116 protein-coding genes and 1 other RNA gene (2 of these 117 cut by a window edge) are annotated in these 115,343 nt (G+C 45.3%); 56 read left to right on the plus strand and 61 right to left on the minus strand.

Annotation, left to right across the window (positions count from 1 at the left end; translation table 11 throughout):
- Positions 1 to 1,786 carry the 3' portion of a CocE/NonD family hydrolase gene (locus LDX50_RS01505; RefSeq protein ID WP_225696633.1) on the plus strand. The gene continues 119 nt to the left of window position 1, outside the view, so 1,786 of the gene's 1,905 nt are visible here — the last part of the coding sequence; its start codon lies off the left edge, out of view; the stop codon is at positions 1,784 to 1,786.
- Here the strand turns inward: LDX50_RS01505 and hutI are convergent.
- From hutI to LDX50_RS01530, 5 genes are all read right to left on the minus strand, one after another.
- A complete protein-coding gene (gene hutI / locus LDX50_RS01510) occupies positions 1,773 to 3,014 on the minus strand; it encodes an imidazolonepropionase (protein WP_225696634.1) in 1,242 nt (413 codons plus the stop codon). The genes LDX50_RS01505 and hutI overlap by 14 nt on opposite strands.
- Positions 3,011 to 4,684, minus strand: a complete 1,674-nt coding sequence (gene hutU / locus LDX50_RS01515) for a urocanate hydratase (RefSeq protein ID WP_225696635.1) — start codon at positions 4,682 to 4,684, stop codon at positions 3,011 to 3,013. Before hutU ends, hutI begins: the two co-directional genes overlap by 4 nt.
- The gene (gene hutH / locus LDX50_RS01520) at positions 4,681 to 6,222 is read right to left on the minus strand and encodes a histidine ammonia-lyase (protein WP_225696636.1); all 1,542 of its coding nucleotides are present in this window, start codon (positions 6,220 to 6,222) and stop codon (positions 4,681 to 4,683) included. Before hutH ends, hutU begins: the two co-directional genes overlap by 4 nt.
- A 3-nt stretch (positions 6,223 to 6,225) precedes the next feature.
- Complete coding sequence (locus LDX50_RS01525) at positions 6,226 to 7,038, minus strand: bifunctional helix-turn-helix transcriptional regulator/GNAT family N-acetyltransferase (RefSeq protein ID WP_225696637.1); 813 nt, start codon at positions 7,036 to 7,038, stop codon at positions 6,226 to 6,228.
- Positions 7,039 to 7,121: 83 nt separating this feature from the next.
- Positions 7,122 to 8,549, minus strand: a complete 1,428-nt coding sequence (locus tag LDX50_RS01530) for a TonB-dependent receptor (RefSeq protein ID WP_225696638.1) — start codon at positions 8,547 to 8,549, stop codon at positions 7,122 to 7,124.
- A gap of 181 nt (positions 8,550 to 8,730) precedes the next feature.
- Here LDX50_RS01530 and LDX50_RS01535 point away from each other — a divergent pair, with 181 nt between their 5' ends.
- Positions 8,731 to 10,110: a sodium-dependent transporter gene (locus LDX50_RS01535; RefSeq protein WP_225696639.1), complete on the plus strand. Its 1,380-nt coding sequence runs from the start codon at positions 8,731 to 8,733 to the stop codon at positions 10,108 to 10,110.
- On the opposite strand, the gene LDX50_RS01540 is transcribed toward LDX50_RS01535, so the two are convergent.
- Together LDX50_RS01540 and LDX50_RS01545 are read right to left on the minus strand one after the other, a co-directional pair.
- A complete protein-coding gene (locus LDX50_RS01540) occupies positions 10,099 to 10,536 on the minus strand; it encodes a tellurite resistance TerB family protein (RefSeq protein WP_225696640.1) in 438 nt (145 codons plus the stop codon). The genes LDX50_RS01535 and LDX50_RS01540 overlap by 12 nt on opposite strands.
- Before the next feature lie 54 nt (positions 10,537 to 10,590).
- Complete coding sequence (locus tag LDX50_RS01545; protein WP_225696641.1) at positions 10,591 to 12,273, minus strand: AMP-binding protein; 1,683 nt, start codon at positions 12,271 to 12,273, stop codon at positions 10,591 to 10,593.
- Positions 12,274 to 12,907: 634 nt separating this feature from the next.
- Between LDX50_RS01545 and LDX50_RS01550 the strand changes: the two genes are divergently transcribed.
- The 9 genes from LDX50_RS01550 (at position 12,908) to LDX50_RS01590 (ending at position 20,485) form a co-directional block, all read left to right on the plus strand.
- Positions 12,908 to 13,375 carry an Lrp/AsnC ligand binding domain-containing protein gene (locus LDX50_RS01550; protein ID WP_225696642.1) on the plus strand — a complete coding sequence of 156 codons (468 nt, stop codon included), beginning with the start codon at positions 12,908 to 12,910 and terminating at the stop codon, positions 13,373 to 13,375.
- A 125-nt stretch (positions 13,376 to 13,500) separates the two neighbouring features.
- A complete protein-coding gene (sufB, locus tag LDX50_RS01555) occupies positions 13,501 to 14,946 on the plus strand; it encodes a Fe-S cluster assembly protein SufB (RefSeq protein ID WP_225696643.1) in 1,446 nt (481 codons plus the stop codon).
- A 30-nt stretch (positions 14,947 to 14,976) separates the two neighbouring features.
- Entirely contained in the window at positions 14,977 to 15,738 is a 762-nt protein-coding gene (gene sufC, locus LDX50_RS01560) for a Fe-S cluster assembly ATPase SufC (RefSeq protein WP_225696644.1), read from the plus strand.
- Between the two features lie 3 nt (positions 15,739 to 15,741).
- A complete protein-coding gene (gene sufD, locus LDX50_RS01565) occupies positions 15,742 to 17,040 on the plus strand; it encodes a Fe-S cluster assembly protein SufD (RefSeq protein WP_225696645.1) in 1,299 nt (432 codons plus the stop codon).
- Positions 17,037 to 18,278 carry an aminotransferase class V-fold PLP-dependent enzyme gene (locus LDX50_RS01570; protein ID WP_225696646.1) on the plus strand — a complete coding sequence of 414 codons (1,242 nt, stop codon included), beginning with the start codon at positions 17,037 to 17,039 and terminating at the stop codon, positions 18,276 to 18,278. Before sufD ends, LDX50_RS01570 begins: the two co-directional genes overlap by 4 nt.
- Positions 18,278 to 18,715, plus strand: a complete 438-nt coding sequence (locus LDX50_RS01575; protein WP_225696647.1) for a SufE family protein — start codon at positions 18,278 to 18,280, stop codon at positions 18,713 to 18,715. The genes LDX50_RS01570 and LDX50_RS01575 overlap by 1 nt, the downstream gene beginning before the upstream one ends.
- A 35-nt stretch (positions 18,716 to 18,750) precedes the next feature.
- Positions 18,751 to 19,050 carry an iron-sulfur cluster assembly protein gene (locus LDX50_RS01580; RefSeq protein ID WP_225696648.1) on the plus strand — a complete coding sequence of 100 codons (300 nt, stop codon included), beginning with the start codon at positions 18,751 to 18,753 and terminating at the stop codon, positions 19,048 to 19,050.
- A gap of 30 nt (positions 19,051 to 19,080) precedes the next feature.
- Positions 19,081 to 19,497: a BrxA/BrxB family bacilliredoxin gene (locus LDX50_RS01585; RefSeq protein ID WP_225696649.1), complete on the plus strand. Its 417-nt coding sequence runs from the start codon at positions 19,081 to 19,083 to the stop codon at positions 19,495 to 19,497.
- Between the two features lie 40 nt (positions 19,498 to 19,537).
- On the plus strand, positions 19,538 to 20,485 hold the full coding sequence (locus tag LDX50_RS01590) for an ion channel (protein WP_225696650.1): 948 nt from the start codon (positions 19,538 to 19,540) through the stop codon (positions 20,483 to 20,485).
- Here LDX50_RS01590 and LDX50_RS01595 read toward each other — a convergent pair.
- A complete protein-coding gene (locus LDX50_RS01595; protein ID WP_225696651.1) occupies positions 20,482 to 21,402 on the minus strand; it encodes an NAD-dependent epimerase/dehydratase family protein in 921 nt (306 codons plus the stop codon). The two genes, LDX50_RS01590 and LDX50_RS01595, sit on opposite strands and share 4 nt — an antisense overlap.
- Positions 21,403 to 21,406: 4 nt before the next feature.
- Entirely contained in the window at positions 21,407 to 22,063 is a 657-nt protein-coding gene (locus LDX50_RS01600; protein WP_225696652.1) for a phosphoadenylyl-sulfate reductase, read from the minus strand.
- A 144-nt stretch (positions 22,064 to 22,207) separates the two neighbouring features.
- Here LDX50_RS01600 and LDX50_RS01605 point away from each other — a divergent pair, with 144 nt between their 5' ends.
- From LDX50_RS01605 to pgl, 8 genes are all read left to right on the plus strand, one after another.
- Positions 22,208 to 22,615: a 6-pyruvoyl trahydropterin synthase family protein gene (locus LDX50_RS01605; protein WP_225697563.1), complete on the plus strand. Its 408-nt coding sequence runs from the start codon at positions 22,208 to 22,210 to the stop codon at positions 22,613 to 22,615.
- A complete protein-coding gene (gene folE / locus LDX50_RS01610; RefSeq protein WP_225696653.1) occupies positions 22,596 to 23,258 on the plus strand; it encodes a GTP cyclohydrolase I FolE in 663 nt (220 codons plus the stop codon). The genes LDX50_RS01605 and folE overlap by 20 nt, the downstream gene beginning before the upstream one ends.
- Positions 23,259 to 23,267: 9 nt before the next feature.
- Positions 23,268 to 23,717 (plus strand): MarR family winged helix-turn-helix transcriptional regulator, encoded by a 450-nt coding sequence (locus LDX50_RS01615; protein ID WP_225696654.1) that lies wholly within the window; start codon positions 23,268 to 23,270, stop codon positions 23,715 to 23,717.
- A 100-nt stretch (positions 23,718 to 23,817) separates the two neighbouring features.
- Positions 23,818 to 26,088 (plus strand): aconitate hydratase, encoded by a 2,271-nt coding sequence (locus LDX50_RS01620; protein ID WP_225696655.1) that lies wholly within the window; start codon positions 23,818 to 23,820, stop codon positions 26,086 to 26,088.
- A 44-nt stretch (positions 26,089 to 26,132) separates the two neighbouring features.
- The gene (locus LDX50_RS01625; protein ID WP_225696656.1) at positions 26,133 to 26,903 is read left to right on the plus strand and encodes an ROK family protein; all 771 of its coding nucleotides are present in this window, start codon (positions 26,133 to 26,135) and stop codon (positions 26,901 to 26,903) included.
- A gap of 5 nt (positions 26,904 to 26,908) precedes the next feature.
- Entirely contained in the window at positions 26,909 to 28,303 is a 1,395-nt protein-coding gene (gene gndA, locus LDX50_RS01630; protein ID WP_225696657.1) for an NADP-dependent phosphogluconate dehydrogenase, read from the plus strand.
- A gap of 12 nt (positions 28,304 to 28,315) precedes the next feature.
- On the plus strand, positions 28,316 to 29,833 hold the full coding sequence (gene zwf, locus LDX50_RS01635) for a glucose-6-phosphate dehydrogenase (RefSeq protein WP_225696658.1): 1,518 nt from the start codon (positions 28,316 to 28,318) through the stop codon (positions 29,831 to 29,833).
- Between the two features lies 1 nt (position 29,834).
- A complete protein-coding gene (gene pgl / locus LDX50_RS01640) occupies positions 29,835 to 30,566 on the plus strand; it encodes a 6-phosphogluconolactonase (protein WP_225696659.1) in 732 nt (243 codons plus the stop codon).
- Here the strand turns inward: pgl and LDX50_RS01645 are convergent, their stop codons facing one another.
- From LDX50_RS01645 to LDX50_RS01660, 4 genes are read right to left on the minus strand one after another with little or no spacing between them, the layout of a single operon-like run.
- Positions 30,567 to 31,214: an NUDIX hydrolase gene (locus tag LDX50_RS01645; RefSeq protein WP_225696660.1), complete on the minus strand. Its 648-nt coding sequence runs from the start codon at positions 31,212 to 31,214 to the stop codon at positions 30,567 to 30,569.
- A complete protein-coding gene (locus LDX50_RS01650) occupies positions 31,205 to 32,233 on the minus strand; it encodes a tetratricopeptide repeat protein (RefSeq protein ID WP_225696661.1) in 1,029 nt (342 codons plus the stop codon). The genes LDX50_RS01645 and LDX50_RS01650 overlap by 10 nt, the downstream gene beginning before the upstream one ends.
- Positions 32,230 to 33,540, minus strand: coding sequence for an ABC1 kinase family protein (locus tag LDX50_RS01655; protein WP_225696662.1), 1,311 nt, complete (start codon positions 33,538 to 33,540; stop codon positions 32,230 to 32,232). Before LDX50_RS01655 ends, LDX50_RS01650 begins: the two co-directional genes overlap by 4 nt.
- Entirely contained in the window at positions 33,540 to 34,217 is a 678-nt protein-coding gene (locus LDX50_RS01660; RefSeq protein ID WP_225696663.1) for a TetR/AcrR family transcriptional regulator, read from the minus strand. Before LDX50_RS01660 ends, LDX50_RS01655 begins: the two co-directional genes overlap by 1 nt.
- A 124-nt stretch (positions 34,218 to 34,341) precedes the next feature.
- Here LDX50_RS01660 and LDX50_RS01665 point away from each other — a divergent pair, with 124 nt between their 5' ends.
- Together LDX50_RS01665 and LDX50_RS01670 are read left to right on the plus strand one after the other, a co-directional pair.
- A complete protein-coding gene (locus tag LDX50_RS01665; RefSeq protein ID WP_225696664.1) occupies positions 34,342 to 35,010 on the plus strand; it encodes an SIMPL domain-containing protein in 669 nt (222 codons plus the stop codon).
- A 78-nt stretch (positions 35,011 to 35,088) separates the two neighbouring features.
- Positions 35,089 to 35,469 carry a hypothetical protein gene (locus tag LDX50_RS01670; protein ID WP_225696665.1) on the plus strand — a complete coding sequence of 127 codons (381 nt, stop codon included), beginning with the start codon at positions 35,089 to 35,091 and terminating at the stop codon, positions 35,467 to 35,469.
- A gap of 64 nt (positions 35,470 to 35,533) precedes the next feature.
- Here LDX50_RS01670 and LDX50_RS01675 read toward each other — a convergent pair whose 3' ends face one another.
- Positions 35,534 to 35,941: a response regulator gene (locus tag LDX50_RS01675; protein ID WP_225696666.1), complete on the minus strand. Its 408-nt coding sequence runs from the start codon at positions 35,939 to 35,941 to the stop codon at positions 35,534 to 35,536.
- Positions 35,942 to 36,137: 196 nt separating this feature from the next.
- Between LDX50_RS01675 and LDX50_RS01680 the strand changes: the two genes are divergently transcribed.
- Positions 36,138 to 37,031 (plus strand): hypothetical protein, encoded by an 894-nt coding sequence (locus LDX50_RS01680; protein ID WP_225696667.1) that lies wholly within the window; start codon positions 36,138 to 36,140, stop codon positions 37,029 to 37,031.
- Positions 37,032 to 37,113: 82 nt separating this feature from the next.
- Here the strand turns inward: LDX50_RS01680 and LDX50_RS01685 are convergent, their stop codons facing one another.
- Positions 37,114 to 39,666, minus strand: a complete 2,553-nt coding sequence (locus LDX50_RS01685; protein ID WP_225696668.1) for an ABC transporter permease — start codon at positions 39,664 to 39,666, stop codon at positions 37,114 to 37,116.
- 1 nt (position 39,667) lies between these two features.
- Positions 39,668 to 40,354 carry an ABC transporter ATP-binding protein gene (locus tag LDX50_RS01690; RefSeq protein WP_225696669.1) on the minus strand — a complete coding sequence of 229 codons (687 nt, stop codon included), beginning with the start codon at positions 40,352 to 40,354 and terminating at the stop codon, positions 39,668 to 39,670.
- Positions 40,355 to 40,475: 121 nt separating this feature from the next.
- On the opposite strand from LDX50_RS01690, the gene LDX50_RS01695 reads away from it, so the two are divergent.
- The 4 genes from LDX50_RS01695 (at position 40,476) to LDX50_RS01710 (ending at position 42,957) form a co-directional block, all read left to right on the plus strand.
- Positions 40,476 to 41,087 (plus strand): arylesterase, encoded by a 612-nt coding sequence (locus tag LDX50_RS01695; protein WP_225696670.1) that lies wholly within the window; start codon positions 40,476 to 40,478, stop codon positions 41,085 to 41,087.
- A gap of 54 nt (positions 41,088 to 41,141) precedes the next feature.
- Positions 41,142 to 41,585, plus strand: a complete 444-nt coding sequence (locus tag LDX50_RS01700) for a BLUF domain-containing protein (RefSeq protein WP_225696671.1) — start codon at positions 41,142 to 41,144, stop codon at positions 41,583 to 41,585.
- 26 nt (positions 41,586 to 41,611) lie between these two features.
- Positions 41,612 to 42,205, plus strand: a complete 594-nt coding sequence (gene hisIE, locus LDX50_RS01705) for a bifunctional phosphoribosyl-AMP cyclohydrolase/phosphoribosyl-ATP diphosphatase HisIE (RefSeq protein ID WP_225696672.1) — start codon at positions 41,612 to 41,614, stop codon at positions 42,203 to 42,205.
- Positions 42,206 to 42,273: 68 nt separating this feature from the next.
- A complete protein-coding gene (locus LDX50_RS01710) occupies positions 42,274 to 42,957 on the plus strand; it encodes a nitroreductase family protein (RefSeq protein ID WP_225696673.1) in 684 nt (227 codons plus the stop codon).
- On the opposite strand, the gene LDX50_RS01715 is transcribed toward LDX50_RS01710, so the two are convergent.
- Positions 42,954 to 44,447, minus strand: coding sequence for a dihydrolipoyl dehydrogenase family protein (locus LDX50_RS01715; protein WP_225696674.1), 1,494 nt, complete (start codon positions 44,445 to 44,447; stop codon positions 42,954 to 42,956). The genes LDX50_RS01710 and LDX50_RS01715 overlap by 4 nt on opposite strands.
- 89 nt (positions 44,448 to 44,536) lie before the next feature.
- Here LDX50_RS01715 and LDX50_RS01720 point away from each other — a divergent pair, with 89 nt between their 5' ends.
- On the plus strand, positions 44,537 to 44,998 hold the full coding sequence (locus LDX50_RS01720; RefSeq protein WP_225696675.1) for an SRPBCC family protein: 462 nt from the start codon (positions 44,537 to 44,539) through the stop codon (positions 44,996 to 44,998).
- A gap of 45 nt (positions 44,999 to 45,043) precedes the next feature.
- Entirely contained in the window at positions 45,044 to 45,292 is a 249-nt protein-coding gene (locus tag LDX50_RS01725) for a hypothetical protein (protein ID WP_225696676.1), read from the plus strand.
- 53 nt (positions 45,293 to 45,345) lie between these two features.
- Here the strand turns inward: LDX50_RS01725 and LDX50_RS01730 are convergent, their stop codons facing one another.
- From LDX50_RS01730 to LDX50_RS01755, 6 genes are all read right to left on the minus strand, one after another.
- The gene (locus tag LDX50_RS01730) at positions 45,346 to 46,689 is read right to left on the minus strand and encodes an MBL fold metallo-hydrolase (protein ID WP_225696677.1); all 1,344 of its coding nucleotides are present in this window, start codon (positions 46,687 to 46,689) and stop codon (positions 45,346 to 45,348) included.
- Between the two features lie 66 nt (positions 46,690 to 46,755).
- On the minus strand, positions 46,756 to 47,568 hold the full coding sequence (locus LDX50_RS01735) for a sulfite exporter TauE/SafE family protein (RefSeq protein ID WP_225696678.1): 813 nt from the start codon (positions 47,566 to 47,568) through the stop codon (positions 46,756 to 46,758).
- Positions 47,569 to 47,689: 121 nt separating this feature from the next.
- Positions 47,690 to 49,096 carry an MBL fold metallo-hydrolase gene (locus LDX50_RS01740; RefSeq protein WP_225696679.1) on the minus strand — a complete coding sequence of 469 codons (1,407 nt, stop codon included), beginning with the start codon at positions 49,094 to 49,096 and terminating at the stop codon, positions 47,690 to 47,692.
- Between the two features lie 127 nt (positions 49,097 to 49,223).
- Positions 49,224 to 49,637: a YeeE/YedE family protein gene (locus LDX50_RS01745; RefSeq protein WP_225696680.1), complete on the minus strand. Its 414-nt coding sequence runs from the start codon at positions 49,635 to 49,637 to the stop codon at positions 49,224 to 49,226.
- Positions 49,638 to 49,646: 9 nt separating this feature from the next.
- A complete protein-coding gene (locus tag LDX50_RS01750) occupies positions 49,647 to 50,222 on the minus strand; it encodes a YeeE/YedE family protein (protein WP_225696681.1) in 576 nt (191 codons plus the stop codon).
- A 62-nt stretch (positions 50,223 to 50,284) separates the two neighbouring features.
- Entirely contained in the window at positions 50,285 to 51,337 is a 1,053-nt protein-coding gene (locus tag LDX50_RS01755; RefSeq protein ID WP_225696682.1) for an adenylate/guanylate cyclase domain-containing protein, read from the minus strand.
- Positions 51,338 to 51,520: 183 nt separating this feature from the next.
- On the opposite strand from LDX50_RS01755, the gene LDX50_RS01760 reads away from it, so the two are divergent.
- From LDX50_RS01760 to LDX50_RS01780, 5 genes are read left to right on the plus strand one after another with little or no spacing between them, the layout of a single operon-like run.
- Positions 51,521 to 51,949: an OB-fold putative lipoprotein gene (locus LDX50_RS01760; RefSeq protein ID WP_225696683.1), complete on the plus strand. Its 429-nt coding sequence runs from the start codon at positions 51,521 to 51,523 to the stop codon at positions 51,947 to 51,949.
- A 1-nt stretch (position 51,950) separates the two neighbouring features.
- Positions 51,951 to 52,667, plus strand: a complete 717-nt coding sequence (locus tag LDX50_RS01765; RefSeq protein ID WP_225696684.1) for a hypothetical protein — start codon at positions 51,951 to 51,953, stop codon at positions 52,665 to 52,667.
- Between the two features lie 4 nt (positions 52,668 to 52,671).
- Positions 52,672 to 53,025, plus strand: coding sequence for a hypothetical protein (locus LDX50_RS01770; protein ID WP_225696685.1), 354 nt, complete (start codon positions 52,672 to 52,674; stop codon positions 53,023 to 53,025).
- 11 nt (positions 53,026 to 53,036) lie between these two features.
- A complete protein-coding gene (locus LDX50_RS01775; RefSeq protein WP_225696686.1) occupies positions 53,037 to 53,591 on the plus strand; it encodes a YceI family protein in 555 nt (184 codons plus the stop codon).
- Between the two features lie 7 nt (positions 53,592 to 53,598).
- On the plus strand, positions 53,599 to 54,486 hold the full coding sequence (locus LDX50_RS01780; RefSeq protein WP_225696687.1) for a DUF5777 family beta-barrel protein: 888 nt from the start codon (positions 53,599 to 53,601) through the stop codon (positions 54,484 to 54,486).
- A 6-nt stretch (positions 54,487 to 54,492) separates the two neighbouring features.
- On the opposite strand, the gene LDX50_RS01785 is transcribed toward LDX50_RS01780, so the two are convergent.
- Complete coding sequence (locus LDX50_RS01785) at positions 54,493 to 55,143, minus strand: Crp/Fnr family transcriptional regulator (RefSeq protein ID WP_225696688.1); 651 nt, start codon at positions 55,141 to 55,143, stop codon at positions 54,493 to 54,495.
- A gap of 225 nt (positions 55,144 to 55,368) precedes the next feature.
- Between LDX50_RS01785 and LDX50_RS01790 the strand changes: the two genes are divergently transcribed.
- Complete coding sequence (locus LDX50_RS01790) at positions 55,369 to 56,628, plus strand: NAD(P)/FAD-dependent oxidoreductase (RefSeq protein ID WP_225696689.1); 1,260 nt, start codon at positions 55,369 to 55,371, stop codon at positions 56,626 to 56,628.
- A 92-nt stretch (positions 56,629 to 56,720) separates the two neighbouring features.
- Here the strand turns inward: LDX50_RS01790 and phhA are convergent, their stop codons facing one another.
- From phhA to LDX50_RS01840, 10 genes are all read right to left on the minus strand, one after another.
- The gene (phhA, locus tag LDX50_RS01795; RefSeq protein WP_225696690.1) at positions 56,721 to 57,482 is read right to left on the minus strand and encodes a phenylalanine 4-monooxygenase; all 762 of its coding nucleotides are present in this window, start codon (positions 57,480 to 57,482) and stop codon (positions 56,721 to 56,723) included.
- 201 nt (positions 57,483 to 57,683) lie between these two features.
- Positions 57,684 to 58,694, minus strand: a complete 1,011-nt coding sequence (aroF, locus tag LDX50_RS01800) for a 3-deoxy-7-phosphoheptulonate synthase (RefSeq protein WP_225696691.1) — start codon at positions 58,692 to 58,694, stop codon at positions 57,684 to 57,686.
- 1 nt (position 58,695) lies between these two features.
- Positions 58,696 to 59,490: a tryptophan synthase subunit alpha gene (trpA, locus tag LDX50_RS01805; RefSeq protein WP_225696692.1), complete on the minus strand. Its 795-nt coding sequence runs from the start codon at positions 59,488 to 59,490 to the stop codon at positions 58,696 to 58,698.
- An 11-nt stretch (positions 59,491 to 59,501) separates the two neighbouring features.
- Entirely contained in the window at positions 59,502 to 60,692 is a 1,191-nt protein-coding gene (gene trpB, locus LDX50_RS01810; RefSeq protein ID WP_225696693.1) for a tryptophan synthase subunit beta, read from the minus strand.
- Positions 60,680 to 61,318: a phosphoribosylanthranilate isomerase gene (locus LDX50_RS01815; RefSeq protein ID WP_225696694.1), complete on the minus strand. Its 639-nt coding sequence runs from the start codon at positions 61,316 to 61,318 to the stop codon at positions 60,680 to 60,682. Before LDX50_RS01815 ends, trpB begins: the two co-directional genes overlap by 13 nt.
- Positions 61,305 to 62,120 carry an indole-3-glycerol phosphate synthase TrpC gene (gene trpC, locus LDX50_RS01820; RefSeq protein WP_225696695.1) on the minus strand — a complete coding sequence of 272 codons (816 nt, stop codon included), beginning with the start codon at positions 62,118 to 62,120 and terminating at the stop codon, positions 61,305 to 61,307. The genes LDX50_RS01815 and trpC overlap by 14 nt, the downstream gene beginning before the upstream one ends.
- Before the next feature lie 15 nt (positions 62,121 to 62,135).
- Positions 62,136 to 63,125: an anthranilate phosphoribosyltransferase gene (gene trpD, locus LDX50_RS01825; protein WP_225696696.1), complete on the minus strand. Its 990-nt coding sequence runs from the start codon at positions 63,123 to 63,125 to the stop codon at positions 62,136 to 62,138.
- Positions 63,126 to 63,127: 2 nt separating this feature from the next.
- A complete protein-coding gene (locus LDX50_RS01830; protein WP_225696697.1) occupies positions 63,128 to 63,700 on the minus strand; it encodes an anthranilate synthase component II in 573 nt (190 codons plus the stop codon).
- Positions 63,700 to 65,103, minus strand: a complete 1,404-nt coding sequence (locus tag LDX50_RS01835; RefSeq protein WP_225696698.1) for an anthranilate synthase component I family protein — start codon at positions 65,101 to 65,103, stop codon at positions 63,700 to 63,702. Before LDX50_RS01835 ends, LDX50_RS01830 begins: the two co-directional genes overlap by 1 nt.
- Positions 65,104 to 65,286: 183 nt before the next feature.
- Entirely contained in the window at positions 65,287 to 65,424 is a 138-nt protein-coding gene (locus tag LDX50_RS01840; protein ID WP_225696699.1) for a 30S ribosomal protein THX, read from the minus strand.
- 120 nt (positions 65,425 to 65,544) lie between these two features.
- On the opposite strand from LDX50_RS01840, the gene LDX50_RS01845 reads away from it, so the two are divergent.
- From LDX50_RS01845 to LDX50_RS01865, 5 genes are all read left to right on the plus strand, one after another.
- On the plus strand, positions 65,545 to 66,021 hold the full coding sequence (locus tag LDX50_RS01845) for a hypothetical protein (RefSeq protein ID WP_225696700.1): 477 nt from the start codon (positions 65,545 to 65,547) through the stop codon (positions 66,019 to 66,021).
- Between the two features lie 17 nt (positions 66,022 to 66,038).
- Positions 66,039 to 66,281: a hypothetical protein gene (locus tag LDX50_RS01850; RefSeq protein WP_225696701.1), complete on the plus strand. Its 243-nt coding sequence runs from the start codon at positions 66,039 to 66,041 to the stop codon at positions 66,279 to 66,281.
- A 45-nt stretch (positions 66,282 to 66,326) separates the two neighbouring features.
- An RNA gene (gene ffs, locus LDX50_RS01855) (signal recognition particle sRNA small type) lies at positions 66,327 to 66,425 on the plus strand.
- Positions 66,426 to 66,498: 73 nt separating this feature from the next.
- Positions 66,499 to 67,155 (plus strand): fructose-6-phosphate aldolase, encoded by a 657-nt coding sequence (fsa, locus tag LDX50_RS01860; RefSeq protein WP_225696702.1) that lies wholly within the window; start codon positions 66,499 to 66,501, stop codon positions 67,153 to 67,155.
- Between the two features lie 7 nt (positions 67,156 to 67,162).
- On the plus strand, positions 67,163 to 67,879 hold the full coding sequence (locus LDX50_RS01865; protein ID WP_225697564.1) for a cell division ATP-binding protein FtsE: 717 nt from the start codon (positions 67,163 to 67,165) through the stop codon (positions 67,877 to 67,879).
- A gap of 1 nt (position 67,880) precedes the next feature.
- Here the strand turns inward: LDX50_RS01865 and LDX50_RS01870 are convergent, their stop codons facing one another.
- From LDX50_RS01870 to LDX50_RS01885, 4 genes are read right to left on the minus strand one after another with little or no spacing between them, the layout of a single operon-like run.
- Positions 67,881 to 68,390 (minus strand): hypothetical protein, encoded by a 510-nt coding sequence (locus LDX50_RS01870; RefSeq protein WP_225696703.1) that lies wholly within the window; start codon positions 68,388 to 68,390, stop codon positions 67,881 to 67,883.
- Entirely contained in the window at positions 68,380 to 68,937 is a 558-nt protein-coding gene (locus LDX50_RS01875; protein ID WP_225696704.1) for an RNA polymerase sigma factor, read from the minus strand. Before LDX50_RS01875 ends, LDX50_RS01870 begins: the two co-directional genes overlap by 11 nt.
- 56 nt (positions 68,938 to 68,993) lie before the next feature.
- Complete coding sequence (locus LDX50_RS01880; protein ID WP_225696705.1) at positions 68,994 to 69,710, minus strand: tetratricopeptide repeat protein; 717 nt, start codon at positions 69,708 to 69,710, stop codon at positions 68,994 to 68,996.
- A gap of 31 nt (positions 69,711 to 69,741) precedes the next feature.
- Positions 69,742 to 71,166 carry a CCA tRNA nucleotidyltransferase gene (locus LDX50_RS01885; RefSeq protein ID WP_225696706.1) on the minus strand — a complete coding sequence of 475 codons (1,425 nt, stop codon included), beginning with the start codon at positions 71,164 to 71,166 and terminating at the stop codon, positions 69,742 to 69,744.
- Between the two features lie 105 nt (positions 71,167 to 71,271).
- On the opposite strand from LDX50_RS01885, the gene LDX50_RS01890 reads away from it, so the two are divergent.
- Both LDX50_RS01890 and LDX50_RS01895 read left to right on the plus strand, forming a co-directional pair.
- Positions 71,272 to 71,736 carry a DoxX family protein gene (locus tag LDX50_RS01890; protein ID WP_225696707.1) on the plus strand — a complete coding sequence of 155 codons (465 nt, stop codon included), beginning with the start codon at positions 71,272 to 71,274 and terminating at the stop codon, positions 71,734 to 71,736.
- A complete protein-coding gene (locus tag LDX50_RS01895) occupies positions 71,733 to 72,386 on the plus strand; it encodes an NAD(P)-dependent oxidoreductase (protein WP_225696708.1) in 654 nt (217 codons plus the stop codon). Before LDX50_RS01890 ends, LDX50_RS01895 begins: the two co-directional genes overlap by 4 nt.
- Here LDX50_RS01895 and LDX50_RS01900 read toward each other — a convergent pair.
- Both LDX50_RS01900 and LDX50_RS01905 read right to left on the minus strand, forming a co-directional pair.
- Positions 72,383 to 73,414 (minus strand): PorP/SprF family type IX secretion system membrane protein, encoded by a 1,032-nt coding sequence (locus LDX50_RS01900; RefSeq protein ID WP_225696709.1) that lies wholly within the window; start codon positions 73,412 to 73,414, stop codon positions 72,383 to 72,385. The two genes, LDX50_RS01895 and LDX50_RS01900, sit on opposite strands and share 4 nt — an antisense overlap.
- On the minus strand, positions 73,411 to 77,223 hold the full coding sequence (locus tag LDX50_RS01905; protein ID WP_225696710.1) for a PKD domain-containing protein: 3,813 nt from the start codon (positions 77,221 to 77,223) through the stop codon (positions 73,411 to 73,413). The genes LDX50_RS01900 and LDX50_RS01905 overlap by 4 nt, the downstream gene beginning before the upstream one ends.
- A 325-nt stretch (positions 77,224 to 77,548) precedes the next feature.
- On the opposite strand from LDX50_RS01905, the gene LDX50_RS01910 reads away from it, so the two are divergent.
- The 10 genes from LDX50_RS01910 (at position 77,549) to LDX50_RS01955 (ending at position 86,975) form a co-directional block, all read left to right on the plus strand.
- On the plus strand, positions 77,549 to 79,174 hold the full coding sequence (locus LDX50_RS01910; RefSeq protein WP_225696711.1) for a CTP synthase: 1,626 nt from the start codon (positions 77,549 to 77,551) through the stop codon (positions 79,172 to 79,174).
- 20 nt (positions 79,175 to 79,194) lie between these two features.
- Positions 79,195 to 81,003, plus strand: coding sequence for a membrane protein insertase YidC (gene yidC / locus LDX50_RS01915; protein WP_225696712.1), 1,809 nt, complete (start codon positions 79,195 to 79,197; stop codon positions 81,001 to 81,003).
- A gap of 138 nt (positions 81,004 to 81,141) precedes the next feature.
- Positions 81,142 to 81,822, plus strand: a complete 681-nt coding sequence (locus LDX50_RS01920) for a metal-dependent hydrolase (protein WP_225696713.1) — start codon at positions 81,142 to 81,144, stop codon at positions 81,820 to 81,822.
- A 7-nt stretch (positions 81,823 to 81,829) separates the two neighbouring features.
- Positions 81,830 to 82,600 carry a ParA family protein gene (locus tag LDX50_RS01925; RefSeq protein WP_225696714.1) on the plus strand — a complete coding sequence of 257 codons (771 nt, stop codon included), beginning with the start codon at positions 81,830 to 81,832 and terminating at the stop codon, positions 82,598 to 82,600.
- Positions 82,601 to 82,631: 31 nt separating this feature from the next.
- Complete coding sequence (locus tag LDX50_RS01930) at positions 82,632 to 83,516, plus strand: ParB/RepB/Spo0J family partition protein (protein ID WP_225696715.1); 885 nt, start codon at positions 82,632 to 82,634, stop codon at positions 83,514 to 83,516.
- On the plus strand, positions 83,516 to 84,112 hold the full coding sequence (locus tag LDX50_RS01935) for a DUF5683 domain-containing protein (protein ID WP_225696716.1): 597 nt from the start codon (positions 83,516 to 83,518) through the stop codon (positions 84,110 to 84,112). Before LDX50_RS01930 ends, LDX50_RS01935 begins: the two co-directional genes overlap by 1 nt.
- Before the next feature lies 1 nt (position 84,113).
- Complete coding sequence (gene dapB, locus LDX50_RS01940) at positions 84,114 to 84,827, plus strand: 4-hydroxy-tetrahydrodipicolinate reductase (RefSeq protein WP_225696717.1); 714 nt, start codon at positions 84,114 to 84,116, stop codon at positions 84,825 to 84,827.
- Between the two features lie 71 nt (positions 84,828 to 84,898).
- Positions 84,899 to 86,056 (plus strand): signal peptidase I, encoded by a 1,158-nt coding sequence (gene lepB / locus LDX50_RS01945; RefSeq protein ID WP_225696718.1) that lies wholly within the window; start codon positions 84,899 to 84,901, stop codon positions 86,054 to 86,056.
- Between the two features lie 56 nt (positions 86,057 to 86,112).
- Complete coding sequence (locus LDX50_RS01950) at positions 86,113 to 86,517, plus strand: hypothetical protein (RefSeq protein ID WP_225696719.1); 405 nt, start codon at positions 86,113 to 86,115, stop codon at positions 86,515 to 86,517.
- Positions 86,518 to 86,558: 41 nt separating this feature from the next.
- On the plus strand, positions 86,559 to 86,975 hold the full coding sequence (locus LDX50_RS01955) for a (4Fe-4S)-binding protein (protein WP_225696720.1): 417 nt from the start codon (positions 86,559 to 86,561) through the stop codon (positions 86,973 to 86,975).
- 2 nt (positions 86,976 to 86,977) lie between these two features.
- Here LDX50_RS01955 and LDX50_RS01960 read toward each other — a convergent pair whose 3' ends face one another.
- Positions 86,978 to 87,901, minus strand: a complete 924-nt coding sequence (locus tag LDX50_RS01960) for a DUF4249 domain-containing protein (protein WP_225696721.1) — start codon at positions 87,899 to 87,901, stop codon at positions 86,978 to 86,980.
- Positions 87,901 to 90,282, minus strand: a complete 2,382-nt coding sequence (locus LDX50_RS01965) for a TonB-dependent receptor (protein ID WP_225696722.1) — start codon at positions 90,280 to 90,282, stop codon at positions 87,901 to 87,903. The genes LDX50_RS01960 and LDX50_RS01965 overlap by 1 nt, the downstream gene beginning before the upstream one ends.
- A 145-nt stretch (positions 90,283 to 90,427) precedes the next feature.
- On the opposite strand from LDX50_RS01965, the gene LDX50_RS01970 reads away from it, so the two are divergent.
- Genes LDX50_RS01970 through LDX50_RS01980 form a run of 3 tightly spaced genes read left to right on the plus strand, consistent with a single transcriptional unit; the run spans position 90,428 to position 93,285 of the window.
- On the plus strand, positions 90,428 to 91,369 hold the full coding sequence (locus tag LDX50_RS01970; RefSeq protein WP_225696723.1) for a YheT family hydrolase: 942 nt from the start codon (positions 90,428 to 90,430) through the stop codon (positions 91,367 to 91,369).
- A 33-nt stretch (positions 91,370 to 91,402) separates the two neighbouring features.
- Positions 91,403 to 92,098: an SOS response-associated peptidase gene (locus tag LDX50_RS01975; protein ID WP_225696724.1), complete on the plus strand. Its 696-nt coding sequence runs from the start codon at positions 91,403 to 91,405 to the stop codon at positions 92,096 to 92,098.
- The gene (locus LDX50_RS01980) at positions 92,098 to 93,285 is read left to right on the plus strand and encodes a tetratricopeptide repeat protein (protein ID WP_225696725.1); all 1,188 of its coding nucleotides are present in this window, start codon (positions 92,098 to 92,100) and stop codon (positions 93,283 to 93,285) included. Before LDX50_RS01975 ends, LDX50_RS01980 begins: the two co-directional genes overlap by 1 nt.
- Here LDX50_RS01980 and LDX50_RS01985 read toward each other — a convergent pair.
- The 5 genes from LDX50_RS01985 to LDX50_RS02005 form a co-directional block, all read right to left on the minus strand.
- Positions 93,282 to 94,067: a hypothetical protein gene (locus LDX50_RS01985; protein WP_225696726.1), complete on the minus strand. Its 786-nt coding sequence runs from the start codon at positions 94,065 to 94,067 to the stop codon at positions 93,282 to 93,284. The two genes, LDX50_RS01980 and LDX50_RS01985, sit on opposite strands and share 4 nt — an antisense overlap.
- A 189-nt stretch (positions 94,068 to 94,256) precedes the next feature.
- Complete coding sequence (locus LDX50_RS01990) at positions 94,257 to 94,613, minus strand: MmcQ/YjbR family DNA-binding protein (RefSeq protein WP_225696727.1); 357 nt, start codon at positions 94,611 to 94,613, stop codon at positions 94,257 to 94,259.
- A gap of 1 nt (position 94,614) precedes the next feature.
- Complete coding sequence (locus tag LDX50_RS01995) at positions 94,615 to 94,830, minus strand: DUF6728 family protein (RefSeq protein ID WP_338029988.1); 216 nt, start codon at positions 94,828 to 94,830, stop codon at positions 94,615 to 94,617.
- 11 nt (positions 94,831 to 94,841) lie between these two features.
- The gene (ispG, locus tag LDX50_RS02000; RefSeq protein ID WP_225696728.1) at positions 94,842 to 96,827 is read right to left on the minus strand and encodes a (E)-4-hydroxy-3-methylbut-2-enyl-diphosphate synthase; all 1,986 of its coding nucleotides are present in this window, start codon (positions 96,825 to 96,827) and stop codon (positions 94,842 to 94,844) included.
- Between the two features lie 77 nt (positions 96,828 to 96,904).
- Entirely contained in the window at positions 96,905 to 97,609 is a 705-nt protein-coding gene (locus tag LDX50_RS02005) for an SDR family oxidoreductase (RefSeq protein WP_225696729.1), read from the minus strand.
- A gap of 114 nt (positions 97,610 to 97,723) precedes the next feature.
- On the opposite strand from LDX50_RS02005, the gene LDX50_RS02010 reads away from it, so the two are divergent.
- A complete protein-coding gene (locus LDX50_RS02010) occupies positions 97,724 to 98,452 on the plus strand; it encodes an MlaE family ABC transporter permease (protein ID WP_225696730.1) in 729 nt (242 codons plus the stop codon).
- 1 nt (position 98,453) lies between these two features.
- Complete coding sequence (locus tag LDX50_RS02015; RefSeq protein WP_225696731.1) at positions 98,454 to 99,203, plus strand: ABC transporter ATP-binding protein; 750 nt, start codon at positions 98,454 to 98,456, stop codon at positions 99,201 to 99,203.
- Here LDX50_RS02015 and LDX50_RS02020 read toward each other — a convergent pair.
- The 14 genes from LDX50_RS02020 to LDX50_RS02085 all read right to left on the minus strand — a co-directional run.
- A complete protein-coding gene (locus LDX50_RS02020) occupies positions 99,200 to 102,628 on the minus strand; it encodes a hypothetical protein (RefSeq protein ID WP_225696732.1) in 3,429 nt (1,142 codons plus the stop codon). The genes LDX50_RS02015 and LDX50_RS02020 overlap by 4 nt on opposite strands.
- Before the next feature lies 1 nt (position 102,629).
- Positions 102,630 to 106,271, minus strand: coding sequence for a sensor histidine kinase (locus tag LDX50_RS30975; protein ID WP_225696733.1), 3,642 nt, complete (start codon positions 106,269 to 106,271; stop codon positions 102,630 to 102,632).
- Between the two features lie 91 nt (positions 106,272 to 106,362).
- The gene (locus LDX50_RS02030) at positions 106,363 to 107,496 is read right to left on the minus strand and encodes a DmpA family aminopeptidase (protein WP_225696734.1); all 1,134 of its coding nucleotides are present in this window, start codon (positions 107,494 to 107,496) and stop codon (positions 106,363 to 106,365) included.
- 39 nt (positions 107,497 to 107,535) lie between these two features.
- A complete protein-coding gene (locus tag LDX50_RS02035; protein WP_225696735.1) occupies positions 107,536 to 107,922 on the minus strand; it encodes a DUF983 domain-containing protein in 387 nt (128 codons plus the stop codon).
- The gene (locus LDX50_RS02040; RefSeq protein WP_225696736.1) at positions 107,882 to 108,139 is read right to left on the minus strand and encodes a hypothetical protein; all 258 of its coding nucleotides are present in this window, start codon (positions 108,137 to 108,139) and stop codon (positions 107,882 to 107,884) included. Before LDX50_RS02040 ends, LDX50_RS02035 begins: the two co-directional genes overlap by 41 nt.
- Before the next feature lie 52 nt (positions 108,140 to 108,191).
- A complete protein-coding gene (locus tag LDX50_RS02045) occupies positions 108,192 to 108,722 on the minus strand; it encodes a DUF420 domain-containing protein (protein WP_225696737.1) in 531 nt (176 codons plus the stop codon).
- Positions 108,719 to 109,261 carry a hypothetical protein gene (locus tag LDX50_RS02050; RefSeq protein WP_225696738.1) on the minus strand — a complete coding sequence of 181 codons (543 nt, stop codon included), beginning with the start codon at positions 109,259 to 109,261 and terminating at the stop codon, positions 108,719 to 108,721. Before LDX50_RS02050 ends, LDX50_RS02045 begins: the two co-directional genes overlap by 4 nt.
- A 58-nt stretch (positions 109,262 to 109,319) precedes the next feature.
- Entirely contained in the window at positions 109,320 to 109,652 is a 333-nt protein-coding gene (locus tag LDX50_RS02055; RefSeq protein WP_225696739.1) for a cytochrome C oxidase subunit IV family protein, read from the minus strand.
- Between the two features lie 23 nt (positions 109,653 to 109,675).
- On the minus strand, positions 109,676 to 110,395 hold the full coding sequence (locus tag LDX50_RS02060; protein WP_225696740.1) for a cytochrome c oxidase subunit 3: 720 nt from the start codon (positions 110,393 to 110,395) through the stop codon (positions 109,676 to 109,678).
- 19 nt (positions 110,396 to 110,414) lie between these two features.
- Positions 110,415 to 110,999 carry a cytochrome c oxidase subunit 3 gene (locus tag LDX50_RS02065; RefSeq protein WP_225697566.1) on the minus strand — a complete coding sequence of 195 codons (585 nt, stop codon included), beginning with the start codon at positions 110,997 to 110,999 and terminating at the stop codon, positions 110,415 to 110,417.
- A 16-nt stretch (positions 111,000 to 111,015) separates the two neighbouring features.
- On the minus strand, positions 111,016 to 111,906 hold the full coding sequence (gene cyoE, locus LDX50_RS02070; protein WP_225696741.1) for a heme o synthase: 891 nt from the start codon (positions 111,904 to 111,906) through the stop codon (positions 111,016 to 111,018).
- Positions 111,903 to 112,970 carry a COX15/CtaA family protein gene (locus tag LDX50_RS02075; protein WP_225696742.1) on the minus strand — a complete coding sequence of 356 codons (1,068 nt, stop codon included), beginning with the start codon at positions 112,968 to 112,970 and terminating at the stop codon, positions 111,903 to 111,905. The genes cyoE and LDX50_RS02075 overlap by 4 nt, the downstream gene beginning before the upstream one ends.
- Positions 112,960 to 114,837, minus strand: coding sequence for a cytochrome c oxidase subunit I (locus LDX50_RS02080; RefSeq protein WP_225696743.1), 1,878 nt, complete (start codon positions 114,835 to 114,837; stop codon positions 112,960 to 112,962). The genes LDX50_RS02075 and LDX50_RS02080 overlap by 11 nt, the downstream gene beginning before the upstream one ends.
- A 15-nt stretch (positions 114,838 to 114,852) precedes the next feature.
- Positions 114,853 to 115,343 carry the end of a cytochrome c oxidase subunit II gene (locus LDX50_RS02085; RefSeq protein ID WP_225696744.1) on the minus strand. Its footprint extends 580 nt past the window's final position, so only the last 491 of its 1,071 coding nucleotides appear in the window; its start codon lies off the right edge, out of view — the gene reads right to left on this strand; it ends in the stop codon at positions 114,853 to 114,855.

The following is a 115,343-nucleotide window of genomic DNA, read 5'->3' on the forward strand; positions in this document are numbered from 1 at the left end:
TATGATGCCCATGCGCGACGGTGTACGCCTCGCCACTGATATTTACAGACCTAAAACCCAGGAAAAAGTTCCGGTAATATTTTCCAGAACACCCTATAATTTCAATTCCTGGGGAGATGGAGAAGAACGAACAAGAACGTACGAGCGCGCCATGGAAGCAGTCTCACACGGATATGCCTATGTTGTTCAGAATGAACGCGGCCGTTTTTTCTCCGAGGGTGAGTGGGATATTCTGGGAACGCCGCTTACAGATGGGTATGATGCCTTCACCTGGCTCGCAGAACAGCCATGGAGCAATGGCAAGATCGGAACACTGGGATGTTCGTCAACAGCTGAATGGCAAATGGCAGTAGCCGCAATGGATCATCCGGCCCATGCAGCCATGGTCCCCCAGGGTTTTGGTGCCGGTGTAGGACGCGTTGGAGATTACTATGAACAGGGCAACTGGTACCGGGGCGGTGCCGAACAAATGCTTTTCTTTGCCTGGCTGTACAATACCCAGCATGACGAAATGAAGCCGCGTCTCCCTGAAGGAGCGACGCAGGAAGACCTCCAGCGGATTCAGCGATTTTATGATATGGCTCCGGAATACCCGAGAGTTGATTGGTCTGAAGAGCTTTATCACCTCCCGATACAGGATATGATCAAAAATGTTGACGGACCGAAAGGTGTTTTTGAAAAAATGGTTCGCAGGAAGCCAAATGACCCGGCCTGGTATGAAGGAGGGCTCTATCACGACGATATGGGATTTGGTGTTCCAAGCTTTTGGTTTGTTTCATGGTACGATGTTTCCACGAGTCCGAACCTCGCACTGTTCAATCACATCCGGAATAATATTGATGATCCCGAAGTTGCAGATAATCAATACCTGGTGATCGCCCCGACGCTTCATTGCGGATATACACGTGCAACAGAGAATACCATTGTGGGTGAGCGCAGTGTGGGTGACGCACGCCTCAATTATGACGAGCAGATCTATGGTTGGTTTGATCACTGGCTCAAGGGAGAAGAGAACGGTTATCCTGAAAAAATGCCCCGCGTTCAGTACTACACAATGGGGAGCAACAAGTGGCAGACATCCGACACATGGCCTCCCCGCGAAGCTTCTCCCGTTACATTGTTTTTAAACAGCAATGGCAACGCAAACAGTCTTTTCGGAGATGGCAAATTATCCCTGGACCCACCCGCGAAGGAGAGTGCAGATCGATTCACATATGACCCCATGAACCCCGTTACCTCATACGGTGGCAACGTATGCTGCACCGGAAATGCGATTCAGGGGGGATCATTCGACCAGCAGGAAATGGAAACGCGCAATGATATTCTTGTATATACCTCCGAGCCGCTGTCAGAAGGAATCGAGGTAAGCGGCTTCATCGAAACAATGCTGTATGTTTCGTCTGATGCAAAGGATACCGATTTCACTATTAAGATCATCGACGTATATCCTGACGGAAGCGCCTATAACCTGGATGAAACCATTCAGCGTGCGCGTTACCGGGAAGGATATGAAAAAGAGGTCTTCATGAAAGAAGGTGAAGTATATCCATTGAAATTATCACCAATGTCGACCAGTAATTATTTTGAAAAAGGACATCGGATACGTATTGAAATTTCCAGCAGTAATTTCCCGCGCTTTGCCAGAAATCTCAATACAGGGGGTAATAACTATGATGAATCAGAAGGTGTAGTAGCGCATAATGTGATACATCATTCCAAGAAATATCCTTCTCAGATTCAATTGCCGGTGGTCGGTAAACTATCGATGTCGGCTAATCAACAGTAACGGTTACCGGCCGGCCGCTTTTCCAGACGACGGACGGCTTGAGCCGCCCCTGCTGATAAAACACTGCACGGTAATCGTCGGTATCGTAGGCTTGCATATCAGCCCATTCACCCGGCTCGAGCTTGCCCCTGTCGGCAAGACCCAGTGCATCAGCTGCGCGGAAGGTAATGCCGGCAAGTGTTTCGGCAATGGTCAGTTTTTCGAAAGTACCAAGGACGGATGCCTGCATCACCAGGTCACCCATTGGGGCAGATCCCGGATTCCAGTCGCTGGCGATGGCCAGTTTTCCTCCCTTATCAAGAATGTTGCGTGCAGGTGTGAACGCCATTCCCAACCCCAGCGAGGCGCCGGGTAGTGCGACTGCGGTTGTTTCCGAAGCACTGATCAGGGAAATTTCCCCTTCACCCGAAGCCTCCAGATGATCCACCGAACGTGCATTTACCTCTATACCTACTTCACTACCACCAACAGAAAACTGATCTGCATGAACGGTAATATCAAAACCCATCTTGCCCGCCTCCTGCAGATAATACAGGCTATCAGCAGGGTTAAAGGCTGTTTTCTCTATAAAAATATCAATACGGTTTGCCAGTCCATCTGATTTGATCTGCGGAAGCAACTCCTGAAGTAAAACTTCCAGGTAGGCACGTCCGGTGCCCTGAAAATCGCGCGGCTTCATATGTGCAGCCAGGCAAGTGGGAATAAGCCCGGCTTCTGTTAATTTATTTGCCTCATTGATCGCATGCAATAATTTCAATTCAGCAGCTACAGAAAGTCCGTACCCGCTTTTAACTTCGATCGTGGTTATACCATCATTCAGATGGCGTTGCGCACGCTCCACTGTGCGGCGAATGAGTTCATCATCAGATGCTTCGCGTGTCTTCAGAACAGAAGACCAGATGCCTCCCCCAGCTTCGGCGATTTCAAGATAGCTCTTCCCGGCGACGCGTAGCGCATAGTCGAGAACCCTGTCTTTTGCCCAGCATAAATGCGTATGTGCATCGATGAAACCCGGCATAACAACCATATTCTCCCCGGCATGATCATTCTTCGCCTCTGGATTTGCCGACTGCAGGTGGGCATAATTGCCGATTTCAATGATTTTTCCATTTTCGGTCAGGATGCCCGCATCTGAAATTTCAGTAACATCCGAATCTGAGAGGGGTCCGCGCATTGACAGGCCACCAAGGGAAATAACTTTCTTGAAAGGTCCGTGAAGAATGATCATAATGACAGGTTAAAAGCTTCCCGGTTCGATATCGCTGTTTCATATCCCGCATCGCTGTGACGGAAAATACCCATAGCCGGATCATTAAAAAGAACTCTTCGTATGCATCGTTCGGCGCGGTCGGTGCCGTCGGCAAGTACAACCATGCCCGCATGCTGGGAATATCCCATGCCAACCCCGCCCCCATGATGAAAGGACACCCAGGTTGCACCACCGGATGTGTTCGACATCAGATTCAACAGCGGCCAGTCAGAAACGGCATCACTTCCGTCCAGCATTGATTCTGTTTCGCGATTGGGTGAAGCTACTGAACCACAGTCCAGGTGATCCCTTCCTATGACAATCGGAGCACTTACCTTTCCACTGCGAACCAGGTCATTGAATATCAGGCCGGCTTTCTCACGCTCTCCCATTCCGAGCCAGCAAATCCTGCTGGGCAGTCCCTGGAACGCAATTTTATCCTTTGCCTGCCGCAACCATATGATCAGATCTTTATTTTCCGGAAAAGCTTCAATCAGGGCTTCATCGGTAGCATAGATATCTTCCGGTTTCCCTGAAAGTGCCACCCAGCGGAAAGGCCCTTTTCCCTCGCAAAATAACGGACGAATATAGGCCGGTGTAAATCCGGGAAAACGAAACGCATCCTTCTCTCCCCCCTGTCGGGCGAACTCCCGCAGGTTATTTCCATAATCAAAGGTAACGGCACCGCGGTCCATCAATGCAAGCATAAAGCCTACGTGACGGGCCATGCTTTTCAGGCTTCTTTCTTTGTAGGTCGCAGGATCCGATTTACGCAGTGCCAGCGCTTCTTCAAGTTGCATTCCATTCGGAACATATCCGTTTACCGGATCATGGGCTGAAGTCTGATCGGTAAGTACATCCGGAATGATGTCATCGGAAAGCAGCCGCTCAAGCACATCCCCGATATCACCTACAAGCCCAACCGATAATGCCTTTCCACTCTCCCGGGCCTCCAGCACCCATTTCACCGCTTCTTCGTAAGAGGTTGTCATTCGGTCGATGTACCTGGTTTCCAGTCGTTTCTCAATTCGTTTTGGATCAATATCAACCCCCAGAAAACTCGCTCCTGCCATGGTTGCGGCCAGTGGCTGAGCTCCGCCCATTCCACCCAGGCCGCCTGTGACAAGCAATTTATGACGGAGGTCGCCGTTAAAATGCTTTTTAGCACAGGCCATGAATGTCTCATACGTACCCTGAAGGATTCCCTGCGAACCAATGTATATCCAGCTGCCTGCTGTCATCTGACCATACATCATTAAGCCGCGTTCCTTCAGCGATTCAAAATGCTCCCAGTTTGCCCAGGCAGGCACGAGGTTGCTGTTGGCGATAAGCACCCTCGGTGCTTCCGGGTGTGTTCGCACCACTCCAACCGGCTTCCCCGATTGAACGAGCAACGAATGATATTCATCCAATTGAAGCAATATCTCAATGATCTTTTCTACGGATTCAACATTCCGGGCAGCCTGTCCGGTGCCGCCATAAACAATCAGGTTGGAGGGATCTTCCGCAACCTCGGCATCCAGGTTGTTCAGCAGCATACGCAGCGGTGCCTCGGTTTGCCACGACCTGGCATGAAGCTCATTTCCACGCGGTGCCATGTACGAAGGATGTTTCGCGAATTGCTGAATAAAACTTTTCAAATCAGTCATAGTTCTGAGTTTATATCTAATTCAAGTTCTTCGGCGGCACGTGCCACCATCTGTAAAAATTCTCCGGAGATCATTGAATCATGCAACACCTCCATATCCCCACTGAATATGCGGTCTCTTTCCACATGTTCAACACGGGAACGGATCCACTTATGAACGGTCTCCAGGATCGGACTGCTGGTACGGGGTCTGCGAAAATCCATTGCCTGAGCAGCATACATGATTTCAATTGACAGAATGTGATACACATTGCCCGCAACTTCATAGGCCTTCCGCGCACTGATCGATCCCATTGAGACATGATCCTCCTGGCCCATGCCTGTAGGAACGCTGTCTGCACTGGTAGGAAAACACATCGCACGGTTTTCCGTAACAAGTGCCGCCTGTGTATACTGGGGAATCATGAATCCCGAATTTACTCCCGCCTCCTTTATTAGCATGGAAGGCAACCCGTATTTTCCCTCCAGCATGAGATAGGATCTTCGCTCTGAAATATTTCCCAGCTCTGCGGCCGCAATGGTCGCATAGTCAAGGGGTATGGCCAGTGGCTGGCCATGAAAGTTCCCGCCGCTTACCGAACGGCCGTCGGGCAACAAAATAGGATTATCAGTGACAGAATTCAATTCAACTTCCACCATTTGATCCAGGTGCAGGTATGCATTTCGGGATGCTCCATGAACTGCGGGCATACAGCGCAGTGAGTACGGGTCCTGAACACGCTCACAATGTTCGTGCGACTTGAGGATTTCAGATCCCTCGAGCAATTTACGGAGGCGCGAAGCAACCAACCGGCTCCCGGCGTAAGGCCTGAGTTCATGAAGTGCGTTATCAAAGGGTTTGGATGATCCTTCAAGACCCTCCAGAGAAAGAGCGCCAGCGATATCAGCGATATCCAGCAAGGACGAAAAACGATCGGCAAAAGCAACAGCAAAGGCAAGAATGAACTGAGTCCCGTTAATGAGTGCCAGACCTTCCTTCGGCCCGAGACTAAGTGGCTTGAGACCGTGTTCTGATAAAACTTCTCCGGCTGGTCTTTTGACACCCTTATCCATTACATATCCGTCTCCGATGAGAGGAAGACATAAATGTGCCAGTGGCGCAAGATCCCCCGAAGCCCCGACACTGCCCTTTTCGGGCACTATGGGCAGGATATTATGATCCAGGTGCCACATCATCCGCTCCAGCGTCGCAGGTTGAATTCCAGAATAACCGCGTGCCAGGGAATGTATTTTAGTTATGAGCATCAGTCGCACAACAATATCGGGAATAGGTGCCCCTACCCCTACACTATGACTCCTGAGTAAATTATACTGCAGTTCAATTACCTGGTTGCTGCTAACCCGTGTCGAACAAAGCGGACCGAACCCCGTGTTAACACCATATACAGCTTCTGTACCGCCGGCAATCTCCAGCGCCCGCTGCCAGCTTTTATGAATTGCCTCCCGGGCTCCTTTGCCAATAACACCCTGCATATCTCTCCTTGCCAGCTGCATGGCCAGCCCGATGGTCAGTCTGTCCTCTCCGTATTTGAATTCCATAGGTTAGTTAGTAACAGTATCAACAGTAAATGAATAGCCGGTCTTATGTAGCAAATGGAGCAACTCCGGACTCGTCTTGTGCATGCGAACAGGCTTGCTGCCAAATTCTGAAAACAGTTGAGCAAACATTTTACCTGCAAGGCCGCGCTTCCGGAAACCCGGCAATACATAGATATCCGACATTAAAATCTCGTTGGGATGCGGAGTGAAACACATGATACCTACCAGCAATTCACCTTGTCTTACTGTGATGAAACGATTACCCTGATCCATCGAAACATCATTCGATTCCAGGAAAATGCTCATTTCCTGATTCAGGGTGGTAGTGCTATGGAGTGCGACTTCTTCGTTACGATGAAGAATATCAAGTGCGGTTGAAGCAATCTGACCGGAATCCAGCGCAGCCTCCAGATCGTCAAGCGTCTGAAGTAATGAGGGATCGAGGTGTTCCCTGAAACTCATCTCAAAGGCTCTCCACATCGGCAACACCTTCTCCATAAGTAAATTTCCTTCCGGAGTCAGCACAATTTCCTTCCGCCGCTGGTCCTCGTTCGATATACGGATATCAATCAATCCTTTCCGTTCCAGTTGCGCAATAAGCTGTGAAATGGCTGAATGACTCACTTCCAGTTCACGGCTAAGCTCAAGTATTGAACATTTTGGTTTTTGCTGCAATACATAAAAAACAGGAAACCAACTGGTCTCGAAGACTACTTCTGACTGGCTGTAAACGGTTCTTACCTCGGTAAGGGCCCTGTCACCAAGCCGCTTCAACCGGGACCCAAGGGTAAGAAATCCTGCTTTTTTGTATAACATAATAGTATTTATATAAGTACTTACAAATATAATATCAGATCATGTCAGACAAAAAATATTTAATCTAAAATTTCAGATTTTATTCACCCATTCTTCCGCTGGGTTGCGGTCTCACCAGGATAGTTGAAAAGGCATCTCTTCTTAATTGCCGCAGCCACCTTTCGGGGTACCTGGGATTCCCATCCTTCTTCACCCGATTGTATCATCTTCAGTACATCATCACTGATAATGTGCAGGTGTTCTTTATTCACATTGCGAATATTTACCAGTTTATCATTGTCGAGCAGGAATTTGAACAATGACTGCTGATTCGCGGGCAGCTCAAAATTATCAAGCGTATAGAGTTCGTCGGAGCCCTCGCGCTGCGATGGATAAACGTAGAGTTTCACATTATGTCCGAAAAGCGTTCCGAATGCTTCCAGCACGCCCCCCCGAAGATCGGTGTAATACTTTTCATCAAATACACGCTGTAGGTTATGAATCCCCAGAATGATACCGATTTTTCTCCCACGCGTAACGTCAGACAGATACCCCACGACCTTATAATATTCCTGATAATTTGAGATCATCACATTCTGTCCCAGGGAGCAAATAATGTCCACCCGGTTCAAAAAATCCTTCTCATCGATCTCACCGTCGGTTTCCAGGTTGGTAAGCGTTAATTCGGTAAGCACCATGATCCGGCTCTTATCGACGTCTGCCTCCCGCTTAAACTGTCTTCTTGCAGCAAGCAGCATGTCAACATTTACATGGGTCACCGGCCTGAACCTACCTCGCAATACAAGCACATTTCTTTTATACAGCGCCTCACTCGGCTGAAGAACCTCGCCATCCGGACCGAACATAGCGGCCTGGGTAAAGCCGCTTCGAACAAGTTTCAGTGCCATCAGACGGCTATCCACATGTTTGAAATCCGGGCCACTCAACCGAAACATATCAATCTCCACCCTGCCCGGCAGCAGTCCGTCCATTAATGACAACAGCATTTCCTCTGGCTCTTCCAGGAAGAAACAGCTGAAAATCATATTCACACCGATCACACCAATGGCCTGTTGCTGCGAAACCGCCTCATTATCATGCATTTTCACATGAATAATGCACTCATTAAAGTCTCCAAGGGGCTTAAGCTGAAACCGTAAGCCAATCCAGCCGTGAGCCTGATTGGTACGCTTGTAGTTCAGCGATTCCATGGTATTGGCAAAGGCAAAAAACCGTTGCGTTTGTGCTTTCAGCGGAAGGCGTTCAGTAAGAAGATCATATTCATGATCAAGCATTTTTTTAAGCCGGGCCTCGCAAACATATCGTTCATGGGCTCCATAGATAGCATCAGAAAATGCCATGTCGTAGGCAGACATCGTTTTTGCTATCGTACCGGAAGCTCCTCCGGCGCGGAAAAAATTCGAGGCCACATCCTGACCGGCCCCGATCTCTGCCAGGGTGCCATAGATGTCATTTTTCAGATTGATCTGTAAGGCACGTTCCTTCGTGGTTAATTTTCTTCGCTCATTCATGATCTGTTCCCGGCATCATACCAATACCAAAGTTATCGGTTTCAAAAGGTTTTCAAGAATATCCGGCATTTCTTTTTTATTAATTCGTACCGTTAACATAATGTAAACCACTGCAGGGAATTATATTTTTTGAATATTAGGTAATTGTCCATATTTTGGCCCCCGTAAAAAATAAAATCTTATGGCAAACAGAGGAGGTTTTTCTAGCAGAATTGGATTCATCGTTGCGGCGGCGGGATCTGCGGTCGGCTTAGGTAATATCTGGAAGTTCCCGTATGAAGTAGGTCAAAACGGAGGTGCAATGTTTTTGCTGGTCTACCTTCTGTGTACGTTCATCATTTGTTTTCCCATTATGGTGGGTGAAATTGCGATAGGCCGTCACGCCAAAAGAGATGCATATGGTTCCTATGCCACAATTGGAGGCAAAAAATGGGGTTATATAGGCCTTTTTGGAATCCTCTGTGGGATCATGATCCTTTCCTTTTACAATGTGGTCGCCGGGTGGGCATTCGGATATTTTATCGAAATCTCATTCAGTAATCTGTTGGCAGAAACCAGTTTTAGTGAATTCTTTGGTCGCTATACGGCCGACTTTGGTGATAATCTGATTTTCTCTGTTTGTTTCATGATCATCACCGCATTCATTGTGGTCAAAGGCGTGAGCGGTGGTATAGAAAGGGCATCAAAGATCCTGATGCCGATGTTGTATGTGATACTGATCGGCCTCATTATTTACTCACTCACGCTGGAGAACGCCATGGATGGTATTCGATTCTACCTCCTCCCTGACATCACCAAACTGAATGCTGAAACGATTTATTCGGCACTCGGACAGGCCTTTTTCTCCCTGTCTCTGGGTATGGGAGCACTGGTAACATACGGCTCATACATTGATAAAAACCAGAATATTGTAGGCTCTGCGGCAATGATATCGATTATGGATGTCTCTGTCGCGTTCCTGGCAGGCTTGCTCATCTTTCCCCTGGTATTTTCCCAGGGTCAGACACCATCCGAAGGTCCGGGTCTTGTATTTGTTGCCCTTCCCGGCGTTTTCAATGCGATGGGGCCGCTGGTAGGCAGAATTGTAGGTGGCGGATTCTTCCTGCTGCTTTGCTTTGCGGCACTTACCAGTACGATCTCCCTTCTTGAGGTTCCTGTTGCCTACCTGGTGGATGAAAAGAAATTACCAAGAAAAGCAGTGGTATGGGGTTTGGCCGCATTCATCTTTGTGGTGGGTCTTCCCAGCATGCTATCGCAGGGTGCTGTTCGTGCATTCTCGTCAATGTCCTGGTACGGGGATAAATCCTTCCTGGATTTTGTAAGTGAGGTTTTCTCCGACATCAGTCTGCCGCTGGGTGGCTGCCTCATGTCAATTTTCATTGCTGTTCGATGGAAGAAACATAATCTTTCGGAAGAAATCAGTCATGGTTTCCCGAATTACAAGGGATCCATCCATGAAAAGATCATAAATACCATGATCACGGTAATCTCACCTGTGTTACTGGGCTTTATGTTTATCAATACGGTGCTGTCGAAGTTTTTCGATATCTCAATTTTCTGAGATAAACTCCTGACGTGCCTTTTCAACCAGCTGCTTCCATTTTTCTGTGGAAGGAGTCTGGCCCTTATGAAAAGAACCGATGAGCCAAGGAACAATTTCAGGGGAATAACCGAACCGCTCGGCAACGTTATGGCAAAAATCAACCTCTTCGGTTGCAATGATACCATCCGCATACACCAGCTGCATAAGGTCGAAGAACATATTCATTTTCTGTTCATGCGTCTCCGGAACAAACAATTCATATGCCCTGTCATTATTGATCATCACTGTGATCTGACGATCTTTAAGTCCGTACCGGCTGCCCAATTTGTACAATAATTGTTCCTCGGCCGGATCCATATAGCCATCTGACTTGGCCAGGGCTATGAGGTTGCCCAGGCTCTTCTTCTTAAAAGACAAGTATTGAAATTCAAAAAATCCAATCATGATGCACCGTTAGATCTATGGGTATATATCTGATTTACAATCGAAAGGTAAACACTATTTCACCATGGGATCAGAGTCCCGAAGATGGCGGCGTAGTATTTTCCCAACATTGGATTTTGGTAGTTCATCCCGGAACTCAACATATTTGGGCCGCTTGTAACCCGTTAGATTTTCATGACAATATTCCTTTATTTCTTTTTCATTGAGTGAGGGATCTGATTTCACAATGAATACCTTCACTACTTCTGTTGAATGCTCATCAGGTACTCCGATTGCGGCTACTTCAAGAACCTTATCGTGGTTTGCAATCACATTTTCCACTTCATTCGGATATACATTAAAGCCGGATACATTGATCATGTCCTTTTTGCGATCGACAATCTTAAAGAACCCGTCGGCGTCCATTACTCCCATATCCCCGGTCCTGAACCATCCACCCGGGAAGAACACATCGGAATTATCCTTATTCCAGTATCCGCGCATAACCTGCGGGCCTCGTGCGCAAATCTCCCCTACTTCACCCTGGTCGAGCATTTTTCCTTTTTCATCGAATATGGCCATTTCTGTACCCGGGGTAGGCAAGCCGATTGTCCCCATCCGGTGCGTCCCGTCGAGCGGATTACAGGAAAGTACCGGAGATGTCTCGCTGAGCCCGTAGCCCTCAACAAGTGGTGTACCTGTAACGTCTTGCCATTTTGTGGCAACGAAATCCTGAACGGCCATTCCTCCTCCAATGGTTCCTTTCAGGTGGGAAAAATCTACGTTTTTGAAATCGGGCTGACTTAACAAACCATTAAAAAGGGTATTCACCCCTGTCATCAGGGTAAAGGGGTGTTTCTTCAGCTCCTTGATAAAGCCTTTCATATCCCGCGGATTCGTTATCAGGATATTTTTGGCGCCTACACGCCACATCAGCATACCATTAACTGTAAGAGCAAAAATATGATACAACGGAATTGCTGTAATCATAACATCCTGCTCTGATGCTTTCAATAAAGGCGTAAACCATAACCGCGTCTGCCGGGTATGTGCAAGTACATTACCGTGAGAAAGCTGAGCTCCCTTTGAAACCCCCGTTGTTCCTCCTGTGTATTGCAGAAATGCGAGGTCATCAAGTGAAATATCAACCGGGTCAAAACTGAGTTTTTCACCCTCACGCATTGCTTTATTAAATGAAACTGCCTCCGGGATGGAATATGCCGGAACCATCTTCTTGACACGTCTGACTACAAAATTTACGAGCTTTCCCTTTAGACCGCCCAGCATATCACCCAATTCGGTGATGATAATATTCTTTACAGGTACCGATTTAAGAACCTTTTCCAGGTTGGAAGCAAAATTCGCCACGATTATCACCGCCTTCACCTCAGCATCCCTGTACTGATGCTCCATTTCACGGGGGGTATACAACGGGTTGGTGTTTACCACGATCAGGCCTGCCCGCAGTGCCGCCATCATTACCACCGGATACTGCAGCATATTAGGCATCTGAACAGCAATCCTGTCACCCTTCTGCAGGTGAAACTTCTTTTGGAGGAATGCGGCAAGATGCAGTGATTTCTCATTCACTTCCGCATAGGTCAATGCCTTTCCCATATTCTCAAAAGCATCGCGGTCTGCATATTGCTTACAGCAATCAATCATCATTTCGGCAATTGAACGATAATCCGGCCCGTTCACTTCTGCCGGAATGCCGGCAGGATAGTGCTTAATCCAGGGAAAGGTGATTTTTTCCATAATTCTATAATTATTGTAGCTATCAAAGATTGCAAAAATTGCAGAATATTAAAATTTTCATGGGATACTGTCAGCAAAATGCCCACAGATTCACCATCGAATATAAATCTTTGAAACCATATAGGAATCAGGACAGCAAAAAAAGAAAGACCTGCCCGGATTTCCGAACAGGTCTTACCACTTGCATGAATTTTGAACCCTTCCAATGCAGCTAATCACGCTGAGCTGCAGCTGTAGGAGGAGGATTCGAACCTCCACGGGGAAGTTAGGCACACCCCTAGCTAACGGGTTGCTTTTTTCCTTCATCCCCACCCCCGAGACAGGAGGGCATGTCTGCCAATTTCAACATCCTACAGTATAAAACCGATACGCTTTCGTATACGGTTGCTGTAGAGGAAGGATTCGAACCTCCACGGAGCGGTTAGGTCTTTCGACTTTATTCCGGATTTGCTCCACCCCCGAGACAGGAGGGCTTGTCTGCCAGTTTCAACACTCTACAGTATCGCTTTTGATATTTCAAAGTTAGTAATTAGCCTCATTTTTTAAAATTATATCAAACATTGAGCTTAATATTTATGATATTTTTAAATATTAATCGTACTTTGTGAAATAGTAAAAAAAACACCACTCAATTATGCCGCTTCATTATGAAATTGACAATGTGGATATCCGCATTTTGGAAATCCTCATGAAAAATGCCAAGAAACCCTATACCGAGGTAGCCAAACTGATCCCGGTTTCAGGTGGCACGGTCCACGTACGTATGCGAAAAATGGAGGAAATGGGCATTGTCCAGGGCACCACGCTGCAAATCGATCATACCAAGCTTGGATATGACATCACTGCGTTCATCGGAATATTTCTTTCTAAAAGTGAACTCTATGACCAGGTGATTTCAGAGCTGCACAAGATCCCGGAAATTACCAACGTCCACTATACGACCGGAAACTACAGTATGTTCGCCCGCATCCATTGTCGTGATACCCAGCATTTAAAAGATGTGCTTCATGATAAAATTCAGCGTGTTGAAGGAATTGTACGCACCGATACTATGATATCCCTGGAAGAAAGTATCAACCGAAATATCGAGCTCAATCTGTAAATTGATCGATATTTCCTTTCCTGTCATTGGATTTATCTATAGTAAAAATCGATTTTACGGAACCAGATAGAGTAAATTTTGTTGTACATTTGTACGGTAATTTGAAATTAGTCTAAATAATCCAAATGAGTAAAGACAATCAAATATTACAGGAGTTCACTTCGAAAGAATATGAGCATGGCTGGAACATAGATCTGGACGCCGATCAGGCTCCAAAAGGTCTGAATGAAGATATCATTCGTTTTATTTCAGCAAAAAAGGAAGAGCCCGAATGGCTCCTGGAGTGGCGGCTGAAAGCATACCGTAACTGGGAAAAGATGAAGGAGCCTGTATGGGCCAACCTCACCATCCCTCCCGTGAATTACCAGGATATTATCTATTATTCAGCTCCAAAACAGAAAGTAAAACCCAAGAATCTGGATGAAGTAGACCCTGAACTACTGGAAACATTTAAGAAACTGGGCATATCTCTCGAAGAACAAAAGCGTCTCACGGGCGTAGCCGTTGATGCCGTATTAGACAGTGTTTCAGTAGCTACTACCTTCAAATCGAAATTAGCCGAGCTGGGTATCATCTTTTGCTCATTCAGCGAAGCTGTGAAGGAACACCCTGAACTCATTAAAAAATATTTAGGTTCAGTGGTGCCGGCCAATGACAACTATTTCGCAGCACTGAATTCCGCCGTTTTTTCGGATGGTTCATTCTGCTACATTCCAAAAGGAGTTCGTTGCCCGATGGAATTATCTACCTATTTCAGAATCAATGCTGCAAACACAGGACAATTCGAACGCACATTAATTGTTGCTGAAGAAGGATCCTATGTGAGTTACCTGGAAGGCTGCACGGCCCCCATGCGTGACGAAAATCAACTTCATGCCGCTGTGGTTGAAATTTATGTGAAAGAAAATGCGGAAGTAAAATACAGTACCGTACAAAACTGGTATCCCGGAAGTAAAGAAGGCAAAGGGGGTATATACAACTTCGTGACCAAGCGGGGCATTTGTGCCGGAAACAATTCTAAATTGTCCTGGACGCAGGTAGAAACAGGGTCAGCCATCACCTGGAAATACCCTTCATGTATCCTCAAAGGGGATAATTCAGTTGGTGAATTCTACTCAGTAGCCGTGACCAACAATTATCAGCAGGCTGATACAGGAACCAAAATGATCCATATTGGAAAAAATACGCGATCACGGATTGTTTCCAAGGGGGTTTCAGCCGGTAAGTCACAAAACAGTTACCGGGGCCAGGTGCACGTATTAAAACGCGCATCAAATGCACGAAATTTCTCCCAGTGTGATTCATTGCTGATGGGCAATCTCTGCGGTGCGCATACCTTCCCCTACATCGATATTGAAAATTCTACTGCGCAGGTGGAACATGAAGCAACCACTTCAAAAATTGGTGAAGACCAGATATTCTACTGCACTCAGCGTGGGATCGATGAAGAAAGTGCTGTAGCGCTTATAGTAAACGGGTATTGCAAGGAAGTTCTCAATCAGTTGCCGATGGAATTTGCGGTAGAAGCGCAGAAGTTGCTTGCCCTCACATTAGAAGGTTCAGTAGGTTAAAAATAACAGACATTTCAAAATATAGTTCGTATGCTAACGATCAAAGATTTACATGCATCCATAGAAGATAAGGCCATCCTGAATGGCATTAACCTGGAAGTTAAGCCAGGTGAAGTTCATGCCATTATGGGACCTAACGGATCAGGTAAAAGCACATTGGCCTCCGTTCTGGCAGGCCGTGAGGATTATGAGGTAACACAGGGTTCTGTAGAATTCAACGGTCAGGACCTGCTCGAATTGAGTCCGGAAGACCGGGCCCGTGAAGGCGTTTTCCTCGCATTTCAATATCCGGTGGAAATTCCGGGTGTAAGTACCACAAATTTCCTGAAAACGGCATTGAACCAGGTACGTGAATACCGGGGTGAAGAACCGTTGGATGCGGTTTCGTTCCTTACCCGCATGAAGGAAAAAATGAAACTGGTAGAGATTGACCAGGCATTACTCAGCCGTTCCCTCAATGAAGGTTTCTCAGGCGGTGAAAAAAAGCGGAATGAAATTTTCCAGATGGCCATGCTCGAACCCAAACTGGCAATCCTGGACGAAACAGATTCAGGCCTTGACATCGATGCATTACGAATCGTTGCAAACGGTGTGAATAAACTCAAAACCCCTGAAAACGCTACTATTGTCGTAACCCACTATCAGCGACTGCTGGATTATATTGTGCCGGATTTTGTACATGTCCTTTATAAAGGAAGGATCGTGAAATCAGGAACCAAGGAACTGGCGAAAGAGCTGGAAGAAAAAGGATACGACTGGATCAAGGAAGAAATCGACGCCCAAACTGCATAAATTATGACAGAGATGATGGAACACATCAAGGAGTTATTCGCAGCTGATGAAGCCGCAATGAATGGTTCTGCCAGTCCTGTATTGCAAGATGTGCGTAAAAAAGCATTTACCGTATTTGAAAAACAGGGCATTCCGGGGAAAAAACACGAAGAATATAAATACACCGACCTTTCGAAGGTGTATCTGAAATTCAATGATATTGTTCCCGGTAAGCAAAGTACTGCCTCGGCAGAAAACATATCAATTGATGGGATTTCGGCGAACGAACTTGTTTTTGTGAATGGCAGGTTCAATGCAGAACAATCTAAGATCATTGATAAAGCACTTGAGGTTTCGGACCTTACAGAAGCCCTAAAAAACAATGTGGTGGCTCAAAAGGCCTATGGTAGAACCGGTGATTTGGAGAAAGAGCCATTCCTGGCGCTGAATACCGCATTCAGCAGATCCGGTGTCTTTATTCATGTCCCCGGAAACGTTCGCCTTGAGCATCCTGTTATTCTTCACCATTTCACTGATGCTTCGGAAAAACAGCTCACGTATGTTCGTCATCTGGTGGTAGCCGAGAACTGCAGCGAAGCAACATTTATTGAAAAATTTGATTCCAAAGGATCAGAAGAGTTTTTACTGAATACCGTAACCGAAACTTTTGTTGCCTCAAACGCCTCGATCCACTGGTTCAAGATCCAGAATGATCAGGCACAATCCTATATCATTGATCAGCTACAGGTTTACCAGGAACGTGATAGTCGGTATGCGGCCACAACAATCACGCTCAATGGAAATACCATCCGCAATAATGTAAATATTGCCCTCGATGGTGAAAATTGCGAAACACACCTGTACGGGTTATACGCAATCGACGGCAAAACCCATATAGACAATCACACCTCCGTTGATCACATTAAACCGCATTCATTCAGCAATGAACTATACAAAGGAATTCTGGATGATCAGGCGGGCGGTGTATTTAACGGTAAAGTTTTTGTTCGTCAGGAAGCCCAGAAGACCAATGCATTCCAGTCAAATAAAAATATCCTGCTTTCCGATGAAGCGACAGTAAATACCAAGCCTCAGCTTGAAATCTGGGCTGATGATGTGAAGTGTTCCCATGGTTGCACCACGGGTCAGATTGATCAGGAAGCCCTGTTCTATCTGCGCTCGAGAGGTTTATCAGAGAAATCAGCGCGTGCGCTGATGTTGTATGCCTTTGCACTTGAGACCATAGACCATGTTGAAAGTGAGCCACTCAAGAAATACCTGGAATCACTTATCAGTCATAAACTCAATTTCAAATTTTCATGAGTACCGAAGTAGGCCATACTTCGCTGGATATTGATAAAATCCGCAAGGAATTCCCGATTCTGGACCAGTCCGTCAACGGGAAGCCACTGGCCTATTTCGATAATGCCGCCACAACACAGAAGCCGCGGCAGGTGATTGACGCGCTTACAGAATACTATTCCGGATACAATGCGAATATCCACCGGGGTATTCACACACTGGCAGAGAAAGCGACCCATGCCTTTGAGCAAACAAGGGTCGCAATGCAGACTTTCATAAATGCCGGGGAAAAAGAAGAAATTATCTTTACCAAAGGAACGACAGATTCCATTAACCTGGTGGCAGGATCATGGGGCAGAAAGGAGATCCAAAAGGGTGACGAGATTATCCTTTCCGGACTCGAGCACCATTCCAACATCGTTCCGTGGCAGCTTCTGGCACAGGAAAAAGAAGCGATCATACGTGTCATTCCTGTCCGTGAAGACGGCAGTCTGGATATGGATGCATTCAAATCGCTGCTAACAAACAGAACACGACTAGTGGCTGTTAATCACGCCTCCAACAGTTTGGGAACCATCAACCCGGTAGCTGAAATTACATCACTTGCCCACGGGGCAGGCGCGCTGGTACTTATTGACGGAGCACAAGCCGGGGCGCATCTGAATATTGATGTTCAGGCCCTGGATTGCGATTTCTATGCTTTATCAGCCCACAAATTCTACGGTCCTACCGGAACCGGTGCATTATATGGCAAACGGGCGATCCTGGAGTCGATGCCGCCGTATCAGGGTGGCGGGGAAATGATTCGTGATGTTTCATTTACTCATACCACCTACAACGATATTCCGTACAAGTTTGAGGCAGGAACACCCAACATAGCTGACGTAATTGCTATGAAAGCGGCCATTGATTTCATTACAACCATGAATAAATCCAGCATGGCAGCCTACGAAAGCGAGCTTCTCGCATATGCCACCGAACAAACGAGTTCACTGCCGGGTTTCAGGGTGATTGGAACAGCTGCAAATAAAGTAAGTGTCCTTTCGTTCCTTATCGAAGGAATCCATCCGTTTGATATTGGTCAGATGCTGGATGCACGCGGCGTTGCTGTTCGAACAGGTCACCACTGCACGCAGCCGCTCATGGAGCACTTCGGAATTGAAGGAACTGTAAGAGCATCATTTGCAGTTTACAATACCATAAAAGAAATTGATCAGATGGTGGAAGGCATCGACCGTATCATTCGATTTTTAAAGTAATGGCAAAACCGGTAAACGATATACAGCAGGAGATTATTGATGAATTTGGCATCCTTGAAGGGGATCGCGAGATGACCAATTTCTATATCATGGAACTCGGACAAAAACTGACGCCACTGAACGAATCATTCAAAACGGATGAATATATCGTAAAAGGGTGCCAGTCAAAAGTCTGGCTTCATGCCCATATGGAAGATGGAAAGGTCTTTTTTGAAGCCGATAGCAATACAGCGATCACTAAAGGACTTGTAAGCCTGCTTGTTCGGGTCTATTCCGGACAAACACCTGAAGATATCATCAATACAGAATTATACTTTCCGTCTGAAATCGGCATGGACAGGTTTATTGGAACACAGCGATCTAACGGTTTTGCCGCGATGATCAAACAGATGAAATTATATGCGATTGCATTGAAGAGTCAGAAGGAGTCGATATGAATGAGCAAACAAGTATAAACCAAGACAAAGCGACAATGAAGGATCAGATCGTTGAGGCCCTGAAACGCGTATATGACCCTGAAATACCGGTGGATATTTACGAGTTGGGATTGATTTACGAGATCGAAATTCATCCGCCGAACAACAGTGTCTTTATTCTTATGACACTCACTTCACCCAACTGCCCGGCAGCGGAGAGCATCCCTGTAGATGTAGACCGGGAAGTTAGCCTGGTGGAAGGTGTGGGCGATGTAAATGTCGAGATCACCTTCGACCCTCCCTACTCTCAGGACATGATGTCTGAAGTAGCAAAACTCGAATTAGGATTTTTATAATTAAATACGAACACATTAAATAAATAACATATGTATCCCGAACAATTAGTAGCCCCGATGAGAACAGATCTGAGTTCTGTCGGATTTGAAGAATTAAAAACAGCAGATGCAGTTGACAGCCATCTGGGTGATCATAAAGGTACTTCTTTGTTGGTGATCAATTCAGTTTGCGGATGTGCTGCAGGAGCGGCAAGACCGGGAGTGAAACTCGCGCTCGAACATGCCAGCAAAAAGCCTGATCACCTTGTAACGGTTTTTGCCGGTGTCGATACCGATGCCACCAGCAAGGCGAGAGAATATACACTCCCCTACCCGCCCTCATCACCTTCCATCGCGCTGTTCAAAGATGGTGAACTCATTCATTTTATTGAACGTCACCACATTGAAGGTCGAAACGCACAGATGATCGGCCAGCATCTGGTTCAGGTGTTCGAAGAATATTGCTAAATTAAAGACCCGGATTTTCCGGGTCTTTTTTCTTTAACAAATGGCAAAACGATTCAACAGCAGCGATCCGGGAACAGGCACTCAATATACCTCCTATTCAAAACGGATTATTAACAAAGACGGCTCCTTTAATGTAAAAAAGGTAGCTCTTCCGCCCAGCACACGCAATACCTATCAATATCTGATCCAGATCGGCTGGTGGAAGTTTGCAGGCATTATTGTACTTTACCTGCTGCTGATGAATGGTTTTTTTGCATTCATCTACCTGCTGGTAGGCGACATCCATTTCAATGGTATTCCAGCCAGCACACCTCTTAACACATACCTTCAGCTCTGCTATTTCAGTTTTCAGACCTTTACAACCGTAGGGTACGGTGGGATCACACCTATTGGCAACCTGGCGAATATCGTCGCTTCCTTCGAAGCAATCTTCGGCTGGATGAGCTTCGCCATCATCACGGGTATCCTGTATGGTCGCTTCAGCCGTCCATCTGCACGTTTGAAATATGCCCGGCATGCCCTTGTCTCTCCCTATGGAACTGACGGCACAAGTCTTCAATTCAGGATTGCGAATATGCGAAACAGTAATCTGATGGAAATGGAGGCAACAGTCATGCTGATGATCGTACAGAAAAGCGATAAGGGTATTTTAAAAAGGAGTTTTATCCCGCTGGAACTTGAAAGAAACCAAATTCTCTTCTTCCCGTTGAACTGGACCATTGTCCACCCGATCAATCAAAACAGTCCGCTCTACGGCAAAACGCGTGATGAACTGATTGAAATGGAAGGGGAAATACTTATTATGATCAAGGGGTTCGACGATACCTTTAGTCAGACGGTTCACTCCAGATACTCCTACAAATGTGATGAAATCATCTGGGGGGCAAAATACCTGCCTACCTTCGACACGCAGCCATCAGGCGACATCCACCTTTTCTTCGACCGTATTCACGATTATGAAGAAATCCCGTTGCCATCAAGCTCCTAAAAGCTAAAATGATCAAGGAATTCCCGGAGCTCTTCGGTGAATGACATATCCGTTTTTAGTCCGAGTCTCTCCTTGAGATGCTTATTCGTACTCACTTTCAGCTGTCTTAACTTCAGGTGTTGGTTGATAAAAATAAACTCAAGATCAGGAATCAACATCTTCAGTTCATCTACGATATCCAGCACTCCCACATTGCGGTCAACCAGGTTGTAGGTTCCGGTTTCAAGATTGTTATCCAAAATGCGCGCCAGTGCACAGGCCACGTTTCGGATATGAACGAATGCCCGGTGCTGTTTCCCGTCACCATGAATCTGTATCTGCCGGTTGAAATTCGCTTCAAACACAAATTTATTAATTACCGCGTCGAAGCGCATACTTCGGTTGTAGCCATACACGTTACCACACCTGAGAATGAAGGTCTCTCTTGAATTCTCCAGCCGTTTCACATGTTCCTCACCACGGTATTTGGATATACCATAAAATGTACGGGGATTAGGAATAGTCTTTTCATCCACTGCGTCTGAAGTTGCCCCATAAACAGCAGTACTGCTTACATATATCACCTTCTTCACATCACTTTCTTCAATGGCGTAAACGAGTTCGGCCGTTCCCCAATGGTTCACCTGTTCATAAAAATGCGGATCTGTATTGGCAAATGGAGTGGTTACTTTGGCCGCCAGGTGATACACCACATCAATCCCCTTTAACACCTTTGACAGTTGCCTGGAATCAAGTAACTCACCCCGCATAAATTTCACTTTATCAGAGCCTTCCTTTTTACCATCCAGAAACAGGTTATAGTTCGATCGGCTGAGGTTATCATAAATGATTACCTTCGATACATCCTTTCGTGCCGTGAGCTCTTCCAGCAATGCAGTACCAATGTAACCGGCACCTCCTATTAACAGTACATTCATTATTCTAATTTTTTACCAGGTCTGTGTGCAGGCCGCACTCCGCCTTACTCATACCATACCAACGGGCCTCCCGTTCCATCATATCAGGATCAACTTTCCGTGTACAGGGTTCGCATCCAATGCTCATATAGCCTTGTTCTTCCAGCGGATGCCTGGGCAGATCAAATTCCTTCTGATATTGGTAGATCATCCTGGGCGTCCAGTCGAGCATGGGGTGAAACCGGATCGTGCCATGCGGAGCTTCCTGCTCTACCTTCATTCTTTTGCGTACCGAGCTCTGATCCCCCCGAATTCCATTGATCCAGACATCATATTTTCTCAGCAGTGTGTCTACAGGCATAGTCTTGTTGAGGTAGCAGCAATGATCAGGATCAGAGGTAAAAAGCAACCGGCCATCGGCATCCCTTTGCATAAATTTTGGCGTACTTGGTTTTAAGTCAATCGTGTTAAGCGAAAACAGCCTGCTTACCTCATCCTTGAATCGTACCGTTTCGGGAAAATGATATCCTGTATTGATAAATACGACAGGTATCTCAGGGTCAATCCTGCTGATAATATGCAACATCACAATGCTGTGCGACTGGAATGAAGAAGTTGTGAACAGGCTCCTGCCTGCATCCTTATACCCGCTAATCTTCTTTTTGATTTCTTCGAAAGTCACTGATGTCCCTTTTGATCAAAGATATGCAAATGACCCGCAGGAGGAAAGTCGGACGAGAAACATATCCAACAATATTTTTATGCTATAATTGTACATTGTTTAACATTTCTGAACCAATTGTTAAACTGAATGTTATTACTGCTGATGAAAGTAGCCGTATTCAGAAAGGAACATTTTAATGCCGCCCACCGCCTGCACAATCCGCAGTGGGATGATGAGACAAATGAAAAGGTTTTCGGGAAATGCAATAATCCGAACTACCACGGGCACAACTATGAGCTGATCGTAAAATTGAGCGGTGAAACAGATCCACGGACAGGGTATGTGTATGATATGAAGAAACTTAGTACATTGATCAAAGATCATGTGCTCACTAAGTTTGATCATAAAAACCTGAATCTTGATACGGAATACTTCAAAGAACTAAATCCGACAGCCGAGAATATCGCGGTTGTTATTTATAATATCCTGCGTGAAAAAATCGATTCCGCACTGGATTTGAAAATTACGCTTTACGAAACTGAAAGAAATTATGTCGAATACCCAATTTAAAATTGACGAATACGGTGAAGATCACATGGGATCCAGCTATGATACACCCATGAGAGACGACGCGTTCGACTTAACAGATAAGGAAAAAATTCAGAAGATCGAGAAACACTTCACCGAGATCATGCAGGTACTTGGCCTTGATCTTACCGATGACTCATTAAAGGGAACTCCTCACCGGGTTGCAAAAATGTATGTGACGGAAGTTTTCAGCGGACTAAATCCGATGAATAAGCCGTCTGTGACGCTATTCGATAACAAGTACCGTTACGACCAAATGCTGGTGGAAAAGGATATTACCTTTTATTCACACTGTGAACATCATTTTGTTCCCATTTACGGAAAAGCCCACGTGGCCTATATTTCCACGGGAAAGGTGATCGGTCTCTCCAAGATCAACCGAATCGTGCAGTATTTTGCCAAAAGACCGCAGGTACAGGAACGTCTTACAGTTCAGATCGGAAAAGAATTACAAAAAGCGCTTGATACAGATCATGTGGCGATCGTAGTAGATGCAACCCATTTGTGTGTAGCTTCTCGTGGTGTAAATGATACCAACAGCAAAACGGGAACTGCATTTTTTTCTGGAAAATTCAAGGATACCCAAATAAAAAACGAATTCCTGAACTATATTAACACAAAATAATTGGTTCATATGGGCTTAGCCGAAGACATTAAGCAAACCAAATTCATTAGTGAGCGACAAAAAGGTCTGCTCAACCTTATTTACACCTACAATACGGTAATTAATGAAATGAATGATTATTTCAAGGAGCATGACATTACTCGGCAACAGTACAATGTCCTTCGTATTCTGCGCGGACAGTACCCAAAGCCGGCATCCATCAATCTCCTGAAAGAACGTATGCTTGACAAGATGTCTGATACCTCCCGGATCGTTAAGCGCCTGGAAAAGAAAAAGCTGGTAAAACGTGAAGAAAGCGATGCCGACCGACGGGCCGTTGAGATAACAATCACAAAATCAGGACTCAAGCTTCTCGAAGATACTGATAATACCGTCAGTGGCTTCTCACATTTGCTGGACAATCTCACCGATAAGGAAGCGGTTCAACTTAATACCCTGCTGGATAAGATACGGGGATAATCAGCACGCAGCTTACCTTTTAATTCCTGCTTTCCCAATAAAGGATTTAATTTGTAACTTTGATACCTTATCAAAGATTTCATTAAACTAAGACACAAATATGGCTTTTGACCTTGATATGATCAAGGCAGTATACAGTCGCATGAATGAGCGAATTGAAGCTGCCAGAAATGTCGTGAATGGCCCGTTGACATTGGCCGAAAAAATACTTTACTCCCACCTTCATGAAGAGCAACCGCTGGAAGCTTTCGAACGCGGGAAGAGCTATGTGAATTTTGCGCCCGACAGGGTGGCAATGCAGGATGCAACCGCCCAGATGGCGTTGCTTCAGTTCATGCAGGCAGGTAAAAAGAAGGCAGCTGTGCCTTCAACCGTACATTGCGACCATTTGATCCTGGCAAAAGAAGGTGCCACAGAAGATCTTAGAAACTCTATAAATGCCAGTGGCGAAGTATTTCGCTTCCTCGAGTCGGTGTCAAACAAATATGGCATCGGATTCTGGAAACCCGGTGCAGGAATTATTCACCAGGTGGTTTTGGAAAATTATGCCTTCCCCGGCGGCATGATGATCGGTACGGATTCACATACCGTGAATGCGGGCGGACTCGGAATGGTTGCTGTGGGCGTTGGTGGTGCTGATGCCGTGGATGTTATGGCTGGAATGCCCTGGGAATTGAAGTTTCCAAAACTCATTGGTGTGAAGCTTACAGGAAAAATGAATGGGTGGACATCAGCAAAGGACGTGATTTTGAAAGTGGCCGGGATACTCACTGTTAAAGGTGGTACAGGTTGTATCGTTGAATATTTCGGACCGGGCGCATTATCTCTTTCATGTACCGGTAAAGGAACCATCTGTAACATGGGGGCTGAGATCGGCGCAACTACCTCTACTTTCGGTTATGATGATTCTATGGAGCGATATCTGCGTGCAACCGGACGCTCTGAAGTAGCCGATATGGCCAATGGTATCCGTGAACATCTTACGGCTGATCCCGAAGTATATGAAAACCCTGAAAAATACTTCGACCAGGTGATTGAAATCAATCTTTCCGAGCTCGAACCCCACCTGAACGGACCGTTCTCGCCGGATATTGCCACTCCAATCAGCCAAATGGCTGAAATGGCCAAAAAGAACGACTGGCCAACCAAGATTGAGGTGGGCCTGATCGGATCCTGCACAAACTCTTCCTATGAAGACATTTCGCGGGCTGCTTCACTGGCGGAACAGGCTGTCACCAAGAAATTAAAGACAAAGTCGAAATTTACGATCACACCGGGCTCTGAACAAGTTCGGTTTACCATCGAAAGAGACGGTTTTATTGATACATTCAACAAAATAGGCGCGAGTGTATTTGCAAATGCCTGTGGCCCTTGTATTGGCCAGTGGGACCGGGCCGGTGCCGATAAGAAAGAAAAGAATACGATTGTGCATTCCTTCAACCGGAATTTTGCCAAACGTGCAGACGGAAATCCGAATACATATGCGTTCGTCGCATCACCTGAACTGGTGACCGCAATGGCCATCGCCGGAGATCTTACCTTCAACCCGCTAAAAGACACCCTGATCAACGAGGACGGCGTGGAAGTCCGCCTCGATCCTCCTCATGGGGATGAACTGCCCACACGAGGATTTGATGTCGGGGATCCGGGATACCAGGCCCCGGCAGAAGACGGAAGTGGTATATCCGTAGTAGTGGCTCCCGATAGCAAACGTCTTCAGCTGCTGGATCCGTTCACTCCCTGGGATGGCAAGAACATTGAAGGAATGAAGCTGCTCATCAAAGCCGCCGGAAAGTGTACAACCGACCATATTTCCATGGCCGGTCCATGGCTCCGTTACCGCGGGCACCTGGATAATATTTCAAATAATACGCTGACAGGTGCGGTGAATTTCTTCAACAATAAAACTGATTCTGTTAAAAATCAGCTGACAGGTGAATATGGTTCAGTACCGGATACCCAGCGGGCGTATAAAGCCGCAGGTATTCCTACAATCGTTGTGGGAGATCATAACTATGGCGAAGGATCCAGCCGTGAGCATGCAGCAATGCAGCCGCGTCATCTTGGAGTACGGGCGGTTTTGGTAAAAAGCTTTGCACGTATCCATGAAACAAACCTGAAAAAACAGGGGATGCTGGCACTCACATTTGCCAATGAAAAGGACTATGATAAAATCCTTGAGGATGATACGATCAGTATTATCGACCTGGAGAATTTTTCTCCGGATGTGCCTTTGACCCTAAAACTGGATCATAAGGATGGAAGTTCTGAGACCATAAAGGTGAACCATAGCTATAACCAGTCACAAATAGCATGGTTTAAGGCAGGATCAGCACTGAACCTGATCAAGGAAAAAGAAAAAGAAGCATAATTGAAGGGGCCTTCGCCCCTTTCTTTCTATCTAAATCTGCGGATATGACATCAGAAACTTCAGGAAAAAATACTCTGACTATCGACATTGGAGGATCAGGCATCAAGGCGACCGTTCTGGATTCTTCCGGAGAAATGCTGGTTCCCCGGAACAGGGTAAGTACTCCTGACCATAGTCACCCTGAAAATGTATTGAGTGCCATTGAAGAAGTGATTGAAGGATTCCCTCATTTTGAAAGAGTTTCTGTAGGTTTTCCTGGATTTGTGAAAAAGGGTCATGTGAAAACCGCCCCAAACCTCGATACAGAGGACTGGGAAGATTTTCCACTTGCCCAGGAGATCGCAAACCGACTTCAGAAACCGGTTCGTTTGCTGAATGATGCAGATCTGCTTGGCCTGGGGGTCATCAGAGGTGAAGGTCTTGAGCTAATGATCACACTTGGGACAGGATTTGGTACTGCTTTTTATATGGACGGACATCTGATGCCGCATCTTGAGCTTTCCCATCATCCAATCAAGGGGAAGCAGGATTATGACCACTACGTTGGCAAAGCCGCTTTCAAGGAAATCGGTCCGAAGAAATGGAACAAGCGTATGAAAAGGATTCTGAAAATCATGCAGATTATCTTCAATTATGATACGCTATTCATTGGTGGAGGTAATTCCGACAAATTAAGCTTTGAGCTGGACAACAATATCCGGATTGTCTCAAATCGTGAGGGAATTCGCGGAGGTGTTGGGGTTTGGAAGCTCGAGGAAGATGACTTGTGTATAAGAACTGTTCACCCCGAAATAATCGGGAAAACTACCAACTGAACCAAATGAATACAACATATGATTTCGGGATGATCGGCCTTGGAACCATGGGCCGGAATTTATTATTAAATATTGCGGACCATGGCTATAATGTAACGGGGCACGACAGGGATGCTGATAAAGTGGCATTACTGGAAAAAGAAGGTTCTTCCACAGGAATAAAGGGATTTAGTGAGCTCACATCCTTTGTAAACAGCCTGAACAAACCCCGTGCGATCATGATGCTTGTTCCAGCCGGTAAGATTGTGGATAATGTTATCGAAGATCTTCTGCCATTACTGGACGAAGGCGACCTGATTATCGATGGAGGGAATTCATACTTTGCCGATACAGACCGCAGATTTACCATGCTCCGGGACAAGGGAATACATTTCTTCGGAATTGGCATTTCAGGTGGCGAAGAAGGGGCCCGTAAAGGTCCCAGCATGATGCCCGGAGGTGATAAAAATGCATATGAGGTAGTAAGAACAATATTTGAATCTGTCGCTGCCCATGTAGACGATGAGCCGTGTGTGACTTACCTGGGCCCGGGCGCCTGTGGACATTTTGTAAAAATGGTCCACAATGGCATTGAATATGGCATCATGCAACTGATCTCGGAGATTTACGGCATTATGCGCAGCCATATGGGCTTGAATAACCAGGAAATACATGAAGCATTCAAATCATGGGATGAGGGCCGGCTTAAGTCATTTCTTGTCGAGATCACCGCGGATATCTTCCTGAAAGAAGACGACCTCACCGATAATATGCTCGTTGATATGATCAGCGATCAGGCAAGATCCAAAGGAACGGGTAAATGGACCAGTCAGCTGGCAATGGACCTGCAGGTTCCGGTACCCACGATCGATATGGCCGTTGCAATGCGAGATATGTCGAAATACAAGACCCTTCGTAAAGCACTTGAAAAGGAGTACAGGAATCCTGTGGCATCGGATGATATCATCAGCATCCAGGATCTTGAAAATGCACTTTACTTCTCCTATATCATCAGTTATGCCCAAGGGCTGCATATGCTTTCGCAGGCAAGCGAGGAATACGGGTATGATCTGAACCTTGCTTCCATAGCAAAAATATGGAGGGGTGGTTGCATTATCCGTGCAGAACTACTGCATGACATCTATAATGCGTTCTCTTCAGATCCCAACATGCAGCACCTGTTGCTTGATGAGAAGATACGTCTGCAGCTGTTATCGGCTGAAAAAGGCTTCAGAAAAGTACTTGTGGCAACTACCTCTGCAGGTATTGCCACTCCTGCCCTCTCTGCCAGCCTGACCTATTATGATATGCTCAGAAAAGGTAATATGCCTTCGAATCTGATACAGGCACAGCGGGACTATTTCGGTGCCCATACCTACGAAAGAACTGACAGAGAAGGAAAATTCCATACCGACTGGTAAGAAAATACAATTATGAAATTCACATTGAAAGATAAACCCACCGTTTTTATCATTTTCGGTGGTACAGGAGATCTTGCATGGCGCAAACTTGTTCCCGCTTTGTACAACTTGTACATCGATAAATGGATGCCCAAGGAATTCGCGGTTATTGGTAATGGCAGAAGTAAACTGTCGGACGATGATTTTCGCGAAACGCTCAAAGAAGGTGTTGACCAGTTTTCCAGGCGTGGAAAAGTTGACAACGAGGTATGGAATAATTTCTCAAAACACCTCTACTTCCAGTCGGCTGATATCAAAAACGTAAGTACATACAAGGATCTCGGAAAACGCATACGGGCATTCAAGAAGGAATGGAAGGGTGACGTGAATGTCATCTTCTACCTGGCGGTCGCACCCCGATTCTTCACAACCATCGCGGAAAATATCGCTGCCCAAAAGCTCGCGACTGATGTAGCCCATAGCCGCATCGTGATCGAAAAACCTTTCGGACATGATCTTGAATCTGCACGTGAACTGAATAAGCTGCTTTGTGGTATGTTCGATGAATCGCAGATCTATCGCATTGATCATTACCTGGGGAAGGAAACTGTTCAGAATATCATGACGTTCCGCTTTGCAAATGCCATTATGGAACCCGTCTGGAACCGGAACTACATAGACCATGTTCAAATCTCGGTTAGTGAACAGCTTGGCGTCGGTGGACGTGGCGGATATTATGACGAAGCCGGCGCGCTTCGGGATATGGTTCAGAATCACCTGCTCCAGTTATTGTGCCTTGTGGCAATGGAACCACCGGTCACATTCGATGCGGATGAGGTTCGCAACAGAAAAGTTGATGTGCTTCATGCCATGCGAAGATTCCATGCGGAAGATCTGAGCCATATGGTGGTACGCGGCCAATACGGTCCGGGCTGGATCGAAGGCGATGAAGTACCCGGCTACCGGCAGGAAGATGGCGTCAACCCTGAATCCAATACTGAGACATTTGCCGCTCTGAAATTCTTCATTGATAACTGGAGGTGGCAGGGTGTCCCCTTTTATGTGAGAACCGGAAAGCGCATGCATCAGAGTGCTTCACTGGTGACTATCCAATTCAAGGACGTGCCGCATTATGTTTTTCCGAATGCATCCAATGAAAACTGGCAGCAAAACAGGCTGGTAATGAGTATTCAGCCTGAAATGAGTATACGACTGCAGGTTCAGGCAAAACGTCCCGGCCTGGATATGACCATCAACCCCGTGGATATGGTATTCGACTACAAGGGAACCTATGACACCGATACCCCGGAAGCCTACGAAACACTTTTGCTGGACACCATGGTTGGTGACCAAACATTATTTATGCGTGGTGACCAGGTAGAGGCCGCCTGGGAATTGCTTATGCCGGTATTGAACGCCTGGGAATCAAAGCAAAGTCTGAATTTCCCGAATTACTCGGCGGATTCATGGGGGCCGGAGATTGCCGAAGCACTCATTGCCAGGGATGGATTCCACTGGTTCACGTTGCCGGTGGATAAAATAAAAAAATAGTATGGAGCTACACATCAGCAAAACCGACACTGAGGTAATATCATCGATCGCAGACTTTATCATAAAGCTGGCAAATGAATGTGTTTCACAAAATGGCAGCTTTACCTGGGCCCTGTCGGGAGGATCCTCTCCCAAAAAGCTGTTTGAACTCCTCTCATCTGGAGAAAGAGCCGCCTCCTTCCCCTGGGAACAGAGTTATTTCTTTTTTGGAGATGAGCGTTATGTTCCCCTTGATCATGATGACAGCAACTACCGGATGGCTAAACTAGCCATGCTGGAAAAAATGAAAATTCCTTCAGAGCACATATTTCCGGTAGACACATCACTTACCCCCGAAGCAGCTGCATCCGCATATGAAAATGACATCACGAACTATTTTGGAAATGACAACCCGGCTTTCGACCTGGTAATGCTCGGATTGGGTGATGACGCCCATACTGCTTCACTCTTTCCATTCACAACGGTATTGTCAAATGATCAGGATCTGGTGAGCGAAGTGTTTTTACCGGATAAAAAGATTTACAGGATAACTTTTACCAAAAAACTGATTAATAATGCTCAAAACGTGGCATTTCTGACTTTCGGAGTAAATAAAAGTGAAGCCGTCTGGCACGTACTGGAAGATGCGGAAAATACAGATAATTATCCTGCCCAAATGATCCGCCCGAAATCAGGGAATCTGCACTGGTTTATTGATGAAGCCGCTGCAGGCCGGCTTGGGACCCTTGGATAATCAGACTTCCTTAAGAATTTGAGCAAATTCAGAAAGGATCATGGCGGTTGCACCCCAAACGACCTGATCATTGAAGTGGAAATAAGGAATATTTTCAAAAACCTGATTTCTTACCGGAATATCAGTGACTTTTAAATAATTTTCATCCATCAGCTGATCCAGGGAAACCGTAAATAATTCACGAACCTCACGCGGGTCCTCACGAAAAACCGGTTTTTGCCTCACATATCCGATTACAGGATATACAAGGTAATTGCTTGGTGGAATATATAGTTTGCTAAGCTCACCTATTACTTCAATTTCACCCGCCGGAACACCAATCTCCTCCTCGGTCTCCCGAAGAGCCGTTTGAATAAGGGATGCATCAAAATCCTCCTTTCGGCCCCCGGGCAGACTCACCTGTCCGGAGTGAACTCCGCCGTAATCCTGACGCAGCATAAGCGGGAAATGAATTTCAGACAACTCGGGATACAGGAGAATAAGAACTCCGCTTTCACGCGGATTGGGAAGTTTATCAAACTGGTACCGCGGGCCCGGATCGCGGTCTGCCGGCATAGCCTTTCTGTGCGCTTCGATTCCGGGTAAAGACCCACCTAACCGGCTCTGAATACGCTTTACAATTTCTTCCAGCATATCACTTACCTGCATTTATTTTCCTCCAGTCGTTGCTCCGCCCCGGCTTCCCCCATTTCAAGGGCTTGTTTCCAAACCCGGCAGGCCTCCTGCTGCTGTCCGTTTGCATGGTAACTGTCACCCAGAAAAATGTGTATTTTCTGTATGAATGTATCTTTCTTCAATGCCTGCAGGTAAAGCCTGATGGCTTCCTCGTAATTGCCATTTGAATGATACCACCGGGCCTTGTTCCGGTAGGCCCAGGCATTGTCGGGATCCAGTGTGATACTTTGATCGATATCTGCCCTTGAGAGATCCGTCTCTCCCCGTAACAGATGAATGTAGCCCCGGTTATTTAAAAAATAGGGTTGCATGGGTTCTGCGGATAGGGCTGTTTGAATATATTGAAGTGCCAGATCGAGTGAATCATCCTCTGCTGCAATAAGCGCAAGTGCATTATAGGTATTCCCGATTTGCTCCCCGGAATTGCGCGCCCTGTTCAGGTCCTTACGGGCATCACCCAACCGGTTCATGTAGTAATATACTGTTCCCCTGTTCACAAAAGCGTCCATGTTGAGCGCATCAAGCTGGATGGCTGTAGAAAAATCATTGATGGCTGCTTCAAACTTATGCATCTTTGCATGAACCAGTCCGAGTCTGAAATGAAGCTCCGACGAATCCGGCATATTCCGGATCAGGTATGCAATATCATCTTCAGCACGGTAGAGCTGATTCGTTTCGTAGTACGCATTCGTTCGGTTAAGAATGGCCTCCACGTCTTCAGGGTTACACGCCAGCGCAGCATCATAGGCTTCCAGCGCTTTGCCATATTGCTTCTGTTCAAAGCGCGTAACACCCAGGTTATTCCATGCCGGTGAGTAGCAGCTGTCGATCTTCAGTGCCTCATTATAGAAGCGCGTAGCCTCCCTGTAATTCTGCTGGGACAACGCTTCATTACCCCTGATCAGGAATCGTTGCTTCTGCGTATCCCGATCGTTGCCACACGAGGACAATCCCAGGAGCAAAATAAGGTAAACTACGTATTTATTTCTCATGCCTTGTTACGGGCAAAGCTATGGATATTCACCGTAGCCTTCAACTCATTCAATAAATTGTACAGACCAAAATAGGTTCGGTTGATATATAAGCCGTGCTTGTTGCCACGCGCGGTCTTGGAATTACGCACTTCCTTCATCCGCGACATGCGCTCACCAACCTGATAAATCTGCTGGAAGTAGGTATCATCCCCGAAATCAAATGAATCATGGCGAAAAGGCCTGCCCAGTAATTCAATCATTTCACGAAAAAGCTTCATGAAAAATTTACGTTCGCTCACCGAGTCTTCTGGCGAAAGGAAACCAAGTTCATCAAATAACCCCTCCAGATCATAGGAATTATCCAGGACTTCCGGTCCCATTAATTTGAAATATGAATTATAAAAATCTTCAGGAATTATTTTTACACATCCAAAATCAAGTACCCCCAGTAAATTATCCGGCGTAATCAGAAAATTTCCAGGATGCGGATCTGCATGAAGCTGCTTCAATTCATGTATCTGATAATCATAGAAATCCCAAAGCACCTGACCAATCCGGTTTCTTTCCTCCTGATCCGGATTGTTTTTTAACCATTCCTTCATATGCAATCCATCCATCCAATCCATCACGAGGATCCGCTTTGAGGATAATTCAGGAAAGTAATTCGGGAAAGCGATGCCCTCCAGGTGGCGGCACAGGTCGGTAATCTCCATTGAGCGCCTTAACTCCAGGTCATAGTCGGTCTCCTCAATCAACTTCGCCTCCACTTCACCAAGGTATTGATCCAGCTCGGCCGACTTGATCTTGAACATTGCAGAAGCAATAGGTCTCACTATACGGAGATCAGAACTTATGCTGTCTGCCACGCCTGGATACTGAATCTTAACGGCGAGTTCTTTGCCGTCCAGGGAAGCCTTGTGCACCTGTCCGATTGATGCAGCATTCACTGCTTTTCGGCTGAAAGTGTCAAAGATGTCTTCGGGTGAACGACCCAACTGATCTTTAAATGTTTTTACAACGAGGGGATAAGACAATGGCGGGGCACTGTATTGCGACATGGCGAATTTATCCTGATATGCCATTGGCAATGCGTTCTTATCCATACTGAGCATTTGTGCAACCTTCAATGCACTCCCTTTCAGTTCACTAAGGGATTCATAGATATCGCCTGCATTCTCCTCATCCAGCGATTCTCTGGATATATCAGGATTCAGGATTTTTCTTCCGTAGTGCTTCAGGTAATTTCCGCCAATCTTCGCACCTGTTTGTACGAACTTCGAGGCTCTCTGCACTTTGCTAACAGGTATTCTGTATTGCTCTTTCATTAAGGTCTGTTCTGATAAAGAAATTTCGCAAAGTCGAAGAGCTTATCAAGCGGGCCTGCGCCCATCAGCTCATAGGATAAGTTTACTGCCTTCTCAATAGCCGCATCCGTTTTTACAAATCCCTCGCTTTCATCATTCATCCAGAAATGAAGAATGAACATGGTTTGCACCCAGATACCATCCTTGTACCGATCAGATAAATAACGGCGGTCCTTAATTTCTTCTGTCTCGCGCCCTTCATTAATGATCTCCTGAACAAAATCCAGAAACTCCTCCCGGAAACCACGTAAAACAGAAGGCGTAATTTCACTTTTTGATGGCAGTTCCAGCGTACTCATCACAAAAGATCTGTCATTCTTCAGAACCTCCATGAGGGTAAAGTAGAAGGATAATAGCTTCTCCCGGGAACTGAACGTCATGTAAGCCTCATCCTGGCGGAGTGTATCAACTGTAATCCTGAAATAATCCGACCAAATTGCCCGATCAAGGGCTTTAAAACTTCCGAAGTACGTATAAAAATCACTCTCCTTCATTTTCAGAGCATGCATGAACTGAAAAACTGTATGAGGAGCGTGACCCTCAAGTAAAACTTTTTCCTTATAGGCCGAAATTATTTTTTCCCGATTTGATGTCTCGGTCTTTTTTGATCGTGATTTTGCTGTCTTTGCTTGCGCCATGATATTTTTATTTAGTGCACTATCTATTAAACAGCAAAAGCAGATATTTGATTAATTAAAAAATAAAAAATCTCATTTAATATGGAATTTTAAAATTGTACGCATCCTGTAAATAAAAAAGATTATGAAAAATATTATGCTTTTAATGCTGGCTCTCACCGCAACAACGTTAAGCTCCGCACAGGATGCCAGTCTCCGAAAGATTGAAGTAAATGGTTCTGCCACCATGGAAATTGAACCTGATTTGTTTGAATTCAGAATGGTTTTTCGCGAGTATATGGACAGAAACAAAAAGGTTACTATGAATGACATAGAAAAGGATCTGCTCAAAGCGCTCAAAAAAGAAAATCTGCCGGACAGTGCACTGCGCGTGGAGAATATCAGCGGATTCAACTGGGATTACAAAAAGAAAACAACGGGCGACTTCATGGCAGAAAAGTCATTTTTGCTTTCCCTGAAGGATATTAAACTCATCAATAATTTCCTGGAAGAACTGGATGAAAGGGCCGTCGTTCGCGTGAACATTGCCAGTGCCACAAGCACCAGGATCGCAGAATACAGAGCACAGACGCGAATTGCAGCGCTGAAAAATGCCAAAGCCAAGGCCGCAAGCCTTCTTTCTGCCTTAGATGAAGATCTGGGTCAGGTTCTGGAAATACAGGATTTGAGCTATGATGAAGATCGCCCGATGGTTAAAATGGCAATGTCAGACAGTGAAACCTATCAGTCGAATATTGAGTACAAAACCATATCAATAAAATCTAATATTCGGGCTGTCTTTGAAATCAAATAAATTTAATATTCAATATTTCTTGTTTTTGTACAATTTTTTCCGTACTATACTCAGTACGTCCAATTAAAAAAAAATGATATGCTGAAAGAATTTCGAAATGATGAAAAGTATGATACTGTATTGAACAGGGTGTTGGAAAAACTCGAAAAAAGTGGATTTGAATCTATTCGTGCCGACTTTCCTGAAATGGAAAAGCCTGCGAGACTGGTAGGACAGTCAAACGAGGATATTTTCATACCTGACGCCACTGCCTTGTCCAAGAACGGTAATAAGGCATACTTTGAAATATCGAGAAAGGTGGATGAGCCCAACAAGCTCGTGAATAAATGGAAATTACTTTCAACACTTGCCGATCTGAAGAACGGGGTGTTTAAGATTTTCGTTCCTCACGGATCTATGCGTTTTACGCAGGAAATTGTAAATCGCTATAACATAAAAGCAGACCTGGTTAAAATCTAACCCGCCATTCAATTCATAAATAAGAAGCCGCACAAGCGGCTTTTTTTTATGACACAGGTTGAAATCAGCTAGCCCGAATGATCATATCCCGGATGGCAAGGACTTTTTCATCTGTCAGCGGCTTTGAAATAAACTTGATCACCGATGAACTTTGATTGGCAAGTTCCTTATCGAGATCATTATCTGAACTCGTAAGTACAACAATGGAAATATACTTTCTGATTTGTTCCGGAAGTTCTGAGAATTCATAAAGGAATCTGAATCCATCAATTACGGGCATATTAAGATCCAGGAAAATCACTTCCGGAATCTTGGAAATTTCGCTATCACTGAGCATATCCAACGCCTCCCTGGGGGATGTCGTTGAAACAATATCCCTGGAGAAATGATTGAACTCCAGTATCTTTCGATTGATGAAAATGTCAATTTCACTATCATCAACCAACATTACGCACTCAGCACATGTGTTCATGAAATAAGTTTAGCAAGCCAAGATTAAAAAATGATCTAATTAAAAAAACCAACTGGCAGCACGAAATGCTGTATCTACAACTAATTAACGTCTGACGGAAATTAAGAAAAATAAAGTTGCTGTGCAATCGGTTGCATCAGAAGTATCATACAATTTCAGCATTTTGTAAGTAATAAAAATTATATAAACTTGAACTATGGGTAGAATATATCAATCAGGTGTCATTGGTTTACTTATAATAACTGCATTTTCGTTGTTCTCAGGATGCGATGTATCCACTTCAGAAAGGGAAAAGCCGGAGACAGAATCCCTCAACAAAGACCGGGAAACTATTGAATTGATCTTTGGTCGATTACCGCATCCGAATGTCATTTCCTCCAAGCTGGAAGCAAGCGGAACAGATTTCGACTGGACATTTCTGGGTATTGGTAATTATCCCCGCCCTGAAAGAGATACACTTCGCGCCATTTTATCCGGAATTTTACTTTCCGATGTGAGTTATTTTATTGCTTTTGATCAGGGGGACCTTGAGAAGCCATATTTTGAAAGACTCAACATCCTGTCCGGAAATATGTGCCAGATATCCAAAGATGAACAGGATTTACTCAATTCTGCCTTCAGCGCAAGTATTAACAGGCGGGACTCACTGCAATTCCTTCTTGATCAAATTTATTTCCGTACTACAAAATCCTTGCAAAATGGAAGTAAAAATGACCTGTCCACCCTTTTCGCTGTCGCCAGTGTAACAGAAAATCTGTTTATCACAACATCACTCATTAACTCTTATCCGAATGACATCCTCGCAGAAGACAGCCGCTCCATTATTTTGCTGCCATTGATCCGCACCCTGCTTGAACAGGAACCTTACCTTGAGGATGCCATGCTCTTGCTCGAACAGGGCAGTCAGTCCAGTCTGGGGTCCAATCTACTCGAGCATTTACGGATAGTCGATTCTCAATTTGACCAGCTGAATGTAGAGGAAAATCTCAGAAACAGGCGTGTTGACCTTGTCATGGCAGACTCAACATTCATTAAAATGAGAAAGGAAATAGTAAATGCCAGGATGATATTGTATGAAGAACTGGAATGAAAAAGCCCCGGATTCACAAAGACGTTCTCGCCGTGCTGGTAATTCTTCTTACACTGCTCATACTTTTTCTGCTGTTTCCGGGCTAGGTCTCACGGCGCAAAACGGCGAGCGGACTATTTCGAATCACTTCTCGTGTATTCCACCAGCCTACTATTACGGTAAGTGAAACCACACCGATCAGGATATAGAATAATCCCGGAATATCCGGAGAAAAGACAATCTCAAAAAAGAATTTTGCAAGGAGAAACCCTGCCACAAGTGAGAGCAGCATACCCGTGACACCGGCCAAAACACCCAGATAAACATACTCCAGTAGCGTCATTCCCGTAATTTGTTTTCCGGATGCTCCGATTGTCCGCAGTAATGCATTTTCTTTCAACCGTGTGAATTTACTGTTTACTACCGCACCAGCGAGTACAATAAGACCGGTAGCAATACTGAACAGTGCCATAAACTGTATCACAAATGAAACCTTACTGAAAAAATCATCGATCGTCGACAGGATTAACCGAATATCAATCAGTGAAACATTGGGATAGGCAGTAACCAGCTCACGCTGATATTTATTGGCTACAACTTCATCATCAATTCGTGTAGTGAGCACAAAAATCTGTGGTGCTTCCTCCAGTATGGATGTGGGAAAGACAAAAATAAAATTCGGGGGATCCTCAGGCCAGTCCACTTCACGGATTCCCGATATATAAACCTTAAACGGCACTCCCTGGACATCAAAAACCAGCGAATCACCAATTCCAACTTCCAGGTTATCCTGCATCCCTTCAGAAATTGTTACAAAAACCGAATCATCAGCAACATGTTGCAACTGTCCATCTAACAGTTTTTCTGAGCGGGTAAGACTGTCGCGATAAGTCACGCGGTATTCCCGGGTAACCGCCCAGTTCGAAATACCATCTGTAGTGTCTGCCTGAATTTCTTTTATCGTTTTTCCCTTCACCTCTTTCAATCGGCAGGTAACGATCGGTACAAGCTGAATTATATCAAGCTCATTATCCTTTGTGAGTTCTACTACACCCTCAACCTGATCTCGTTGAATGTCAAATAAGATCGTATTCGACTGATTTTCCCGACCCACAAATTCAACCTGATTCAGCAGGCTGTTCTGTATAATATTCAGCGTTGTGATCAGGAATACGCCCAATCCGATCACAACCATCAGAATGAACGTCTGGTTATTGGGCCGGAATAAATTTGCCAGACTTTGCTTAAGAATAAATGGTCCATTGTCAGGAAAAACTTTTTTTGCCAGCCAGACAATGAGCCTGGCCATCAGATAAAGCACAACAAAGGCGACCAGCAAGCCAGCAAAAAAGCTAACCCCGAGCATCAGGCTTTGAGTTTGATAGGAAGCAAACAATAACGGAAACAGCAGCACCAGGATAATCACCAGCCACCGGCTTTTTGAAAACCTCCTGACCGGCTCGAAGGATGTGCGTAAAACTGACAGTGGTGGTATAAAGCGGACATCCAGTAAAGGCAGCATCGAAAATAGCAATGAAATCCCCAGTCCGAGCAGCAGTCCTTCCAGCACCGCATTCCATGCGATCCCAATTTTCAGTTCGAGTGGAATGAAATCCTGTAGTAACAGTGGAAGTACGTATTGAATGAATACACCAAACAGCACACCAATGATACTGCCGATCAACCCAAGCACGACAGCCTGAATCATGAAAATATGGAAGGTTTGCCATCCGCTGGCACCGAGACAGCGAAGTACTGCCACTGACTCGCGCTTCTCCTTCATGTAAATTGATACCGAGCTCGCTACGCCTATACCACCCAGAATGAGGGCAACAAAAGCGAGTAAATTGAAAAAACGATACAGGTTGGTGAACCCCTCTCCCAGGTCTTCCCTCCTGCTCTCAACGGTTTCATATGAGTACCCAAATTTTCTCACCTTAGCACGCAGTTGCTCACGAGTAACCACCACATCTCCGGCTTTCACATATTTCTTGTAGGTTACACGGCTCCCGAACTGCACCAGACCGGTGGAATCGAGCCAATCCATGGAGAAATAAACAGATGGGGTAAAAGTAGATTGCAATCCTCCCCCGTTAGGAATCTGAATGACCTCTCCAGCCATTTTAAACACCACATTCCCTATTGCAATGGAGTCTTCGGAGCTAACATCATATTGAGTCGCCAGATTCCTATCCATTATTACAAATTTCCCTGACTTCACTTTTTCCATTGCACCCGCCGGAAGGGTCTCAAGCTTACCATAAAATGGAAAATCACCCGACATGGCCACGAGTCTTACCAGCCGGGTTCCGGGTGTGGACGTCATGAAACGTGCCATGGATGCCATCGTGATTTCTTCCGACTGTTCTTCACCGATCGAATCCAGATAAGCACTAACCTCCTGGTTTAATGGCTCAGAGGCGCTCACTTCGTAGTCGGCACCAAGCAATTCCTTGGCCTGATCATTAATATTTTGCTGAAGATTTTCATTGAAGGAATTGATGGATACCAATGCTGCAATCCCGATAATCACCGAAGTGATAAAGAGGAGCAGCCGGCCGAAATTATGCCTGGCATCCCTCCATGCCATTTTCCATGCCCAGGAATCCTTCCACAGCGACTTTTTCTCCTTCTTAATTCGAATGATATAATCCATTTCAGCTTACAGTAAGACGATCTGCATGCAGCTTTCCTCCACGCAATTCAAGGATTCTGTCGGTGAAATGCGCCAGTTCCATGTTGTGGGTGACCAGCACAAGTGTTGTCCCGGATTCTCTGTTGAGCTGAAACAACAGATCTGTAACCGTCTGCGCAGTTTCTTCATCCAGGTTACCGGTAGGCTCATCGGCAAATAAAATCTTGGGTTTGGTGATGAACGCCCTGGCGATGGCCACACGTTGCTGTTCGCCCCCTGAAAGCTGCGATGGATAGTGATCACTCCGGTCACCCAATCCAACTTTAGCCAGTAGATCCAGGGCAAGCTGTTTCCCTCCGCGTTCTCCCCTGAGCTCCAGGGGAATCCGTACATTTTCCAGTGCCGTCAATGTAGGAAGCAACTGGAAGTTCTGGAATATAAAACCGACATGCTGATTTCTCATATAGGCCCTGTCGTCTTCATTCAGGGCATCCAGCCGGATTCCTGCCAGCACCACATGACCCGATGAAGGCACATCCAATCCTGCGCAAAGACCAAGTAAGGTTGTTTTACCACTGCCCGACGGACCCACAATGGACATACTATCCCCTTCATTTACAGTGAATGATATATTATCCAGAACAGTCAGTTCCCGAATTCCCGATTTGAATTTTTTGGATACATTTTCTAACGAAAGGATTTCAGCCATAGGGATCGTATGTTACAACATAAATCTAACAAACCTTATAAATAAGCGTATAACATATACAATAGTTTTATTTTTTTTGTGAACGGGGAAATTTTGGTTTAAAATTTGTTAAACAACTCATATGATCTACTTGAAACAATTATTCCTGGTTTTATGGCTGGCTCTTCCTTTTCAACAGGAGGATCCTGTCAGAATTTTATTTTTTGGCGACAGTCTTACAGCAGGTTATGGCTTATCCGAAGAACAGGCATTTCCAGCACTCGTCGAAAAGCAACTTCAACAACGCGGGGGTAATTATGAAGTGATCAACGCGGGTCTCAGCGGAGAAACCTCTGCCGGCGGAAATAGTCGAATCGATTGGATATTAAGACAGAAGATTGATATTCTGGTACTTGAGCTGGGAGCCAACGATGGTTTACGCGGCTTGCCCCTGGAGCAGACCCGTCAAAACCTTCAGTCTATCATCGATAAGACCCGGGCCAAAAATCCCGATGTACAAATCGTGATCGCGGGTATGCAGGTACCTCCAAATCTCGGTGAAGATTATGCCAGTGGATTCCGAAAAATATTCCCTGAACTGGCAAAAAATAATAACGCCGTCCTCATTCCTTTCCTGCTTGAGGGTGTAGCCGGCGACAAATCCCTCAATCTTCCGGATGGCATACATCCCAACCCAAAGGGACATCAGATCGTGGCAAGCAATGTACTGAAGGCGCTGGACGAAACACTTTAAGTAGGAAATTCTAAAAAATCCTGCTATATTTTCCTTCTACTTAGCGAAACAAGCATGTTCCACTACCTTATGTATGTAAGTTACGCTGTAACTCCACTTACCGACGCAGAACTTGAATTGCTGCTGGATACCTGCAGGAAGAATAATGAATTGCTCGGGGTTACCGGTATGCTTATGTATATCGATGGAAAGTTCATTCAGGTTCTTGAAGGAGAACGGGATGTGATCAATGGGTTGTATGATCGGATTGTGACTGATAAACGACACAAGAAAATCAGCAAGATCATAGAAGGTAAATCCTCGAAGCGAAATTTCCCCGACTGGAACATGGGCTTCAAATCAATGTCCGGCCGGGATTTTGAAAGCCTGGCGGGGTTCAATAACATTGAGGACTATTTCCTGGCCCATGAAGTGGATGAAGACAGCCATGTAACACTCATCTTTCTGAAGTTATTTTACAACAAGTACTTTAAGACCATGGATCTTATAGGCCGTTAACAATCTTTTTATACTTTTGTGGGCCTATGGAAATCTCAAACCAACCGGATTTTAGTAAAGGACTTATACCCGCTGTAATTCAGGATTATTTCACACGCAATATCCTGATGGTAGGATTTATGAATGAGGCGGCATGGAAAAAAACGCTGCAGGAAGAAAGAGTCACCTTTTACAGCAGAAGCCGAAACACTCTTTGGACGAAGGGTGAAACATCCGGAAATTTCATTCATGTAAAGCAGGTTCAGCTGGATTGTGATGCAGATACGATTCTCATCCAGGGAATTCCTGTTGGCCCGGTATGTCATACTGGTGCGCTTACCTGTTTTGAAGACCGGAATACAGGAACTGATCTTACATTCCTTGAGGAAATTATCCGCGAAAGAAAAGAGAACCCGAAAGATTCGTCTTATACCAGCGATCTTTTTCGCCGCGGCATCAATAAAATAGCACAGAAAGTTGGCGAAGAGGCCGTTGAACTGGTTATTGAGTCTAAAGATGACAATAAGGATCTTTTTCTCAATGAAGCAGCCGATCTCATGTTTCATTACCTGGTTTTGCTGCAGGCCAAGGGATATCAGCTGGAGGATGTGCTGGAAGTACTCAGAAATCGCCATAAATAAAAAAGGAATTGTCACCTCCCCTACACCTGCCTTAATTTCGGTCGGTTAGATTTGTAAATAAAAAGGTCATGCAGGAAGAAAAAACAATTAACGGGTACCCCTTTATCAGGTATCAGGGTATTGAGTTCACCGAAACTGAAACAACCCGGCAAAGCGAAGAGTTTTTCCGGCAAATGCAAACCAGACGATCGGTTCGCGACATATCTGACCGGCCCGTACCCTATCAAGTAATAGAGAATCTTGTAAAAACAGCATCCTCCGCTCCTTCGGGAGCCAATAAACAGCCCTGGACATTTTGTATCGTTCGTGACCCTGCCGTTAAAAAGTCAATTCGCGAGGCAGCTGAAAAAGAAGAGTATGAAAGTTATCAGCACCGGATGAGTGAAGAATGGCTGGCCGACCTTAAACCATTGCAGACCGACTGGAATAAACCGTTCCTTGAAAAAGCGCCCTACCTCATTATCGTATTTAAACATGTGTACGAGAAGGGTGAAGACGGCGCAAAGAAAAACAACTACTATGTTAATGAGTCGGTTGGACTGGCGTGTGGTTTTCTGCTTGCAGCAATACATAATGCCGGTCTTGTATCACTGACGCACACCCCCAGCCCGATGAATTTTCTTACAAAAATTTTAAACCGTCCGGAAAATGAAAGGCCTTTCCTGTTAATTCCTGTAGGCTATGCCGAAAAAGATACATTTGTTCCCAAAATCAGCCGAAAGTCATTTGACGAGATTGCCAAATTGTACTAATACCCGTTATCAAACAGGAAGTTTTCATATTGTCCGTTAACAAAACGGCGACAACTCAGCTTTGAACTGATGGCATCCGGCTTCAGGGTGGATTTGCCCAGCAACATACGTACACATTCCTGAATACCCTCGGTGATGCTTGGGTGCGGGTGCACACATTCAGCCAGTTCCTCAATGCCCCTGTCCATGCTGATAAGCAATGCAACTGCCTGTATCGCACTCGAGGCATGGATTCCCACGACACGCATTCCCAAAACTTTCATTTCAGAGTCATCGGTTACAAGTAATTTTATAAATCCTTCGGTATTCCTTTTTGCCATGGCCCTGGGAATAACGCTGTAATCAAGGGTAACAACGCGATAGTTCAATCCACGCGCCTGTGCCCTAAGCTCGTTCATGCCTACACCAGCAACTTCCGGGTGCAAAAACATGATTGTCGATATATTCTCATAGATCAACTGCCCTGGCGTACCGAATATCTTCTCAACGGCATGCCTTCCCTCCAGTTCACCCACGTTTACAAGAGCAATGTCCTGGGTAAGATCGCCTACAGCGAAGATATTATCCTCACCGGTCTGACTGTCATCATTGTCGATCCCCCGCCCATTGAATTGAATATCCAGGTTTTCATTCCACAACCCGTCAATATTCGGCACCCTGCCCACAGAAATGAGCGCTTTTTCGACGTGATGGATTTCGCGCACACCATCCACCAGCTCAAGTTCGTATTCCACCCACTCATCTTTCTTTTCAAGTCTCACCAGTTTTGCCCCCCGATGGATGATCACCCCTGCCTTCAGTAGATTCTTTTCGATCACATTCACCACATCGTTATCCTCAAATGGCAGAATATGTTCTCCTTTTTCTATCAGATATACTTTTGTCTTGCCGAAGCCTGAAAATATGGTAGCGTATTCACAACCAACAACACCGGCACCTACGATTACCAGACTCTCCGGAAAATGATCCATGTTTTCAATGCCGTTACTGGTCATGATCACGGTTTCATCAACTTCGATATCATCCAGAATTCTGGGACGACTTCCGGTGGCGAGAATGATATTATCTGCATATACCACCTCTGTTACCCCATCCTGGGTGATTTCAACTTCATGCTTACTTAAAAGACGTGCTGAACCGGTTCGAAAAGCCAGTAAATCCTTGTATGTCTCCGAGGTGCGAAGCAGCTCCAGGTGATCCTGTAACAGCCATTGCCGTTCCTGGGTTGCTTTCTTAACCTCACTCTGAATTTCCTTAAAATTTATTTCCGGCCGCTGGATGCTGTATCTTGACAGGTTCCCGTTGAACTGGCGAACCTCCCGGGAAATCTCCCACCACGTTTTTGATGATAATGCACCATTGATCACACCGGCTCCTCCTACCTTATTCTTTTCAATCAGTAACGTACGTTTTTTGAAATCCATAGCCCGCATAGTGGCGGCATAGCCTGCCGGGCCTGCACCGATAACAACCAACTCGAAGTGCTCCATAGACGTGTTCATTTGTGCCTAAAATAAGCATTAACATGTAAACCTTCATAATGCATGTATGAGCAATCGATTTTTTGTATATTTCTGTAATGAAACTCATCTCAGAGATTGTCATTAACAAACCTGCTTCCCAAATATGGGACTTCATAAATAATCCGGCATATTTTGCCCTGTGGCAAAAGGGATACGAATCAACTGTACAGATTTCCGGCAGTCCGGGGGTTGAAGGATCCACCGCCCAGCATGTATACATTGAGAATGGTAAAAAATTTACGTTTACCGAGGAGGTTCTCAAAACCGAACCGCCTGAATCCATTTCCGTCGTGCTGGATCATCCGGTGATGAGCTACGCAATCACCACAACCCTCACGCCTCACCAGGATATTACCAATGTTAAAATGTCTAACCAGGTTACCCTTAAGGCTTTTAGTTTCAAGGTTCTCGCGCCCTTCTTAAAAAAGACATTTCTTAAAAGGCAGGATGAAGATCTTTCAAGACTAAAAACGGTCCTGGAATCCCGCAAACCTGATTCAGATGACGATCCTGTCTAAAAAACATGTAAACCAAATACCGTCATAAATATTCAGGTCGGCTACATGTTGAGGAAGCACGTATTCGTGTATGGCTCGATGCAAAACGTTTCAACAATTTGGTTTGATAGAGATTATAACCTACTGCTGTTAACCACGTTTACGGATACCGGAAGTGAAAGTGTCCTCTGGATGAATCATCATATGCAACATGATGCAGGCGTCGCCAACTCTGAAACAGTCCTTAATTCAGGGGAAGTAATGGTAGTGTATGGAAATATCAGGGACATTAAAAAAATGCTGGAAAAGCAATAAAAAAAGAGCGGGAAGCTTAACCCCCCGCTCTTCATAACCAAAACACCAAAAAACTAAGCTTCCTGAAACGTTTTCACCGCTTCACTAAGATCATAGATCTTTAATCCTTTCACGTTCTTTTCCAAAATGCTGGAACCCGCCGCAGATCTGTAGCCACCGGCACAATGTACCACTACAGGCTTGCCCTGTGGAACTTCAGAAGAACGTTCACGCAGTTCCGGCAGCGGAATATTAACCGCACCTTCGAAAATCTTTCCGCCTTCCACTTCAGTGCGGTTCCGTATATCGATAATTGTATACTTCTCAGGGTGAGCTGAAAAATCTTCAAGGTTGAGCTTATCCGTTGACGCGTTTCCATGATCGAAAACAACCGCACCTTTGATATGATTCTCATATCCGATTTTTGCTGACCTGCGTATATCACGCTCTAAAGACTCTTTATCGGCAGCAACCAGGTAAAATGCCTCCCCGGGATCCACAATTGCACCCAGCCATGTTTCAAACTTATCCCCATCCTTGCTCATCACATTTAACGAACCAGCGACATGGGATTTCTTAAATGCCTCCTGTTCGCGGGTATCAATGATGATTACATTTTTTTCCATCTGATCCGTACTGTTCAAACGTGGAACACGTTCCACCGCTGCTTCCATTGGTTCGGCACCCTTGCGGTTCAGGTCAACATCATACGGGAAATATTTCGGAATGAAAGACTGTCCTTCAAGGTACGACTCGATGAACGTTGGCTCATCCTTCAGCTGAAATGCCCAGTTACTTTCCTTTTCCCGTCCGATCGTGCTAAAAAGATCATCACTCATGTTTTTTCCACATAATGAGCCTGCACCATGAGCCGGGTAAACCAGGACATCATCTTCCAATTCAGCAAATACATCGTGAATCGTTCTGTACATCATTCCCGCAAGTTCCTTCTTGCTCACCTGAATATTACCAACACCTTCTCTCAAATCTGGCCGTCCAACATCACCTACAAAAAGACTGTCGCCCGTAAATACTGCTTTCTCGTTTCCATTTTCATCCAGCACCAGGTAACTGTTATGATCGGGAGAGTGTCCTGGGGTGAACAATGCCTTGAACACGACCTTGCCGATTTTCACCTCGTCGTTATGTACCATCGGGGTAAACTCATAGGATACACCTACCTTCGGATTCACATAAATGACGGCTCCGTACTTTTCTTTAAACTCAATGTGGCTGCTGGCGAAATCCGCATGTGGATGCGTTTCAAATACAGCGACAATTTTTGCATTATTTGCATTAGCAAAATCAACATATGGGGTTATATCCCGTCCCGGATCCACTAATGCCACTTTTCCATCGCTTTCAATGGCATATGAGCCATGAGCGAGTGATTTATCATATATCTGTTCTATTTTCATTTCTAAATATTATGTTCTGTTCAATGATACGTTTCCCTGTGAAGACAGTTTGTAACCTTTGTTACACTATAAAAACAACTCTTTTACAATCATGAATGAGCCCATTACCAATACAAACCATCCAAATCCCTTTTTCAGTTTATTCCCGTCGATAAAGGTTGATAAGTATGAACCTGCAAATATACCTACAATTGATATTGAAGAAAAAATCATCAGGAAGGTCCAGTCGATAGGCTGGTCGGCCTGAATATCACCAATAAATCCAATCAGTGACTTGGCTGCAATAATGAGCAATGAGGTTCCGACTGCCATTTTCATTGGCAGTTTGGCAAACAATACCAATGCCGGTATAATCAGGAAACCGCCGCCAGCGCCGACAAGCCCGGTTAATACTCCTACGACCGCACCTTCGATCAGGATCATGGGATAATTAAACTTGGGCTTCTGGTTTTCATCCTCATTTTCGGCCGGCTTTTTCTTGTCCTTGATCATCGAATAACTCGCAAAGATCATAAGGAGCGCAAACAGCAACAGTATACCTACATCCTTGGTCACAGCCAGATTTCCCAGGTTGAACCAGTTATCCGGCAGTGCCGGTACGATCCACATGCGTGTGGAATAAACCGCTATGAATGCGGGGATCGTGAAAACAATCCCTGTTTTGAAATCCACCAACCCTTTACGCGCATAATTTATCCCTCCGATCAATGAAGATAATCCAACAATAAACAACGAATATGCTGTAGCCAGGACAGGTTCCACACTAAGGAGATATACCAGTACCGGTACGGTTAAGATGGATCCTCCACCTCCGATAAGACCCAGGCTTAAGCCAATGATTGCAGCCCCGAGATATCCAATTATTTCTATTAATGTCATTTTCTTTGTTAAATTTTTGACAAAGGTAGTCCGGTAGTACAGCACCTCTCGTAACAATTGTTACACAAAATACAAAAGCCCCGGGAATACCGGGGCTTTAAATTCTCTGTAATTTATGCGATTACAATAAGGTAAGCGGCTCGTGGAATTCAGTGAGCTTCAGATCCGTTTCCTTCAGGGCATTGAACCCACCTTTAATATTCACGATCTTCTCAAAACCGCGTGACCGAAGGATAGAAGCGGTGATCAAAGACCTGTAACCTCCCTGGCAATGCAGGTAATATCCTTGATCGCGATCGAGTTCTGCCATATTCCGATTGATAAAGTCAAGCGGGAAATTAATCGTTCCTTCCACATGCTGCGACTCGTATTCACTTTCCTTACGCACGTCCAGTACACTGTAATCCGACTTGTGACCCTTGGCAAATTCAAAGGCTGTAACCTGGTCGATGGTGTCGATGTCAAATCCAGCCTTTTTCCAGGCCTCGATACCGCCTTTCAGGTATCCGAGGGTATTATCGTATCCAACGCGGGATAAGCGCGTAACGACTTCTTCTTCCCTGCCTTCTTCGGCAATAAAAACGATGGCTTGCTTCAGATCAACAATTAGAGCACCTACCCAGGGCGCAAAATTATCATCAATACCGATGAAAATGGAGCCAGGGATGTGTTCTTTCGCAAAAGCATCCTTGTCCCTCGTGTCAAGTACCAGTGCCCCGGTAGAATTCGCAACAGTTTCAAATTCCTTTGCAGAAAGAGGTGTATTCCCCTGATTCAGCACTTCATCAAAACTCTCGTATCCCATTTTGTTCATCACCGCGTTTTTCGGGAAATATTGAGGCGGTTCAACCAGGTTCTCGGTGACCTCTTTAACAAACTCTTCCCGTGTCATATCCTTTCGCAAGGCATAATTTGTGATCTTCTGATGGCCCAGGGTATCAAAGGTTTCCTTGCTCATATTTTTACCACAAGCAGAACCTGCACCATGACCCGGATAAACAATGACCTCATCACCAAGTGGCATAATCTTTTCCCGAAGTGAATCATACAGGTGCGATGCCAGGTCCTCACGCGACAAATCAGTCTTAACAGCAAGGTCAGGACGACCCACATCACCAATAAACAATGTATCTCCGGTAAAGATTGAATGCTCCTCACCTTCCTCATCAATCAACAGGTATGTTGTGGATTCCATGGTATGGCCTGGTGTATGCAATACTTTGATCTGAACGTCACCCAGATGCAAAATCTCGCCATCGGTAGCGATATGAGCCTCATAATTCGGCTGCGCATTCGGTCCGAATACAATCTCAGCACCGGTTTTTTTAGCCAGGTCTATATGGCCCGACACAAAATCAGCGTGAAAATGCGTTTCAAGGACATATTTGATCTTTGCCCCACGCTCTTCCGCCATTTCTATATAGGGCGATACTTCACGTAACGGGTCAACGATCGCTGCTTCTCCGTTCGACTCAATGTAATACGCTGCTTCGGCAAGACACCCGGTATAAATCTGTTCTACTTTCATGACTTTCAATTATTTACAGTTTCTGAATATTGAAGTCAAAGTAAGATAATTCTAAAAAAAAAGAGCGTAACGATTGTTACACTCTTTTTTGACATTCAGCAGGTCAAAAACTGACCTGAATCAGGTTTTAATGAGGCAGTCGGCTTCTAAGCAATCCGTAGACATAAGTCCCGAAGATCGCTGATACAATTGCCGCCAGGATCACCAGGAATCCATTGCCCAGAAGTATGAACATCGGTCCCGGACAGGCTCCTGTCATCGCCCAGCCCAATCCAAAAATTGTTCCGCCAATGAGGTATCTCGGAATACTCATCTGTTTCGGGTTGAATACGATTTCCTCGCCATAGAGCGATTTCATATGACTTCTTTTCAGGATTTGAACAAGAATGATCCCCACCACTACAGCGGATCCGATCACGCCATACATGTGGAAGGACTGGAATTTGAACATTTCATAAATCCGGTACCAGGAAATCACTTCTGCCTTTGTAAGTGTGATCCCAAAGACAATTCCTACGATAATATATTTGAAGTATTTCATTGCGTTCGATTATAGGGTTAGGATGTAGGGCAGTAAAACATAGGTCATAAACAGACCACCGATAAAGAAGCCAATTACAGCAATCAGAGATGGAAGCTGCAGATCGCTCAAGCCGCTAATCGCATGTCCGGAAGTACATCCCCCTGCATATCGGGTTCCAAAGCCCACAAGAAAACCTCCGACTACGATCATGATGAAACCTTTTAAGGTTAGCAATGATTCCCAGTTGAATATTTCAGTAGGAATAAAATCTTCACCCGCATTCATCATACCATATTCGGCCAGGTCCATTTTTGTTGCTTCACTGATATGAACAGCTGTGTCTGGCATCAGAAATTCATGTGCTATGAATCCTCCAATCACAGTACCAAAAACAAAAACAAGGTTCCATATCTGGCTTTTCCAGTCAAACTGGAAAAAATCGCAGTTTTTACCTGCGCCGGTCATGGCACAAATGGTCCTGAAATTATTACTCACACCAAAATTATTTCCGAAATAGATCAGCAAAAACATTATCACAGCAATGAGAGGTCCTGCAACATACCAGGGCCAGGGCTGACTGATAAACGATATTATGTCATTCATTTTTTAGAGTATTTAAATCCATGCAAAAGTAGTAAATGGTCTGCCGTTGACCGTAACAAAAGTTACATAACAGCAGACGTTTGATCTACTGCATAAACATCAACGGGTTTTTCCTTGCCCCTGAACAACATGGCGCCCAGAGACCTGATCCTGAAATTAGAAGAAATATAACTTTTTTGCAGCATATCACCTGAAACTATCAGCTGCACATCATTTTCCTTACAAACCCCGTGCATTCTCGCAGCACTGTTGAGCACATCCCCGGTAAAAATGAACTCTCGCCGCTTCCCGCGAATCTCCCCCTTGGTTACCGAACCGGCATGCAGGCTCCCTTTTATTTCCGGAAAAATCCCATATTCCCGTTGGAACATATCCCTGTTGATCTTCAGGGTTTCTTCCAGCGCAAAAAATAGTCGGTAAGCATTCTCACGTCGAAGACCCTTGTGCAACGGCCAGGTCACAATAATTTCATCCCCCACATGCTGATAAATTTCGCCCTCGTGCTGCTCAATAACTTCTGCGGTCAGGAAAAAATAATCCGATAAAAAATTGAAGTATGCCTTGGGTCCCAATTTTTCAGCAATGGATGTACTGTCATTCAAATCGACGAAAAGGAAAATTCGTTCCTCAACCATCGGACGGTGGTATGCACCTGTGAGCCATTTCAGCAGCTGGTGGCGGTCAAAGTGTTCGGCAAGATTACGTACGGCAAGGAGAAATATCGAGCCCAGACCCCACAGTAATAAAAAATGAAAAATGTATGCAAAAAGGAGTTTATCCCGGTAGCCCAGCACCAAAAACCCGATTGCTCCATAGGTTAATATGATACCTCCGACAAATATCAAAAATCGAAGCGCCAACGCGTGAATAAATGAACGGCCTTTTAGCCTGGGTCTGAAAAACCAGGTATCCAAAAAGGCCATCGGTCCGCCAACAAGTATAGGCGGCACCAAATATTCCCAGAAAAAAGATGCTGCATAAGCTGTATCAAAAAGGCTCCGCGAATAACGGATGAGCAGGGCTGAAGCACCGATCAGCAACCAGCCCAAAAGAAGCAAAAGGGTTGAAATTGTTCCTGAACGCCATGTTCCGGCATTATTCATCTTTAAAATCATTCTGCAAAGGTGTCAATTAACAGAAGCCTGTAATGAAACAATTGTTACTGAACGCTGTAGGATGTTCTTCACCTTTCCAAGGGCCCTTTGATCGGGAATTTTCTGCAATTCAGGGATTTATCCCGCCCGGATGGTAGGAATCCGGGCATTGAACCGGTTCTATAGATACGCAAACAGAATACTATGAAAATTCTACGGCCCATTATTATACTGTTATTCGTGGGATCAGCCGTTGCACTAACCGCCTGGTTCTATGTAAATAAATCTCATCGGGATATTGAATCGGAAAGCGCTTTATTTAGCGTTTCGGTCGATGATATTCTAAATGAATTCCGATCTGATGAATCGGGAAGCCTTCAGAAATATTTTGATAAGGTGGTCATTCTCGAAGGGACACTGGAACAGGTGATTCAAACACAGACGGGTAACAGAACAGTGGTCCTGTACGGATCTTCCGGCATTGCGAATTGCGAACTTTCTAAGGGTGAAGAGATCCCTTCCTCATTGTCAATCCCCAATCAAATCCATGTGAAAGGTTTGGTCACTGGTTATGATGATCTGCTTGGGGAGGTGAAACTAAGGGAAGGAAGTATCATTAAAAACGATCAATAACATGAAAACATCTGGGTATATCCTGGTCTTTACGGCACTATGGCTGGCTGCTTGTGTACACGATCCGGAATTTATTGAAGGGGATCCGCAATCACCTCAAAATCCGGGCGACATCATCCCTCCTGTTGGAACTGGTATACCCTGCGATCCGGATTCGGTGTACTTCACAAATGACATTCTTCCCATATTCCTTTCAAGTTGCGCTATTGCAGGTTGTCATGATGCTCAAACACATGAGGAAGGACTTATTCTGACAAACTATCAGAACATCATGCGCGGGATTAAACCCTTCAATCCGGGGGAAAGTAAATTTTATAAGGTGATGACATTACCCGAGACCGACGACCTCATGCCGCTGGACCCTGCGACGGGACGAGGCTATTACCTGCCCCAGGAACAGCTGGACCTAATTAAAAACTGGATACTGCAGGGCGCCCCACAAAATGAATGTACGGAATGTGTGACGGAAAACATCTCCTATTCCGGCAATATCGAACCCATCTTAAAGGTAAGCTGTGCGACCTCGAGCGGATGCCATGGAAACGGAAGCTCGAATGGAGTACTGAACACTTTCAGTCAGACAAAATCATGGGCCGACAACGGACTTCTGCGGAAGCGGGTCATCGATCAGCGGGATATGCCTCCTGGCGGCGGATTAACCGCGTGTGACATTGAAATGATCCGGATTTGGCTGGATGAAGGGGCTCAAAACAATTAAACCCATGAAACTCCCGCAGATATTGATTTTGGCAAGTTTGGTAGCACTTTCTGCATGTTACTATGACAATGAAGAAATGCTGTACCCCAACGAATCATCCTGTTACGATGCGGATGTTTCATTCGAGGTAGACATAAAACCACTGATTATAACCAAATGTGCCACTGCAGGCTGCCATGTATCCGGCACCGGAAGGGTTGTACTGGGTAGTTATTCATCCATCAAAAATATCGCGGATGACGGACAGCTCAAAGACCGTGTACTTACACGAAAAGACATGCCACCAGGCGCACCATTAAGTGCATGTGATCAGGACAAGCTGCGTGCATGGCTTGATAACGGAGCAATTAACAATTAAACCTCTAACCAATGAAAACGCTAACCATTCTTTCAATCTGTCTTATTATCACTTCAACCGCCTGGACGCAGGAACGTTATTTTACCCGAACCGGGGAGATAAGCTTTTATTCTGATGCCCCCATGGAAAAAATTGAAGCGCTTAACCAGCAGGCTTCGTGCATATTTGATAAATCAAGCGGCGATATCGCTGTATCTCTACAAATGCGCGGGTTTAAATTTGAAAAGGCGCTCATGGAGGAACATTTCAATGAAAACTATGCAGAATCCCACAAGTTCCCCAAATCTACCTTTAAAGGAACCGTTGATAATATCCAGCAGCTGGATTTTAATAAAAAGGGCAAACAGGAAGTTCGTGTTAAGGGTGATCTCACCATCCATGGTATCACCAAACAGGTTACGACAAACGGCACCATTGAAGCCACAGCGAATGGTTTTACAATCAATGCCGATTTCAGCATCAAACTGGAAGATTATAAAATTGAAATTCCCTCAGCCGTAATAGGAAAAATAGCCGAAGATGTGAAGATCAGTCTGGATATGGACCTGTCACCTTATACAAATTAGTGAGACGATGAAAGTTATCATAAGCTTCATATTCCTGCTGATAAGTTCATCCGCAATATATGCTCAGGATGACCTGCTGGATATTCTCGACGAAGAAGCCGGGGAAACAACCGAATACACCTATGCCACCTTCAAGGATACACGGATCATTCATGGGCAGTCGGTGGAACTCACTTCCCCGGGTGAACTCCAGTTCGTGATTCAACACAGGTTTGGAAAAATCAATGACGGGGCTTATAATTTTTTCGGCCTTGACCAGGCTACCATGCGGATGGGACTTCAATACGGGGTGACCAGCTGGCTGAACGTCGGAATTGGCCGAAGCTCTTTCAAAAAAACGTTCGACGGATACCTGAAGGCCAAAGTATTGCGCCAGTCGGCCGGCAAAAAATCCATGCCGGTCTCCGTTTCAGTATATACCAGTGCGGCCCTGAACTCATTGCGCTGGGATGATCCGGAACGCACCAATTACTTCAGTTCGAGGATGTCCTATTCAGGTCAGTTACTTATCGCACGTAAATGGAACAATTCCATTTCATTACAGGTCATGCCCACTTATGTCCACAGAAACCTGGTTGCCACTGAGGAAGATCAGAATGATATTTATGCCATAGGAGTCGGTGGTAGGGTTAAAGTGTCCAATCGGGTGGCCATAACCGGAGAATACTACTATCAGCTGGATGGGTATAACGCGACAATCACGAATAATTCCATTGCATTGGGTGTGGATATCGAGACTGGCGGACATGTATTCCAGTTTCACCTTACCAATTCAAAAGGAATGATTGAACCCTATTTTATCGCCGAGACCCAGGGAGATATCCTGAATGGGGATATTTACTTCGGATTCAATATCAGCAGGGTTTTTGTTTTGAAGAAGGAAAATCGCAAATGATCAGCACTAGAGGATCTCAATACGGTTCCGGTGCTGTTCCACTTTTCCCTCATTTTCCAGCTTTTTAATTAACCGGGACACTACCACACGTGAGGTATTCAATTCCCTGGCAATCTCCTGATGTGTTTTATTGATGACATAGGATCCGGATGCCTGCTTCTTATCAAGCAGATATTTATACAGCCGTTCATCCATTTTCATGAAGGCTACGCTATCAATTGCCGTAAGCAATTCGTCAAATCGGGATTGGTATGATGCAAAAACAAAGCGGCGAAACGAAGGATATTTGCTTACCCAGGCATCCATTGAAGATACCGGGATCAGCCACAACAAACTGTCTTCTTCAGCGATCGCCACAAATTCGCTGAGCTTATTCTCCAGGCAACATGTAATTGACATCGCACATGTATCACCTCCTTCGAGGTAATAGAGAAATATTTCATTCCCGGCCTCATCCTGGCGCATTACTTTTAATGTTCCTTCAATTACCAGGGGAATCTCCTCAGCGCGCACCCCCGGAGAAATAATGGTCTGACCTGCCTTCACTTTCTTCACACGGCCTGTACTCAGAATCTCTTCCAGCAGCTTTTCTTCAAACCCCATTAAGGATAAAACATCTTTCGCTCTTGATTTGGCTTCGCTAACTGAAGTTTCCATGGCTTCCTGTTGGGGACTTGTACTATTCAATTTTTCCTTTTGCATAATCGCTTTTGTAGGTAAATATGGCTGAACCGGGTTGAGACTTCGAAAATCCCACGGAAATTCCGGAAGTCAACCTGCCAACAAAAAAGCGACTTTAATCATGCACTGAAGGTAACAAATGTTACCTAAAATCACCCCTGATTTGGCTAAAATTATATCAAATTAAAGAAGACAAACATCATGGGACAACATCACAAAATTATCATCATTGGCGGTGGCACAGGAGGTATAACTGTAGCTGCCCGGTTGCTTCGCAAGGACTCCAAGCTTGACATTGGAATTATCGAGCCTTCCTCCAAACATTATTATCAGCCGGCATGGACTTTGGTAGGTGCCGGAACATACGATCTCGAAGATACCATCAGGGATGAAAAGGATTTCATTCCAAAAGGAGCTACGTGGATTCAGGACAAGGTTACAAGTGTAGACCCCGACAAGAACAGCCTGACAACTGCAGAGAAGGGCACCATTACGTACGATTATCTCGTGGTTGCTGCCGGCATTCAGTATAACTGGGATGCGATTCCCGGATTAAAGGAAGCCCTTGGCAAGTATGGTGTGACCAGTAACTACGAAAAGGACATGACCACCTATACATGGGAACTTCTTCAGAAAACAAAGAGTGGTAATGCACTATTCACACAACCCGCCACACCTATTAAATGCGGGGGCGCACCTCAGAAGATCATGTACCTGGCTGAGGATTACTGGAGAAAACAAGGTGTGCGGGAAAACATCAACGTCATATTCGCAACACCCGGTACCGTAATTTTCGGCGTGAAGAACTTTGCGGACGCACTGAACAAAATCATAAAGAACCGGAATATTTTAACCAGGTATTATCATAAACTGGTTGAGATAAACCCTGAAAAGAAAGAGGCTATCTATGAATTCACCAAACCGGATGTAAAGGCGGTGCTAACGGACGAAGATCGAAAACTGGGTATCAGGCTGGAAGGTGATAATAAATTTGTAATTCCTTTCGCCATGCTGCATACACCTCCTCCGCAAAGCGCACCGGATTTCATCAAAAACAGTAAGCTTGCCAAACCGGATGATCCATATGGCTGGGTGGATGTAGATAAACATACATTACAGCATGTGCGCTATGCCAATGTGTATTCGTTGGGCGATGCATCGAGTACACCGAATGCCAAGACCGGGGCTGCTGTAAGAAAACAGGCTCCTGTATTAGTGGAGAACCTCCTGGATACAATGAAGAACGCTCCATTGAAAGATAATCCTGTCTATGACGGCTACGGAAGCTGTCCGCTCGTAACGCGTTACGGCCGGATGGTTCTCGCAGAATTTGATTATGACAATAAACCCACCCCATCCTTCCCGTTCAATCTGGCAAAAGAACGGTATAGTATGTGGCTGATGAAAAAATACTTTCTGCCATGGTTATACTGGAACCGCATGCTGAAAGGCAAAGCGTAAATTTCAGCCCTAAATCGATCCCATGGTGTACGGGAATGTTTGACAGGCAGAAAGTTAAAAAGGCCTTTCCTTAATTGGGAAGGCCTTTCCTTTTATACGAATAACTCAGTCTTATCCAGCTTTTCCTTCAGAATTTCAGGGATCTCATGCATGCTTCTGTAGAGGTTTTCGAAAGAATCAATGATGAAATAGCGATCCTGAAATACATCTTTGCGATAGGGAGAATTCAGCAGGTGCTCCGCATTAAAATCGAAATGCATCGGGTCAAGGCTAACTGAATACGTCGTCTCCCCTGAAGAAGAAAGAATACCTGCTCCGTAAATTTTCAATTGCCCGTTCTCCCGGATAAGTCCGAATTCAACCGTATACCAGTAGATACGTGAAAGCAGTTCGATAGCCGTAGGATTATTTATGTAATCGAGACTGACACGGCTCATTTCATAGAGAAAATCAGCAAAATGAACGTTGGTGAGAAGCGGAACATGTGCAAATACATCATGGAACATATCCGGTTCTTCGAGATAATCGAGTTCAGACATCTTACGAAGCCAGGTTGTAGCCGGAAATTTACGGTTCGACATATATTCAAAAAATAACCGGTCATCCACAATTCCAGGGACTGCAATGATCTCCCAGCCGGTAGTTGCCTGCAACACCTTGTTGATCTTATCAAAAGATGGAATTTCATCGGCATTGAACCCAATGGTCTCCAACCCTTCCAGATATTCGCCCGAAGCATACCGCTGAAGGTTCTCCCTCTGCCTGTCAAATAAAATTTTCCATACCGATTTGTCCTCGTCGGTGTAGTTGCTGTGGACCTGTTTGCCGTCCTTTAATGTAGGTATTGTTCTCATAGCATTTTGTTAAATGAAAAAGGCCTGACTCGTTATCGGAATCAGGCCTTTTTTCTCAGTGTTTAATATTTACATACACCTATCACCCATTCCGATCGCTGTGCCGCGGAAATAATAAAAGTAATAAGTGTTATAAAACGAATTCATAATCCAAATCTACGCGCTTTTGTAAAATACGCAAGCCCGGTGTAAGAAAAATGATCAAAATGATTCCCTCAGATCATATGTTTTCCGCATTCTTTCAATGAGACGCGCACTTTCTGCGAAATTCAGCGTCTGCTGTCCATCTGAAAATGCCTCATCCGGCTTTTCATGAGTCTCATAAATAACGCCGTCCGCTCCTGCCATGATCGATGCCAATGCTACAGGTTCCACGTGATCACGAATACCAATACCATGACTGGGATCTGCAATTACCGGCAAATGCGTCTTTTCCTTCAGGATACTGATGGCATTAATATCCATGGTGTTTCTGCTCGCACGCTCATAAGTCCTGATTCCGCGTTCGCAAAGCATCAGTGATTCATTTCCTGCAGAGAATACATATTCTGCACTGTAAAGCAATTCATCGATGGTGCCTGAGATACCGCGTTTTATCAGAACAGCTTTATCTACTCTTCCCAGCTCATCCAGTAGATTAAAATTCTGCGTATTACGCGCGCCCACCTGGTAAATGTCGATATAATCGTACATCTCCTCGATCTGACTCACCTGCATTACCTCGGTAATGATCTTGATACCGGCTTCCCTGGCGGCCTTATACCAGGTTTTCAGCCCGTCAATTCCCATACCCCGAAACGAATAGGGTGAACTCCGCGGTTTATAAACGCCACCCCGCATAATTCTGATATTGTTCGCCTTGAGATGTTCAATCGTCTTCTCAATTTGCTCTTCACCTTCAATTGAACAGGGGCCCGCCATCATGGCAAAATGACCTTCACCAATAATCACTCCATCGCCCAGATCAATAACCGTTGGTTTTACTTTCCATTTGTTGGAAACCAGCTTATAATCATCTGAAACAATATGGATATCGGCAATTCCTTCAAGATGCCCGATTTTCCGGATATCAAAGTCCTTCTTTCCAATACCGATTATATAATTTCCTTTTTGCGTGTTTACTTCTGTCGTCTTGTACTTGAGTTCATGCACCTTCTCAATGATACTTTTCTTGAGCTGGTCACTAATCTGGTTTTCGAGTTGAATTATCATATTACCTGGGGTTTTTAATATTTTTTACAAATTCCTTTACTGAGAGTTCTTTGGCGCCTTCCGACTGAAGCATCTTAATAAATGCGCTTCCAATAATGGCCCCTCTGCTGTAGGAGCTGGCAATTTTAAACGTTTCGTGATTTGATATTCCGAATCCGACCAGAGCGGGATTCTGAAGTCCCATCGCCTTGATCCTTTTAAAATATTCAATCTGCTCATCTCCAATGCCACTTTTAGCGCCCGTGGTACTGGCACTGGAAACCATATAAATAAATCCATCCGTATTGGCATCGATTTCGCGTATCCTCGCCTCACCGGTCTGCGGTGTGATCAGGAAAATATTTTTTAATCCCGCCTTTTCAAACCGTTCCTTGTAATGATCGATATATTCTGCCATAGGAAGATCCGGTAAGATCAGTCCATCTATCCCCGTTTCGCGGCATTTTTCACAAAACCGATCAATACCATATTGCAGTACAGGGTTTATATAACCCATTAAAATTACGGGAATCTGAACTCTTTCACGCAGGCCTTTGAGCTGTTCGAAAAGCACCGAAATTTTCATTCCATTGTGGAGTGCCACCGTATTACTCTCCTGAATGGTAGGACCATCGGCAATGGGGTCTGAAAATGGCATTCCGATCTCAATAATATCTGCTCCTCCTTCCTCAAGCCAGGCAGCAATATTGATTGTGTCATTTATTTCAGGAAATCCAGCGGTGAAATAAACAGAAAGCAACGGTCCGCTGTCACTTTCAAATAGCCTGCTGATACGATTGACTTCTATGTTGGTCATGGTATTCATATTTAATATTTCCCCCATTTAATGTAGGTGTCCAAATCCTTATCTCCACGTCCGGAAAGGTTCACCACTACAACGTCACTGGACGTTAATGGAAGCCTGTCAAACACGGCCAGGGCATGTGCCGTCTCAATGGCAGGAATAATTCCTTCCAGCCTGCTAAGCTCGATCCCTGCCTGCATGGCATCCTCATCAGTAACATCCAGGAATATCCCGCGACCACTTGCAAAAAGATGGGCATGCATCGGACCAATACCGGGATAGTCCAGCCCGGCTGATATGGAATAGGGCTCTACAACCTGACCGTCTTCGGTCTGCATCAGGAGCGTTTTGCTGCCGTGAAGCACGCCGGATCGGCCAAGTTTCGTGGTAGCCGCAGATTTTCCGGAACTGACACCCATTCCTGAAGCCTCTACTGCCACCAGTTTAACATCTGGCTCATCGAGGTAATGGTAGAAAGCTCCGGCAGCGTTACTGCCTCCTCCAACACAGGCGATGATATAGTCCGGCCTGGGGCTACCTGTTTTTTCTGATAGCTGTATTCTCATTTCCTCGCTGATCACAGACTGAAAGCGGGCAACCATATCCGGATAGGGATGCGGCCCTACCACCGAACCTATGATATAATGTGTATCGGAGGGATTGTTGATCCAGTGCCGCATGGCCTCATTGGTCGCATCCTTCAGTGTCTGGCTGCCACTGGTGGCAGGAACTACCTTTGCTCCCAGTATTTTCATCCGTTCCACATTGGGTCTCTGCCGCTCCATATCTACCTTTCCCATATAGACGATGCACTCCATTCCCATCAGGGCACATACAGTGGCAGTAGCTACGCCATGCTGACCGGCACCTGTCTCTGCAATAATCTTTTGCTTGCCAAGACGCTGTGCCAGCAGAATCTGGCCGATTGTATTGTTTACCTTGTGGGCACCGGTATGACACAGATCTTCACGCTTCAGGAAGATTTGCGCGCCGTATTTATCCGATAATCGCTTCGCCTCATACAAGGGCGTCGGCCTTCCCACATAATCCTTCAGCAACTGATCAAATTCCGTTCTGAAAGCCGGATCCCCGATTATCTTCAGGTATTCGGATCGCAATTCATCAATATTCGGATACAGCATTTCCGGAATGTAGGCACCGCCAAATTCACCGTAATACCCCTTCTCATTTACCTGGTATTTCAATTCAGACATGCGATAAGTTCTTTAAGTTTATTCAAATTCTTTAAGCCGGGTGCGTCCTCCATCCTGCTGTTCACATCAACACCCACAACCGCCGGATGTTCTTCGGCTCGTATCTTCCTTACTTCCTCCTGATCAAGACCGCCACTCAGCAGCACAGGTTTTTCAAAGTCGAAATCATTCAGCACTTTTCTGTCAAATTTAATTCCCGTTCCGCCATGCAGATCGGTGCGTGTATCCAGCAGCCAGTACTCGATCAGTGGCTCGATCTCCTTCATGTATCCCGGTTCCGGCATGCGGTTGCCCGCGACCACTTTTATAATGTTGAAACCAGCAGTCTTTAATTCTGCAATAAATTCAGCGGTCTCGTCACCATGCAGCTGGATCAGGTCCAGCGAATATAGCCTGGCATTCTGTTCCACTTCCTCAAGCGAGGGATCCACAAAAACCCCAACACGCCGGGTTGATTCATCCAAACTATCAAGGTCGGCCGGCTCAAGGGTTTCAACCATGTAGCGCGGAGATTTTTTGAAGAAAATAAATCCCATAAAATCAGGGCGCAATGCCGCCACTTCTTTCACGTTCACAGCATCCTTCATGCCGCACACCTTCCAATATAGCCTGTTATGATTTGGCATATGCCCGCCTGTCCAAACGGCTAAGTTCTTCAATAAATTCAGCGCAGGCGCGTTCAGGACGACTCTGCTCCATAAAATTCTGACCGATCAGAAAGCCATCAAATCCCGCCTCTTTTAATTCAACAATTTGAGAAGGGCTGGAGATGCCGCTTTCGGATACCTTAATAAACGAGCCCGGAATTTTTGAAGCCAGTTCAAAGGAAGTATTGAGAGAAACTTCGAAGGTTGAGAGGTCCCTGTTGTTCACTCCTACCAGGTCAATATTCTCGTTCAATCCCTTTTCAAGTTCTTCTTCGTTATGAACTTCCATCAACGTTTCCAGTCCGAGTGACTTTGCAAATGCCGCCAGATCTTTCATTTCCCGCTCAGTTAATGCTGCGGCAATCAGCAATATGGCATCTGCACCGATAGCTTTCGCTTCCACAATCTGGTATTCATCGATGATAAAATCCTTCCGCAGGATCGGACAAAAGTTAAATTTCCGGGCTACTTTAAGATCTTCATTGCTTCCTCCGAAAAAAGTCTGATCAGTGAGTACCGACAGTGCCGAAGCACCAGCCTGCATGTAGCCGATCGATATTCGTTCGATCGATACATTTTGATTAATGACACCTTTAGACGGACTTTTCCGCTTTATCTCGGCGATGATACCGGATTTATCTTCCCGGAGCAGGTATTTCTTGAGTGAAACAATCCTGTTCTCAAAGAAAATGCTTTGTTCCAGTAATTTCTGCGAATACAATGCCTTTCGTTCCTGAACTTCCGCTTTTTTCTTTGCGAGTATTTCTTCTAACACACTCATATCTATATAGTTAACTTATTTATTGATCAATTTTTTAAATGCCTCCAGTGCTTTTCCAGAAAGCAGGCTTTCGCGAGCTGCCTCCACCGCATCTGTCATTGAAACCTCTTCTGAGGCACAATACAACGCCATACCGGCATTTGCTGCAATCACATCGTTTTGGGCTTTTGTTCCATTGCCGCGGAGAATCTCCTCGAAAATCCTGGCGCTTTCTTCAATTGTTTCACCCCCTCTGATTTCAGCTGGCAGTACCGCCGACAGTCCGAGGTCTTCTGGGTTCACCAGGCGCTCTCCCTGACCCGTGATCATTTTAAAAGGTCCGGTAAGACTTATTTCATCATAACCATCCAACGTGTGCAACACCACGAAGGACTTATCTGTATTTTGATACAGATATCCGTAAAGCCTTGCCAGTTCAAGACTGAATACTCCCACAAGCTGCAGGCGGGGAAATGCCGGATTTACCATTGGCCCCAGCATATTGAAGAAGGTCTTTACACCGAGATCCCGACGTATTGGGGCTACATTTTTCATTGCCGGATGAAACAACGGGGCGTGAAGAAAACAGATGTTGGCATCTTCAATGCTTCGTCTGAGCTCATCCTTGTTATTGGTAAATTCATATCCGAAATGCTGCAGAAGATTAGATGAACCGCATACGGATGACACCCCGCTGTTGCCGTGTTTTGCAACAGGCTGCCCGGCACCTGCCACAACGAAGGAGGACAGGGTACTTATGTTGAAGGTATTTTTGCCATCACCTCCGGTTCCGCACAGATCTATGGGATTGAATTCCGACAGATCCAATGGCAGGCAAAGGTCGAGCATGGCATCACGAAATCCCTCCAGCTCCTCCACCCTGATGCTGCGCATCATATAGATCGTAAGGAAAGCAGCAACCTGAGAATTATTATAGGCGCCCTGAGCCAATTTTGTCAGGACATCCTTCGCTGTTTCCTTGTCGAGAGACTTGTGTTCAATGAGTTTATTAATTATTTCCTTCATGCTTAGTCATTTAACCAGTTCTCTACCATTTGAATTCCGCCTTCGGTGAGTATCGATTCAGGGTGAAACTGCACGCCACGGATATCATAGGTGCGATGCGCCAGTCCCATTACAGTTCCAATTTCATCCCGCGCTGTCACAACCAGTTCTTCAGGAATACTATCTGAAACCACCGCCCAGGAATGATACAGACAGGCTGTGAACTTCTGCGGCATCTTCCGGAATAAAACTTCATTCACATCTGAAACAGAGATGGTGGTGGTTACGCCATGCCGCACCTCCGTCATGTTGAATAACTCCCCGCCAAATACTTCTCCAATTGCCTGATGTCCAAGGCACACTCCGAACATGCTTTTCGAGGCGCCATATTCACTGATCACATCCTTCATAATACCGGCTTCATCCGGGATTCCCGGCCCTGGTGAAAAAAGGATCTTATCATATCCCTTCACCTCTTCGATCCTGATCTGGTCATTTCTGTAAATCTTCATGACATTCCCATATCCCAGGTGCCGTATGATGTGCACCAGGTTGTAGGTAAATGAATCATAATTATCAATAACGAGTATCTTCATCAGCTATTCAGATCTACGGCCAGGGCCAGCGCACTTCGAAGGGCAGCCAGCTTATTTCCAACTTCATTTAATTCATTCCGGGGTACCGATTTGGCTACAATTCCCGCACCCGCCTGATAATGCAGCTCATTGGCATGACTCAGGAATGACCTGATTATAATGGCATGATTGAAGTCACCATTAAATCCCAGAAATCCGATCGCCCCGCCATAATAATTACGGCTGGTGTTTTCATAGCGGTCAATGAGCTGCATTGCCATGTGTTTTGGTGCACCTGAAAGCGTTCCGGCCGGAAATGTATCCGCAACAAGCTGCAACGGAGAAACCTCCGGATCAAGCACACCTGATACTTTTGAAACAAGGTGGATCACGTGCGAGTAATACTGTACCTCCTTAAAAACATCAACCTGCACTTCACCGGCATTCCGGCTCAGGTCATTCCGTGCCAGGTCGACCAGCATGACGTGTTCAGCATTTTCCTTGACATCCTCACTAAGTGATCGTGCCAGCTCTGCATCAGCCAGGTCATTACCGGTTCTTCTGAATGTACCGGCAATCGGCCAGATACTCGCCTTACCGTCCTTAATCACAATCTGGGATTCGGGAGATGAACCGAAAATCTTGAAATTGCCGTAATCGAAATAAAACAGGTAGGGCGAAGGGTTCACCGATCTCAGGGCACGGTAAACATTAAATTCATCCCCCTTAAATGCTGTAGAAAACCGACGTGACAGGACAATCTGAAACACATCGCCCCGAAGACAGTGTTCTATGCCTTTTTGGGTAATGGACAGGAACTCCTCATCACTCAGATTGCTTCTTTCCTCCCCCATTGTATAAAAACGGTAAGCCGGATCGATATTCGCACGGATGACCGTCTCAAGCTGATCGAGATTGGACGCACCCTTATCTTCGGCTTCCTGATGGTCGAACAGATACATTTCATTCTTAAAATGATCGATCACAACCACATTCCTGTAAACACGATAGATCATATCGGGAATATCTTTCTGAATATTCCGGATATCCACGTCCTCAAAGAAACGGACGGCGTCATAGGTCATATAACCGAACAGCCCGTTGGTGACGAATTTGTGATTGCCTGTGGAAGTGGAAAAGCTATTTTTAAATTCATCCCACAACTGTAACAGTTCACCGGGTTTGGTATTGTATTTTTTCTGTGATCGGGGTGTGGAAATGGTGGTTAGGTCACCTGAAACCTCAAAGGAGGCCACCGGATTACAGCAGATATAGGAAAAGCTGTTTTCATTTCCGTGATAGTCTGAACTCTCCAGCATGATCGCCCCGTCAAATTTATCTCTCAGACGCAGATAAATACTCACCGGGGTGATGGTATCAGCCAGCAGCTTTCTTTCGGTTGTTCTGAATTTTAGTTTATCCATCTTAAAAAAAAAGCCCGCTGTTGGTGAACAGCGGGCCTTGGTTATTTGAATTCAATCAATATGGTGCCATTCACTTCTCGTTCAGAGGAGCAAACCAGTACCATGCGATATTGAACATTATTTTCTTCATTGAGCCGTCAAATCTATTAAAGAAAATTAAAAATTCAAGTACACCCTGATTTTTTATTTCTTTGATTTGGCTTTTTTCTTTGCCGGCGCTTCCTTTTTCGGCTCAACACTGGCTGAGGGACGAGGGCGTGAGACCCCAAACGTTCCCTTGGCAATTTTACCTCGCTTCGTTTTTTTATCTCCTTTTCCCATGATAGTTTGTATTTTTATTGATTGTACAATTTTACTAAATGTCCTTTTTTGACGCAAACCAGGAATCGAAAACCTGTTAAAACCATTTTAGGGTTGAATTGGTTAACAAAATAAAAAAGTATGGCAAAACCTACCCCCTCTCTTATTCAAGCCCTGCGCGCGACTGCCGGTAAGCTGGCAAAAAGCAGTCAATACCAGTGGGGTCATATGGGAAGCTGCAACTGTGGGCATCTGGCACAGGAGTTAACCCGGTTAAAACCTTCTGAGATTCATCAGCGCGCAATGGAAAAATATGGCGACTGGAATGAACAACTAAATGATTATTGTCCGACAAGTGGCTTGCTTATGGATGATCTCATTACTCAAATGCTGGAAGCAGGACTGGATACGGACGACCTTAAGCACCTGGAAAAACTGAGCGACACAGAAGTTTTGCGCTCCCTGCCTCCTCATCAACGATTCCTGAAGCACAATGTGAGAGACCACGTCGTCCTGTACCTGAATGCGTGGGCGGCGATGCTGGAAACTAAATGGGCTGACCAACAACCCCTGAACGCATTATTTCAAACTGAAAAAAAAGTTACAGTTGAATCCTAAATGTAATACCTTGCATCATGAAAGATGTGGTGCACTCCTATTATAAACGGGTTTTTGAAGACTTTACCATACTGGTGCGTCTGAATCCTATAGATCTCACCGGCCTCGAGCTTACCATTGGTGCCGACGGAACGGTTGAAAAACGGAAACTGCAGTTTGATGAAGATATTGAGGATGACCTGAAGGAAGATTCTTTTAAGCCTTCAGGAGCTCTTGAATTTAACCTTTATCTGAAAGGAATACTGCCCGGCCGGGAATAATCTTTATCAATATTTTTGGAATCATTAATTGTTCGTACCTTTGCATGGGCAAATCAGTACGACCAGCTCCTGCTGAACTCCCCCAGGACCGGAAGGTAGCAAGGGTAAGCGGTTGTAGCGGTGCGATACTTGATTTGCCTTTTTTCTTTTTCCGGCAATTCATATCTGGCCAATCTGGCCAAATTCATTAACTTTATCACGAATAAACTTTAGCTACATGAAATTCTTTATTGATACAGCCAATCTTGATGATATCCGCGAAGCCCATGACCTGGGAGTTCTTGATGGGGTAACAACCAATCCTTCTTTAATGGCAAAGGAAGGCATAAAAGGACAGGAAAATGTGATCGCACATTATAAAGCCATTTGTGATATCGTTGAAAACAACGTGAGCGCAGAAGTGATCTCAACAGACTTCGAGGGAATGATCCGTGAAGGTCTCGAGCTGGCCAAAATCGACGATAAGATCGTGGTTAAAATTCCAATGATCCGTGACGGAGTAAAAGCCCTGAAATATCTGACCAATGAAGGGATCAGAACCAACTGTACCCTCGTATTTTCTCCGGGACAGGCACTGCTTGCCGCCAAGGCAGGCGCCAGCTATGTGTCGCCATTTATTGGCCGACTCGATGATATTTCTACTGACGGACTGGAATTAATTGCCCAGATCGTACACATCTACCAGAATTACGGGTTTGGAACGGAAGTCCTCGCTGCCAGTATTCGCCACACGATGCATTTAATACAGTGTGCTGAGATCGGTGCGGATGTGGTAACCTGTCCGTTGAATGTAATAACCAGCTTGCTCAATCATCCACTTACCGACCAGGGACTTGAAAAATTCCTGGCTGATCACAAGAAAGCGAACAGCTAAAAAACCTATGCAGCAGGATTCCGACAACGTTGTAATAGCAAAAGATATTACCATTTTCCAGAGTGGGCAGACTATTCTGGAAAATGTTAATTTCGAGATAGAGAAGGGTGAATTTGTCTTTGTAATAGGCCGAACCGGTGGCGGAAAATCCTCGCTCCTCAAAACAATGTATGCGGATCTGCCATTACAGGTCGGTCATATGCGTGTCGCGGGATTTAACATTGACAAGATACGCAGATCAGATGTCCCCAAGCTTCGGCGGAAGATCGGAATCATATTTCAGGACTTTCAGCTGTTCACCGACAGGACGGTCGCCGAAAACCTCATGTTCGTCTTAAAAGCAACAGGCTGGAAGGAAAAATCGAAGATGAAAACGCGGATATCAGAAGTTCTGATGCAGGTGGGCCTTGGAAGCATGGCGTCGAAAATGCCCTACCAGTTGTCGGGGGGTGAGCAGCAACGTATCGTAATCGCCCGGGCACTTTTGAATGAACCGGTTTTACTGATCGCGGATGAACCCACCGGAAACCTTGATCCTGATGTGTCCCAGGGGATCTTCAAGTTATTTGAAGAGATCAACAACAGTGGGACTGCCGTAATAATGGCAACACATGATCATGAATTGGTCAAAGGCCAGAAATATCGCATTCTGAAATGTGAGAACAGGGAACTTCTGGACTCATCACGTGAATCCTTTGAACTGAGCGCAAGAAGCTTTCACTAATCTATATTTCAATCTGCATCTCTTCCGGTTGATCCAACCGCTCCAGGGTTCGGTTCAACAAGTCAATCCGTACAAGCAAATTCAATGTTAATGCATCCACTACCTCGGGTGACGGATTCTCCTTATATTCATTTCGCAATACCAGGTACATCGCATCAAGCTTCTGAAGTTCTGCCACTACATCAATTTCATAGATATTATCTTGTTGCAGTTCATCAATCAATGTGCGCTTTTCACTAATCTGCTGGAAGTAAAAACTTTCAACTTCATTGAACTGGGCATCCAGATTTTGCTGCTGTGCAAGACGTGGCTGATCACCCGGCGACAAGGTATTGATAAGCAATCCAACCGTTGTTACAAAAAACAATACAGCGGCGGCTTTCCACATCCAATGCGTTGACGGACGCCCGTTAGGTAAGTTTCGTGATATTTTTTCCCACACATTCCGGGGTTCCCTGTGATCAAATGCGTCACGATTTTCGGAAATAAAGTTCTCGAGATTATTTTTCATAATGCATTACATTTAGCATTTCTCTTAGTTTCTTTTTTGCCCTGTTATACTGTGATTTCGACGTTCCTACTGAAATGCCCAGAATTTCAGAGATCTCAATATGGTCGTATCCTTCCAGCAAATACAATGACAGAATTACTCTGTAGCCATCCGGAAGATCTTCGATGGCACGTCGCACACGATCAACCTCACCTTCATCGACATAAACCACCGCCTCTTCCTCCTGTGGAATGTCGTGTTCCTCATCATTGAGATTATCAAACGAAAGCCTGTTCTTTTGAAGTACATTCAGTGACTTATTCACAACGATCCGCTTCAGCCAGGCCCCGAAAGTAGATGACCCCTGAAAGGTATGAAGATATTGAAAGGCGTTTATGAACGATTCCTGCAGAATATCTTCGGCCTCCTGGTCATCGCGCACAATTCGCCAGGCCGTGTTATACATGGCGCGATTATACTTTCTGTACAATTCATATTGGGCAGTACGGTCTCCTTCCAGGCATCTTTCGATGAGGTCGGCAGCATCTATGTGGTATTCCCGGGCCATGTTCAAGTATCGTAAAGACAGCTTTTTCCTGGGAAGGTTGCACCGGAAAAAGGTTTTTACTTCAGGCTGTCAAGGTTTTCTTTCGCCAAGGCGAAATCCGGTGCCAGGGCAAGGGCTTCCTCAAAATATTTTTTCGCATCTTCTGTATTCCCCTGGGCCTTGGCATTCAACCCTTTAAGGTTTATTAATGCGACCCGAATGGGAAATTCTTTTTGCTGATTGTTCTGCGTCATGAAAACCGTCTTCAGTTGATCCGCCTCAGGCTTGCCCAGCAAAATATCAGCATTGGTCATGCTTTCACCGTATTTGCCCGCCTCGTACTGAAGAAAAGCCACTTTATAAAGTGTCTGGTAATCGCTGGTCTTGAAATACAAGTCTTCATATGCTTCCAGCGCTTTATCCTGCAATCCAAGATTTTCATACGAAATGCCCAGTATTTCAAGCGCTCCGACATTATCCGGATTGAGTGTATTTAAATCCTTCGCGGAGATGGCCGCAGAGGCAAACTGACCTTGCTCAAGGTATAAATAGGAAAGTGAATAAAGGACACTGTCATTTGCCGGATTTTCCGCAAGAATACTGTACAGGGCGTCCTTAGCGCCATCCAAATCATTGTAGCGCATCGCCAGCTGATACTTTTTTGCCGCATGGATCACAAGAATTTGCGCTGCAGTTAACGGCTTTTTTTGTTGTTCCCCTGATGCAGGCGCTTCCTGACCAAACGATGGCAGGCTCATAACTGCTGCCAATAAAATCACTATCCAGACTCTCATAAATTCAAATTTCAATATGTTGCAAATGTAATTATTTTTCATCGACTTTGGTTAAACCATGTTGCTTCCCGAGAATTAGCATGAGTTCCCATGCCTGTTCGCGATTGTTCGGGATTTCTCCTTCCATGATCGCTTCTTTAATTTGTTCCTTAATATCACCGATAACTCTGCCCGGTTGAATATCAAAGGTCTGCATTATATCCTCACCGCTGATTGGAGGCTGGAAGTTCCGCACTTTATCCTTCTCCTCCACTTCCAGCATTTTTCGTTCCACTTTTTTGAAATTGGCGAGATAACGTTTAACACGGGTGTCATTTTTAGAGGTGACATCGGCCTTGCAAAGCTTCATCAGATCGTCCACATCATCCCCGGCCTCAAACAGAAGGCGTCGAATGGCTGCATCTGTAATGTGGTCTTTTACCAGTGCTATGGGCCGCAAATGCAATCGTACAAGCTTTTGAACATATAGCATCCGGTCATTCATGGGAAGTTTCATCTTCCTGAAAATACCGGGTACCATTCGTGCACCGCGATCCTCATGACCATGAAAAGTCCAGCCAACCTTTTTATCAAACCGTTTCGTGGCGGGCTTCGCAATATCATGAAGTATGGCTGCCCAACGGAGCCAAAGGTCATCCGAGCGTTTGGCTGTATTATCCAGTACCTGCAGCGTATGATAAAAATTATCCTTGTGAGACATCCCGTTGATCGTTTCCACACCCTGCAGATCAGTCATTTCAGGAAAGATCAGCTCCAGCAAACCGGCATGATACAACAACTTAAATCCATAGGAAGGGGTATCGGTAAGTATGATCTTATTCAGCTCATCCGTAATCCGTTCCTGCGAAACAATCCGGATACGTTCCTTATTCCGGATTATACCATCGAATGTATCCGGAGCGATATCAAACATCAGCTGATTGGCAAAACGAATGGCACGCATCATGCGCAACGGATCATCTGAAAAAGTTATATCGGGATCCGCGGGGGTTCGAATCATTTTCCTCTTAAGGTCCTTCACCCCGTCAAAGGGATCTATCAATTCACCATAGCAGCTTTCATTCAGGCAAATGGCCATGGCATTAATAGTAAAATCCCGACGGTTTTGATCATCCTGCAACGTACCATCCTCAACCACGGGTTTTCTGCTTTCCCTGCGATAGGATTCTTTCCGGGCACCTACGAATTCAAGGTCAAAATCCTTGTAACGGATATTTGCCGTTCCAAAATTCTTAAAAACATTTACTTTATGTCCTTTCCCAAGCGCCCCGGATACCGCCCTGGCCAGCTCTATCCCACTGCCAACACATACAAAATCGATATCTTTGGATGGACGGCCCAAAATCAAATCCCGCACATAACCGCCAACCACATAACATTCCAATCCCATCGCATCCGCCTGTGATCCGATTTTTTTAAACAATGGTAACTTGTCCAATTCTGCGCCGTATTGCATATCAGGCCATTTCTTTTGCGCAAAGGTAAAAGATTGATCGGTTAATTGACAGTTTCCGTCGACTGTTGACCTTTGCAAACTTAACGACGTTGTTTATCTTTCGATATGATTCTTCTTGTGATACTCGTTTCCGCATTCCTGCTTTCCTGGATAGCAGGCAGATTAACCGGTAAGTGGTCGCTGAATTATTCAGGCAACCTGGCCGTGGCGATTATGCTGATATTTACCGGTATATCTCATTTTATTTATACTGAAGGTATGATCCTCATGCTTCCTCATGTGGTCCCTGCAAAGAAACTTGTAATATATGCAACAGGTGTATTGGAAATCCTGGCGGCGTTCGGATTGCTCTCTCCCCGTCATAGAAAAACAACGGCTTTGTTATTGATGATTTTCCTGATCATCATTTTACCTGCCAACTTCAAAGGTGCCTATGATCATCTGGATCTGACAACCGCGCAATACGATGGCCGCGGACCAGCCTATCTCTGGTTTCGCGTACCATTACAAATTGGTTTCATCATCTGGATCTGGTATTTCTCCTTCAGGCAACTTCCCAATGAAGAATGAAAATTCTTGTTCTGGGGGGAAGCGGCCGTACCGGACAATGGGTGATTCAGGAAGCCCTCGAAGCAGGATTTTTTGTTCATGCACTGGTCCGCAACCAGGAAAGCCTTCCCGCACATGACCGCCTGCGCATTCTTGAAGGATCCTGCCTGAAAAGAAAGGACCTTGATAAAGCACTTACCGGAACCTCAGCCGTAGTAAGTACGCTGAATGTATCCAGAAAATCTGACTTCACATGGTCAAAGCTCAGAAGCCCCGAAGATCTGATGTCAAAAACCATCGAATCCCTCATCCCACTGATGTATGCCCATGGCATATCCCGATTAATTGCCGTATCTGCCAGTGGTGTCGGAGATTCCTCAGGTTACCTACCGGGTTGGTTTGGATGGCTCATTAAAAACAGCAATATACGCTATGCTTACGCCGATCATGAAAGGCAGGAAAAACTGATCCGTAACAGTGACCTGGACTGGACAGTATATCGCCCGGTCGGACTGACCAATGCCAACAAAATTTCTAAGGTAAAAATAACGGGAAATGACGGCCCAGAGCCATCGCTGACGATTTCAAGAAGAACATTGGCTCACTATATCATTGAGTCACTGGAAAATAATCTGCACTTTCAGGAATCACCGATTATTTCAACATCCTAGTTATCATGAATAAAAGTCGGGCAAGGAATGAATTTCATCGGTTTCTTGGCTTTCGAACTTGAAATAATCTCCAGGTCGTACTTCAATGACAGCTCATGGGCACCGCTTGACGAAGGCCCCAATTCTGAAATGGTAAAGTCATAACTGTAGCCAAATTCGAAACGGCTGAACTGAAGCCCCAGGATAAGGGCCACCGCATCCTGTGAGATATTGTCAGCCACATTCTGTTTAAGCGGGATACCACGGTACCAAAGGCCTACCATGACCGGCTGATAGAGGAAATGTAATCCAATATCGAGCTGATCAAAACGACCCTGACTTTTGTAAACGAACGACGGTGCTATGTAAGCAATCTTCTCCTTGGCGAATAATCCTGAATATAGCGGAAGTTTTACACCGCCATGAAATGAATTTTTAATCGGGATCGCACTTTCGTCACCCAACAGCGACCGGTTCGGTTCATTAATATGATAGGATGAAAATCCTAGCCAGAACTTCGAATTATAGATCAGGAATCCGGCGCCAAAGTCAAAATAGGAAGCACTTCCAAGACTTCCGAAGCCCGGATCACTGGTAGGTACCTGTCCGTCGTTTGTAAACGCCAGCTGATCACCAAAAACAAGCTTATTCAGATCTATGTCCCTGTGGCCATACCCAAAATACAGTCCGGGCGTCATAATCCACTTATTTGACAGCTGAACCTTGTATGAATAGACAAATCCTAGTGTGGTTGATGTAAGTGCCGCAGAACCAGCGCGATCTGCTGTAGCAATGAAACCCACTCCGCTTTTTAGATCCTGAATATTATAATCATAGGAAAACGCGTAAGTAACGAAGCCGTTCGAAATATTCGGCCATTGATTCCGGTAATTTGCTACAAAGCGGTGACCGGCACCCGTTCCCGCAAAAGCCGGATTGAGGTACAACGGTGCGGAATAATACTGACTGAACTGCGGGTCCTGACCCTGCACCAGCGTAAAAAATCCGGATAGTACTAAAACGCCTATGGTAAAAAATTTCTTCATCATCTAATAAGGTTCACATCCCCTGTTCGCATTACACGCTCGCCATTAACAAAAACCACCTTAATCTGGTAGACATAGACATCCTGAGGACTAAGCTCGCCTTTGTAATAGCCGTCCCATCCAATATTTTTATCGGTTGTGTGGAATAATAATTCCCCCCAACGGTTAAAGATCATAAGTTCATATTCAACAACACCCTGAACCTTGGGTCTGAAAACATCATTACTATTCGGATCCTCACCCAAACCTCCTCCGGTTGGTCCGTATAAGTTCGGACTAAATGCATTTGGCACCAGTAGTCGACCACCATTTCTGGCCTGGACAATACTTTCAAGTGTAAGCACATCCACACAGCCCTGATCATTGTATGCAGTTAGTGTAATATCATAAAATCCCTCCTTCTCATATCTGTGTGTTGGCTGCGCCTCTGTAGAAGTATTGCCATCACCAAAATCCCATTCGAAACGTGTAGCAAAACGACTGTCGTTCCGGATATACATGATATCATCCGGTATGTATAGCACCGGGGATTTAATCGTGAAATCTGCAATGGGCCTGTTGAAGACCTCAATAATCTCAAATTTCGTCTCTGTGATCGTATCACCCGTCACATTACTTGCCGAGAGACTTACTGTATACAAACCTGGCTGTGAATACGTGTACACAGGATTCTCATTCCTTGAGGTTCCGATACCGTCTCCAAAGTCCCAGAAATAGGTCGTGGGGTCTGCATATTGAGACAAATTGGTAAACTGAACGGTAAGCGGCGCACAACCATTGGGCGGATCATAAGCAAAATCCACGATGGGCGGGATAGGATTCACCCGTACGAGTATAGAAGTGGAATCCACGCATCCGAGATCTGCTTCAATACGTAAACTGATCAGATAATCACCAAAGGTAGGGTACGAGTGTGTTCCCGGATTAGCGAGATTCGAGGTCGTTCCGTCACCAAAATCCCATAAATACGTTAAGTTGTTACCCGTCGAATTATTGGTGAGTGTAAATGTCGTATTGGGCAACGTGGTCTCCGGAGGCGACACGGTGAATGAGGCATTCACCGGATTTGACTGCGGCACAACCAGGGAGTTGGTCGTCACGTTACTGATACAGTTTGCGAAATTTGTCGTCTGAAGATCAATGTCAACATTTTTATTTACAGACGACCTGTTGAACGTATATTCAAATGTATCACCGACTACATCGGAAGCGAATACCGTAAGTCCATTCTCACGTATTACCCAGTCATACCTGTCCAGACCTTTACTATTAGCACTAATCTGCACACGGAAAATATTACATGTGATTTCCAGGGTATCGATCATGAATGCCGACGAAGGCACCGGATTAACACGGATGGTTGTAGTCGTATCAGCAGGACAGCCACTAGGGAAATTGGCCTGCAGACGCACAATATAGTCCTTCAGGGATTGTGTATTATTCGTAAAGGAGTAACTGAAATTCGTGTTTGTACCAGTATTTTCAGTATAAACGATACCTGTATTGTCACTGATCGTCCAATCATAGGAAGTCGGACCGAGAGCCACAGTAGCTGCCAGCACCTGAAAATCAACCGTTATGGGTGAACAGTTATCATCGAAGGGAGAATAGTTCATTACAGCGAAGGCGGCCTGTGGAGAAGGAAAAACCAGCACATTCAATACATTACTCACCGTTTCACATCCATTGGCCAGTCGCACACGCTGTCTTATCTGGAAATTGATATCCGAGGTAGTATTATTCACTAATACCATCTGATACATATCGGTAAAACCCGGATCTGTTGGACGTTGCACAGAATCAACCACAAATCCGCTTCCGTCATTTACTTCCCAAATGAACTGATCAACAACGTCGGGCTGCCCGTTAACTGAATTATTTTGGAGATTTACAATCTGCGGACTACATCCATCGCTTGTGATGGTGGCTATATTCGCAAGAGGAACCGCATTCACCGTGACCGGGTGAACTGTCATTTCAGAACAATTACCCGATGTAGTTACTCTCAGAGCAACATCATAGGTTCCGGGAGCGCCAAGAATTCGGCTGAAATCTGTGGAGTCATTATAAAGAGGATCCGGATTAAAATTGGTGCCGTCGTAATTAAAGTCCCATTCTCTGAGCTGGATCGTTTCACCGTCAACGGGATTATTAAGTGTAGACATATCCAGGAACGCAACTTCGGTGCCTTCACAGGCATTCCCCGCTGTAAAGTCCACCACAGGCGGAGGAAAAACTTTTACTTCAATTTCATCCCTGCTGGTACAACCTGTCACGGAATTTCTGGTAAACAGGCGTACACGATATACACCGGGATTCACGAAGGACTGATCGAACGGTCCGAGTTCAACATCAGAATAACCGGATGCCGGCTCATTTCTGAATGCGATCCCGTTCTCATCAAGGAATACCCATCTCCATTGTGTATTGCCTCCTACTACTCCCGTAGAAGTATCATAAAACCTTACATTGAAAGTGCTTGAGTTTCCGGCGGTCTGGCAGAATTCAGGCGTGATCGCGTTATCTGCCAGGTCGGTTGTAGTAATATTCGCAATACGCGATGGAGTGATATTTACAATGATATCTATAAAGCGCTCGCAGGCACTTTGGGCATTTCCATTGATCGCATAAAGTCTGATGAGCTTATTACCTGCAGTATTATAGGTAAAGGTTGTGCTGATATTGGTACGCGATGCAAGTAACGGATCAGAATCAGTCGGACCGTCATAGATTTCCCACCGGTAATTACTGGCTCCGGCAGAACCGTTCGTCAGGAATATTTCCTGCCCTATACAAAATTCACGGCCCGGAGGTACGGGTCCTGTGTAACTATTTTTATGCGTTTCGAAAAGCGGATCCGGATCATCAACGATCCGAATATACGCGGTCGTTGATATCGCATCTTCGTAATTAGGGTTATTGGGATCACCATTATAGGGGTTACAAATGTTCCAGTTGAACATGGTGATCTCAAATTGATTCCCAATCATATTTGCCGGGTTAGCAGGCGCATTCATTGGAAATGAAACAGAAATCGGGCCGTCTGCCGGGAATGGGATGTTATCAATCGGACCAAAATGAGCTGCCGTTATCTGCAAACCGGCGGTACCGCGCGTTTCCAGTCCGACCAGATTTCCCGCCCCGTCAGTAAGTGTTACCGGTCCGCCGTCATTCAGGCTCAGGTCTAAAATTGTGGCTGCTGCATTGTGAGTTGCCAGGTTTCCGTAAACAAATTGCACGTGTCTTGTCTGACGGTTCGGGTTATCCGGCTCCACATTGATGTTACAGTTAAATTCTGAGGCATCCTGGAAAACCGCATTTACCACGGGATCACCGTAACATACATCCCACGTATTGGGTGAAATATCGAGTTGCGCCCCGAATTGGTTATCGCGAGCCCATGAGTAGGCGGTTTGTACCTGTCTGGAAGTCGGACAGATTGCGCCATTAATCAGGATATATGCTGTTGGTGAAAACGAGCAATCGTCATTATCGGGATAGGTGAAAGTAGCAGTAGCCTCAAATTCTCGGTCTCCGCCGGAAACCACCATAGGTGTTGCGCTGAACAGATTTACGAGTGTAGTATTGTTGCCCGGATCGTTCCATTCAAACAGAATAGCGATCGTTGCAGGGTCCTGCGGGACGTTAAAGTAATATTTGATCGTATATTCCGTTACCGAAGAAGGAGCACAGTCCTGATCAGTATTGAACGTAATGTCGATCTGCGGTCTAAGTGTATTACACTGACCATAGGCCTCTACCATCCCAGCCAAAAGGAAGACACTTAAAAAAATAATCTTCAGATTCCTCATGGAGTTTAAAAAAATCAAACAAAAACTCGTACTTCCACCAGATTCAAACATACCTATAAATACACTCCGGAAGGGGCCGGAAACCCCCTGTGACACCTCATGCGTAAGGTTTGGCTGTAAATTGAACCCCTTTTATCACCGAAAAACACGGTACTGACGTTAAGCAACCTTATGGCTCGGCAGAATGCAGGACTTCCGCTGTAAGTTCTTCCCGGGAGGGACCGGCGTAATTTCGGAGTATATTTTTATCCATAGTACTATCTAATTCGCCATATTCCGTTACCTTTGTATCCCATAAGTTAAGCCACAACATTTTCCATGACTTATGGCCACCGCTAAATACATTTTCGTCACGGGGGGCGTGACTTCCTCATTAGGTAAAGGTATCATCTCTGCATCGCTGGGCAAGCTCCTGCAGGCACGAGGTTTTAAGGTTACTATACAGAAGTTCGACCCTTATATCAATATTGATCCGGGAACCCTGAATCCCTATGAACATGGAGAGTGTTTTGTGACGGACGACGGCGCAGAAACCGATCTGGATCTGGGTCATTATGAAAGATTCCTGAACAGGCCCACTTCACAGGCCAATAATATCACCACAGGAAGAATCTATAATAATGTCATCACCAAGGAACGTCGGGGTGAATACCTGGGTAAAACCGTTCAGGTTGTTCCCCACATCACCGATGAAATCAAGAGAAATGTATATTTGCTTGGCGAAAGCGGTGAATACGACTTCGTTATTACAGAGATTGGAGGCTGTGTGGGCGACATTGAGTCACTTCCATTTATTGAAGCCGTCCGCCAGGTAAAATGGGAAGTGGGTGCCAATAATTTCCTGGTAATTCACCTCACACTTATCCCCTACCTTAGCGCTGCCAAGGAATTAAAAACCAAGCCAACGCAGCACTCAGTAAAACAGCTGCTGGAAGCGGGTATTCAGCCGGATATCCTGGTTTGCCGCTCAGAGAGGCGCCTGCCCATGGAAATTCGCAAAAAAGTAGCCCTTTTCTGCAACGTAAACATCAATTCGGTGATCGAAGCATTGGATGCCGAATCGATCTATGATGTTCCGTTACTGATGAAAAAGGAAAAGCTTGCGGAGCGCGTACTTTCAAAATTGCGTATAGCCAATAAGAACGAACCGGACCTTGATCAATGGAAGAACTTCCTTGGGAAACTCAAAAATCCCGGAGACGAAATCAATATTGGCCTGGTAGGAAAATATGTTGAATTGCCCGATGCCTATAAATCGATCAACGAAGCATTTATTCACGCAGGTGTTGTAAACGAGTGCAAGGTTAACGTTCATTGGATCTCATCCGAAACCATCGATAAAACGAATTGTGCTGCGGTTCTTGACCGTATGGACGGAATTCTCGTGGCACCGGGATTTGGTGAACGTGGTGTCGAAGGAAAGATCGAAGCGGTGCGTTACGTCAGGGAGAACAATATTCCGTTTTTCGGAATCTGTCTGGGTATGCAGTGCGCAGTGATCGAATTTGCCAGAAACGTGCTCAACCTGAAGAAGGCATCATCCACCGAGCTGGATGAAAAAACGCCGGATCCGGTCATCGACCTGATGGATGAACAAAAAAATATTATCGATAAAGGTGGTACGATGCGTTTAGGTGCGTATCCTTGTGACTTGCAAAAGGGAAGCAAGGCCATGGCGGCATACGGAAAATCAAAAATCAGTGAACGCCATCGTCACAGGTATGAATTCAATAACAAATACCTGAAAAGAATGGAAGCGAAAGGAATGAAAGCGGTTGGGATCAATCCGGACACCGGCCTGGTCGAGGTGATCGAATTAAATGACCATCCATGGTTCGTCGGCACTCAGTTTCATCCGGAATTAAAAAGTACTGTGCTGAATCCGCATCCCCTTTTCGTGAAATTTGTGCAGGCAGCACACCAGTATAAAATCAACAACCCGAAAGATTAATTATTACGTAACAGAAAGATATGGACAGAAACCAGGCGATAGGGTTAATGTTAATGGCATTATTATTACTGCTGTACTTTCAGTTTTTCTCACCGGAGCCTCCAAAGGAAGAGCCCCGGGTACAAACTGAACAGGTTACAGAAAGTAATTCCCCGGAATTGAACGCCGGTTTACCGGCACAGGAGGATCCTTCATTACCCGATTCTCTTTTTGATGAGGTTTCACGTCAGCGACTTGGCATATTTGCCGCAGGTGCTCGAGGTACCGAGGAAGAAGTGGCCGTAGAAAACAGTCAGGTAGCTCTTACCTTTTCAACGCTTGGCGCACAGGTGGCTACTGTTGAGTTAAAGGATTTTACCACCTACGACGGCAAACCTCTTTACATCCTTACACCGGAAACGAGCAGAATTCATCAGCGGGTCAATGCGGATAACCGTGTAATTGACCTTACCGAGTTATATTACCAGAAGAAAACCTGGTCTGATAACGACACCAGCTACATTTCATTCACCCTGCCGCTTCCTTCCGGTGCAGTTGAACATATCTACAGCCTGCCTCCTTCCGGATACCAGGTTGGTTATGAACTGAAACTGAACGGGGCACGTGTGCAGGAAAGTGTTGATTTCAACTGGCGGGACAATCTCATCAAACAGGAAAAGGACATCACCCTGAGCCGTACCAACTCAACGATCAATTATTATACGACCGGAGGTGATTTCGACGGACTCGCTGAGCGCAGTACCAGTCTGGAAGAAAAATCAATCGAAGAGCCGCTGAAGTGGGTTTCCATCAAGCAAAGATTCTTTGTAGCTGCCATGATCGCTTCAGACAGATTCACGAATGTCGAAGTAAAAACACAGGCAGACCTGGCAGATTCTTCCATCGTAAAAGAGGCACAGGTTGCAATGTCGGTTCCGCTGGAGAACTCCGCCACGGGGTGGACGTATTATTTTGGTCCGAACGACTATCACATTCTTAAGGATGTGACCGAGGATTTCTCAAAGAACCTGTACCTCGGTTGGCCTCCTATGATTTGGGTGAACAAGTTTGTGATCATTCCTCTCTTTGATCTGCTGAATAATTTTATCGGAAACTACGGACTGATCATCATTATCATGGTTCTGATGATCAAGCTGGTATTATCTCCGCTATCGTATAAGTCATACCTCTCAATGGCTAAAATGAAGGTGTTGAAGCCGGAAATGGATGCCATTAAGGAAAAGCATGGCGATGACATGTCGGCCTCTCAACAGGAGACCATGAAACTCTATCAGCAGGTTGGGGTGAATCCTGTAAGCGGATGTGTACCAATGCTGCTGCAGATGCCCATTTTGTTTGCCATGTTCTACTTCTTTCCTCAGTCGATAGAATTGCGCGGTAAGCCATTCCTGTGGGCGGAAGACCTGAGTACGTACGATACATTCATACAGCTGCCTTTTACCATTCCTTTTTATGGAAGCCATGTGAGTTTATTTGTGCTGCTAATGACTGTATCCACAATTTTATATACCTGGTCGAACCAGCAGGTTAGTACTGTGCAGGGACCCATGAAGGCCTTTACCTACATGATGCCGCTGATTTTCATGTTTGTGCTGAACTCCTACCCTGCAGCGCTGAGTTTCTATTACTTCGTTTCAAACCTTGTCACATTCGGACAGCAGGCGGTGATACGCAAATTCGTGGATGACGATAAAATACGGGCGATCCTCGAAGAGAATAAGAAAAATGCAGGATCCCGGAAAAAATCGAAATTCCAGCAACGTCTTGAAGCGGCCATGAAGGCACAGCAGCAACAACAGCAGGAAAAGCCAAAGAAAAAGAAAAAATAATGTAAAAAAGGCAGGTGTGGAACCTGCCTTTTTTATGTGATCCGTCCCAAAAGAAGTAAGGAATTGCTGAAGGATTACCCCGTACAAATCGAATAAACTTATATCTTTGTATGCCTGTGAAATCAAATCTGTAATTTCATGAACGTTACCTATTACGGACATTCTTGCTTTGAATTGGAAATCAGTGACATACGCGTATTAATCGACCCGTTTATCACACCCAATCCCCTGGCTTCAGAAATAAACGTAGCAGCATTGCGGCCAAATTACATTCTGCTTTCCCATGGACATGGAGATCATACGGCAGACGTAGAGGTCATCGGCCGGGAATCAGATGCGATGATCATCAGTAATTATGAGATCGTCCAATGGTTTGCAGGAAAAGGCCTGTCGAACGGCCATGGCATGAACATCGGTGGTACGTGGAAATTTCCCTTCGGAAAGGTAAAAATGGTGAATGCGGTTCATTCCAGCAGTATGCCGGATGGAAGCTACGGAGGAAACCCGGCAGGTTTTATAATTGAAGCTGAAAATAAATTTTTTTATTATGCAGGTGATACTGCGCTGCATATGGACATGAAACAAATTAGTGATGATTTATCACTTGAACTGGCTTTCCTTCCGATCGGTGACAATTTCACGATGGGTATTGAAGATGCAGTAAAAGCAGCGAGATTTTGCGGTGCGAAAAAGGTTATCGGTATGCACTACGATACTTTTCCATTGGTGGAAATTGACCATAATGCTGCAAGGAAGACATTTGAAGATGCCGGAATCGAATTAATACTCATGTCTGTTGGCGAGACCCTAAACTTTTAATTTTTTGATGAGTAAAACTATTGCAATTGCAAATCAGAAAGGTGGTGTTGGTAAAACGACCACCGCGATGAACCTGGCCGCAAGTCTGGCCGCACTGGAACATAAAACACTCGTCGTGGATGCAGATCCACAGGCGAATTCGACTTCCGGACTTGGAATAAATCCCAAGGAAGTAGAAAACAGCATCTACGAATGCATGGTTGATGGTGTTCCGGCTTCCGAAGCCATCGTAGAAACCGATATCGATTATCTCCATATCCTGCCCTCGCATATTAACCTGGTGGGTGCTGAGGTAGAAATGGTGAGCATAGAGCAGCGCGAAGACAAGATGAAGATAGCCCTGGATGAAATTCGGGATCAGTATGATTTCATTATCATCGACTGCTCCCCTTCTCTGGGATTGATTACGATCAACTCACTAACCGCTTCTGATTCTGTACTCATTCCGGTACAATGTGAATATTTTGCACTGGAAGGACTCGGAAAATTGCTGAACACAATTAAAATCATTCAGAAGCGATTAAACCCTGCACTTGAAATTGAAGGTATTCTGCTCACCATGTACGATGTGAGGCTTCGTCTTTCAAATCAGGTAGTGGACGAGGTAAGGACCCATTTCAAACGAATGGTTTTCGATACCATCATCCCAAGAAATATTAAATTAAGTGAATCTCCTGGTTTTGGAATACCAGCAATTGCACATGATGCGGAAAGTAAAGGTGCTGTGAGTTACCTGAACCTGGCTAAGGAGATTCTTGAAAAGAACGGATTTACCTGAAAGTAAGGAGGGGATCATGACAAAAAAACCAATGAAAAAGAGAAATGCCCTTGGCCGGGGCCTCGGAGCCTTACTGGATGATTCCAGTCCGATAGAAAACCGGTTCGATTCACGTGATCCAAAGGAATCTGTTAGTTCAATAAATGAAATCCCCCTGGATTATATTGAAGTTAACCCTTTCCAGCCGAGGAGTCATTTTGACGAACGTGCCTTGCAGGAATTGGCAGACTCAATTAAAATGCAGGGGATCATACAACCCATCACAGTTCGCAAACTAAGTGATAAGCAGTATCAGCTTATTTCCGGCGAACGAAGATTGCAGGCCTCTAAAATGGCAGGATTAACCGCAATTCCTGCCTATATCCGAACCGCCGATGACCAGCAAATGCTGGAAATGGCATTGATTGAAAATATTCAGCGTGAAAACCTGAATGCTATTGAAGTAGCCCTAAGCTACCAGCGCCTGCTCTCTGAATGCGACCTGAAACAGGAAGAACTCGGAGACAGGGTCGGTAAAGACAGAAGTACGGTAAATAATTACCTGCGTCTGCTCAAGTTACCCCCTGATATTCAGGCAGGCCTGCGCGATAAGAAAATTTCTATGGGTCACGCACGTGCACTCATTACTATTGATGACGTGAGTCTTCAGCTTGAGATATTCAGACAAATACTGGCCAAAGATCTTTCCGTTCGTAAAGTGGAAGCACTGGTGCGCGAAGGAAATAAGGAGAAAAAAGCTCCCGCGCAGCCCCCTGCTGAAAATGGCAAAGAAATTGCTAAACTTCAGGGCAGGCTTTCCTCCCATTTTGGAAGCCGTGTACAGGTGAAGTCTTCCGATGGTAAAAAAGGAGAAATCAAAATTCCATTTGTTTCCATTGATGACCTGAACCGCATACTGGACATTCTCGATATGTAATGAAATATTCCATACTCCTGTTTTTCATTTGCATCAGCAGCTGGGTATCAGCCCAGGAAAATCAGACGGATTCAATACCGCAAACCGTGATTGACACTGTTCGCGAAGTTCGTGATATCGAAGAAATAGAAATGTACGCGAAAAAATTTGTTCCCCGAAGAGCTTCGCTGTACGCAGCGATCCTGCCCGGAGCAGGACAGATTTATAACCGCAAGTACTGGAAACTTCCGCTGGTTTATGGTGGTTTTATTGCCCTGGGATTGACGGTCGATTTCTATAACGGCCTTTACCAACAATACAGATCAGACATTTTCGGATTCCTTGAGGACCCTAATTATAGCTCCTCGACGGGTGCAAATCTGGACCGGACACGTACCTTGGCTGATAACGCAAGGAGAGACAGGGATTTCTGGATTGCAATGACCGGCATATTCTATCTCCTGCAGATCGCCGATGCACACATCGATGCGCATCTGAAGGAATTCGAACTTAACCCCAACCTCCAGATCTCATTTGAACCTTCTGTAGATCCTACATATTTCGCCGGATATGTTCAGGGATTCTCATCAGGTATATCCATTAAACTCAAATTCTGACATGAATATTTTATTACTCGGTTATGGAAAAATGGGTAAAACCATCGAGGAAATTGCCGTTTCCCGTGGCCATCAGGTAATCGGCAGGATCGATAATCAGATGGAGTCTAAAGAAGCCTTCAATAAAGATAATACCGATGTGGCCATCGAATTCAGTCAGCCCGATGCAGCGGTTGAAAATATTTCCTGGTGCCTGCGTATGGGAATACCCGTACTGAGTGGTACAACTGGATGGCTTGGCCAGCGCAATGAGGTGGTTGATCTGTGCAGGGAAGAATCCGGCACCTTTTTCTATGCTTCCAACTACAGCCTCGGAGTGAATATATTTTTCAAATTAAACGAGTTCCTGGCTAAAGTGATGCAACGGTTTCCCTCCTATGATATCCAGATGGAAGAGATCCATCATACCGAAAAGAAGGATTCACCGAGCGGGACTGCAATTACAATAGCAGAGACAATTATTGAGAACATCGGAAGAAAAGAGAAGTGGGTTGAGGGAGTCGCAAATTTTCAGGCCGAACTCGGCATACGATCTTTGCGCGAGCCCAATGTCCCCGGAACTCATACTGTCATTTACAGCAACGACGAAGATTCCATCGAATTGAAACATATTGCTCACTCCAGAAGGGGATTTGCACTGGGTGCTGTACTTGTCGCCGAGTGGCTTCCGGGTAAAAAGGGAGTACTGGGGATGGATGAATTCCTTGATTTATAATTTTTTATCTTTCTTTGTAAGCTTTTCCCACCTTGGGGTACTGATATACTATAACTCTTTTAAAAACTGATATGAACTGGAAATTCTGGAAAAAGACGAAACCGAAAAAGAAGAAATCAGTTGTGCGAGAATGGGGAGACGCCATACTCTTTGCCGTTATCGCGGCAACCCTCATCCGCTTTTTCATTATGGAAGCCTTTACCATTCCTACCCCTTCCATGGAAAAGTCATTATTGGTAGGTGATTTTCTATTTGTAAGCAAATTTCACTACGGGGCAAGAACTCCGGCAACACCGCTGCAGGTTCCTCTCACCCATCAGAAAATCTGGTTCACCAATATCCCATCCTATTCCGATGCAATTCAGCTGCCACAGTACCGACTACCGGGTTTTACGCATGTGAAACGTAATGATGTGGTGGTCTTTAATGTACCGGGAATCGCCGAAAGCAATTTCGAGGAGCCTAACAAAGATAAATGGATCGACTATCCGGTTGACCTGAAAACAAACTATATCAAGCGTTGTGTGGCGGTAGCTGGCGATACCCTTGAGATTCGTGATGCCGTATTGCTCGTGAACGGTGAGGATTTTGACAAACCCGAAAAGATGCAGTTTGCCTACGCGGTTGTTTCAAATGTAGACATCTCGGAACGTGTGCTTGACAACCTGGAAATCGAAAGGCCCGCAGGTATCATGGGACGCCAAGGCAACCTGGTCCAGTATCTCTTTCACCTCACACAGGAAGAGAAAGAAAAGCTGGAAACCCAGAAATTCGTTCAGAGCATAACCCAAATGAAACATGAAAAAGGAGAGTATGAGTACAATACTCAGAACCCTATCTTCCCCGCAAATCCTGAACTCTTCCCCTGGAATGAAGAATGGTTCGGGCCGCTTTGGGTTCCCAGTGAAGGCGCAACTATCGATATAAACGAAAGAACCCTGGCCCTCTACGGCAAGGTGATCACAAAATTTGATCACAACAAAAATGCCGAGATCAGAGATGGGAAATTGTTTATTGACGAACAGGAAGTGTCCAGCTACACTTTTAACCAGGATTATTATTTTATGATGGGTGACAACCGGAATAATTCTCTGGATTCAAGATTTTGGGGATTTGTACCCGCAGATCATATTGTGGGCAAAGGATTCTTTATCTGGCTGTCCCTCGACGGTGAAGAATCATTCCTCAGTAAAATCAGGTGGAGCCGTTTCTTTAAGGTCATCCGTTAACATGGATTACAACCAATTTCAATTTAAGGTTGTCTGTAAAGAAAGTTAATCTGTTCATGAGATTTGCAAGAATCAAATGTTTGGTGTGGATAGGGCTGGCGGCCCTATCCTTTTCCTGTTCCGACGACGACAATAGCCTGGCCCCGGATGCAGCATATACGGGCTATTTCTATCGTTTAACACCACAAGGCAGGATTCAGACCTCAAATGTCACCCTCGAACTCAGCGGAAATAAATTTTCTGGTATTTCATCCATAACTCATTATCCGGCCATCTGCTCTGGCACTTTCACCCGCGATCAAAAGAAGCTGGAATTTGAAAATGAATGTGTATTTACGGCCGACTTCGACTGGACCTATATTGTTGACGGTACATATGAAATAAGTGAAGATGCCGACAATCTTTACTTTATTCAGGACCTGGGTGATGAGATTTACAACGTTTTCAGATTCCCGCGATAGAGATCATTTGAATAGTAATCATTGAATTCGTAACTTCTCATATGAAAGAGATTACGAAAAAATATTCCGAAGGTGATCTGACCGTAATTTGGCAGCCTCATAAATGTATACATTCTGAAAAATGCATGAGAGGTCTTCCTTCTGTATTTCAACCCGACAATAAACCCTGGATCAATCCTGCAGGAGCAAGTGCAGATGCCGTCAGGAAACAAATAGATAAATGTCCGTCCGGGGCACTATCCTATGAAGGTCAGCATACCACCTCATCGAATGAATCTTCCCTCCGGGTTGAAGTGAGAAAGAACGGCCCGTTACTCATACATTCAAAAATGATTCTGGAATCTGATGGCGTTGAGAAACCTATCGATGCAGCGGCCACTGCTTTTTGCAGGTGCGGAGCATCCTCAAATAAACCATTTTGTGACGGATCACATAAAAAGATAAATTTCGAGGGATAGTTTCACTCGTTCAGGCGTCTGCCGTTTCCTTTTACCGCGGAAACAGAAAAATATCCAACAACTGGTTCTGGTTCGCTTGCCGGTGAATCGGTGATCACAATGTTGGTAGGTACGTTCTCCAGGGGCTCGGCAAATATTTCATCAAAACCACCATCCCTCTGCGTTTGAATTCGTACCTGGTTCAGGAATTCCCAGGTGTCCGCAGTTATGGAATGAATCTCTACATACAGGGAGTCTCCCTGCACAAATGGCAATATCTGATCCAGGTCATCATTCAATGGGTTTACCGCATCCTGGATAGGCTGAATAAAGACCACACCATCTATGTTCCCACCCGGGGTGAAGCCTGCATCGGCGGCAATATTTAATTCAAAAGGACGAATTAGTAATGTATCATTCTTGTAGGCCTTGATCCAGTAAAAATCGCCCGGACCGACAAAGTCCATTGAGCGAAACTCAGCGTAATAGCCAGTTTCCTGGAAAGGGGTGCCATCTTCCTTAAATGTAAAGAACACCGAATCTACCTCCGGAACGCGTTTCATTTCAGAAACAGCCTGATAGGTTGTGCCTTCATTTTCAACCGTGAGCTGATACGTTCTTCCTACGGTTCCTATCAATTCGCCGGCCTGGGGCGACCAGATATATTCGCCGGCCGTTACTCCCTCGTTAAAGGTAAAAATATTCCCAAGGTCGTCTTCCACCTGTACGACCGCACCTGAGACGCCTGTTGGCAGTGAATTGGAAAAGTAAGGTTGTGTCATGGTGAGGATTATCTTCTGATCCCCGGGCTTATCGTTTAAAAATGCATCCACTACCAGAACGGGGGGTGCATCCGGCAAATCAAGCGTAACCTGGTCCTCGCATGCCCAGCATGCTATCAGCATTACGATGGCAACCAACGGAATATGTAAGACTTTCTTCATCATCAAAATCGAAAATTATAGGATACAGATGGAACGACGCTTCCGATAATTGAAAATTTATAGGCCAGTGATTCTACAGGCTGGCCCACAATTGGCCGCGCATTCTCCTGCGCAAAGAAAATGGAAAATGGATTCCGACGACCATAGACATTATAAATGGAAAAGACGAGGTAGTCTTCATTCTTTCTTGCCTTGCCTTTTTTCTCCCGCTTCATTTGCCAGGTGAGAGAAACATCCAGTCGGTGCGAGGCCGGGATCCTGAAGTTATTCCGGGTATTGTAATAATTGAAAGGAATCACAAGACCCTGTACCGTAAGCCGGGATGTAGGCGCTGTAATCGGCGTGCCAGACGTGTAGGAGAAGTTGGCCGAGAGGGATGTCCTTTCCGACAAATCATAATTCGCAAATACTTTCAAATTATGTGTCTGGTCAAAACGCGTAGGATACCATTCCCCGGAATTGATTCCGTCTACCTGCAGTTCGGTTTTTCCGAGGGTGTAGCTAATCCAGCCATTCAGATCTCCCTTGTTCTTTTTAACACTTAATTCGAGTCCGTACGCCCGTCCATCGCCCTGAATGATATCACCTTCCAGTAATTCATTAATAAACAATTCGGCCCCGCGCACATATTCCACCTGGTTCTTGGTATCACGGTAATAGACCTCAAGGGATGTCTCAAAATCATCTCCTTCCCCAAAGTTCCGGAAATAGCCCAGGGCAAACTGGTCTCCGATCTGAGGCTGGATATTATTGGTACTCGGTGTCCATATATCAATGGGTGTTGGCGCGGCGGTATTACTGATCAGGTGGATATACTGGGCCGTACGTGCATAACTGGCTTTGATGGAGCTCTTTCCAAAACGGTAACGAACTGAAGCTCGGGGTTCAAGGTTCTGATAGGCCTGAATGAGTTCTCCGTCCCCTGCCTCATAAATTTCCTCGGTGTTCGGCGGACGCCGGTCTCCGGGCGTCGAAGGAAGGAATTCATACACGGTGCCAGGTCCCAGGTAGTGAAAAAACGAATACCGCAGACCATACCGGAGTGTGAGATTGGATCCAAGCTCCTGTGTATTATCTACATATAAAGCACCTTCCAGTGAGAACTTATCATTCAGGCTGATATCCTGGGTAACCCCATCTGATACCCCTATCGCCCGGGCCGGATTAAAATCGTAATAATTCAGGTCCCCTCCGAAGTTGATCTCGTTCCGCGGATTAATGAAATATGTAAACGACGGCTTAAATGAATAGGTAATGATGCTTGAATCCCAATCGAATTTATCCTGATTGCTCTCCCCAAAACTGAAGCCGTAATCAAAATTACTAATGAATGCCGTTACGTTTGAAAAGAGCCGGCTGTTGAAGATGTGGTTCCAGCGGAAGGTCGTGGTAATATTACCCCAGTTAAAACCCTGGTTTTCATCGAATTTAAACACGTCTCTCCCAAAATAACCTGAGAGGAATATCCGGTTTCGGCTGTCGATATTATAATTCACCTTGGTAGTGAGGTCATAGAAATAAAGTGTTGCACCGTCGGTGAAAGGTTTGGCAAAAAGATCCACATAAGACCTCCGGCCTGCCACGATGAAGGATGCTTTATCTTTCGCAATTGGTCCCTGTATCGCCAGTCGGCTGAAAACAGGCAGACCCACACCCCCGGATACCTCAAGCTCCTTGGCATTACCTTCCCTCATGCGTACATCCAGAATCGACGCAAGACGCCCACCATAATTCGCAGGCAGTGAACCTTTATAAAGTTTCACATCCTTAACGGCATCCGGATTAAATACCGAAAAGAATCCAAACAAATGTGAGGAATTATAAACAGGTGCTTCATCCAGCAAAACCAGGTTTTGCCCCACACTTCCACCACGAACGTTAAATCCGGCAGATCCCTCGCCCACCGAACTAACTCCCGGAAGCAGCTGCAGACTTTTCAGCACGTCCACCTCTCCTAAAAAAGCAGGTATTTTCTTTATTGTCTGGATCTCAAGTTTCTCGGTACTCATTTCCACACTGGAAACATTCACATCGAGGGGTTCATCGGTGATTACAACTTCCTCCAGTGTTTTTCCCTGCTGTACCAGCTCTACATCCAGCCGTAAATCATTTCCGAGCGAAACAGGCATCACCTGGCTTTCATATCCGATATATGAAAACTCAACTTCATACTCACCCACAGGCAGTGTGAGCGAATAGAACCCGTAAACATTGGTGGCCGTTCCATTCTGCGTGCCGCGCACGAAAATGGTAGCCCCTATCAGTGCTTCTCCGTTAGATTGATCCGTGATATAGCCGTTCAGTGCAAACTTCTGCTGCGCACTCCCTTCATGGAATCCTGCCAATCCGAATATTAATAGTACTGCCGTAAATAACCGGGTCATAGTCGGTACTTTATTTCTATGCAATGTTAAGATTAGTTAGGGGCAAATTGTTTTAATTTTTTCATAAAATATGGGACCGGAATTTATGAGGCATGAACTGTAAAAAACGAGGGGCAGACGCAGAATTAATTTATACATTAGTATTATGGATGAATATAAAGCCCCGCAAATCTATATTTCGCCGCATCTTGAAACCATTATACCGGCTCTATTCAGGCGCGTTAAGGACGTCATCTATCAGCGGGAACGAATAGAGACTCCCGACGGTGATTTCCTGGATCTGGACTGGATTCGGGACAACCGGGATCATCTTATTATTATTTCTCATGGGTTGGAAGGCGATTCACAAAGGCCCTACATCAAAGGCATGGCCCGGGCATTCAGTAAAAAAGGCTACGACATCCTGGCCTGGAATTTCCGCGGATGCAGTGGGGAAATGAACAGAAAACCCCGATTTTATCATAGTGGCGCAACTGAGGACCTGCGTCATATTATTTCCCATGCACTCAAGAATGGCTATGAGAAAATCTCGCTGGTAGGGTTCAGTCTCGGAGGCAACCTTACCCTCAAGTATCTTGGAGAGGGTTCGGTACCCGCACAGATTCAGAATGCTGTAACGTTTTCCGTTCCGCTTCATCTGTTGAGCAGCTGCGAGCAAATATCACAACCGGGCAACTGGATGTATTCGAGAAGATTTCTTGTTAATCTCAAGGAGAAAATCCGTCTCAAAGAAGCGGCATTACCCGGATCAATGGACGTGACGCTCCTTGACAACATTAAAACCCTGATAGACTTTGATAATGCCTACACGGCGCCGCTTCACGGGTACCGCGATGCCGTGGATTACTATGAAAAATGCAGTGCGCTTTATTTCCTGGACAAAATCGAAACTCCTACGTTACTAATCAATGCACGCAACGATCCCTTTTTGTCGGAAAAATGTTATCCTGTTACCGAATTGGCAGATCACCCCTACATTACTTTCAGGGTACCCCATCAGGGCGGTCATGTCGGATTCACCTCCTTCAATCCGCATGGGGTCTTCTGGTCGGAGCAGCAGGCCATTCATTTCGTTGAAGGTCACTAAGTGAATTCAGGTAAATATTCCTACCTTCGTATTATGGGCGATCGATATACGATTACAGCATCAAGAGAGACACTTACGGAACGTTTTGCGCGTGATATTTCCGAACGTTACCAGCCGAGATATAATGCAGCGCCAACGCAGGTATTACCGGTGATCACCCAGGGTAGTCAGGGAATGAGCTACTTCTTCTGGGGTCAGCTGCCTGAACGTTCGAACAATAAACCCATCGGAGCCAAATTGTTATATGTGCAGTCGGATGCGCTTATTAACACCGCAGGAGGCCGGAGAATGCTCGAATCGTTTCGTTGCCTGGTTCCCGCAGATGGTTACTACGACTGGCGCCAGGTTAGCAAAAAAGGAAGAATACCGCATCGAATAGTTCGTCAGGATAACGGCATTTTTGCCATTGCCGGAATCTGGGAGGAGTTTGAAGATGATGAGGGACATGTCGTTCATACGTTCAAAATGATAACCGTACCTTCGAGCACAAACCTGAAAAACATTTCAACGACCATGCCACTCATACTTGACCGCCAACATGAAAATCTGTGGCTGGATCCCAATGCGTCCGTTGAAGATCTGGAAGGTTTGATTCATCCGCCTGCAGATGCCGAATTCCGCAGTTACACTGTATCTCCGCGCATTGAAAACCCGGACAATGATCAGCCCAACCTGATAAAACCATTTTCTCCCGCAGACCAATTCGGGAATTATTCACTCTTTGATTAATGAAATTTTATTTTTTGCTGGTTCTTTTAACCGTTGCTTCCATTAGTTCAAATGGTCAGCAACTCGACGCACTTCTCACTGCCGAACGCATTCTATCGGATGGGGATACGGTGCGCGCTTCAACGATTTTTCAGGAAATCCTCAGGAAATACCCAGACAGCTATGCAGCAGCACTAAGGCTCACAGAGGTTAATTATCAGCGGCGTCTTTACAGCGAGGCGATTCAATATAGTAATATTACCGAAGACATTCTGCTGCGCAAAATCGATTCACTGGATGAAAAGAGCACGTTAACAAGCACGGAGCTGGAACGGGAAAAACGCTATGCCGCCGATATGTCGTCACTCCATCATTTTAAAGGCAAGATCAGGCTGCGTCAGCATCGTGCCTACGATGCGCTGGAAGAATTCGACAAAGCGCTTGTATCCTCTTCGGATTCAGCGGCGATCATGCTGGATATGGGTCTTGCATATATTGAATTGAATCAGCCGGAACGGGCCAAAGCGGTATTTAACCAGGTGATCCGGCAGGATAACAACAACGCCGGAGCATATTTCAATATCGCCAATCTTTACTATAATAATCAGCAGTACGACAGTGCAAAATATTACTATCAGAAAACAGCATCTGTCGACCCTGAATTCGTATGGGCATACCTGTTTATGGGTGAAATCAATACCAGAATAAAACAGTATGACGAAGCCGTAAAAAATTATACGGATTATCTGAATTTCCAGCCTTCCGAATCGGTGTATTTCAAACGTGCTGTATTGTATGCCGAGCTTCGTGAATGGGAATCTTCCCTGAATGACTGGGACAGCGTATTGAGTATCAATCCCAAAAATCCGGAAGCCTACAGAAACAGGGGGTTGTCAAATTTCCAGGTACAGGATTACAGGTCGGCCATCAATGACTTTAACAATGCCCTCCTGCTGGATGAGGATCCCTACACATTTATCAACAGGGGATATTCTTACTACCTGATCAATGAACCCCGAAAAGCCATGGAGGATTTTGATACCGGCCTTGCGAGCCTTCCTGAATATTCGCTTGGATTCTATCTTCGTGCACTTACCTGGCAGCAATTAAGAAAACGCAAGCGTGCCTGTGAGGATTTACAAAAGGCTATTGACCTTGGCATGGATGAAGGGGAAATTGATAAGGAATTTCTGGGGTATTGTGATTAGAAGGTGGCGTCCGGACTGGTCGAATTCTCCTCTTCCTCCTCCTCATTCTCAGTCTCGTTCTTTTTCTTTTTCTTTTTATCCGGGTCTTCCAATTTCTGATCCTTGTCTTTCTTGTTCTTCTTGAAATTGAATACGCCCTTTTTTGGCTTGGTTTCGGAATCTTCCTCTACCTCATCGATATCTGTGGCATTGGTTTCCACATCAAACTCAGTATCATCGTCTTTCTTTTTCTTTTTGCCAAAAATCCGCTTAAAGAATCCAACCTTTTCCTCCTTCTGTTCCTGATCAGCCGCTGCTTCCATCTCCTTACCCATGTTGATGCGTACATCAGGATAAACCAGATATTCCCTTAAATACCACAGGTAAAGTTCCTGATCGATATTGAATTTTTCCTTTTTGAGGGATATAACATACACACTATCCGCAGGATTGGGCTGATCCAGCTCAGTGGAATCAATCACATCGCGTTCTGCGAGATAGAATTCATCATCCTGCACATCGGTAGAATCAACGATCTCGGGATAAATATCCGTCATGGCAATGGTCTGAAGACTTCGCAACTTGCGATGATAAGAAACAGGTTCAATGATGAGAAAGCGGTCTTTGCTGGCTTCAAAAACCTTGGGCATTGAATCCTCACCAAAATAACTGAACTGGCGTTTCAACGCGTCTTTATCATGTATAAAGGCACTTTGATACGCCGGACATATTGTACGTTCAGTACAGGCCTGGAATACAAGCAGCAGGATTAAGGCTGCCAACACATGTGAAAAAATTCTCATTCAAAAAATTATGACCCTTACAGACTAAAAAATAACGCAAAAGAAAAGACTTTCGCATATATGTCTGGTTCTTTATCAAAGGTAAACCCAAAAAATCATAAGATAAAGTATATTTTGCCTAATAATGGGTGTAAAAACGCATGTTTTCTTACCCGGGAGGTGTATTGCCGAATCCACAACAGGAAATGGCTACTTCATTCCTTCAAGTTCCTCGCGCATTTTCCGTGTTAATCCATTTACTACCAGCCTGTAGCTTTCGCTTATCAACTCCCTGACCACTGCATCCGGCACGCTCCCATCCATTTCAATAGTATTCCAGTGTTTTTTATTCATATGATAGCCCGGACGTATACCGGCATAATGTTCCCGAAGTCGTATCGCTTCTTCAGGGTCACACTTCAGGTTAATACTTACGAAATGGTCCACATCCGCCAGGGCAAACATCTTGCCCATCACCTTAAATACCAACGTGTTGTTATCGAAGGGAAATTCTTCGGTCACTCCCGGCCGGGAGATACATAACTCTCGAAAACTCTCTATGTCCACATCAGAGCCAATGCTTAATGATCATGTAGATCACCCCAACAAGAAAAATCAGTATGGAAATTTTGTTGATGCCATGCATCATTTTAATATTGATGTTGGATGGCCTGTTAGGATCTTTTTTCCTGAAAAAATAACCCCACACCTCTCCAAGCTGGAAATATTCCTTAAATGTGATCTTTTCTCTCTTGCTTGCTTCCTGATTCATCTCTTTCTGCATAATATTTTGTATTAACCGACTTCAGGCTCCGTCCAGTTCCCGTCGTCCCTGATAATTTCAATTAGTTCATCAACTGCACTTTCAGATGGCACTCCGCGCTTGATGACTTCTTTTCCTTTGTAAAGTGTGATTTTCCCTTTGCCGGACCCAACATATCCATAATCAGCATCCGCCATCTCCCCTGGACCGTTCACGATACAGCCCATAATTCCGATCTTGATTCCTTTGAGGTGATCGGTTCTCTTACGGATCATGGCAGTAGTTTCCTGAAGATCGAATAAGGTTCTTCCGCAGGACGGACAGGAAATGTACTCAGTCTTTGTCATTCGGGTTCTGGCCGCCTGCAAAATACCAAATGCAGTACTGTTGTAGGCTTTGATAATCTCCAGCTCTGCCTCATGATCTTCCGGCGAACGCAGGCTCGTCGATAAAATGATACCGTCTCCCAGCCCGTCAATCAGAAGTCCGCCCACATCTGTCGCAGCGAAAAGTTGAAGTTTATCTTCTCCTACGGCTCCATAAGCCCTCTCAATTACTACAGGGTTTTCCAAACCAAGGTTGATCAGCTCGAACATAAACCTTCTCAGCGCGGGCATCGCATGCTCATTAGAAGTATGCAACCAAAGAACTGTATTTGGTGTATTCCTTAGCTGATTCATCAGTGCAGGCTCCAATAATTGTTCAGCTTCGAGACGAAGGAAATTCAGAACGGGATGGAACGTTTCAGAGGTTAAAAATTCCTCGCGATTGAATAATGGGTATGTATGATGCTGGTCGTCATGACGCAGCCATGTTTCCGCGTCAAGAATTTGCCGAAGTCCGTTAGGTAACATGAACGGTACCGGAGATTTCCCCACATACAGATAGTCGGCCCCGATATCATTCATCTTCCACTTATCAAGTTCTGGAAGGTAGAAGTGACCGATGGCTTTCAGATCCTTATAATTTTTAATTTCCACGGCGGAAAGGTCGGCAATTACCCGTGGGACATTGCTCCCGCCGAAATTTGCAATTTCTGCTGTATGTCTTCTGTTATAGCTGAACGGGTCGATGGGAATTCGCTGTAAATCCGGAATACTCTTATGCCCGGATCTGTTGGTATACCGGTCAATGAGTGCCTTGGCGACCGGCGCTTCAAACTCCGGCTCTTCGGTAAGCGAAACCCTTACGGTATCACCAAGTCCGTCCTCCAGCAATGTTCCTATGCCTACTGCACTTTTGATCCGACCGTCTTCGCCGTCTCCCGCTTCAGTCACTCCCAGATGTAGCGGATATGGCTTAAAGCCTTCCTCGTCCAGTTTCTGAACCAAAAGTCTGTAGGCCTGGACCATGATCTGGGTATTACTCGCCTTCATGGAAAGCACAATATTATAATATTTGAGGTCCTCACAAATGCGTAGAAATTCGAGTGCCGATTCAACCATACCCAGCGGTGTATCACCGTAGCGGCTCATGATTCGATCCGACAATGAACCGTGGTTGGTTCCGATACGCATTGCAGTACCATATTCCTTGCAGATCTTTACGAGTGGCGTAAACTTTTCCCGAATTCTGTCGAGCTCTGCCTGGTAGGCGGCATCTGTATATTCGATTTCTTCAAACCGCTTCTTATCAGCATAATTTCCGGGATTTACCCGTACTTTCTCTACAATTCTGGCAGCCAGTTCTGCCGCGTTCGGGGTGAAATGGATATCTGCAACCAAGGGAACATAACATCCGCGCTTATGCAGTTCCTTCCGGATTTCCTCAAGATTTTGCGCCTCTTTGATGCTCGGGGCTGTAATTCTCACATATTCACAACCCGAATCCACCATTCTCAGTACCTGTTCCACAGATCCGATGGTATCCATCGTGTCGACTGTGGTCATTGACTGCACCCGGATCGGATGATCTCCACCCATAGGCACATCACCGATCGTAACAACGGAGGTTTTACGTCTTTTATATTCGGTAAGACTCGGACAATAAACGGAGGATTGTTCTTCCTGTATTTCCACGTTTCAGCTAATAAAATCTTCTGTAAAGGTAACTGTAAAGAAGGTAAATTGTTATGCAGCGGGCAATCAATTTGAAATCAGATATCCCCCAGCATGGGACGCAGGATTACCTCCTCCATCACAGTACGGTCAGACAGGTCATATGCATTCCAAAGCGCATCTGCCACATCTTCAGGACGCATGAATCGCTCTTCGGGTAATTCCACGCCCTCCCAGCTCGCTGTAAATGTAGCCCCCGGCAGAATTGAGGTGACACGGATTCCTTTGTCTTTCATTTCTTCACGAAGAACTTTGGAAAACCCGAGCAATGCGAATTTTGAAATACAATAGGATCCTCCGTTCACATAGGGTATGATGGAGGCCGTAGAGCACATGTTAAAAATATGGCCGGATTTTCTCCTGATCATGGATGGTAATAATCCTCGTGTGAGGTAGTATGCCGAATAAAGATTCGTATTGATCATTTTCTCCAGGGCTCCCTCGTCCTCCTTGTGTATTTCACCGGGAAGGAAGACTCCTGCATTGTTAACCAAAACATCCACTGTTTCTGTAATGCCTTCGATAAAACGCACGAATTCCTCAACCTCTTCCTTACGCGACATGTCTGTTGGAAGAAATGAAAGCCGGGATTCAAATTTACCCTCGATATCCTCCTTCAATTCATGAAGATAATCCTTGTTTCGGGCGCATGTGATGATGTCAAATCCGTTCAGGGCGGCTTTTTCAATGATGGCCTTGCCAATTCCCTTTGTTCCGCCGGTAACTACAATCGTCTTATTCATGTCTTCTTTTTTGAAATCCTTCTTCAGGAAGTACAATTAGGATAATATTAGTATCTTTCAGCCGCGGACAAGCGCAGCGAACAGGTAATCCTGCGAGATAATTTAAGTGTTTAAATGGAAACTCTAGGTAAGTATTTTATTTTTTTAGGGTCGCTCCTGGTCAACAGGGAATCGTTTAAAACATATTTTAAACTCACCATGGATGAATGCATCAATATTGGCATCAATTCCATATTTCTTGTTTCGCTGGTATCCTTCTTTATCGGGGCGGTAACAACCATCCAAACGGCCTACAACCTTGTTAGTCCGCTGATCCCCAATTATGTGATTTCCCTGGTGGTTCGTGATATGACCATTCTTGAACTTGCCCCTACTATCATTGCCATCATATATGCGGGAAAAGTGGGCTCAAGTCTGGCCAGTGGGTTGGGAACCATGCGCATTTCAGAGCAAATTGATGCATTGGAGGTGATGGGTATTAATTCAACCTCATACCTGGTACTGCCCAAGATCATTGCTTCCTTTATGATGTTCCCCATGCTGGTGATCCTTGCAGGTCTGTTGTCGATCCTTGGCGGATATCTTGCCGGGATTTTTACAGGGGTCATAACCGAATATGAATACATATACGGAATTCGTTTCGAATTCAATGAATATACAGTCACATTTGCCTTGATTAAGTCGTTCGTTTTCGCCTTTCTTGTCGCCTCCATCTCCTCCTATAAAGGGTTTTACATTCGGGGCGGAGCCCTTGAAGTAGGTCAGGCAAGTACGGCAGCCGTTACACAAAGCGTAATCGCAATCCTGACTGCTGATTACCTTCTGGCCCAATTGCTTTTGTAATATGATTAAGATTGAAAATATTCATAAATCATTTGGTGATAAAACTATTCTGGAAGGGATCACCGGGGAATTCTACAAGGGAAAACCCAACCTGATCATTGGTGCCAGCGGTACCGGAAAAAGTGTTCTGCTCAAGTGCATCGTAGGTCTCATCCCTCCGGATCAGGGACATGTATATTACGATGACCTTGAATTTACTGGTGCACACAGGGATACCAAAACTGAGATAAGACGGCAAATTGGAATGCTCTTCCAGGGAGGGGCACTTTTTGATTCAAAAACCGTGGAAGAAAACGTTCGGTTCCCCCTGGATGTACTAACAAAAATGCCGCTTTCCGAAAAAGTTGACCGCGTTAATTTTTGTCTTGAACGTGTAGGGCTCGCAGGACAGAATGACAAAATGCCTTCCGAATTAAGTGGTGGAATGAAAAAACGCGTTGGCATTGCCCGTGCTATCGTGAACAGTTCCAAGTACCTTTTTTGTGACGAACCGAATTCCGGCCTGGATCCACAGACATCCATTCTGATCGATGACCTGATCATGGATATTACTGAAGAATACAACACGACAACCATTGTTGTGACTCACGATATGAATTCCGTACTGGGTATCGGTGAGCACATACTTTTCCTGTACCAGGGCCATAAATTATGGCAGGGTTCAAAAGATGAGATCACTGAAAGCGGCGTAAAGGAGTTTGACGATTTTGTCTTTGCCAATAAGGTTATGCAACGACTTAAGCGCAATTAAAACAGCGCACTTACCTGTACACGTCCGGTGTGGATTACCCGGTTATTTTCAGAAGCCCGTCCGTCATAACTTAAATTCAGCTGAAGTCCCTTCGTGATCTTTTGCTGCCATACCAGGCTCCAGGTGACATTCCTGCCGGGATTCAGGGCATTGAGTAGCTCATACCCGACAGGGCTGTTCTCTATCCCCTCAAAATCAATCGAAATTAAACTTACCCGGGCATTCATTACACTCGAAGAAGCTTTTGAAAACCGGTAATCGAACTGAAATTCATTGGATACTGCCTGTTCATTCCCCACTTCATCAGCCACATTCTCACGTCTTTCAAACATGTACTGAAGGGTGAAACGATGATGAATCCCGGGTTGCCATGAAGCCTCCGGATTAATTCTTTTTGAGCGTATCAGGAAGTTCCGGTCGGGCAGAAAATCCGAAAATGCCGTTTTATTTCCCTGTCCGGCGCGGAGTTTAAGATTATAAATTCTTGAGGGATTGTACCGTAGAATGAAATTGTATGTCCTGTTTTCAGCCCCCTCAACTCCGCTGGAAAGCAATTGCTTCTGCCTTGAATGAAAAACAGTAAACTCCATTCCATACACGGCATTTGCACGGTTGAAAAAGGTAGTGGAGCGAAATATATTCCGTTGCGCCAGAATATCTTCCTCGTCGATAGCGCGTGCAAAGGCCAGCAATTTATCAGCAATATCATCTGAAGTAATCTTGTTATCTGCCGTCCAGGAAGAATTATTCGAGAATTTCGCGAGTAAAGCCGGAACTCCTCCCCTGTCTTTCCATGACTCGGGAAGTGTTATCTGGAACTGTGCAATGAGAAGATTTTGAAACGCGGTAACAAAGTCGTTCGTAGGCACGAATATTTTTGCAAAATTTCGCTCATCCGGGTTCACCGCGATAAAAAATTCATTAAAATCCTGAATCCCATCCACATTTAAATCTCTCCAGGTATGTGTTCCTTCACCAGCCGGAACTCTGATAAATACATACTCACGCCTGAGTTCCTGGCTGTTGGAAACCGCATACGTTACATCTGTGCGCAATACATTCTTAAGCCAGCTTCCCTGCCATTCCACACGCGAAGAAATAGTCTCCTCATCCTCCACCTTGTCCAGCAGATCCTGTGCACGATATGTGAACATGGCCTGCAGGCGGTGATACTCAAAGTCACGTCCAATCATGGTTCGGAAGGTGTTGGATGTTGAATATGGCTGAATCACCCCATTCAATGGGCGTTCGTCGTTCCGGTACGTATACCTGAAATCATAAAGCCATTTGCTTTCAGCGCCCTGATGTACATAGAATTCATGCGAGGTAAAGTACATGGCCGAAGTATCCCTGTCGGCATAAGATTGCCTGTTCTTATCAAGCGCAAAAATATAGCCTGGAACCCATTTCTTCCGTTCGACACTCAGGTCCGCAGAAAGACGCGTCCAGGAGGCATTGAATGTTTCCACGTCGTTATTCATTTGAAAGAACTGTGACCTGAGCTTGATTGATTTCCATTGCTGGTCAAGCTCCAGCCTGTGCTGCAATCCGTCAACCTGTTCACCACGCTTTCTGTAGGTCAGGCCGTATTGAAAGGCGCGACCGGCATCCTTCTTTATACCAAAGCCCGCATTAATAATCTGTTCGGTGTTTCTAAGTGTATCTGTCCGGGGATCGTAATTCCAGTCCCTGTTGAATTCAATATCGCGAAAACGATCAATTGGCCTGAAGTTCTCATCATCGAATTCAAAATCCATGAGCGCATTCCAGGTATAGCCATTCAGGAATGAAACCTTTCTGCCTCTGCTAGTGATGCCCGATTTGATGGCAAATCCGTTATTATCGGTATTTCCGATATCTGAATACAGATTCTGGTCAAAGGAAGAAACGGCGGTTTCTGCAAAAACCTCCTCATGCTCATTCATTTCAAACCCAGCCCCGAGCGTGACCATTTGCCGCTTATTCGGAGCCGGCAATTGAATAAATGGAATGTAATTACCCTGTGGCACTCCGTTTACAGGTGCAACCCATTTATATATTCGTCCGTTAGCTGTAATCCTGTCAAGCACATAATTACCTCCATTCTCACCGGTTTGAGTGAAACGTACGCGAAATGTCGCCCTTTCCATATCCGTACTGTACAAAAATATTTCTTCCGTTTCACCACCCGTGAGTGTCGTATCCCTCCGCTCATACAGGATGAACTCATTGCTGAACGCGACACTATCTGCACCCGAGGTTATTGCCTTGCTGAGATCGTCCCCTGCTTCGCTGAGAATGATCTTCTCTTCCTGACTCAGATCACCAAAGAGAGGCCTGTTGCGATTATCCCCTTCACGATATGCCTGGGCATTAATTTTCCACTTTCCGTTTTGCTGTTCATGCGAAGCCGCCAGGATGGAGCGGTTATAGTTCTGGTCGGAATATTCATAGTCGATCCGGATCCTTGAGAATTCAGTAATCAAAATGCGGTTGGTAAAAGTGACCTGCCCCTGGTTGTAGTCAATTACATAGTCCCTGTTAAATCCCCGCTCCAACAGCTTTCCGTCCAAAAAAATCCGTTCAGAATTTGCCAGAATAATTACGAAGGGCTGATTGTTGGGGCCCGGAATCTGATATGGTCCGAGAATCCCTTCCCGCGCTGGTATAAGGGTCGACTCAAACTGGCCCTTTGCCACTGATATGCCGAGTGAAGAGCTGGCCTCTCCTCCACCCAAATCATAATTAATAGAAGCGCGACCACCCTGCACGTTCTTATAGTACCTGAGAAAGTGTGATGGCCGTTGCCTGAGTACAATGTCTCCCGCCAACAGTGAAAGCCGGTCATTATAAATTTCAACGAAAACATTGTCAAAATCCTGCAATTGCTGCGTATTCCCTTCGGGCTGGAAAGGAATATTCTGATCCGTAATGGATGCCCGGATATTGAGGTCATCGGTAAGCCGGCCATCCAGGTTCAGGTTCAGTGTTGAGTTCACAAAAACATCCTGGTTGTTCCCAAAAGATACCCCCCGACTGATCGTTCCGCTTTTCTGCAAACCCTGTGCTGTGAAGATCTCCTCCCTTCTGAGAGAAGGGCCACGTGTACGGATCGTATCACGCGCGATCACTGCCGTGTCCCCAAAAATGCGTAGCTGCCGGTTTCGGTATTCCTTTGTGAAAGAGACCGGAAATACCTGGTAGCAGATTTTAATGGAATCCGGAGGAACCGCCATTGAAATTGTTATTTTTCCCGTTGAGAAATCATAGGTAATGGGTGCGCCAGCCGGTTCCGAAAAGACAGACCCCGGCACAATGGATAGCGAATCCACCCGAACTGGCTCATTGAATACATGAACATAGGAACAGCGCGAAACCCGATGCTGCGAAAAAGCAGGATGCATCAGAAACAGCAGTATGCCGGTGATGATCCAGGTAGATCGCATATCAGGACACTATGGGAAGTTCGATGAAAAAGGATGTACCCCTGCTGTGGGATTCAAACCAGATCTTTCCACCGGCATGCTCCACGCCGTGCTTAGCTACTGCCAACCCGATACCTGAGCCGGCCTCCTTCGTGGTGAAATTCGGAATGAAAATCTTATTGGTGATCGATTCATCAATACCACTGCCGTAATCCCTGATTTCAATAAGGACTTTATCCGTACCGACTTCTGTAAGGCTTAGCTCCACCCGAGGCGTTCCGTCGGAATGTGCCTGAATGGCATTCAGGACAATATTCGACAATATTCTTCCCATTAATTTCTCATCACCCATCGAGTACACAGGATCCCTGGCAATGTTCACCTGAATATCAACCTTTTGTGAAGTGGCATAAAGCTGGGCTGTTTTCTTCAGAATCGCGCTTAATTCGTACCGCTCATGTTCAGGTATGGGCAATTTGGCAAAAGAGCTGAATGATGATGCAATATCACTTAGGGTATCCACCTGATGAAGCAGGGATTGCAATGGTTTCTGCAACTCATCCTGTCCATCTTTAAGTCTCCTGGAAAGATGCTGAAGTGTGAGCTTCATCGGCGTGAGCGGATTCTTGATCTCATGAGCCACCTGCTGGGCAATTTCACGCCAGGCTGTTTCTTTCTGACTGCGGGCCAGGGCTTTCTTACTCTCCTCGAGATTGTCCAGCATGCGGTTATATTCGCTTACCATCAATCCGATCTCATCATCGGCTTTCCACGAAAGTGGTTCGTTGAAACCGGTAAGAGTGGTCTTCTTGAGTTTCTGTGTAATAAACCGAAGCGGAAAGGTGAGCCATTCCGAAGCCAGGCTTGACAATATCATAAATACGATAAAAATTACCGTAAAAATATTCATCACATTTGTGAGCACCTCGATCTGGTTCTGCTCCAGTTCATTGGCCGACTGGAAAAACGGGATACTAAGAATACCTATCAGATTCCCGGTTTCAAATGAACGTACCCCGAAAAAAGTATTATTGTAAATGAGACTTCCTACAGATTCTTCTGCAATATGAAAAGTCTCTCCCCCATCCCTGATCTGTGCCAGGGCATGTGGATTAATGTAGGAGGATAATAGCTCATTTTCATATATGCGCGGCTGACTCGTACCCAGCAGCTTACCGCGCACACTGAAAAGATTAATGTCCAGTCCGGTTACATTTCCAATAAAATTCAACTGGTTGGGCAGCTCTTCCAGGTCTGAGGTTAGGTCAGACAGATACCGTTCAAGGTCATCGGAAACATCCATGCTGATATTTTCAGCCCTTCGATAGTATTCCTCGCGCTGATCTTCCCGGAAGGAAGAGTTAATAACACTCAGGGTTGTTAAACTCACTGCAATCAGTGGAAGGAAAAAGGAAACATTAAGATATAGCTGAATCTTGGCAGAATAGGAAAGGTCCAGGTTCCTGTAAGCATATAAAAGCGCATAAATTCCTGAAAAAACCAAAACCACCGATACCAGCAGCAAGAAGAAGAAGGAAAAATTAGACACCAGGTGCACATTAGGATGTTCTTTTGAACTGATCACAACAGTTTTTCCCTGCCTGGAACGAATTCCAAGATGTTCAAAACCCTCGCGTTCAATCCCGGCGGCATAAAGCTCTTCTCCATCCAGAATAGAGGGATCAAAAAACTTTTGATAATTGAATTCACCCGCATAATAGGTAATTCTTCGGTTTTCCATAACAGCATAGCTGTATTCAGCATTCTGATACGGGAGCAGAAAACGATTATCGACAAGCAATTCAGGGTAAACATTGTCTGGAATAATACGCTTCAGCGACATATCGATCAGGATATAGCCGACTGTCAGTCCCCTGCGTTCAATCTCCACCAAAGACAGATACCGCTTGGAGGCCTGCCCTGCCAGGCGGTTAATAAAGTAAATGTTTTCATAGTTAGTGGTGTATTCCCCATTTCGCCATGAATTAATTTCCTGCGGTGTTATTTCCGCAGGAATATCGTAGGGTTCAAACTTCGGGTTATAGAGATGAATGTTTACATCGTATTTGTCGAAGTAATTACTCAGGTACACCTGACGGATCTTGGATCGAATGATATCCTTCGACATGAACGGACTGGAAAGACGGCTCTGAATGAAAACATCTTCGGCAATTTTGTGAATCGCTTCATCCAGCAGAAATTCGGCAAGGTTATCATTCTCAATCAGGAATTGATTTGCAAACCTAAGCTTCCGGTCAATCTCCCGCTTCTGTTCAAAAGAGTGCACAGTGAAAGTAACCAGAATTGAAGTTGCTATGATGCCTGTAAAGAGATATAAAAACGTGCGGTACCTCACCTTCAACAATTCCTTGTACAAACCGCTAAACCAAAGAACCATCGTATACAACAGGGCAACGATTAGGGAAATCAGAAATGGCTGACCAATAGCAATATTTAAGAGGGCGAAAATGCCCAAACCGAGGATCAGTGAAATATAAATCGAGCGACTTTCGAGCCATCTGCCCAGGCCTGAAATTAGAATGTGGAATGAAATGAATGAAATGATCGCATTCAGGATTACCACGCCAAAGCCAACCACCCTCAACGTATCAAATTGAATGGTATGATTGATGTCAAAGCTGAGCTGCGAGTTGTTGTACAGGGTTTGCAGAAACAGGTACTGATAATGGAACGACAAACCAAACAGCCCGCAAATGATCACAGATATGAGAAACCTGGTACCGGGCCTGAGACTCGTCAGCCAGGTGATATTCTTCCACCTGGACAGGAACCTGAACAGATACGCAAGCACGATAATGGTGAGAAGTAAATTTATGAAGAGATCACCCAGGGATGGATTAATCGCTGAAGACGCAAAATTCTTTGAATCAAATAGTTCAGTCTCATAGATGATGCCGGGAAAGCCTGAGATAAGTGTGAGAGCACGCATGCCCAGAAGCCCTGCAATGAGCATGAACAAGCCCCGGGAGGCATCTCCACTATTCCCCAGGCTCCATGCCGAAGAAACGATTCCAAGCACGAAAAATAGGATACCGAGCCAGAAAAGAGCCAATGCAACGGCAGCAAGATTTTCCCGAAACAAAGGTTCTTTCAGGGTAATAGCAAAGAGACAATCCGACTGGATGCACACCTCCTCTCCCTCATCAGAAATAGACACCTCTGTTGTACCAAACAATTCCTCATTGATTCCGGAATGTACATAGTTGTTGTCGATCTTGTACCGGTCGGCCAGTGGAAGAAGGGAATACATTTCAAGGTCATCTCCATAACTACGATGGATAACCATCATATCATGCCGGATGGTGGTAAGAAAAGAAAGGCTGTCAATACCCTCAAGAGATGTATAATCAGGGACATACCGGTAATCCGACCAGTAAACAAGTACTCCGTTTTTATAGATGTAATGGGGGAATTCGGTATCCAGCGGCACCTGGTCAAAATATACCTGGGCATCCTGAATTTTGTCGGAAAGTGAAACGGCCTCCTCATTCATTCGTTCCAGTTCCACAGAGATCCTTTCCTGAAGGTATGGCACATAATCGATCGGTGAACTTCTGTAAAGATAGAAGATAAGGGATGCGGCTATCAGGACAATAGCTGCCAATAACCAGAAGATATGCTTTTTACGGGAATAATTTCTCACCACAATCCACTTAGACGCCGAAATTAAAGATACAGTATTTCGCTTAAATGATTCATGATGCCACAAATTCTATGCCCTTGAGACAATGAGATTATTTAATCCGGCCATATGCCTTCATGATCTCCAGAATTTCTGCTTTCGGAATGGCTTCAATCCGGTGGCCGTCGCGCCCGGAAAGACTTTCGGCGGCAAACAAAGAATTAATGATGGCTTCCTCGGTTGCTTCAATGGTTGCCGTAAAAAGAGGAGTCATGTAATCATTTAAAAGTTCTACCCGGTTGAATGTAGTTGATTCAGGAGAATATGGAATCCTGTTCTCCGCTGCGGTTGAGACGGCAATCACATAATCGCCGCTACCGTTTGAGGCAACTCCGCCGGTCCTGGCCAGACCAAGCATCGCACGTTTGGCCAATCGCTCGAGATTACGGTCAGACAAAGGCGCATCTGTGATAACCACCATCATGCAGGAACCATCTGCACTTTCTTCTATCTGATTTCTATAGGGGTAACGTCCGAGCTCCTTCCCAACCGGAACACCGTTAATGGTTAGAATTCCACCAAAATTTGTTTGCACCAGGACCCCGATGCTATAACCACCCAACGATTCAGGGAGCACGCGTGACGATGTTCCGATTCCCCCCTTAAAACCAAAGCATATGGTGCCTGTTCCCGCACCAGTATTTCCTTCCTCAACCGGCCCGGAAGCGGCTGATTTAATAGCCCCGAGTACATCAGCACGGGATACATGCCGGCCGCGGATATCATTCAGGAATCCGTCATTCGTTTCACCTACAACGGCATTCACCGACTGCACTTGTGCATTACCAGGTTGCCTGAGTGTATATCCGATTACGGCATCCACAGCAGTGGGAACACTCAGGGTATTGGTGAGTATGATTGGGGTTTCGATGTTGCCAAGCTCCCTGACTTGTGTATACCCCGCCAGTTTACCAAAACCATTCCCGACATATATGGCAGCCGGCAACTTCTCCTGAAATAAATTACCCGGATGTGGAATGATGGCCGTTACACCGGTGCGAACAGAGTCACCCAGCATCAGCGTTTTGTGACCAACAGTGACACCGGGCACATCTGTGATCGCATTAAATTTACCGGGTTGAAATATCCCAATTTCAATACCCAGCTCCCTCGGTCTGCCCGATTGGGAAAAAGCCAAATGAACCGACAGAATGAAGGTGATCAGGAAAAGGATGGTATTTTTCATTGCAACAATAAGTTACAGAAAAATACGAAGTACGGAAGTTCAGGGCTTGTTGAATTTGCCTGGCTGGTATTTTATTCCTCCGAATAAATGAAGGAACAGGATCCGCGAATACCGGAACATGAGAGGAAAAAGAACCACGACAGCGACGACAATGGAGATGGCATAGACATAAACGGGAAAATCTCCCAGCACAGACAGTGCTACTGCAATTGTGGTAAATAATGCCACGGAAAACGCATAGGAAATATACATGGCGCCAAAGAAGAATCCGGGTTCCACTTCGTAGCGCAGGCCGCATACGGGGCAGTTCTCATGCATGCTGGTTGCTTTGAAGACATTAACGAGCGGATATTTAAACATATCACCTTCCCGGCATCTCGGACATTTACCGGACAGGATAGCGGCGCCCTTGCTGTTTTCTGGCATTTGCTTTACTGTTTTTATACCACAGGTATCCAACAACCATTACGGCGAGATAGGGCATGACAAATAAATAAAGAATACCAAAATTTAATCCGGCGCCGATACCTATCTCCCCATTCGCTACATTATTTTCTATCGTAGCCCTGCACATGGCACACTGGCTCATGGCTTCAGTTGACATGAGAAAGAAGAAAAATAATAAGACTGTAATGCGTTTCATCTATTAAATATCTGTCAGTTCAACACACGGCTACTCAAATTGGTTCTTCATTTTAACTATAATAGGGGGAGATCATTAAATAAACAACCACGCCCGTCACCGCCACATAAAGCCAGACCGGGAATGTGATTCTTGCAAGCCGTTTGTGCTTGTCAAACTGCCCTAATAGCGCTCTCAAATACGTAAACAGCACCAGCGGAACCACCGCGACCGAAAGCACAATATGCGTGATAAGAATAAAGTAATATAGGTAACGAATGGTACCTTCCCCGCCATACGGTGTCGACTCACTTGTCATATGATACAGCACATAGAGAACCAGGAACATCGCCGAGAGTACAAGGCACATGGTCATAAATCTCTTGTGCGCTTCGGTACGCCCTTTTTTAATGGCCACCAGTGCGGCTATCAGGAGCCCGGCTGTAATGGCATTGATAGTTGCGTAAACCGTAGGCAAAAACCCCAGGTCATAACCCTTGATCTGAACTTTGAACAACAATGCCACCGCAAGTGGAATAATGACCGACAACGATACAATTATCCTTTTATACTTTTTTTCCTGGGCCGGGTTCAATGCACTCATTTCGTTTCTTCAAATAATATCTTCAATTCAACCAGCAAACGGTCCTGTTCTTTAAGGGAATTACCGTAATAGCCACGGATCCGTCCCTCGCTGTCGACCAGTGAAAACTGGTTAACGGTATCAGAGGCAAGCCAGCAATGAAGCCTTTCCCTGAAAAGCGAATCAGGAAGATTCCATTGCCTGATCCCATCTACAGGAAGTTTGTTTTCTCCATTAGAAAACACCAGAATAGCAAGGTCTGTTTCGGTAACGGACCTGATTCTTCGGAAAATATTTTCTTTCTCCGTTGAAGGGATTGAAAGTTCACCGGAAGAGAAATACACAAGTACCGGTGAAGAAACAGCAAGTGAATCAGGCCACTGAATATAATAGGCACCATTCGCGAAGGAGCAGTCAAACCGTTGTTCTTCCGGGATCCCGTTTTCGTAGTAGACCGGGATGGCAAATTCATTCCTGCCTGCGCCTTTCAGAAAAAGGAATATCACTACGGGCAGCACCAGTATAAAAAGCAGAAACAGAAATTGCGTGTATCTTTTCAAAATGAAAAAAAGGCTCAAGTTTACACTTCAGCCTTTTGAATTTTTATTTCAATGAAAATTAAAAACGTACCTGGTAGATCGAGTCACCCTCATAGATGAGTGCGATCAGAAGCCAGACCACAAAAATCATCGGAATGAGTATTGACCAGATAAGCACCTTCACTTCGTATTTCAGGTGCATGAATTCACCCACAATATAGAAGGCCTTTACAATGGTCATTGCCACAAATATTGCGACCCTCAGGGTAGCCATTTCCAATGGCACCGTAAAGGCAATCAGGAATTCAAGTGCTGTGATAATTGCCAGTATTCCGGCAGTCCGCCAAATGGTGCGAACTTTTGCCTTGTCTACAGGCTGAACGTTAATATGTGTAGTTTCGTCAGTATGCATTGTCGGTCTATTCAGGTTAAGATCTATACAAGGTAGAAGAAGGTAAATACAAATACCCATACAAGGTCTACAAAGTGCCAGTAAAGCCCCACTTTCTCTACCATTTCATAATGTCCGCGACGGTCATAAACACCGGTGATTGTATTGTAATAAACAATAAAGTTCAGCACAACACCACTCAGAACGTGTGTTCCGTGGAATCCTGTTATGAAGAAAAAGAAAGCTGCGAAATCAGGCGGACCATATTCATTCCATGACAAGCCGGCACCTCCGCCACCTGTTCCGTGGATAAAGTGATACCATTCCCATGCCTGACAGCTAAGGAAGGTAATTCCACCGATAATGGTCCAAAGCATCCATTTTTCAACATCCTTCCGGTCCATGCGATGCCCTGCTTCCACAGCCAAAACCATGGTCACACTACTCATGATGAGAATGAATGTCATGATACCCACAAATACAAGGGGATATCCGGCGCCCAGGAAAGGCACTGCTTCAAAAACTTTTTCAGGTATTGGCCAGTATTCCTGCGAGAAAACAAAATCAGCAGCGGCGCCGTCATAGGCGGCATGTGCTGATCTGATCAATCCGTAGGTAATGAGCAACGCGGAAAAGGTAAAAGCATCCGATAGGAGAAAAAACCACATCATCAGCTTGCCATAGCTGGCTTTCAGGGGTGACTGTCCGCCATCCCATAATCCGCGGCTGGTCTGAGGCTGTAACGTTTCAGCAGTAGAAGACATAGAAATCGGTTATATATGACTAATTATTCAACAATAAAAACAAAAATAAATACACCCACAAGATATCCAGAAAATGCCAGTATGTATTACACATCTGAATCTGATTGAGATTCTTGGAATGAACTTTATATCTAAAGGTCGAAATTAATACAATTATCAGAAAAATAACACCACTTACCAGGTGCAATGCATGAACTCCCATCAAAACGTACAAAAATGACTCCGAAGGATTGCCTCCTGTGAAGTTCACTTTCATATCAACAAGAACGCCCCAGGTATAAAACTGACCGATCAGGAACATGATTCCTAATACTGTAGTAATGGAAATGGCAATTTTCACCTGTTGCAATGCATCCTTCTTCGCTGCCATATAGGCCCATTGCATGGTAATACTGCTTAGGATAATAATGGCAGTGGTGTAATATAATTCTACAGGCAGTTCAAAAATCCGCCAGTTGCCTTCAGCCTGCCGTACAATGTATGCACTGGTAAGAGAAGCAAAAATCATCACAACGGTTATGATGAATAACCACAATGCAAACTTTTTCGGATTCATGGCCAGCGGCCTCTCCGGTTGCTCTACGATTTTTATATTGGAAGTCATCATGTGTCCTTTCTTTTTAAATCTTATCCAACAAATATGCGATCTGCACTATCGGCAGATACAGGAATGAACCAAACATAATTCGCAATGCTGAACGCCGCGTTCCGCTGCGCATCAGGGCAAAGGTTTGGCTAAGGAAAAGAACGCCGCAAACTGTCACGACTATAGCAGAATCAATCCCTGTAATTCCGAATTTGGCCGGAAGTAATCCCAGCGGAATCAGGAAAAGCGTATATATCATTATCTGAATGGCAGTATTCAGATCCTTCTTTCCCCCGGAAGGAAGCAGCTTGAATCCCGCCTTTTTATAGTCATCATCAGCTACCCATGCAATCGCCCAGAAGTGCGGGAATTGCCAGATAAACTGGATGCCGAAGATGATCAGTGCCTCGTAGGATATAACACCTGTCGCCGCCGTCCACCCCAATAAAGGTGGCAATGCCCCTGGAATTGCACCTACGAATACAGCTATAGGTCCTACACGCTTCAGTGGTGTATAAACGAAGCTGTACAAGATCATTGACAGGAATGCAAGCAGCGTTGTAAGGAGATTGGTATAGATCATCAATATGCTCAATCCGATGGCTGCCACCACAAAAGCGAAAATGGCTGCTTCGCGAACCGAAACCCGATGTGTGGGCAATGGGCGGTTTTTGGTTCTCTCCATGAGAAGATCCAGGTCCTTTTCGATTATCTGATTAATGGTGATGGATGCTCCTGAAACCAGGAATCCGCCAAAACAAATAATCAGCAATGTAAACCATGACAGATCGCCCTGGCTTCCGAGTATGTAACCGAAGCCACATGAAAAGGCAACCAGGAAGGATAGTCTGAATTTCATCAGCTCCACAAAAGACCTTACTTTGGCCCCCAATCTTTCACGATATGAATAGCTATCCGTTATCATATTAAATCCTCTTTGATCGGCTCACTTCCCCGAAGGTGCAAAAATAACAAAAATTGCAGTCCTATAATGCCTGTTCCCAGTAATAAATGAACCGGTTGAGCAGCGGCCGGCATACCTGCGTAAGCCATGATCACTCCAGACACGAAAGACCCAAAAACCATAAGGCATATTGACCCAATCAGTCCGAGTCTTATTCCCTGTTTCCATAACAGATAAAACAGGTATCCGTTCAAAAATAATATGATCCAGGAAAAAGATCTGTGTACCACAAAAATCATATCCAGCATTCCTATCCAGCTTTCCCGGGCAGATGCCCCCAAACTTTCGGCAATTACATCAATTTCCTCACGCACCTGTGTGCCCAGCACGATCTGAACCACCATGATGACCATGGCAACCACAAGAAAGAACATCAACGGAGACCTGAGCCCCTCCTTAATCCGGTACGGTTCTGTGAATGACTTTCGGCTTCTGTACACGAGGTACACCAACATGCCAACAATGACTATGGCCAGCAGCATATGAATGGTCACCATCCAGGGAACAAGGTTGGTTGAAACCACAATCGAACCAATCCAACCCTGGAAAAGCACAAGGATCAGCGTTGCCAGTGCGGTATAGAAAATTTTTGGGTCTGATTTAATAAACCGTATGGCAAAAATCACGGTGAGCAATATGAAGACGCCGATCAGGGCCCCCAGGAGTCGATTGATATATTCCACCCAGGTATTGACCGCATTGAAAGGACGCTCCTCGCGAATTTTCTCATCGGATAGAAGCTGATCTGCCGTCTCATCCAGGCCAAATGACCTCAGATATTTAGCAAACCGTATATTCTTCTCGTGACGGTAATCCGAGTAAATTTCACGGTAATTTGCAGGGAGTTCACTCTCCGAGGTTGGCGGAACCCACTTATCAAAGCACTTCGGCCAGTCGGGACATCCCATTCCGGAACCTGTTGTACGAACTATTCCACCAACAAGGATCAGAAGATAAACGGAGACGAGCGTAAACAGGCTGAACGTTCCGTATCGCCTCGACGCCCGTCCTTCATTATTTGTCATCCACTGTGATTACCTTGCCGTTGTCTTCCTCCTCCAGCTTAATCAGTTCATTCTCATGCGGAAGATTAGACTCCGGTGTTTCTGAGAATGGTACTGTCTGAGGAATAAAATCCTCCTCCGCACCCGGCTTGCTGTAATCATATGGCCAACGGTAAACCGTTGGAATTTCACCCGGCCAGTTACCATGTCCCGGATTAATCGGTGTAGTCCATTCAAGTGTATTGGACTTCCATGGGTTTGCAGGCGCCGTTCTTCCTCTGAACATACTGTAGAAGAAGTTGAACAGGAATATGAATTGAGCACCCAACGTAATGATCGCCGCAATACTTACAAACTGATTCAGGTCTGTGAAAGAATTGAGTGTATCAAAGTTGGTGAATGAATAATATCTTCTGGGATATCCTGCGATTCCAATGTAGTGCATCGGGAAGAACACCATATACACACCTACGAAAGTGAGCCAGAAATGTACGTAGCCCAGCTTTTCGTCGAGCATCTTACCCCACATCTTAGGGAACCAGTGGTAAACTCCGGCCATCAGACCAAAGAATGACGCACTACCCATTACGAGGTGAAAGTGAGCTACAACAAAATATGTATCGTGCAATTGAATATCAATGGCCGAGTTACCAAGGAAAATACCTGTAAGTCCACCCGATATGAAGAACGACACCAAACCTATTGAGAATAACATGGCAGGTGTAAAACGGATGTTACCTTTCCACAACGTGGTCAGATAGTTAAATACTTTAACAGCCGAAGGTACCGCAATGATCAGTGTCAGCAGCATAAATACCGAACCAAGGAACGGGTTCATACCAGTTACGAACATATGGTGTGCCCATACGATGAAAGACAGAATCGCGATGAACAGCATTGATCCTACCATTGCCTTATAACCGAAGATCGGCTTGCGAGAGTTTGTCGCGATAACCTCAGAAGTAATTCCCAGTGCAGGGAGAAGTACAATGTATACCTCAGGGTGACCCAGGAACCAGAATAAGTGCTGGAACAGGATCGGACTACCACCTTCGTTTGGAAGTGCCTCACCATTGATATAGATATCCGACAGGTAGAAACTTGTTCCGAAGCTACGATCAAAGATCAGCAGTAACGCAGCTGAAAATAATACAGGGAACGAAAGCAATCCGATAATCGCTGTCAGGAAAAACGCCCAGATGGTTAGCGGAAGCTTCGAGAATGACATCCCCGTCGTTCTCAGGTTAATGACAGTTGTGATATAGTTGATACCACCCAACAGGGTTGAAACGATAAACAAGGCCATCGATACAAGCCACAACGTCATTCCCAGTCCGGAACCGTTTACCGCTTGCGGCAATGCACTCAATGGAGGATAGATAACCCATCCACCAGATGCAGGTCCGGTTTCAATAAAGAGAGAAATAAACATGATCACACTGGATGCAAAGAAGAACCAGTACGAAAGCATGTTCATAAAACCTGATGCCATATCACGTGCACCAATCTGCAGTGGAATGAGGAAGTTCGAGAACGTACCACTCAAACCTGCTGTAAGTACGAAGAATACCATGATGGTACCGTGCATTGTTACCAGTGCCAGGTAGAATTCAGGATCGATCTGGCCCTGTGGAGTGATCCAGTCACCCAGCAGCGGACGGATCCACTCAAGCTGTGCTTCCGGAAATCCGAGTTGCAAACGGAAAATTACGGACATGATACCACCAAGCAGTGCCCAGAAAATCCCTGTGATCAGGAATTGCTTGGCAATCATTTTATGATCGGTAGTAAATACGTAATGCGTCCAGAAATTAGTTGAATGACCGTGATCGTCGTGATGGTCACCCGAATGAATATTTTCTTCTATATGAATATCAGCTGTTGCCATGTATTAATATATTTCTTAAAGTGAAGCTTCCAATTCGTTGAGTTGTGCTTGGTCGATACCCGATTTGATCACTGCAAGCTCACGCTTTTCAGCAGGGATCTTTTCAAGGTACTCAGGATTCAGTTTCAGCCATGTAGGCTGTTCTGCTTTCCAGGCCTGATAATCAGCCGGCTCATCCACTACCACCTTCAGCTTCATAGAGAAGTGTCCGCGGCCGCAGATCTCTGTACACGTAATGAAATACTCGAAGTCCGGATCTTTTGTTTCCGCCTTCATTTCTTCTGTTGTCTTGGTTGCTGTAAATTTGAAATGCGTCGGCATACCAGGTACCGCATCCATTTTCAATCGGAAATGGGGAGCAAATACACTGTGCAGCACGTCACGGGCACGGATCTTGAAAAGAATCTCTCTGCCTTTGGGTATATGCAACTCTATCGGGGTAAAATCATCATATGAATTCTCATCAGTCAGATCCATTCCCCACTGGTTGGACGCATCAATAAGTT

The organism is Fulvivirga sedimenti (assembly GCF_020328055.1).

Bases quoted from the DNA above. Each gene is read 5' to 3' on its own strand.
- LDX50_RS01730 (WP_225696677.1), bottom strand. From the start codon at position 46,689: ATGAAAATAGAACAGATATATGATAAATCACTCGCTCATGGCTCATAT.
- LDX50_RS02015 (WP_225696731.1), top strand. From the start codon at position 98,454: ATGATTAAGATTGAAAATATTCATAAATCATTTGGTGATAAAACTATT.
- hutI (WP_225696634.1), bottom strand. From the start codon at position 3,014: ATGATCATTCTTCACGGACCTTTCAAGAAAGTTATTTCCCTTGGTGGC.
- hutU (WP_225696635.1), bottom strand. From the start codon at position 4,684: ATGACTGATTTGAAAAGTTTTATTCAGCAATTCGCGAAACATCCTTCG.
- LDX50_RS01755 (WP_225696682.1), bottom strand. From the start codon at position 51,337: ATGATTTTAAAGATGAATAATGCCGGAACATGGCGTTCAGGAACAATT.
- trpA (WP_225696692.1), bottom strand. From the start codon at position 59,490: ATGACCAACATAGAAGTCAATCGTATCAGCAGGCTATTTGAAAGTGAC.
- fsa (WP_225696702.1), top strand. From the start codon at position 66,499: ATGAAATTCTTTATTGATACAGCCAATCTTGATGATATCCGCGAAGCC.
- LDX50_RS01615 (WP_225696654.1), top strand. From the start codon at position 23,268: ATGGGCTTAGCCGAAGACATTAAGCAAACCAAATTCATTAGTGAGCGA.
- LDX50_RS01695 (WP_225696670.1), top strand. From the start codon at position 40,476: ATGATCTACTTGAAACAATTATTCCTGGTTTTATGGCTGGCTCTTCCT.
- sufD (WP_225696645.1), top strand. From the start codon at position 15,742: ATGACAGAGATGATGGAACACATCAAGGAGTTATTCGCAGCTGATGAA.
- yidC (WP_225696712.1), top strand. From the start codon at position 79,195: ATGGACAGAAACCAGGCGATAGGGTTAATGTTAATGGCATTATTATTA.
- LDX50_RS01590 (WP_225696650.1), top strand. From the start codon at position 19,538: ATGGCAAAACGATTCAACAGCAGCGATCCGGGAACAGGCACTCAATAT.
- LDX50_RS01580 (WP_225696648.1), top strand. From the start codon at position 18,751: ATGAAGGATCAGATCGTTGAGGCCCTGAAACGCGTATATGACCCTGAA.
- LDX50_RS02005 (WP_225696729.1), bottom strand. From the start codon at position 97,609: ATGAATAAGACGATTGTAGTTACCGGCGGAACAAAGGGAATTGGCAAG.
- pgl (WP_225696659.1), top strand. From the start codon at position 29,835: ATGGAGCTACACATCAGCAAAACCGACACTGAGGTAATATCATCGATC.
- LDX50_RS02035 (WP_225696735.1), bottom strand. From the start codon at position 107,922: ATGCCAGAAAACAGCAAGGGCGCCGCTATCCTGTCCGGTAAATGTCCG.
- LDX50_RS01525 (WP_225696637.1), bottom strand. From the start codon at position 7,038: ATGTTATACAAAAAAGCAGGATTTCTTACCCTTGGGTCCCGGTTGAAG.
- LDX50_RS01785 (WP_225696688.1), bottom strand. From the start codon at position 55,143: ATGGAAACTTCAGTTAGCGAAGCCAAATCAAGAGCGAAAGATGTTTTA.
- LDX50_RS01670 (WP_225696665.1), top strand. From the start codon at position 35,089: ATGCTGAAAGAATTTCGAAATGATGAAAAGTATGATACTGTATTGAAC.
- LDX50_RS01840 (WP_225696699.1), bottom strand. From the start codon at position 65,424: ATGGGAAAAGGAGATAAAAAAACGAAGCGAGGTAAAATTGCCAAGGGA.
- LDX50_RS01905 (WP_225696710.1), bottom strand. From the start codon at position 77,223: ATGAGGAATCTGAAGATTATTTTTTTAAGTGTCTTCCTTTTGGCTGGG.
- LDX50_RS01780 (WP_225696687.1), top strand. From the start codon at position 53,599: ATGAAAGTTATCATAAGCTTCATATTCCTGCTGATAAGTTCATCCGCA.
- LDX50_RS01890 (WP_225696707.1), top strand. From the start codon at position 71,272: ATGATTCTTCTTGTGATACTCGTTTCCGCATTCCTGCTTTCCTGGATA.
- LDX50_RS01980 (WP_225696725.1), top strand. From the start codon at position 92,098: ATGAAATTTTATTTTTTGCTGGTTCTTTTAACCGTTGCTTCCATTAGT.
- LDX50_RS01955 (WP_225696720.1), top strand. From the start codon at position 86,559: ATGAAAGAGATTACGAAAAAATATTCCGAAGGTGATCTGACCGTAATT.
- LDX50_RS01930 (WP_225696715.1), top strand. From the start codon at position 82,632: ATGAAAAAGAGAAATGCCCTTGGCCGGGGCCTCGGAGCCTTACTGGAT.
- LDX50_RS01690 (WP_225696669.1), bottom strand. From the start codon at position 40,354: ATGGCTGAAATCCTTTCGTTAGAAAATGTATCCAAAAAATTCAAATCG.
- trpC (WP_225696695.1), bottom strand. From the start codon at position 62,120: ATGAGTGTGTTAGAAGAAATACTCGCAAAGAAAAAAGCGGAAGTTCAG.
- LDX50_RS01760 (WP_225696683.1), top strand. From the start codon at position 51,521: ATGAAAATTCTACGGCCCATTATTATACTGTTATTCGTGGGATCAGCC.
- LDX50_RS02080 (WP_225696743.1), bottom strand. From the start codon at position 114,837: ATGGCAACAGCTGATATTCATATAGAAGAAAATATTCATTCGGGTGAC.
- LDX50_RS01605 (WP_225697563.1), top strand. From the start codon at position 22,208: ATGAAAGTAGCCGTATTCAGAAAGGAACATTTTAATGCCGCCCACCGC.
- gndA (WP_225696657.1), top strand. From the start codon at position 26,909: ATGAATACAACATATGATTTCGGGATGATCGGCCTTGGAACCATGGGC.
- LDX50_RS01740 (WP_225696679.1), bottom strand. From the start codon at position 49,096: ATGAAAGTAGAACAGATTTATACCGGGTGTCTTGCCGAAGCAGCGTAT.
- LDX50_RS01665 (WP_225696664.1), top strand. From the start codon at position 34,342: ATGAAAAATATTATGCTTTTAATGCTGGCTCTCACCGCAACAACGTTA.
- LDX50_RS01540 (WP_225696640.1), bottom strand. From the start codon at position 10,536: ATGATTGGATTTTTTGAATTTCAATACTTGTCTTTTAAGAAGAAGAGC.
- LDX50_RS02055 (WP_225696739.1), bottom strand. From the start codon at position 109,652: ATGCATACTGACGAAACTACACATATTAACGTTCAGCCTGTAGACAAG.
- LDX50_RS01975 (WP_225696724.1), top strand. From the start codon at position 91,403: ATGGGCGATCGATATACGATTACAGCATCAAGAGAGACACTTACGGAA.
- hisIE (WP_225696672.1), top strand. From the start codon at position 41,612: ATGGAAATCTCAAACCAACCGGATTTTAGTAAAGGACTTATACCCGCT.
- LDX50_RS01545 (WP_225696641.1), bottom strand. From the start codon at position 12,273: ATGGAAAAAATCACCTTTCCCTGGATTAAGCACTATCCTGCCGGCATT.
- LDX50_RS01845 (WP_225696700.1), top strand. From the start codon at position 65,545: ATGGCAAAACCTACCCCCTCTCTTATTCAAGCCCTGCGCGCGACTGCC.
- LDX50_RS01885 (WP_225696706.1), bottom strand. From the start codon at position 71,166: ATGCAATACGGCGCAGAATTGGACAAGTTACCATTGTTTAAAAAAATC.
- LDX50_RS01655 (WP_225696662.1), bottom strand. From the start codon at position 33,540: ATGAAAGAGCAATACAGAATACCTGTTAGCAAAGTGCAGAGAGCCTCG.
- LDX50_RS01535 (WP_225696639.1), top strand. From the start codon at position 8,731: ATGGCAAACAGAGGAGGTTTTTCTAGCAGAATTGGATTCATCGTTGCG.
- LDX50_RS01995 (WP_338029988.1), bottom strand. From the start codon at position 94,830: ATGCAGAAAGAGATGAATCAGGAAGCAAGCAAGAGAGAAAAGATCACA.
- LDX50_RS02065 (WP_225697566.1), bottom strand. From the start codon at position 110,999: ATGACTTCCAATATAAAAATCGTAGAGCAACCGGAGAGGCCGCTGGCC.
- LDX50_RS01920 (WP_225696713.1), top strand. From the start codon at position 81,142: ATGAACGTTACCTATTACGGACATTCTTGCTTTGAATTGGAAATCAGT.
- LDX50_RS02075 (WP_225696742.1), bottom strand. From the start codon at position 112,970: ATGACAAATAATGAAGGACGGGCGTCGAGGCGATACGGAACGTTCAGC.
- LDX50_RS01725 (WP_225696676.1), top strand. From the start codon at position 45,044: ATGTTGAGGAAGCACGTATTCGTGTATGGCTCGATGCAAAACGTTTCA.
- LDX50_RS01950 (WP_225696719.1), top strand. From the start codon at position 86,113: ATGAGATTTGCAAGAATCAAATGTTTGGTGTGGATAGGGCTGGCGGCC.
- LDX50_RS01815 (WP_225696694.1), bottom strand. From the start codon at position 61,318: ATGCCAAATCATAACAGGCTATATTGGAAGGTGTGCGGCATGAAGGAT.
- LDX50_RS01900 (WP_225696709.1), bottom strand. From the start codon at position 73,414: ATGATGAAGAAATTTTTTACCATAGGCGTTTTAGTACTATCCGGATTT.
- LDX50_RS01710 (WP_225696673.1), top strand. From the start codon at position 42,274: ATGCAGGAAGAAAAAACAATTAACGGGTACCCCTTTATCAGGTATCAG.
- LDX50_RS01625 (WP_225696656.1), top strand. From the start codon at position 26,133: ATGACATCAGAAACTTCAGGAAAAAATACTCTGACTATCGACATTGGA.
- LDX50_RS02040 (WP_225696736.1), bottom strand. From the start codon at position 108,139: ATGAAACGCATTACAGTCTTATTATTTTTCTTCTTTCTCATGTCAACT.
- LDX50_RS01750 (WP_225696681.1), bottom strand. From the start codon at position 50,222: ATGAATGACATAATATCGTTTATCAGTCAGCCCTGGCCCTGGTATGTT.
- cyoE (WP_225696741.1), bottom strand. From the start codon at position 111,906: ATGATAACGGATAGCTATTCATATCGTGAAAGATTGGGGGCCAAAGTA.
- LDX50_RS01715 (WP_225696674.1), bottom strand. From the start codon at position 44,447: ATGGAGCACTTCGAGTTGGTTGTTATCGGTGCAGGCCCGGCAGGCTAT.
- LDX50_RS01775 (WP_225696686.1), top strand. From the start codon at position 53,037: ATGAAAACGCTAACCATTCTTTCAATCTGTCTTATTATCACTTCAACC.
- LDX50_RS01935 (WP_225696716.1), top strand. From the start codon at position 83,516: ATGAAATATTCCATACTCCTGTTTTTCATTTGCATCAGCAGCTGGGTA.
- LDX50_RS01650 (WP_225696661.1), bottom strand. From the start codon at position 32,233: ATGAGAAATAAATACGTAGTTTACCTTATTTTGCTCCTGGGATTGTCC.
- LDX50_RS01585 (WP_225696649.1), top strand. From the start codon at position 19,081: ATGTATCCCGAACAATTAGTAGCCCCGATGAGAACAGATCTGAGTTCT.
- LDX50_RS01870 (WP_225696703.1), bottom strand. From the start codon at position 68,390: ATGAAAAATAATCTCGAGAACTTTATTTCCGAAAATCGTGACGCATTT.
- LDX50_RS01675 (WP_225696666.1), bottom strand. From the start codon at position 35,941: ATGAACACATGTGCTGAGTGCGTAATGTTGGTTGATGATAGTGAAATT.
- LDX50_RS01660 (WP_225696663.1), bottom strand. From the start codon at position 34,217: ATGGCGCAAGCAAAGACAGCAAAATCACGATCAAAAAAGACCGAGACA.
- LDX50_RS01830 (WP_225696697.1), bottom strand. From the start codon at position 63,700: ATGAAGATACTCGTTATTGATAATTATGATTCATTTACCTACAACCTG.
- LDX50_RS01970 (WP_225696723.1), top strand. From the start codon at position 90,428: ATGGATGAATATAAAGCCCCGCAAATCTATATTTCGCCGCATCTTGAA.
- LDX50_RS01985 (WP_225696726.1), bottom strand. From the start codon at position 94,067: ATGAGAATTTTTTCACATGTGTTGGCAGCCTTAATCCTGCTGCTTGTA.
- LDX50_RS02010 (WP_225696730.1), top strand. From the start codon at position 97,724: ATGGAAACTCTAGGTAAGTATTTTATTTTTTTAGGGTCGCTCCTGGTC.
- LDX50_RS01645 (WP_225696660.1), bottom strand. From the start codon at position 31,214: ATGCAGGTAAGTGATATGCTGGAAGAAATTGTAAAGCGTATTCAGAGC.
- LDX50_RS01880 (WP_225696705.1), bottom strand. From the start codon at position 69,710: ATGAGAGTCTGGATAGTGATTTTATTGGCAGCAGTTATGAGCCTGCCA.
- sufC (WP_225696644.1), top strand. From the start codon at position 14,977: ATGCTAACGATCAAAGATTTACATGCATCCATAGAAGATAAGGCCATC.
- LDX50_RS01925 (WP_225696714.1), top strand. From the start codon at position 81,830: ATGAGTAAAACTATTGCAATTGCAAATCAGAAAGGTGGTGTTGGTAAA.
- LDX50_RS01765 (WP_225696684.1), top strand. From the start codon at position 51,951: ATGAAAACATCTGGGTATATCCTGGTCTTTACGGCACTATGGCTGGCT.
- LDX50_RS01530 (WP_225696638.1), bottom strand. From the start codon at position 8,549: ATGAATGAGCGAAGAAAATTAACCACGAAGGAACGTGCCTTACAGATC.
- LDX50_RS01895 (WP_225696708.1), top strand. From the start codon at position 71,733: ATGAAAATTCTTGTTCTGGGGGGAAGCGGCCGTACCGGACAATGGGTG.
- aroF (WP_225696691.1), bottom strand. From the start codon at position 58,694: ATGATAATTCAACTCGAAAACCAGATTAGTGACCAGCTCAAGAAAAGT.
- LDX50_RS01595 (WP_225696651.1), bottom strand. From the start codon at position 21,402: ATGAATGTACTGTTAATAGGAGGTGCCGGTTACATTGGTACTGCATTG.
- LDX50_RS01965 (WP_225696722.1), bottom strand. From the start codon at position 90,282: ATGACCCGGTTATTTACGGCAGTACTATTAATATTCGGATTGGCAGGA.
- LDX50_RS02030 (WP_225696734.1), bottom strand. From the start codon at position 107,496: ATGAAAAATACCATCCTTTTCCTGATCACCTTCATTCTGTCGGTTCAT.
- LDX50_RS02060 (WP_225696740.1), bottom strand. From the start codon at position 110,395: ATGTCTTCTACTGCTGAAACGTTACAGCCTCAGACCAGCCGCGGATTA.
- LDX50_RS01790 (WP_225696689.1), top strand. From the start codon at position 55,369: ATGGGACAACATCACAAAATTATCATCATTGGCGGTGGCACAGGAGGT.
- phhA (WP_225696690.1), bottom strand. From the start codon at position 57,482: ATGAGAACAATACCTACATTAAAGGACGGCAAACAGGTCCACAGCAAC.
- LDX50_RS01685 (WP_225696668.1), bottom strand. From the start codon at position 39,666: ATGGATTATATCATTCGAATTAAGAAGGAGAAAAAGTCGCTGTGGAAG.
- dapB (WP_225696717.1), top strand. From the start codon at position 84,114: ATGAATATTTTATTACTCGGTTATGGAAAAATGGGTAAAACCATCGAG.
- hutH (WP_225696636.1), bottom strand. From the start codon at position 6,222: ATGGAATTCAAATACGGAGAGGACAGACTGACCATCGGGCTGGCCATG.
- trpD (WP_225696696.1), bottom strand. From the start codon at position 63,125: ATGAAGGAAATAATTAATAAACTCATTGAACACAAGTCTCTCGACAAG.
- lepB (WP_225696718.1), top strand. From the start codon at position 84,899: ATGAACTGGAAATTCTGGAAAAAGACGAAACCGAAAAAGAAGAAATCA.
- LDX50_RS01570 (WP_225696646.1), top strand. From the start codon at position 17,037: ATGAGTACCGAAGTAGGCCATACTTCGCTGGATATTGATAAAATCCGC.
- LDX50_RS01745 (WP_225696680.1), bottom strand. From the start codon at position 49,637: ATGAAATACTTCAAATATATTATCGTAGGAATTGTCTTTGGGATCACA.
- LDX50_RS01835 (WP_225696698.1), bottom strand. From the start codon at position 65,103: ATGGATAAACTAAAATTCAGAACAACCGAAAGAAAGCTGCTGGCTGAT.
- LDX50_RS01700 (WP_225696671.1), top strand. From the start codon at position 41,142: ATGTTCCACTACCTTATGTATGTAAGTTACGCTGTAACTCCACTTACC.
- LDX50_RS01720 (WP_225696675.1), top strand. From the start codon at position 44,537: ATGAAACTCATCTCAGAGATTGTCATTAACAAACCTGCTTCCCAAATA.
- LDX50_RS01550 (WP_225696642.1), top strand. From the start codon at position 12,908: ATGCCGCTTCATTATGAAATTGACAATGTGGATATCCGCATTTTGGAA.
- LDX50_RS01680 (WP_225696667.1), top strand. From the start codon at position 36,138: ATGGGTAGAATATATCAATCAGGTGTCATTGGTTTACTTATAATAACT.
- LDX50_RS01735 (WP_225696678.1), bottom strand. From the start codon at position 47,568: ATGACATTAATAGAAATAATTGGATATCTCGGGGCTGCAATCATTGGC.
- LDX50_RS01875 (WP_225696704.1), bottom strand. From the start codon at position 68,937: ATGGCCCGGGAATACCACATAGATGCTGCCGACCTCATCGAAAGATGC.
- LDX50_RS01575 (WP_225696647.1), top strand. From the start codon at position 18,278: ATGGCAAAACCGGTAAACGATATACAGCAGGAGATTATTGATGAATTT.
- trpB (WP_225696693.1), bottom strand. From the start codon at position 60,692: ATGTCTGAATTGAAATACCAGGTAAATGAGAAGGGGTATTACGGTGAA.
- LDX50_RS02045 (WP_225696737.1), bottom strand. From the start codon at position 108,722: ATGAGTGCATTGAACCCGGCCCAGGAAAAAAAGTATAAAAGGATAATT.
- sufB (WP_225696643.1), top strand. From the start codon at position 13,501: ATGAGTAAAGACAATCAAATATTACAGGAGTTCACTTCGAAAGAATAT.
- LDX50_RS01850 (WP_225696701.1), top strand. From the start codon at position 66,039: ATGAAAGATGTGGTGCACTCCTATTATAAACGGGTTTTTGAAGACTTT.
- LDX50_RS01770 (WP_225696685.1), top strand. From the start codon at position 52,672: ATGAAACTCCCGCAGATATTGATTTTGGCAAGTTTGGTAGCACTTTCT.
- LDX50_RS01865 (WP_225697564.1), top strand. From the start codon at position 67,163: ATGCAGCAGGATTCCGACAACGTTGTAATAGCAAAAGATATTACCATT.
- zwf (WP_225696658.1), top strand. From the start codon at position 28,316: ATGAAATTCACATTGAAAGATAAACCCACCGTTTTTATCATTTTCGGT.
- folE (WP_225696653.1), top strand. From the start codon at position 22,596: ATGTCGAATACCCAATTTAAAATTGACGAATACGGTGAAGATCACATG.
- LDX50_RS01960 (WP_225696721.1), bottom strand. From the start codon at position 87,901: ATGATGAAGAAAGTCTTACATATTCCGTTGGTTGCCATCGTAATGCTG.
- LDX50_RS01620 (WP_225696655.1), top strand. From the start codon at position 23,818: ATGGCTTTTGACCTTGATATGATCAAGGCAGTATACAGTCGCATGAAT.
- LDX50_RS02020 (WP_225696732.1), bottom strand. From the start codon at position 102,628: ATGCGATCTACCTGGATCATCACCGGCATACTGCTGTTTCTGATGCAT.
- LDX50_RS01910 (WP_225696711.1), top strand. From the start codon at position 77,549: ATGGCCACCGCTAAATACATTTTCGTCACGGGGGGCGTGACTTCCTCA.